Annotated in this window: 92 protein-coding genes, 3 tRNA genes, 6 pseudogenes and 1 riboswitch (2 of these 102 only partly in view); of the genes and pseudogenes, 45 read left to right on the top strand and 56 right to left on the bottom strand. The window is 70.8% G+C overall.

Features of this window, described 5'->3' with window-relative positions; all coding sequences use genetic code 11:
• A protein-coding gene (locus tag ACTWQF_RS15910; RefSeq protein ID WP_443280036.1) for a transglycosylase domain-containing protein crosses the window boundary here: on the bottom strand, window positions 1-2,012 show its 5' portion. 331 nt of this gene lie to the left of the window's left edge; 2,012 of the gene's 2,343 nt are visible here — the first part of the coding sequence; it begins with the start codon at window positions 2,010-2,012; its stop codon lies beyond the left edge, outside the window.
• On the opposite strand from ACTWQF_RS15910, the gene ACTWQF_RS15905 reads away from it, so the two are divergent.
• The 4 genes from ACTWQF_RS15905 (at window position 2,011) to ACTWQF_RS15890 (ending at window position 5,620) form a co-directional block, all read left to right on the top strand.
• A complete protein-coding gene (locus ACTWQF_RS15905; RefSeq protein WP_443280035.1) occupies window positions 2,011-2,808 on the top strand; it encodes a hypothetical protein in 798 nt (265 codons plus the stop codon). The genes ACTWQF_RS15910 and ACTWQF_RS15905 overlap by 2 nt on opposite strands.
• Window positions 2,809-2,929: 121 nt before the next feature.
• The gene (locus ACTWQF_RS15900; protein ID WP_443280034.1) at window positions 2,930-3,736 is read left to right on the top strand and encodes an ABC transporter permease; all 807 of its coding nucleotides are present in this window, start codon (window positions 2,930-2,932) and stop codon (window positions 3,734-3,736) included.
• 4 nt (window positions 3,737-3,740) lie between these two features.
• Window positions 3,741-4,610 carry an ABC transporter permease gene (locus ACTWQF_RS15895; protein WP_443280168.1) on the top strand — a complete coding sequence of 290 codons (870 nt, stop codon included), beginning with the start codon at window positions 3,741-3,743 and terminating at the stop codon, window positions 4,608-4,610.
• A 44-nt stretch (window positions 4,611-4,654) separates the two neighbouring features.
• Window positions 4,655-5,620, top strand: coding sequence for an ABC transporter ATP-binding protein (locus tag ACTWQF_RS15890; protein WP_443280033.1), 966 nt, complete (start codon window positions 4,655-4,657; stop codon window positions 5,618-5,620).
• Window positions 5,621-5,632: 12 nt separating this feature from the next.
• Here ACTWQF_RS15890 and ACTWQF_RS15885 read toward each other — a convergent pair whose 3' ends face one another.
• On the bottom strand, window positions 5,633-6,931 hold the full coding sequence (locus ACTWQF_RS15885; RefSeq protein ID WP_443280167.1) for an SGNH/GDSL hydrolase family protein: 1,299 nt from the start codon (window positions 6,929-6,931) through the stop codon (window positions 5,633-5,635).
• A 362-nt stretch (window positions 6,932-7,293) separates the two neighbouring features.
• Between ACTWQF_RS15885 and ACTWQF_RS15880 the strand changes: the two genes are divergently transcribed.
• Both ACTWQF_RS15880 and ACTWQF_RS15875 read left to right on the top strand, forming a co-directional pair.
• Window positions 7,294-8,811 carry a DUF445 domain-containing protein gene (locus tag ACTWQF_RS15880; RefSeq protein ID WP_443280032.1) on the top strand — a complete coding sequence of 506 codons (1,518 nt, stop codon included), beginning with the start codon at window positions 7,294-7,296 and terminating at the stop codon, window positions 8,809-8,811.
• Between the two features lie 112 nt (window positions 8,812-8,923).
• Entirely contained in the window at window positions 8,924-9,793 is an 870-nt protein-coding gene (locus ACTWQF_RS15875) for a fumarylacetoacetate hydrolase family protein (protein WP_443280031.1), read from the top strand.
• A 213-nt stretch (window positions 9,794-10,006) separates the two neighbouring features.
• On the opposite strand, the gene ACTWQF_RS15870 is transcribed toward ACTWQF_RS15875, so the two are convergent.
• Window positions 10,007-11,083 (bottom strand): Gfo/Idh/MocA family oxidoreductase, encoded by a 1,077-nt coding sequence (locus ACTWQF_RS15870; RefSeq protein WP_443280030.1) that lies wholly within the window; start codon window positions 11,081-11,083, stop codon window positions 10,007-10,009.
• A gap of 284 nt (window positions 11,084-11,367) precedes the next feature.
• Here ACTWQF_RS15870 and ACTWQF_RS15865 point away from each other — a divergent pair, with 284 nt between their 5' ends.
• A complete protein-coding gene (locus ACTWQF_RS15865; protein WP_209263642.1) occupies window positions 11,368-12,147 on the top strand; it encodes an HAD-IIA family hydrolase in 780 nt (259 codons plus the stop codon).
• Window positions 12,148-12,229: 82 nt separating this feature from the next.
• On the opposite strand, the gene ACTWQF_RS15860 is transcribed toward ACTWQF_RS15865, so the two are convergent.
• Both ACTWQF_RS15860 and ACTWQF_RS15855 read right to left on the bottom strand, forming a co-directional pair.
• The gene (locus tag ACTWQF_RS15860; protein ID WP_443280029.1) at window positions 12,230-13,054 is read right to left on the bottom strand and encodes a CbtA family protein; all 825 of its coding nucleotides are present in this window, start codon (window positions 13,052-13,054) and stop codon (window positions 12,230-12,232) included.
• Between the two features lie 20 nt (window positions 13,055-13,074).
• Window positions 13,075-13,308 (bottom strand): CbtB domain-containing protein, encoded by a 234-nt coding sequence (locus ACTWQF_RS15855; RefSeq protein ID WP_443246085.1) that lies wholly within the window; start codon window positions 13,306-13,308, stop codon window positions 13,075-13,077.
• Between the two features lie 27 nt (window positions 13,309-13,335).
• Window positions 13,336-13,457: riboswitch (cobalamin riboswitch) on the bottom strand.
• 189 nt (window positions 13,458-13,646) lie between these two features.
• Here ACTWQF_RS15855 and ACTWQF_RS15850 point away from each other — a divergent pair.
• The gene (locus tag ACTWQF_RS15850; RefSeq protein ID WP_443280028.1) at window positions 13,647-14,714 is read left to right on the top strand and encodes a glycoside hydrolase family 6 protein; all 1,068 of its coding nucleotides are present in this window, start codon (window positions 13,647-13,649) and stop codon (window positions 14,712-14,714) included.
• A gap of 119 nt (window positions 14,715-14,833) precedes the next feature.
• Here ACTWQF_RS15850 and ACTWQF_RS15845 read toward each other — a convergent pair whose 3' ends face one another.
• The 4 genes from ACTWQF_RS15845 to ACTWQF_RS15830 form a co-directional block, all read right to left on the bottom strand.
• The gene (locus tag ACTWQF_RS15845; RefSeq protein WP_443280027.1) at window positions 14,834-16,855 is read right to left on the bottom strand and encodes a galactose oxidase-like domain-containing protein; all 2,022 of its coding nucleotides are present in this window, start codon (window positions 16,853-16,855) and stop codon (window positions 14,834-14,836) included.
• A complete protein-coding gene (locus ACTWQF_RS15840) occupies window positions 16,852-18,855 on the bottom strand; it encodes a glycosyltransferase family 2 protein (protein WP_443280026.1) in 2,004 nt (667 codons plus the stop codon). Before ACTWQF_RS15840 ends, ACTWQF_RS15845 begins: the two co-directional genes overlap by 4 nt.
• Before the next feature lie 175 nt (window positions 18,856-19,030).
• Complete coding sequence (locus tag ACTWQF_RS15835; protein WP_443280025.1) at window positions 19,031-19,792, bottom strand: FadR/GntR family transcriptional regulator; 762 nt, start codon at window positions 19,790-19,792, stop codon at window positions 19,031-19,033.
• A 106-nt stretch (window positions 19,793-19,898) separates the two neighbouring features.
• Window positions 19,899-21,032, bottom strand: a complete 1,134-nt coding sequence (locus ACTWQF_RS15830; protein WP_443280024.1) for a winged helix DNA-binding domain-containing protein — start codon at window positions 21,030-21,032, stop codon at window positions 19,899-19,901.
• A 146-nt stretch (window positions 21,033-21,178) separates the two neighbouring features.
• Between ACTWQF_RS15830 and ACTWQF_RS15825 the strand changes: the two genes are divergently transcribed.
• Window positions 21,179-22,198, top strand: a complete 1,020-nt coding sequence (locus ACTWQF_RS15825; RefSeq protein WP_443280023.1) for a DUF3533 domain-containing protein — start codon at window positions 21,179-21,181, stop codon at window positions 22,196-22,198.
• Window positions 22,199-22,549: 351 nt separating this feature from the next.
• Window positions 22,550-22,623, top strand: a tRNA-Lys gene (locus ACTWQF_RS15820).
• A gap of 103 nt (window positions 22,624-22,726) precedes the next feature.
• On the opposite strand, the gene ACTWQF_RS15815 is transcribed toward ACTWQF_RS15820, so the two are convergent.
• The 5 genes from ACTWQF_RS15815 to ehuB form a co-directional block, all read right to left on the bottom strand.
• On the bottom strand, window positions 22,727-23,518 hold the full coding sequence (locus tag ACTWQF_RS15815) for an IclR family transcriptional regulator (RefSeq protein ID WP_443280022.1): 792 nt from the start codon (window positions 23,516-23,518) through the stop codon (window positions 22,727-22,729).
• A 280-nt stretch (window positions 23,519-23,798) separates the two neighbouring features.
• A complete protein-coding gene (gene ehuA, locus ACTWQF_RS15810; RefSeq protein ID WP_443280021.1) occupies window positions 23,799-24,623 on the bottom strand; it encodes an ectoine/hydroxyectoine ABC transporter ATP-binding protein EhuA in 825 nt (274 codons plus the stop codon).
• Entirely contained in the window at window positions 24,613-25,263 is a 651-nt protein-coding gene (gene ehuD, locus ACTWQF_RS15805) for an ectoine/hydroxyectoine ABC transporter permease subunit EhuD (RefSeq protein ID WP_443280020.1), read from the bottom strand. The genes ehuA and ehuD overlap by 11 nt, the downstream gene beginning before the upstream one ends.
• The gene (gene ehuC, locus ACTWQF_RS15800; protein ID WP_443280019.1) at window positions 25,263-26,003 is read right to left on the bottom strand and encodes an ectoine/hydroxyectoine ABC transporter permease subunit EhuC; all 741 of its coding nucleotides are present in this window, start codon (window positions 26,001-26,003) and stop codon (window positions 25,263-25,265) included. Before ehuC ends, ehuD begins: the two co-directional genes overlap by 1 nt.
• On the bottom strand, window positions 26,000-26,926 hold the full coding sequence (gene ehuB / locus ACTWQF_RS15795) for an ectoine/hydroxyectoine ABC transporter substrate-binding protein EhuB (protein WP_443280018.1): 927 nt from the start codon (window positions 26,924-26,926) through the stop codon (window positions 26,000-26,002). The genes ehuC and ehuB overlap by 4 nt, the downstream gene beginning before the upstream one ends.
• 124 nt (window positions 26,927-27,050) lie before the next feature.
• Here ehuB and ACTWQF_RS15790 point away from each other — a divergent pair, with 124 nt between their 5' ends.
• Window positions 27,051-27,572, top strand: coding sequence for a DUF3830 family protein (locus tag ACTWQF_RS15790; protein WP_443280017.1), 522 nt, complete (start codon window positions 27,051-27,053; stop codon window positions 27,570-27,572).
• 63 nt (window positions 27,573-27,635) lie between these two features.
• On the opposite strand, the gene ACTWQF_RS15785 is transcribed toward ACTWQF_RS15790, so the two are convergent.
• Together ACTWQF_RS15785 and ACTWQF_RS15780 are read right to left on the bottom strand one after the other, a co-directional pair.
• Window positions 27,636-29,048, bottom strand: a complete 1,413-nt coding sequence (locus ACTWQF_RS15785; protein WP_443280016.1) for an amidase — start codon at window positions 29,046-29,048, stop codon at window positions 27,636-27,638.
• A gap of 682 nt (window positions 29,049-29,730) precedes the next feature.
• Entirely contained in the window at window positions 29,731-30,729 is a 999-nt protein-coding gene (locus ACTWQF_RS15780) for a D-2-hydroxyacid dehydrogenase (protein WP_443280015.1), read from the bottom strand.
• Window positions 30,730-30,966: 237 nt separating this feature from the next.
• Between ACTWQF_RS15780 and ACTWQF_RS15775 the strand changes: the two genes are divergently transcribed.
• Both ACTWQF_RS15775 and ACTWQF_RS15770 read left to right on the top strand, forming a co-directional pair.
• Window positions 30,967-31,926, top strand: coding sequence for a maleate cis-trans isomerase family protein (locus ACTWQF_RS15775; protein ID WP_443280014.1), 960 nt, complete (start codon window positions 30,967-30,969; stop codon window positions 31,924-31,926).
• Window positions 31,927-32,118: 192 nt separating this feature from the next.
• Window positions 32,119-32,856 carry a maleate cis-trans isomerase family protein gene (locus ACTWQF_RS15770; RefSeq protein ID WP_209263659.1) on the top strand — a complete coding sequence of 246 codons (738 nt, stop codon included), beginning with the start codon at window positions 32,119-32,121 and terminating at the stop codon, window positions 32,854-32,856.
• Window positions 32,857-32,883: 27 nt separating this feature from the next.
• Here the strand turns inward: ACTWQF_RS15770 and ACTWQF_RS15765 are convergent, their stop codons facing one another.
• Entirely contained in the window at window positions 32,884-34,065 is a 1,182-nt protein-coding gene (locus ACTWQF_RS15765; protein ID WP_443280013.1) for an MFS transporter, read from the bottom strand.
• 137 nt (window positions 34,066-34,202) lie between these two features.
• On the opposite strand from ACTWQF_RS15765, the gene ACTWQF_RS15760 reads away from it, so the two are divergent.
• Together ACTWQF_RS15760 and ACTWQF_RS15755 are read left to right on the top strand one after the other, a co-directional pair.
• Complete coding sequence (locus ACTWQF_RS15760) at window positions 34,203-34,601, top strand: winged helix-turn-helix transcriptional regulator (RefSeq protein WP_443280012.1); 399 nt, start codon at window positions 34,203-34,205, stop codon at window positions 34,599-34,601.
• Window positions 34,602-34,725: 124 nt separating this feature from the next.
• Complete coding sequence (locus ACTWQF_RS15755) at window positions 34,726-35,838, top strand: LLM class flavin-dependent oxidoreductase (protein WP_443280011.1); 1,113 nt, start codon at window positions 34,726-34,728, stop codon at window positions 35,836-35,838.
• Between the two features lie 114 nt (window positions 35,839-35,952).
• Here the strand turns inward: ACTWQF_RS15755 and ACTWQF_RS15750 are convergent, their stop codons facing one another.
• Window positions 35,953-37,755, bottom strand: a complete 1,803-nt coding sequence (locus tag ACTWQF_RS15750) for a putative bifunctional diguanylate cyclase/phosphodiesterase (RefSeq protein WP_443280010.1) — start codon at window positions 37,753-37,755, stop codon at window positions 35,953-35,955.
• A gap of 437 nt (window positions 37,756-38,192) precedes the next feature.
• On the opposite strand from ACTWQF_RS15750, the gene ACTWQF_RS15745 reads away from it, so the two are divergent.
• The gene (locus ACTWQF_RS15745) at window positions 38,193-39,464 is read left to right on the top strand and encodes a M6 family metalloprotease domain-containing protein (protein ID WP_443280009.1); all 1,272 of its coding nucleotides are present in this window, start codon (window positions 38,193-38,195) and stop codon (window positions 39,462-39,464) included.
• A 51-nt stretch (window positions 39,465-39,515) separates the two neighbouring features.
• Here ACTWQF_RS15745 and ACTWQF_RS15740 read toward each other — a convergent pair whose 3' ends face one another.
• The gene (locus ACTWQF_RS15740; RefSeq protein WP_443280008.1) at window positions 39,516-40,145 is read right to left on the bottom strand and encodes a MerR family transcriptional regulator; all 630 of its coding nucleotides are present in this window, start codon (window positions 40,143-40,145) and stop codon (window positions 39,516-39,518) included.
• Window positions 40,146-40,256: 111 nt separating this feature from the next.
• On the opposite strand from ACTWQF_RS15740, the gene ACTWQF_RS15735 reads away from it, so the two are divergent.
• Window positions 40,257-42,470 carry an MMPL family transporter gene (locus ACTWQF_RS15735; protein WP_443280007.1) on the top strand — a complete coding sequence of 738 codons (2,214 nt, stop codon included), beginning with the start codon at window positions 40,257-40,259 and terminating at the stop codon, window positions 42,468-42,470.
• A complete protein-coding gene (locus tag ACTWQF_RS15730) occupies window positions 42,467-43,132 on the top strand; it encodes a class I SAM-dependent methyltransferase (RefSeq protein WP_443280006.1) in 666 nt (221 codons plus the stop codon). Before ACTWQF_RS15735 ends, ACTWQF_RS15730 begins: the two co-directional genes overlap by 4 nt.
• Window positions 43,133-43,189: 57 nt before the next feature.
• Here ACTWQF_RS15730 and ACTWQF_RS15725 read toward each other — a convergent pair.
• From ACTWQF_RS15725 to ACTWQF_RS15705, 5 genes are all read right to left on the bottom strand, one after another.
• Window positions 43,190-43,263, bottom strand: a tRNA-Lys gene (locus tag ACTWQF_RS15725).
• An 82-nt stretch (window positions 43,264-43,345) separates the two neighbouring features.
• On the bottom strand, window positions 43,346-43,753 hold the full coding sequence (locus ACTWQF_RS15720) for a hypothetical protein (protein WP_443280005.1): 408 nt from the start codon (window positions 43,751-43,753) through the stop codon (window positions 43,346-43,348).
• Window positions 43,754-43,892: 139 nt separating this feature from the next.
• Window positions 43,893-45,281 (bottom strand): AAA family ATPase, encoded by a 1,389-nt coding sequence (locus ACTWQF_RS15715; protein WP_443280004.1) that lies wholly within the window; start codon window positions 45,279-45,281, stop codon window positions 43,893-43,895.
• Window positions 45,278-46,813 (bottom strand): hypothetical protein, encoded by a 1,536-nt coding sequence (locus ACTWQF_RS15710; RefSeq protein ID WP_443280003.1) that lies wholly within the window; start codon window positions 46,811-46,813, stop codon window positions 45,278-45,280. The genes ACTWQF_RS15715 and ACTWQF_RS15710 overlap by 4 nt, the downstream gene beginning before the upstream one ends.
• The gene (locus ACTWQF_RS15705) at window positions 46,813-48,018 is read right to left on the bottom strand and encodes a nuclease-related domain-containing protein (RefSeq protein WP_443280002.1); all 1,206 of its coding nucleotides are present in this window, start codon (window positions 48,016-48,018) and stop codon (window positions 46,813-46,815) included. The genes ACTWQF_RS15710 and ACTWQF_RS15705 overlap by 1 nt, the downstream gene beginning before the upstream one ends.
• Before the next feature lie 158 nt (window positions 48,019-48,176).
• Between ACTWQF_RS15705 and ACTWQF_RS15700 the strand changes: the two genes are divergently transcribed.
• The gene (locus tag ACTWQF_RS15700; RefSeq protein WP_443280001.1) at window positions 48,177-48,770 is read left to right on the top strand and encodes a histidine phosphatase family protein; all 594 of its coding nucleotides are present in this window, start codon (window positions 48,177-48,179) and stop codon (window positions 48,768-48,770) included.
• A gap of 36 nt (window positions 48,771-48,806) precedes the next feature.
• Here ACTWQF_RS15700 and ACTWQF_RS15695 read toward each other — a convergent pair whose 3' ends face one another.
• Window positions 48,807-50,273 (bottom strand): tetratricopeptide repeat protein, encoded by a 1,467-nt coding sequence (locus tag ACTWQF_RS15695; RefSeq protein ID WP_443280000.1) that lies wholly within the window; start codon window positions 50,271-50,273, stop codon window positions 48,807-48,809.
• A 140-nt stretch (window positions 50,274-50,413) separates the two neighbouring features.
• Between ACTWQF_RS15695 and ACTWQF_RS15690 the strand changes: the two genes are divergently transcribed.
• Window positions 50,414-50,833 (top strand): hypothetical protein, encoded by a 420-nt coding sequence (locus ACTWQF_RS15690; protein WP_443279999.1) that lies wholly within the window; start codon window positions 50,414-50,416, stop codon window positions 50,831-50,833.
• A gap of 105 nt (window positions 50,834-50,938) precedes the next feature.
• Here the strand turns inward: ACTWQF_RS15690 and ACTWQF_RS15685 are convergent, their stop codons facing one another.
• Window positions 50,939-51,526: a hypothetical protein gene (locus tag ACTWQF_RS15685; RefSeq protein ID WP_443279998.1), complete on the bottom strand. Its 588-nt coding sequence runs from the start codon at window positions 51,524-51,526 to the stop codon at window positions 50,939-50,941.
• A gap of 86 nt (window positions 51,527-51,612) precedes the next feature.
• Between ACTWQF_RS15685 and ACTWQF_RS15680 the strand changes: the two genes are divergently transcribed.
• Window positions 51,613-52,494, top strand: coding sequence for a spermidine synthase (locus tag ACTWQF_RS15680; RefSeq protein WP_443279997.1), 882 nt, complete (start codon window positions 51,613-51,615; stop codon window positions 52,492-52,494).
• A gap of 33 nt (window positions 52,495-52,527) precedes the next feature.
• Here ACTWQF_RS15680 and ACTWQF_RS15675 read toward each other — a convergent pair whose 3' ends face one another.
• Window positions 52,528-53,076, bottom strand: coding sequence for a hypothetical protein (locus ACTWQF_RS15675; RefSeq protein WP_443279996.1), 549 nt, complete (start codon window positions 53,074-53,076; stop codon window positions 52,528-52,530).
• A gap of 44 nt (window positions 53,077-53,120) precedes the next feature.
• Between ACTWQF_RS15675 and ACTWQF_RS15670 the strand changes: the two genes are divergently transcribed.
• The 3 genes from ACTWQF_RS15670 to ACTWQF_RS15660 all read left to right on the top strand — a co-directional run bounded on the left by ACTWQF_RS15670 (window position 53,121) and on the right by ACTWQF_RS15660 (window position 55,954).
• Window positions 53,121-53,843, top strand: a complete 723-nt coding sequence (locus tag ACTWQF_RS15670) for a response regulator transcription factor (RefSeq protein ID WP_443279995.1) — start codon at window positions 53,121-53,123, stop codon at window positions 53,841-53,843.
• A gap of 65 nt (window positions 53,844-53,908) precedes the next feature.
• Window positions 53,909-55,333 carry a sensor histidine kinase gene (locus tag ACTWQF_RS15665; RefSeq protein WP_443279994.1) on the top strand — a complete coding sequence of 475 codons (1,425 nt, stop codon included), beginning with the start codon at window positions 53,909-53,911 and terminating at the stop codon, window positions 55,331-55,333.
• 171 nt (window positions 55,334-55,504) lie between these two features.
• Complete coding sequence (locus ACTWQF_RS15660) at window positions 55,505-55,954, top strand: nuclear transport factor 2 family protein (protein WP_443279993.1); 450 nt, start codon at window positions 55,505-55,507, stop codon at window positions 55,952-55,954.
• A 115-nt stretch (window positions 55,955-56,069) separates the two neighbouring features.
• Here the strand turns inward: ACTWQF_RS15660 and ACTWQF_RS15655 are convergent, their stop codons facing one another.
• On the bottom strand, window positions 56,070-56,300 hold the full coding sequence (locus ACTWQF_RS15655) for a chaplin (protein ID WP_443279992.1): 231 nt from the start codon (window positions 56,298-56,300) through the stop codon (window positions 56,070-56,072).
• A gap of 344 nt (window positions 56,301-56,644) precedes the next feature.
• On the opposite strand from ACTWQF_RS15655, the gene ACTWQF_RS15650 reads away from it, so the two are divergent.
• From ACTWQF_RS15650 to ACTWQF_RS15640, 3 genes are all read left to right on the top strand, one after another.
• Window positions 56,645-57,682 carry a chitinase gene (locus tag ACTWQF_RS15650; protein ID WP_443279991.1) on the top strand — a complete coding sequence of 346 codons (1,038 nt, stop codon included), beginning with the start codon at window positions 56,645-56,647 and terminating at the stop codon, window positions 57,680-57,682.
• Window positions 57,683-57,902: 220 nt separating this feature from the next.
• Entirely contained in the window at window positions 57,903-58,997 is a 1,095-nt protein-coding gene (locus ACTWQF_RS15645) for a LacI family DNA-binding transcriptional regulator (RefSeq protein ID WP_443279990.1), read from the top strand.
• A 72-nt stretch (window positions 58,998-59,069) separates the two neighbouring features.
• Entirely contained in the window at window positions 59,070-59,729 is a 660-nt protein-coding gene (locus tag ACTWQF_RS15640) for a M23 family metallopeptidase (RefSeq protein ID WP_443279989.1), read from the top strand.
• A gap of 58 nt (window positions 59,730-59,787) precedes the next feature.
• Here ACTWQF_RS15640 and ACTWQF_RS15635 read toward each other — a convergent pair whose 3' ends face one another.
• Window positions 59,788-60,270, bottom strand: coding sequence for a DUF6233 domain-containing protein (locus tag ACTWQF_RS15635; RefSeq protein ID WP_443279988.1), 483 nt, complete (start codon window positions 60,268-60,270; stop codon window positions 59,788-59,790).
• Window positions 60,271-60,405: 135 nt separating this feature from the next.
• On the opposite strand from ACTWQF_RS15635, the gene ACTWQF_RS15630 reads away from it, so the two are divergent.
• Complete coding sequence (locus ACTWQF_RS15630) at window positions 60,406-60,627, top strand: hypothetical protein (protein WP_443279987.1); 222 nt, start codon at window positions 60,406-60,408, stop codon at window positions 60,625-60,627.
• A gap of 245 nt (window positions 60,628-60,872) precedes the next feature.
• Here ACTWQF_RS15630 and ACTWQF_RS15625 read toward each other — a convergent pair.
• The 3 genes and pseudogenes from ACTWQF_RS15625 to ACTWQF_RS15615 all read right to left on the bottom strand — a co-directional run.
• A tRNA-His gene (locus ACTWQF_RS15625) sits at window positions 60,873-60,945 on the bottom strand.
• Between the two features lie 111 nt (window positions 60,946-61,056).
• Entirely contained in the window at window positions 61,057-61,662 is a 606-nt protein-coding gene (gene orn, locus ACTWQF_RS15620) for an oligoribonuclease (protein ID WP_443279986.1), read from the bottom strand.
• A gap of 454 nt (window positions 61,663-62,116) precedes the next feature.
• A pseudogene (locus ACTWQF_RS15615) lies at window positions 62,117-63,146 on the bottom strand (helix-turn-helix domain-containing protein); the annotation flags it as partial.
• A gap of 976 nt (window positions 63,147-64,122) precedes the next feature.
• Between ACTWQF_RS15615 and ACTWQF_RS15610 the strand changes: the two are divergent.
• On the top strand, window positions 64,123-64,644 hold the full coding sequence (locus ACTWQF_RS15610; protein ID WP_209212707.1) for a universal stress protein: 522 nt from the start codon (window positions 64,123-64,125) through the stop codon (window positions 64,642-64,644).
• 315 nt (window positions 64,645-64,959) lie between these two features.
• Here the strand turns inward: ACTWQF_RS15610 and glmS are convergent, their stop codons facing one another.
• Window positions 64,960-66,786, bottom strand: a complete 1,827-nt coding sequence (gene glmS / locus ACTWQF_RS15605) for a glutamine--fructose-6-phosphate transaminase (isomerizing) (RefSeq protein ID WP_443279985.1) — start codon at window positions 66,784-66,786, stop codon at window positions 64,960-64,962.
• 207 nt (window positions 66,787-66,993) lie between these two features.
• Window positions 66,994-67,272 (bottom strand): hypothetical protein, encoded by a 279-nt coding sequence (locus ACTWQF_RS15600; RefSeq protein ID WP_443279984.1) that lies wholly within the window; start codon window positions 67,270-67,272, stop codon window positions 66,994-66,996.
• Between the two features lie 233 nt (window positions 67,273-67,505).
• On the opposite strand from ACTWQF_RS15600, the gene ACTWQF_RS15595 reads away from it, so the two are divergent.
• Window positions 67,506-69,161 (top strand): beta-N-acetylhexosaminidase, encoded by a 1,656-nt coding sequence (locus tag ACTWQF_RS15595; RefSeq protein ID WP_443279983.1) that lies wholly within the window; start codon window positions 67,506-67,508, stop codon window positions 69,159-69,161.
• A 116-nt stretch (window positions 69,162-69,277) separates the two neighbouring features.
• On the opposite strand, the pseudogene ACTWQF_RS15590 reads toward ACTWQF_RS15595, so the two are convergent.
• Together ACTWQF_RS15590 and ACTWQF_RS15585 are read right to left on the bottom strand one after the other, a co-directional pair.
• Window positions 69,278-70,044: pseudogene (locus ACTWQF_RS15590) on the bottom strand (transposase); the annotation flags it as partial.
• Between the two features lie 21 nt (window positions 70,045-70,065).
• A pseudogene (locus ACTWQF_RS15585) lies at window positions 70,066-70,959 on the bottom strand (IS982 family transposase).
• A 74-nt stretch (window positions 70,960-71,033) separates the two neighbouring features.
• On the opposite strand from ACTWQF_RS15585, the gene ACTWQF_RS15580 reads away from it, so the two are divergent.
• Window positions 71,034-71,426, top strand: coding sequence for a VOC family protein (locus ACTWQF_RS15580; RefSeq protein ID WP_443279982.1), 393 nt, complete (start codon window positions 71,034-71,036; stop codon window positions 71,424-71,426).
• Window positions 71,427-71,463: 37 nt separating this feature from the next.
• Here the strand turns inward: ACTWQF_RS15580 and ACTWQF_RS15575 are convergent.
• From ACTWQF_RS15575 to ACTWQF_RS15545, 7 genes and pseudogenes are all read right to left on the bottom strand, one after another.
• Window positions 71,464-71,832: pseudogene (locus ACTWQF_RS15575) on the bottom strand (helix-turn-helix domain-containing protein); the annotation flags it as partial.
• Between the two features lie 86 nt (window positions 71,833-71,918).
• A complete protein-coding gene (locus ACTWQF_RS15570; protein WP_443279981.1) occupies window positions 71,919-72,623 on the bottom strand; it encodes a gamma carbonic anhydrase family protein in 705 nt (234 codons plus the stop codon).
• Between the two features lie 56 nt (window positions 72,624-72,679).
• Window positions 72,680-73,651, bottom strand: a complete 972-nt coding sequence (locus tag ACTWQF_RS15565) for a DUF4429 domain-containing protein (protein WP_443279980.1) — start codon at window positions 73,649-73,651, stop codon at window positions 72,680-72,682.
• A gap of 78 nt (window positions 73,652-73,729) precedes the next feature.
• On the bottom strand, window positions 73,730-74,902 hold the full coding sequence (locus tag ACTWQF_RS15560) for an acyl-CoA dehydrogenase family protein (protein WP_443279979.1): 1,173 nt from the start codon (window positions 74,900-74,902) through the stop codon (window positions 73,730-73,732).
• A gap of 2 nt (window positions 74,903-74,904) precedes the next feature.
• A complete protein-coding gene (locus tag ACTWQF_RS15555) occupies window positions 74,905-76,020 on the bottom strand; it encodes a hydroxymethylglutaryl-CoA lyase (protein WP_443279978.1) in 1,116 nt (371 codons plus the stop codon).
• Window positions 76,017-78,200 carry an ATP-binding protein gene (locus ACTWQF_RS15550; protein ID WP_443279977.1) on the bottom strand — a complete coding sequence of 728 codons (2,184 nt, stop codon included), beginning with the start codon at window positions 78,198-78,200 and terminating at the stop codon, window positions 76,017-76,019. The genes ACTWQF_RS15555 and ACTWQF_RS15550 overlap by 4 nt, the downstream gene beginning before the upstream one ends.
• A 92-nt stretch (window positions 78,201-78,292) precedes the next feature.
• Window positions 78,293-79,969: a carboxyl transferase domain-containing protein gene (locus tag ACTWQF_RS15545; RefSeq protein WP_443279976.1), complete on the bottom strand. Its 1,677-nt coding sequence runs from the start codon at window positions 79,967-79,969 to the stop codon at window positions 78,293-78,295.
• Window positions 79,970-80,142: 173 nt separating this feature from the next.
• Between ACTWQF_RS15545 and ACTWQF_RS15540 the strand changes: the two genes are divergently transcribed.
• From ACTWQF_RS15540 to tesB, 3 genes are all read left to right on the top strand, one after another.
• A complete protein-coding gene (locus ACTWQF_RS15540; RefSeq protein ID WP_443279975.1) occupies window positions 80,143-80,766 on the top strand; it encodes an SACE_7040 family transcriptional regulator in 624 nt (207 codons plus the stop codon).
• 143 nt (window positions 80,767-80,909) lie between these two features.
• On the top strand, window positions 80,910-82,067 hold the full coding sequence (locus ACTWQF_RS15535; protein WP_443279974.1) for an acyl-CoA dehydrogenase family protein: 1,158 nt from the start codon (window positions 80,910-80,912) through the stop codon (window positions 82,065-82,067).
• Window positions 82,068-82,143: 76 nt separating this feature from the next.
• Entirely contained in the window at window positions 82,144-83,070 is a 927-nt protein-coding gene (gene tesB / locus ACTWQF_RS15530; protein ID WP_443279973.1) for an acyl-CoA thioesterase II, read from the top strand.
• On the opposite strand, the gene ACTWQF_RS15525 is transcribed toward tesB, so the two are convergent.
• A complete protein-coding gene (locus tag ACTWQF_RS15525) occupies window positions 83,037-83,861 on the bottom strand; it encodes a phosphatase (protein WP_443279972.1) in 825 nt (274 codons plus the stop codon). The two genes, tesB and ACTWQF_RS15525, sit on opposite strands and share 34 nt — an antisense overlap.
• Before the next feature lie 113 nt (window positions 83,862-83,974).
• Here ACTWQF_RS15525 and speB point away from each other — a divergent pair, with 113 nt between their 5' ends.
• Both speB and ACTWQF_RS15515 read left to right on the top strand, forming a co-directional pair.
• Window positions 83,975-84,967, top strand: coding sequence for an agmatinase (gene speB / locus ACTWQF_RS15520; protein ID WP_443246141.1), 993 nt, complete (start codon window positions 83,975-83,977; stop codon window positions 84,965-84,967).
• A 623-nt stretch (window positions 84,968-85,590) separates the two neighbouring features.
• Window positions 85,591-89,370: an ABC transporter ATP-binding protein gene (locus ACTWQF_RS15515; RefSeq protein WP_443279971.1), complete on the top strand. Its 3,780-nt coding sequence runs from the start codon at window positions 85,591-85,593 to the stop codon at window positions 89,368-89,370.
• A gap of 189 nt (window positions 89,371-89,559) precedes the next feature.
• Here the strand turns inward: ACTWQF_RS15515 and ACTWQF_RS15510 are convergent, their stop codons facing one another.
• Window positions 89,560-89,787 (bottom strand): hypothetical protein, encoded by a 228-nt coding sequence (locus ACTWQF_RS15510; RefSeq protein ID WP_443279970.1) that lies wholly within the window; start codon window positions 89,785-89,787, stop codon window positions 89,560-89,562.
• 16 nt (window positions 89,788-89,803) lie between these two features.
• Window positions 89,804-90,301 carry an NUDIX hydrolase gene (locus ACTWQF_RS15505; RefSeq protein WP_443279969.1) on the bottom strand — a complete coding sequence of 166 codons (498 nt, stop codon included), beginning with the start codon at window positions 90,299-90,301 and terminating at the stop codon, window positions 89,804-89,806.
• Between the two features lie 158 nt (window positions 90,302-90,459).
• Between ACTWQF_RS15505 and ACTWQF_RS15500 the strand changes: the two genes are divergently transcribed.
• Window positions 90,460-91,884, top strand: a complete 1,425-nt coding sequence (locus ACTWQF_RS15500) for a S28 family serine protease (protein ID WP_443279968.1) — start codon at window positions 90,460-90,462, stop codon at window positions 91,882-91,884.
• Window positions 91,885-91,923: 39 nt separating this feature from the next.
• Here the strand turns inward: ACTWQF_RS15500 and ACTWQF_RS15495 are convergent, their stop codons facing one another.
• Together ACTWQF_RS15495 and ACTWQF_RS15490 are read right to left on the bottom strand one after the other, a co-directional pair.
• Window positions 91,924-92,751 carry a sugar phosphate isomerase/epimerase family protein gene (locus ACTWQF_RS15495; RefSeq protein WP_443279967.1) on the bottom strand — a complete coding sequence of 276 codons (828 nt, stop codon included), beginning with the start codon at window positions 92,749-92,751 and terminating at the stop codon, window positions 91,924-91,926.
• Window positions 92,752-92,833: 82 nt separating this feature from the next.
• Window positions 92,834-94,015, bottom strand: a complete 1,182-nt coding sequence (locus ACTWQF_RS15490) for a LacI family DNA-binding transcriptional regulator (protein ID WP_443279966.1) — start codon at window positions 94,013-94,015, stop codon at window positions 92,834-92,836.
• 177 nt (window positions 94,016-94,192) lie between these two features.
• Here ACTWQF_RS15490 and ACTWQF_RS15485 point away from each other — a divergent pair, with 177 nt between their 5' ends.
• The 3 genes from ACTWQF_RS15485 to ACTWQF_RS15475 are packed head-to-tail and all read left to right on the top strand — an operon-like array spanning window position 94,193 to window position 97,415.
• Window positions 94,193-95,365, top strand: coding sequence for a Gfo/Idh/MocA family protein (locus ACTWQF_RS15485; protein ID WP_443279965.1), 1,173 nt, complete (start codon window positions 94,193-94,195; stop codon window positions 95,363-95,365).
• The gene (locus tag ACTWQF_RS15480; protein ID WP_443279964.1) at window positions 95,362-96,570 is read left to right on the top strand and encodes a dihydrodipicolinate synthase family protein; all 1,209 of its coding nucleotides are present in this window, start codon (window positions 95,362-95,364) and stop codon (window positions 96,568-96,570) included. Before ACTWQF_RS15485 ends, ACTWQF_RS15480 begins: the two co-directional genes overlap by 4 nt.
• Window positions 96,567-97,415, top strand: coding sequence for a sugar phosphate isomerase/epimerase family protein (locus ACTWQF_RS15475; RefSeq protein WP_443279963.1), 849 nt, complete (start codon window positions 96,567-96,569; stop codon window positions 97,413-97,415). The genes ACTWQF_RS15480 and ACTWQF_RS15475 overlap by 4 nt, the downstream gene beginning before the upstream one ends.
• 185 nt (window positions 97,416-97,600) lie before the next feature.
• On the opposite strand, the gene rbsD is transcribed toward ACTWQF_RS15475, so the two are convergent.
• From rbsD to ACTWQF_RS15450, 5 genes and pseudogenes are all read right to left on the bottom strand, one after another.
• The gene (gene rbsD / locus ACTWQF_RS15470) at window positions 97,601-97,990 is read right to left on the bottom strand and encodes a D-ribose pyranase (protein ID WP_443279962.1); all 390 of its coding nucleotides are present in this window, start codon (window positions 97,988-97,990) and stop codon (window positions 97,601-97,603) included.
• Window positions 97,987-99,024, bottom strand: a complete 1,038-nt coding sequence (locus ACTWQF_RS15465; protein WP_443279961.1) for a ribokinase — start codon at window positions 99,022-99,024, stop codon at window positions 97,987-97,989. Before ACTWQF_RS15465 ends, rbsD begins: the two co-directional genes overlap by 4 nt.
• 109 nt (window positions 99,025-99,133) lie before the next feature.
• Window positions 99,134-101,122 (bottom strand): annotated as a pseudogene (locus tag ACTWQF_RS15460) (ABC transporter permease/substrate-binding protein).
• Window positions 101,112-102,677 carry a sugar ABC transporter ATP-binding protein gene (locus tag ACTWQF_RS15455; RefSeq protein ID WP_443279960.1) on the bottom strand — a complete coding sequence of 522 codons (1,566 nt, stop codon included), beginning with the start codon at window positions 102,675-102,677 and terminating at the stop codon, window positions 101,112-101,114. Before ACTWQF_RS15455 ends, ACTWQF_RS15460 begins: the two are co-directional and overlap by 11 nt.
• Window positions 102,674-103,681 (bottom strand): LacI family DNA-binding transcriptional regulator, encoded by a 1,008-nt coding sequence (locus tag ACTWQF_RS15450; protein WP_443279959.1) that lies wholly within the window; start codon window positions 103,679-103,681, stop codon window positions 102,674-102,676. The genes ACTWQF_RS15455 and ACTWQF_RS15450 overlap by 4 nt, the downstream gene beginning before the upstream one ends.
• Before the next feature lie 268 nt (window positions 103,682-103,949).
• Between ACTWQF_RS15450 and recD2 the strand changes: the two genes are divergently transcribed.
• Together recD2 and ACTWQF_RS15440 are read left to right on the top strand one after the other, a co-directional pair.
• Window positions 103,950-106,187, top strand: coding sequence for an SF1B family DNA helicase RecD2 (gene recD2 / locus ACTWQF_RS15445; RefSeq protein WP_443279958.1), 2,238 nt, complete (start codon window positions 103,950-103,952; stop codon window positions 106,185-106,187).
• Between the two features lie 163 nt (window positions 106,188-106,350).
• Window positions 106,351-107,667 carry a citrate synthase gene (locus ACTWQF_RS15440; protein WP_443279957.1) on the top strand — a complete coding sequence of 439 codons (1,317 nt, stop codon included), beginning with the start codon at window positions 106,351-106,353 and terminating at the stop codon, window positions 107,665-107,667.
• A 723-nt stretch (window positions 107,668-108,390) separates the two neighbouring features.
• On the opposite strand, the gene ACTWQF_RS15435 is transcribed toward ACTWQF_RS15440, so the two are convergent.
• Complete coding sequence (locus tag ACTWQF_RS15435) at window positions 108,391-108,609, bottom strand: heavy-metal-associated domain-containing protein (RefSeq protein WP_443279956.1); 219 nt, start codon at window positions 108,607-108,609, stop codon at window positions 108,391-108,393.
• A gap of 302 nt (window positions 108,610-108,911) precedes the next feature.
• On the opposite strand from ACTWQF_RS15435, the pseudogene ACTWQF_RS15430 reads away from it, so the two are divergent.
• Window positions 108,912-109,319, top strand: a pseudogene (locus tag ACTWQF_RS15430) (DedA family protein); the annotation flags it as partial.
• 243 nt (window positions 109,320-109,562) lie between these two features.
• Here ACTWQF_RS15430 and ACTWQF_RS15425 read toward each other — a convergent pair.
• Window positions 109,563-109,757 (bottom strand): helix-turn-helix transcriptional regulator, encoded by a 195-nt coding sequence (locus ACTWQF_RS15425; RefSeq protein ID WP_443279955.1) that lies wholly within the window; start codon window positions 109,755-109,757, stop codon window positions 109,563-109,565.
• Window positions 109,758-109,937: 180 nt separating this feature from the next.
• Entirely contained in the window at window positions 109,938-110,882 is a 945-nt protein-coding gene (locus ACTWQF_RS15420; RefSeq protein ID WP_443279954.1) for a sugar phosphate isomerase/epimerase family protein, read from the bottom strand.
• A gap of 186 nt (window positions 110,883-111,068) precedes the next feature.
• On the opposite strand from ACTWQF_RS15420, the gene iolC reads away from it, so the two are divergent.
• Together iolC and ACTWQF_RS15410 are read left to right on the top strand one after the other, a co-directional pair.
• Entirely contained in the window at window positions 111,069-112,076 is a 1,008-nt protein-coding gene (gene iolC, locus ACTWQF_RS15415; RefSeq protein ID WP_443279953.1) for a 5-dehydro-2-deoxygluconokinase, read from the top strand.
• Between the two features lie 132 nt (window positions 112,077-112,208).
• On the top strand, window positions 112,209-112,799 hold the 5' portion of the coding sequence (locus tag ACTWQF_RS15410) for a Cgl0159 family (beta/alpha)8-fold protein (protein ID WP_443279952.1). The gene runs 297 nt beyond the window's last position; 591 of the gene's 888 nt are visible here — the first part of the coding sequence; the start codon lies at window positions 112,209-112,211; its stop codon lies beyond the right edge, outside the window.

Below are 112,799 nucleotides of genomic sequence, written 5' to 3'. Positions count from 1 at the left end.
GTGTCCAGGTCGAAGTCCTTGACCGGGCGGCCCTCCAGCGCCTTCTTCGTGTAGGCGCCCCAGATCTCCGCCGGGTAGCCGCCGCCGTTGACGCGCGCCTGGCCGCCCGCCCCGTACAGCGGCTCCTGGACGGCCGTCTTCGGGTTCTGGCCCATCACCGAGATGACGGTGGCCAGGTCCGGTGTGTAGCCCGCGAACCAGGCGGCCTTGTCCTCCTCGGCGGTACCGGTCTTGCCGGCCGCCGGACGGCCGGCGGACTGCGCCGCCGTACCGGTGCCGCCCTGGACGACGCTGCGGAGCGTGGCCGTGGTGGAGTCGGCGGCGGCCCGGGTGACGGCTTGCTTGGACTCCTCGTCGGGCAGGTTGACGACCTCACCGCCGCGGGTGGCCTTCTGCACCAGGCTGTAGTGGCCGTGCTTGCCGTGGTTGGCGAGCGTGGCATACGCCTCGGCCATGTCGAGCGGCGAGGCCGTGGTGACGCCGAGCGCGATGGAGCCGTCCGGGGTGAAGTTGGGAACGCTCTCGGGCACACCCAGATCGACCGCGGTCTCCTTGACCTTCTTGGGGCCGACGTCGATGCCCATCTGCGCGAAGACGCTGTTGACCGACTTGTCCATGGCGGTCGAGACGGGAATCTTCCCGTAGGAGCGCTGGTCCTCGTTCTCGGGCGCGTAGCCGGTGCCCTGGCCGTTGCTGACGACCTCGCGCTTGTTGGTGCCGTCGTAGATGGTGTTCGCGCGGATCGGCTGGCCGGCCTGGGTGGTGGACTTGTGCTGGATGGCCGCGGTGAACAGGAACGGCTTGAAGGTGGAGCCGACCTGGTAGTCCCGGCGCGTGGCGTTGTTCGTGTACTGCTTGGTGTAGCCGATGCCGCCGTACATCGCGACGACCTTGCCGGTCTTCGGGTCCACCGAGGCGCCGCCCGCGCGGACGTACTTGTCGACCTTGCGGTTCTTCTTGTCCAGCTGGGACATCAGCTGCTTGTCGACCGCGTCGCGCATGGCCTTCTGCTTCTTCGGCTGGAACGTCGTGGTGATCCGGAACCCGCCGGCCGCCAGCCGCTGCTCATCGATGATCTTGTTGTTGATGAGGTAGTTCTTGACCGCCTCGACCAGATAGCCGCGCTCGCCGGACATGTTCCGCGGCGGCTTGACCCGGTCCGGCTCGGGGAACTTCATCCCCGCGCGGTCGCTCTTGCTGAGCCAGCCCTCCTTGACCATGCCGTCCAGCACGTAGTTCCAGCGGGCGACGGCGCGGTCCTTGTTCTCCGGGTGGGCACGGGTGTCGTACGCGTTGGGCGAGTTGACCAGCGCGGCGAGGTACGCGCCCTCGGCCGGGGTCAGCTTGCTGACGTCCTTGCCGTAGTAGGCGTGCGCCGCCGACTGGATGCCGTAGGCGTTCCGACCGAAGTAACTGGTGTTGAGGTAGCCCTGGAGGATGTCGTTCTTGCTGACCTCGTTGTCCAGCTTCAGCGCGATGAAGAACTCCCTCGCCTTACGGGTGACCGTCTGGTCCTGGCTCAGGTAGTAGTTCTTCACATACTGCTGGGTGATCGTCGAACCCGACTGGCGCTCCCCGCCGGTGACCATGTTCCAGCCGGCGCGGGCCATGGCCTTCGGGTCGACCGCGGACTCGTTGTAGAAGTCGCGGTCCTCGGCGGCCAGCACCGCGTGCTGTGTCTCCTTCGGCACCTGTCCGAGCGTGATGTTCTCGCGGTTGATCTCGCCGTCCCGCGCGATCTGGCTGCCGTCCGCGTACAGGAAGACATTGGTCTGCGCCGACGCGGCGTCGTTCGGAGGCGGGATGCTCACCAGCAGATAGCCGGCGACCAGTGCGCCCGAGACCAGCAGGACGAACAGCAGGAGGCCGCCCAGCACCATCCGCCAGGTGGGCAGCAGCCGGCGCCAGCCGGTACGGCGGCGCTTCTGCTTCTTCAGGGCCTTCGCGGCCTTCTTGTCCGCCTTGGACTTCTTGGCCTTCTTACCGTCGGCCGCGGCGGGACTGTTCTCCATGAGGCTGCCGCTCTCCTCGGGTGGGGGGCTGCCCCCCGCCGGGGCCTGCCCCACGGGCATGGCGGCGGTCGCGGCCGGTCCGGCCGGTGGTGGCGGGGTTGGCTGCTGGGGCGGGGTGGGTGCGGGCTTCCCGCTGGGCGCGGGCTTCTCCGACGACGCCTGCGGCGATGACGCTTGCGGCTCGCTCGGCGCGGGCTGGTCGGGCGCGGTGGGGGGCTTGCTCGGCGCGGGCTGCTTCGGCGCGGATATGGAGCGCTCGCCGGGCGCGCTCGGGGCACTCGGCGTGCTCGGGGCACTCGGCGTGCTTGAGGTACCGGCCGCGCTCGGGGCACTCGGCGTGCTGGAGGTACCGGCCGCGCTGGAGGTACCGGCCGCGCTCGGGGTACTCGGCGTGGCAGGCCGCTCGGGGGAGCCGTTTCCCTCCCGCGAGGCGTTCCCCTCGCGGGGGCCGTTCTGCTCCCGTGAGGCGTGCTGTTCCCGGGAGCTGTTCCGCTCCGCGGAGCCCTGCTCGGTGGACCCGGCGCTCTGTCCGGCGGCCCCCGTTCTCTCCGTACTCTTCCCGGGAGTCCCCGCGCTCTCCTCCGGCGCCCCCGCGTTCTCCCGGGGGGCCGCAGCGGGCTTCCCCGTGGGGGGCTGCTCTGGCGGGCCGTCCGACTCCGGCTCCCGGCCTTCGGCGTCGCTGTTCGGCTCGTCACTCATGTTTGCAGGGACTCCTCGTCCAATGGCGGGCGATGCTGGTACGCCCCGTAGAACACTGTCGCACCCTCCGTACCGGAGAACGCCCTCGGGGCCGTAGCCCGGCCCGGTGGATATTCGGTGGTCGCCCACCAGGCCCGTGAGCTAGGCTCGCTGGCTTCGCTCGCGCACGGTGCTCGCACGGAAGTGCTACTGGGAAGACGGTAGAGGGGCTCGAAAGGATGCATCTGCTCCGTCTCAATTTCGCCGTAGCCGTCAGCGGCTTCCGGCGCTACGCCACCTACCGCGTCGCCACGGCGGCCGGCGTCTTCACCAACACCGTCTTCGGCTTCATTCTCGCCTATACGTTCATCGCCTTGTGGCACGAGCGTCCCCACCTCGGCGGCTACGACCAGAGCCAGGCGCTGACCTTCGTGTGGATCGGGCAGGCGATGCTGGCCAGCGCGGCGCTGATGGGCGGCGGTTTCCAGGACGAGTTCCACGAACGGATCAGGAACGGCGACGTCGCCATCGATCTCTACCGGCCGATCGACCTCCAGCTGTGGTGGCTCGCCGCCGACCTGGGGCGGGCCGCCTTCCAGCTGCTGGGGCGCGGACTGGCACCGCTTGCCGTCGGTGCCCTCGCCTTCGATCTGGCGCTGCCGGCCTCCCCCTGGGCATGGCTGACGTTCCTGCTCGCCGTCCTGCTGGCCATCGTGGTCAGCTTCGCGCTGCGCTATCTGTTCGCGCTGTGCGGCTTCTGGCTGCTGGATGCGACCGGTCTCAACGCCCTGTCCACCCTGCTGAGCCTGTTCTTCTCCGGGATGCTGCTGCCGCTGACCGTCTTCCCCGGCGCCTTCGGCGATGCGGCGCGCCTGCTGCCGTGGTCCGCGACGCTCCAGGTGCCCGCCGATGTGCTGCTGGGCACCCACCACGGCGGGACGGCGGCGGGGCTCGCCTTCCAGGCGGGGTGGGCGCTGGTGCTGCTGTTCGCGGGGCGGCTGCTCCAGACCGTCGCGACCCGCAAGGTGGTGGTCCAGGGTGGCTGACGAAATGGCCGACACCATCCCGCGGTCCGGGCTTCCTCCGGGAGGCGCCCCCGTTTCCGCGCTGGGCCGCGTGGCCTGGGGGCTGCGGGCCTACGGCTTCATCGTGGCGATGTGGGTGCGCTCGACGATGACGTACCGGGCCTCGTTCGTGATGATGCTCGCGGCCAACTTCGTGACAACCTTCCTCGACTTCGCCGCCATCATGATCATGTTTGCGCAGGTCGACGCGCTGGGCGGGTTCACGCTACCCGAGGTGGCCTTCCTCTACGGCACCTCCTGCGTCGCCTTCGGCCTGTCCGACCTGCTGCTGGGCACGGCGGAGCGGGTCGGCCGCCGGGTGCGCGACGGCACCATGGACGTGCTGCTGACCCGGCCCGTCCCCGTCCTCATCCAGCTCGCCGCGGACCGCTTCGCGCTGCGCAGGCTGGGGCGGGTCATCCAGGGTTCGCTGGTGCTGGGCTGGTCCGTGGCCCGGCTGGAGCTGGAGTGGACGCCGGGCAGGATCGCGCTGGTGGGTTCCATGGTGCTGTGCGGTGCCGCCATATTCGGCTGCATGTTCGTCCTCGGTGGCGCCTTCCAGTTCTGGGCGCAGGACGCCTCCGAGGTGCAGAACGCCTTCACCTACGGCGGTACGACGCTGCTCCAGTACCCGCCCACCGTCTTCGGCAAGGAACTGGTGCGCGGCGTGACGTTCGTGGTGCCGCTGGCCTTCGTCAACTGGCTGCCGGCGCTGCATGTGCTGGGCCGGGACGATCCACTGGGCCTGCCGGGCTGGGCCGACTTCGCCGCACCCGCCGTCGCGGTGCTGTGCTGCGCCGTGACGGGCCTGGTGTGGCGGGCGGGGCTGCGCGCGTACCGCAGCACAGGAAGCTGAACGACAGCGCAGGAAGCTGAACGAGAAGAAGGGACGCAGAAGCCGTGGGTGACGCGGACGGCGGGTTCATCGACGTACGGGATCTGACCAAGACCTTCACCGTGCGCCGCAGGAGCGGCCTGCTGCGCCGTACGGCCACCCAGGTGCGCGCGGTCGACGGCATCTCCTTCGCCCTGCGCCGCGGTGAGATGACCGGGTTCATCGGGCCCAACGGCGCCGGAAAGTCGACCACCATCAAGATGCTCACCGGCATCCTCACCCCCACCGGCGGGCTGCTTCGGGTCGCCGGGGTGGACCCGTGGCGGGAGCGCACCACGCTGGTGCGGCGCATCGGCGTCGTCTTCGGACAGCGCACCACCCTGTGGTGGGACCTGCCGCTGCGCGACTCCTACGGGCTGGTCCGCCGTATGTACCGCATCCCGCGGGCCCGCTTCGAGGAGAACCTGGCGCGCTGCGTGGAGCTGCTGGAGCTGGGCGATCTGCTGGACGTGCCGGTACGGCAGCTCTCGCTGGGGCAGCGGATGCGCGGCGACATCACCGCAGCGCTGCTGCACGATCCGGACGTGCTCTATCTGGACGAGCCCACGATCGGCCTGGACGTCGTCAGCAAGGCCCGGGTGCGCAGATTCCTGCTGACCCTCAACTCCGAACAGGGCACCACCGTGCTGCTGACCACCCACGACCTGAGCGACATCGAGCAGCTGTGCAGGCGGGTGGTGGTCATCGACCACGGCCGCCTCATGTACGACGGCCCCCTCGCCGGCCTCCACGAGGTGGGCCGCGGCGAGCGCACCCTCGTGGTCGACCTGGAGCGGGAACTGCCGCCCATCGAGGGCGTCGCGGGCGCCCGCACGGTCCGTACGGAGGGGCCGCGTCAGTGGCTGGCCTTCCCGGCCTCCGCCAGCGCAGCCCCGCTGGTCTCCCAGCTGGCTGCGGAGTACCCGCTGGTGGACCTGTCCATCCGCGAACCGGACATCGAGGACGTCATCGCCCGCATGTACGCGGGCTGAACCGCCGACCCCTCACAGCTTGGCGGGGCGTGCGCCCTTCAGCGTCTTCAGGTCGAGGGCCTGCGCCATCGCCTGGTAGCCGTTGTCGCTCGGGTGCAGATGGTCGCCCGAGTCGTACGCCGCGCGCAGCCGCTCGGGGTGCGCGGGATCCCGCAGGGCGGCGTCGAAGTCGACCACGTCGTCGTACACCTTCCCCTTCCGGATCTCGGCGTTGACGGCCTGTCGGACGGCTTCCATCCGCGGGTTGTAGCCGCGGTGCCCGCCGAAGGGGGTGAGCGTGGCGCCGACGACGCGCAGCCCCCGGGTGTGCGCCTGGCGCACGATGTCCCGCAGGCCGTTCACTATCCGCTTGGGATCGCGCTGCCGGGGCGGTTTGATGATGTCGTTGAGGCCCATCTCCACGACGACGACCTTCACCCCGGTGCGGGAGAGCACGTCCCGGCTCATCCGCGTCAGCCCGCTCGGCCCGTTGTTGGGCGAGAACTTGCTGCCGTCGACCAGGACGCGGTTGCCGCTGATGCCCGAGTTGACGACGCTCAGCCGGGGCGCGTCCCGCTCGGTGCGCAGCCGCTCGGCGAGGAAGTCGGTCCAGCGCCGGTTGGCGCCGGGGCTGGAGGTGATGCCGTCGGTGATCGAGTCGCCCAGCACCGCCACCGCGCCCTGGGTCTCGGAGCTCCACACGTCCACCGCGGAGAGGTAACGCCAGTACGGGCTCTGCTGGTTGAAGGCGGTGCCCGAGGTGTCCTCGGCACGGTCGCCCTCGGCCACATAGCTGGTCTGCCGTGCGTACGGGTGATAGGTCACAGGCCCGGAGGGGGTGGGCGAGTAGGTGGTGACCAGCAGGTCTGCGGCGTGCGGCACATTGAGCCGTACCGCGTCGCTGGTGACCTCGCCGCCGGCCGGGATGGTGACCGAGGGCTTGTTGCCGAAGGTGAGGCGGCGCATGCTGCCGGCCGCGGCCGTGGGATTGCTGGGGGCCGCGGCAAGGGCGACGCTCGCGTGGGTGATGGTCAGCGGGCGGTTGCCGAACAGGTTGGAGAGCTGGACGCGGGCGCCCGTGCCGCCCACCGAGGTGTGGACGACGTTCCTTATCGACATGTTCGCGAAGCCGTCCCTGGTGCGCGGTTCGGCCGCCGCGGGCGCCGCCGACCAGGTGCCGACCCAGTTGCCCGAGGAGGCGGGCGCCGCGGAGTTACGCGCCTGGGGCGAGTCCTCGTCCAGCCCGTTGCCGTTGTTGCCCGCTCCGATGAATATCGCGGTCGAGACGAGGACCACGATCGCCGCCAGTCCGGCGAGCAGGGCATAGCCCATGTTCCTGGTCACGCGCGATGGTTCTCCTCGGGCTGCACGGAGCCCGCGGCTCCGGGTGGTCTGCGGTGCCATGATCCCACGATCTGGGCACAGCGCCCTTGCGGGGGCCGTACGCCGGACGGGCAGTCGGTGGGTGGTTCCCCCGGCACCTGGTCCTTGCTCATGTTGTTTCTCTGCTGCCGCTCACACAGACGCGGAAGACCCTCGGTCCGTTCCACTTGATGCCCGGGGAGGGAGAATGTCCCTCCCCGTACTCGTCGGCGGGCGGGGGCGGGTCCGGCGCCACCGGTGGTCGAGGGCCCCGCGAATTCCGTCGGTATCCAGGGCGTGGCCAGGGGCGATTCAGGGGGAGGGTGGAGCGGATGGAACGGACTACCGAGGGCGAGCGGCCCGCACGTGAGGATGCCCACGTGAGAGCGATCACACGCGCCCGTGCCGCATCCCGGCAACTCACCGGAACCGGGGGCGGGTCATTGGGCCACTCGGGTGCCGGGGGCGCCGAGGGCGCAGCGGGTACCGCGGATGCGTCCGGTGCTGCGGGCGGCGCGGGTGGGGCGGGCGGCGCGGGGGGTGCCTCCGGTGCCTCCGGGGGCTCGGCGCCGCGCGGGCCGGGTGGTGTCGGCGGCTTCACTCCCGCGGACGAGGAACGCCGGCGCGGGGTGCGGCGGATGAAGACGATCGCCACCGGCGCGCTGTTGCTGATGGCCACCGTCTTCGCGCTGACCAAGTGGGCGGAGCACGCGGGTGCGGGTCCCTGGACCGGTTACGTCGCGGCTGCCGCCGAGGCCGGGATGGTGGGCGCGCTGGCCGACTGGTTCGCGGTCACGGCGCTCTTCCGGCATCCGATGGGGCTGCCGATCCCGCACACTGCGATCATCCCGACCAAGAAGGACCAACTCGGGCAGAGCCTCGGGGACTTCGTCGGGGAGAACTTCCTCTCCGCCGGCGTCGTACGCGACCGGCTGCGTGCCGTCGGCATCAGCAGCAGGCTCGGAGCCTGGCTGGCTCAGCCCGATCACGCCGACCGGGTGACGGCCGAGCTGTCCACCGCGCTGCGCGGCGCGCTCACCGTGCTGCGGGACTCGGACGTCCAGGCCGTCGTCAGCGAGGCGATCACCCGCCGGGCCACCGCCAAGGAGGTGGCGCCGGGGCTCGGCACGCTGCTGGAGAAGATCGTCACGGACGGCGGCCACCGCCGGGTCGTCGACCTGGTGTGCACCCGGGCCGCCGAGTGGCTGCGTGAGCACGGCGACTCGGTCATGGGTGCGGTCGCGGGGGGTGCGCCGGGCTGGACGCCGAAGTTCGTGGACCGGAAGGTCGGCGAGCGGGTCTACCGCGAACTGCTGCGCTTCGTCACCGAGATGCGGGACATGCCCGACCACCCCGCGCGGGGCGCCGTCGACCGTTTCCTGACCGACTTCGCCGCCGACCTCCAGTCCGACCCGGACACCCGCGCCCGGGTGGAGCGGCTGAAGAACGAGACGCTGGCCCGCGACGAGGTGCAGGACCTGATCGCCTCGGTGTGGGGTGCCGTACGGGACATGCTGGTGGCCGCCGCCGAGGACGAGCGCAGCGAACTGCGGATCCGGGCCCGGGCCGCGCTGCTGTCGCTGGGCGGCCGGCTGGCGGCCGACGGGCGGTTGCGGTCCAAGGTGGACGGCTGGATCGAGGGCGCCGCGGTGTATCTGGTGACCACCTACCGGGAGGAGATCACCTCGCTGATCTCGGAGACGGTCGCCGGCTGGGACGCCGGGCACACCTCGAAGAAGATCGAGGCTCATATCGGCCGGGACCTCCAGTTCATCCGGATCAACGGCACGGTGGTCGGCTCGCTGGCCGGGCTGGCGATCTACACGGTGGCCCGGCTGTTCGGAGTGTGAGTCCCACCGCGGTTCCGTGGCACGAAAGCTACGGTCCAGTACGTGAACGCTCTCTTGTGGTTCTGAACGCCCTCTTGGAGGATCAGCTGATTCGCCTGGGAGGGAGAGTCACGTGAAACTGCTCCGCGTCGGACCCGCGGGAGCCGAGCGCCCCGCGCTGCTGGACGAGGACGGAACCCTGCGCGATCTGTCGGGGATCGTCCCGGACATCGACCCTGACCTGCTCGCCGATAGCACCGCGCTCGGCCGGGTACGGGAGGCGGCCGCCGCCGCGAGGCTGCCGGAGATGGCGGCGGACGGCGAGCCCGAGGGGCTGCGGACCGGGCCGCCACTGGCCCGGATCGGCAAGATCGTGTGCATCGGGCTGAACTTCCACGATCACGCCCGGGAGACCGGGGCCGCGGTGCCCGAGGAGCCCATCGTCTTCATGAAGGCGCCCGACACCGTCGTCGGCCCCAACGACACGGTGCTGATCCCGCGTGGCAGCCAGAAGACCGACTGGGAGGTCGAACTGGCCGTCGTCATCGGCCGCACCGCCCGCTATCTGGACTCCCCCGAAGAGGCGCTGGCCCATGTCGCCGGGTACACGGTCGCCAACGACGTCTCCGAGCGGGCCTTCCAGATCGAGCGCGGCGGCCAGTGGGACAAGGGCAAGAACTGCGAGACCTTCAACCCGCTGGGCCCCTGGCTGGTGACGGCCGACGAGGTGCCCGACCCGCAGGCGCTCGCCCTGCGGCTGTGGGTCAACGGCGAGTTGCGGCAGGACGGCACCACCGCCGATCAGATCTTCCCCGTCGCCGAAGTGGTGTGCTACCTCAGCCACTTCATGACGCTGTATCCGGGGGACGTGGTGTCCACCGGCACCCCCGCCGGCGTCGCCATGGGCATGCCCGAGCCCAAGCCGTATCTGCGTGACGGCGACGTCGTGGAGCTCGAAATCGCGGGGCTCGGCCGCCAACGCCAACTCATGAAGTCCGCCTGACGCTTTGCCTGCGCCTCCGCCCCCCGCTGCGCGGGCTGCCCTGTGCTGTTGTTTCGCGGGGGCTGCGCGGGTTGCGCGTGCTGCGCCTTGCTGTGCTGCGCGGGCTGCGCCTGGCTGCGCTTGCCAGCCCTGCGCCTTCGCGCAGACCTCCCAAGCACAGCACAGCCGCAGGTGTCACAGCGCAGGAGGGCGATGCCCAAGCACAGCGCAGCGTTACGCGCCCCGCGCGAACGAGCGGGCCGCCTCCAACACCTGGAGGCTGGCCGCCGCTTCGTGGGCGGTGACCGGCGGGGGCGTGCCGTCGCGCAGCGCGGCGGCGACCGCGTCGTAGAACGCGGGGTAGTCACCGTCCAGCGTGGGCACCGTACGGAGCTCGTCGGGGGCGTCCTCGGCACCGAGGACGCCCCAGGCGTCCTGGGGCTCCATGCCCCAGGGAACCCCCTCGGCGGGGCGCGCACCCGCGCGGAGGGCGTTCTCCTGCGGATCGAGGCCGTACTTCACATAGGCCGCCCTGCTGCCCAGCACCCGGAAACGGGGGCCGAGCCGGGCCGCGGTGGCGCTCATCCACAGATGGGAGCGGACACCGTTCTCGTGGGTGATGGCGATGAAACTGTCGTCGTCGGCCTCGGCCCCCGCACGCCGTACGTCGGACTCCGCATAGACGGAGGCGGCCGGACCGAACAGGGTCAGCGCCTGGTCCACCAGATGGCTGCCCAGGTCGTAGAGGAGTCCGCCCACCTCCTCCGGGTCGCCCGACTCCCGCCAGCCGCCCTTGAGCCGGGGCCGCCAGCGCTCGAACCGCGACTCGAAGCGGAACACCTCGCCCAGCGCGTCCTGGCCCAGCAGTGAGCGCAGGGTGAGGAAGTCGTTGTCCCAGCGGCGGTTCTGGAACGGCGCCAGCAGCAGCCCGCGTGACTCGGCCTTCGCCGCCAGTTCCCGGGCCTCGGCGGCGGTCGCGGCCAGCGGCTTGTCCACCACCACCGGCAGCCCCGCGTCCAGTGCGCGGTGGGCGAGCGGTACATGGGTGCGGTTCGGGGTGGCGACCACTACCAGGTCGAAACTGTCCGCGTCCGCGAACAGTTCGTCCGCCGACGCGACCGTCCGCACCTCACCGCCTGGGCCGCCGGCCTCCCGGGCGCGCTTCTGGCGCTCCGGGTCGGAGGTGACGACGGTGTCCAGGGCGAGCCCCGGTGTGGTGGCGATCAGCGGGGCGTGAAAGACCGATCCGGCCAGGCCGAAGCCGAGCAGCCCGACGCGGAGCGGCGTGACGGTGGAGTCCATGCGGTTCATGCCCCCACCCTTGCAAAGCCCGCGGGTGGGAGCACCCACCCGCCTCCGGTACCGCGCACGGCCACCGGTACCGAGCAGTCATCGGCTGCCTCCGCCGGAGCACTACGCAGCGGTAACGAGTCGGACCGTCGCGTCCGGGCACCCGACGCACTCGACGGCATACGTCCCGGCTGACCAGCACCGGCCGCTGCCGTTACGCTGAGCGCGGCGGCCGGTTCCGTGCCTCGCTCCATGCGGGCACGTCCCCGCCGGCCGGACCACCACGACCTGGCAGGAGTCCATCCGTGGCAGAGCGCAAGCCCATCGAGTCCTGGCTCACCGACATGGACGGTGTGCTGATGCACGAGGGGATCCCCGTCCCCGGCGCCGACTCGTTCATCAAGCGGCTCAAGGAGTCGGGGCGGCCGTTCCTGGTGCTCACCAACAACTCCATGTACACCCCTCGGGACCTGCACGCCCGGCTCTCCCGTATCGGACTGAACGTGCCGACGGAGAACATCTGGACCTCCGCGCTGGCCACCGCGCAGTTCCTGGACGACCAGCGCCCCGGCGGCACCGCCTACGTCATAGGGGAGGCCGGGCTGACGACGGCCCTGCACGACATCGGATACGTCCTCTCGGACGCCGACCCCGACTACGTCGTCCTCGGCGAGACCCGCACCTACAGCTTCGAGGCGCTGACCCGCGCCATCCGCCTCATCAACGACGGCGCCCGCTTCATCGCCACCAACCCTGACGAGACCGGCCCCTCGGCCGAGGGCGCGCTGCCCGCAACCGGCTCGGTCGCCGCCCTCATCACCAAGGCCACAGGGCAGCACCCCTACTTCGTCGGCAAGCCCAACCCGCTGATGATGCGCGCCGGGCTCAACGCGATCGGCGCCCACTCCGAGACCAGCGCCATGATCGGTGATCGGATGGACACCGACGTCCGGGCCGGTATGGAGGCGGGTCTTGAGACCTTTCTGGTGCTGACCGGGCTGACCAGGCCCGACGAGGTCGAGCGCTACCCGTACCGCCCCTCCAGCGTCGTCGACTCGATCGCGGACCTCGTCGACCGGGTCTGAGGGCGAGTGGAGTGCTCGGGCGGGGGCGGCGGCGCGGCTCCCGCCCGAACACTCGGTCCGCTGCCGGCTCGGAAGATGTGACTCAGGAGACCGCCGAAGCGGACGCCGGCTCGGGCTGGCCCTCCCGCTCTGCGGACGGCTGCCGCCGCAGTGCCGGGGCCGCGAACACCGCGCCGAGCACGGCCCACAGGACCAGGTGCCCGCCCAGTGAGAGCACCCGGAAGTCCCACAACAGGGTGGCGGGCACCGGGACCTGGTCCGGGTTGTCCGGCAGCAGGAAGAGCGCCGCCAGGGTGGCGACGACGGCCGCCGCGGCCCCCAACTGGCGCACTGGAAGCCCGTGCCCGGCCTGTCCGAGCCGTTGGTGCACCTGGTGTGCCAGCACCATTCCCAGTACGCCGATGACCAGCGCGGCCACCCACAGGCCCTGCCGTTCGGCGACGGTGCCGCCGTCACCGACACCCGGCGGGTTGGCCGGGTAGCGCAGCGCCGGAAGCAGGGACAGCGCGAGGAACCCCGCACCGGCCAGGCCCATGGCGCGCTGCCAGCCGCGGCCGTCGTTCCGGGCCGCCGAGCGGTGCACCAAGGCGTAGGCCAGGGTGAAGAACACCCCGATCGCGAGCCCCGCCACCACGGCGGTGACCACCAGCCCGAAGTGCTGGGTGCCCCGGCTGAAGAGCTCCTCGGCCTCGGCGGCATGGCTGTGCCCCGAGTGGCCCGCGTGCGTGTGTGCGGCGGCTTCCGCCGCCGAGCGTTTCTCCTCGAGCCGGATGGCCCGGTCCATCACGGGCTCGGCGAGCAGCAGCGAGAACAGTCCCGAGACCAGCCCCGCGACCCCGCCGGCCGCGAGGCCGCGGCCGAGAAGGGGCAGCAGGGGGTAGGGAGTTGGCTGTGCTGATACGGACATGACGAGCGACCCCCGATCGGTCAGTGGCAGGGGGCGCCGAACAGATGACGGCCGTCGTGCGAGAACTCGTGCAGATAGGAGCCGGTGGCGGAGACGAGGTTGCCGTTGTCGACGAAGACGGCGTACAGCGCGATCAGTGCGACGATCGCGGCGGCGGCGACGATGAGCCAGTCGCGGGTCCTGACGGTCGCCGGGTGTGCGGCGGCGCTCTCGGGTGCGACGGTCGTGCCGACGGTGTGCGGGGACATCCGCATGCCTCCTCCTGGGGTTTCCACGCCCCATCGGTGGAGAAGCGACAGGTCAGTTCCTGACTCCCGCAGCCGTCGGGGGCGGCTGCGGACACAGTGGCGGGACCGTCCCGGAGTTGCACCGGGTTCCTGAACTCTGTCGCCTCAATATGGAAGTGTGCCGTCCGGGAGACTCCCAGCCTGCCATGGCACTGTCAATAAGGGCTCCGTCACACCGGGTGCGGAACCCGGCCGCGCGGCGGGGGCCCTGTGACACGATGGGGCGACGTCATGGCCCGTCAGCGGTCCGGCAGACAGCCGGTCGCGGTCCGGTCGGCGGCCGGAGTACACCCGAGGGGGAGTGGATGTACGGCAGCGCCAGAAACGGCGCCCGATGCTCGCGTACGGCGCACACGTTGGGTGCCCGCGCGCGGGCCGTCGCGGGAAGTGCACTGGCGGGGGCCCTGCTGCTGGTCGGCTGCTCGTCGTCGGACGGCGGTTCGGACGACGGCGCCCAGGCGGACCCGACGGTGCGACAGCGCCCCAAGTCCGTCGCCCCGTACTGGGTGAACCCCGAGGGCAGCGCCGCGCGGCAGGCCGGCGCCGCCGCGAAGGACGGCAAGTCCGCGCGGGCCGCGCAGCTGAAGAAGATCGCCCGGCAGCCGGTGGCCGAGTGGATCGACGCCGCGGACCCCCGCGGTCACACCGCCCGGGTCACCAAGGCCGCAGCCGCCGCGGACCGCGGTGCGCTGCTCGTCCTCTACAACGTGCCGCACCGGGACTGCGGGCAGTACAGCAAGGGCGGCGCGAAGGACGGGGCGGCGTACCGCAGTTGGCTGGACGGCGTCGCGGAGGGCATCGGGAAGCGGACGGCCACGGTGATCGTGGAGCCGGACGCCCTGGCCCACACGGTGTCCGGCGACTGCGCCGCGCCGCAGCTGCGCGAGGAGCGCTATGGGCTCCTCCACGACGCCGTCACCCGGCTCAAGCGGCTCCCCAGGACGAAGGTCTATCTGGACGCCGGGAACCCGGACTGGGTCCGCGACCCCGGCGGACTGGTGGAACCGCTCAACCGCGCGGGGATCGGTAAGGCCGACGGGTTCGCGCTGAACGTCTCCAACTTCCAGACCACCGCTTCGAACGTCGCCTACGGCAAGCGGCTGTCCTCGATGGTCGACGACAAGCCGTTCGTCGTCGACACCAGCCGGAACGGCAAGGGGCCGCTGCGCGGCGGCGGGAAGGAGAGCTGGTGCAATCCGCCCGGGCGGGCGCTGGGCGAGGCGCCCACCACCAGGACGGGGCACAAGGCGGTGGACGCCTACCTGTGGATCAAGCGCCCGGGCGAGTCGGACGGCCAGTGCCGAGGTGGCCCCGCGCCGGGCACTTGGTGGCCGTCCTACGCGCTGGAACTGGCCCGCAACGCCAAGGGTTAGGGCACCCGCCTGTTCTGGGCAGGGGCTGCCCCTGGCTGTAGCTTGCAGGCTGCGGGTGAGTTGTGGTTGCTCGCGCAGTTCCCCGCGCCCCTTCGGGGCGCAGCACCCCATGCCGGGTACTACTTCGGGTCGCCCGCGGTCACCGGGGCGTGGGCCGCGCCGGGGTCAACGCTAACCTTCACCCACTGGGCCTTCGACGGGACCCCGTTCCCGTCCACGCCGAAGACCATCCACCACCCGGGCGTCACCAAGGACGGATCGTCCGGGATGGTCGTACTCACCGTGCCGTCCCGGGACTTCTTCATCTTCAGCGCCACCGACGACTGCTCCACGTTGGTGACGTGTGTGAAGGAGCCGGGCCGCACCAGCCGGAGCTTCTTCAGTGAGGCGGCGTCCTTGCTCTTGAAGGAGATACGCGCGCCGGGCGCAAGCGTCCGGGGGCTGCCGCCCGCCTTCCGCAGCTCCGGCTGCCGCTTGCCCTGATGCAGATACGGCGGCGTGTAGATCTCGATGCGCTGGTCGAACTCCCCCGGCTTGGTGTCGGCCTTGTCCGCGTACAGCGAGTCCGAGCCAAAGGTCATCACCCGGCCGTCGGGCAGCAGCAGTCCGCCGGAGTGGTAGTTGCGGCCGACGAGCGGGGCGGCGGCCTCCTTGAACGTGTTGCTTTTCGGGTGGTAGATCCCGGCCTTCAGCACGTTGCTGTCGCTCTTGCCGCGGTACCGGCCGGAGCCGTTGGTCGTCAGCACGGTGTCGTCCGGCAGGATCACGCTGCTGGGGTAGCGGACCTTGTCGTACAGCCTGGGGCCGTCGTGGAAGCGCGGAGTGTCGGACTTGAGGTCCACGATGCGGGTCTTGTCCGTCGTCTTGTCGGACTCGCCGACCCCGCCGCCGCCCTCGACGATGAACTTCCGGGACTGGGTGGGCGGCAGCGGTACGGACATTGCCGTCTCCAGGACGTCCGGGTCGCTCATGCCGGGGATCTTGGAGAACCTGTTCGTCCGCAGGTTCCAGATGCCGGGGACGCGGCCCTTGTCGGCGGGGCCGTAGCCGGCGGTGGTGCCGCTGTAGAAGACCCGGTTCTCACCGATCAGATGCAGCCCGGGGTAGGTGGGGAAGAAGCGGGTCCTCGGCATGTAGTGCCACTTCTTGGTCCTCGGGTTGTAGATCTCGTTCTTGCCGGGGACGACCTGGCCGATGTCGTCGAGCCCGGAGACGGTCAGCACCCTGCCGTCCTGGAGGGTGAGCTGGGTGGGGTACCAGCGGGCCTCCTTCATCGGGTCCACGGTGATGTAGCGCTCGGCCACCGGGTCGAACTCGTAGGCGTCCTTGATGCCCTGGAAGTCCTTCTTGTCGAAGGACATCTTCTGGGCGACGCCGTAGACGTTCCGCTTCCACGCGCCCTTCAGGCCGCTGACCGTGTACTTGTCCTCGGTGCCTGTCTGGTGCTTCCGGCCCTTCTTGGCGGCCTCGGCGTAGACCCGGCTGACGCTGTGGACCACCTCGACCTTGCCGGTCCTCGGGTTCTTCACCTTCTTCGCACGGGGGAGGAGGACGTTGTGCTGCGCGACGAACGTCTTGCCGCTCTTCCGGCCGGTGAAGCGGGTGCCCTTCTCGATCGTCTTCCCGCGGTCCGGGTTCTCGTTGTAGAGGAACATCAGCCCGCCGGCCTTCTTCACATCGCCCTTCAGCGTCTCGTAGCGCTGGGTGCCGCCCGCGACCAGCAGTTTGCCGTCGGGGAGCTGGTTGTGCCCCGAGCAGAACAGGTCGTTGGGGGTGGGGATGTTCTTGAAGGTGTTCTGCGCCGGGTCCCACAGCACGGTGCGGAAGCTCTTGGCCTTGAAGTTCGTCGCGTCGTTGCCCGAGCCCGCCACCAGCAGCACCTTGCCGGTGTGCAGCAGCGCCGCGTGGATCGTGTTGATCCGGTACTTCTCGGGGATCCCGACGATCTGCCAGTGGCCCTTCTCCGCCTTGTACTCGGGCTGGTTGATCGCGTAGTCGTGGTACTTCGCCGACGCGAAGCCGTACAGCGCCGGACCGTTGAACCCGGCGATGAGCACAACGACTGCCGTACCGATGGCTATGCGCCGGGCCCGCCGCTTCCTGGCCCCGGCTGCGCGGCGGCGGCTCCGTCGAGTCGTCATCGTTCGTGTCCCCCAAGCGCGGTGTGGTGCATCTGCTGGTCGTACGAAGGTGCGGGCGAGGGCGAGGGCTCAGGGGGCGAGGGCGAAGGCGCGGATGCGGACACGGACCTCCTCCGGCGTCCCCTGCGCATACGGCGCCGCTTCTCCGCCCGCACGGTGGACCGCCACCCGACGATCGGCGCCGCCGTGATCAGCAGCGCGAGCGCGGCCCAGGTGAGCATCGCCGGGTGGTCGTGGCCCAGGAAGAGGGAGCCGACGAGCGAGCCCCCGAAGACCGCGATGAAGAACAGGTGCACCCGGAACGTGCCGAACAGCGTGTCCGGGCTGGCCGAGTCGCCCTTGGGGGTGACGACGAACTTGCTCTTGCGCCGCAGCACCGTGTCGAAGAGGGAGCGCGCGTAGATCGGCGCCGACAGCGCGGACATCAGCATCCCGGCCAGCCCGCCGGAGCCCTCCGGCTCGTGCGGGGAGACGTTGTGCCGCCGGTTCCAGATGTACAGCCCGATCTGGAGCGCGGTGGCGTTGCCGTACAGCGCCATCCAGATGGTGGGGTCGATCTGCACGCCGGACGCGCCCATGCCCAGGAAGAGCGCACAGGACAGTGCGGCCAGGATCCAGTTGAGCGCCGAGGCCGGGTAGAAGAGCATCAGCAGCGTGTAGTTGAACAGCTTGCCGACCGGCATGCTGCCCAGGCCGCGCCAGTACTGCTTGAGGATCGTCTCGTACGTGCCGCGGGACCAGCGCAACTGCTGGGTGAAGAAGTCCGTCCAGGCGTTGGGGCCCTCGCCGACGGCGAGCACGTCGGGCGTGTAGACGGAGCGCCACTTGTTGCCGGTGACCGGGTTGCGGTGGCGGTGCATCTCGAAGCCGGTGGCCATGTCCTCCGTGATGGAGTCGTAGAGGCCGCCGATGGCCTTCAGCGCCGTGATACGGACCGCGTTGCTGGTGCCGACGAACATCGGCGCGTCGTAGCGGTTACCGGCGCGCTGGATGAGGGCGTGGAAGAGGAACTGCTGGCTCTCGGCCGCCTTGGTGACGAAGTTGTCGTAGTTGCCGTAGACCTGCGGGCCGATGACGAAGCCGACGTCCGGGTCGCGGAAGTAACCGAGCATCCGCTCCAGGTAGTTCGCCAGCGGCACGTGGTCGGTGTCGACGCCGGCGAAGAAGTCGTAGTCGTCACCGTGCGCGTCCAGCCAGGCGTTGTAGTTGCCGTGCTTGGTCTTGGCACGGAAGGCGCCCTTGGCCGTGTTCCACCCGGCGACCCCCTTACGGGAGAAGTGGTGCACTCCCAGCCGCCGGCAGACCTCCTTGACCTCGGGGTCGTCGCCCTCGTCGAGCAGCCATACGTGCATGGTGCCGCGGTGCCGTACCCGTACGGCCGCCTCAAGGGTCTTGGTGACCATCTCGATCGGTTCCTTGCCGGGCACGAACGAGGTGAGGAAGGCGACGCGGGTGCCGGCCTCGGGCACCACGGGTATCGGGTCACGGGCCACCAGGGTGGCGTGCGCGTTGGAGAGCACATTGAGCGTGCGGAACAACTCGATCAACCCGATCGAGACGAGCATGACGACGTCCAGCTTGAGCACGAGGTCGGAGACCTCGCCCGCGTCGCGGCGTGTCCAGTGGTCGGGCTGCATCAGCCAGACCAGCAGCCCGGCCGACAGCAGAGGGGCCAGACACAGCAGGAAGCCCGCGCGGAACCGGTGCGGCTCGTCGGCCAGCAGACTGCGGTACCGCACCCGGTAGGGCTTGCCGGGATCGGGCCGGGTGAGCGGGCCCGCAAGCCGACTGTAGTGCTCGTAGTCGTAGCGGGGCGCGGCGCGCTCCCAGGGGTGCTGGGACGGTCTGCGGGAGCGGGAGCGGTGGCCGGCGAGTAAACGCTGCGAGGGCTGCTGTCCGCCCGATATGGGCGGCCCTGGTATGCGCAACTGCGTCGTCTGCGTCGGGTCCTGGTCGTCGTAACCCTGCGACTGCGGGCCGCCCCTGCGCGGCGTGGTCATGCTTCTGTCCCCCCGCACGCACATCTGTGGCGTGCTCTCGTGCCGAATCCGCGTCCGGGCCCCCGCTTTGGGCGCGGCGTACTTCGGTCGTGCCCCTGCCCCCGCAGCACTGTTCGACCGACCGCACGTCAGGTTCTACAACTTGGCACATGAACGCAAGAGCGAGTGGGGCGGTTTAACGCCCTTGGGGTGTTATGGAAGCGGCAGATGTGATCGAGGAGTCATCAAACCGTGGCTGCCGTGTGGTGGCGTCCGGCGCGGTCGACCGGAGCCGTTCACGGATGTTGCCGAAATGGGCACGGACGGCCTCCTCCGCGCCCCGCATGTCACCGTCCCGGACGGCGTCGAGGATCGCGGCATGCTGCTGCCAGGTCACCCGCGGGTCCGGGTGCAGTTCGGCCAGATCCGTGCGCACCCGGTGGAACGCGTCCCAGAAGGCGTCCAGCACCTCGCTCAGCAGTGAGTTGCCCAGCCCGGCGTAGAGCGCCGAATGGAAGGCTCGGTCGGTCTCGGCCCGTACCTGACCCGCGTCCGCCTCCCGGCGCATCCGGCCGACCAGCCGCTCCAGTTCGGCCAGTTGCTCCGGCCCGGCGACCAGCCGCGCCATCAGCCCCGTCTCCACCGCCTCGCGCAGCTCCAGCAGTTGCAGCAGGCTGTCCTCGCCGCGGTAGTGCCCGGCGACGGTACGGAAGGAGAGCCCCTCGGTCATGGGGGCCATGGACATCGCGCCCACGTACGTGCCGAAGCCGTGCCGGATCTCCACGATGCCCATCGCCTGCAGCGCCTTGAGCGCCTCGCGTACGGAGTTGCGGCTCACCTCCAGCCGCTCCATCAGCTCCGTCTCCGTGGGCATCGGGGCGCCGGGCGGCAGCCGTTCGTCGATGATCAGCCTTTTGATCCGCTCCTGGATCTCCCCGAGTCTTCCCCGGCTGCGCACCCTGTGGCCTCCTTCACCCGGGCTTTGTCACCGGGCTGCGTCATCCCGCCCTTCGGGCTGGGTGATTCCCCTTCGGGCTGCGGAATCCCGCCCTTCGGCCGTCAGCCTACGCGGGCGCCTGCGCGGGACCCTCCGGGCGGGGCGCTGTGAAGGTGACCGGGTGCGGCCCCGGGCGGCCGTCGGTCGCGAACGCCAGCAGCCGCTCGCCCTCCTCGGCCAGCGCCCGCTCCGCCTCGTCGTCCAGCCGCCCGAAGGGGGTGAGGGTGAGGGTGGCCGTCCTGCGGCTGGTGTCCGCCTTCCAGGTGCCGCGCACCCGGCCGTCCACCAGGAAGGTGCCGGGCACCTGGCCGTTCTTGGTCGCCAGGGCGCGGCGGACGGACTCGTCCAGCAGGCGGGAGCGGTCCGCGTGCGAAAGGATGATGTTGTCGTACTCGGCCAGGAAGCGGACCGGTAGCGGGAGTTCGGGGTCGGGCCGGGGCGCGTCGGGCAGGTCGAACAGCTCGCGGCCGGCCTCGTCCTGGAAGACCCGCAGCTGCGGCCGGAGCCGTTCCAGCACCTCGCCGAGCCGGGTCAGCCCCGACCAGGTCTGTGCGTCCCGTACGGACGCCGGGCCGAAGGCGCCGAGGTAGCGCAGCACCATCGCCTCCACGGAAGGCTCGGTCGCCAGGGGCCGTCCCAGCCACCGCTCGACCGTGTCCACCACCGGCTGCCCGGAGCGCCCCCACAGTCCGCGCGGCGGCAGTTGCACCAGCGCCAGCAGATAGCGCGCCGTCATCGCCAGCGGACGGGCCTCCAGCTGCGGCCACCGCTCCTGGAGGCGGACGCCGAGCTCGGTGCCGGTCAGTGGCTGCGCGGCGAGCAGTTCACGGGCCACCTCGGCCACGTGCCAGGGGTCCTCGCCGCCGAGCTGCTTGGCGAGGGAGGTGCGCACCCAGTTCTCGTGCAGCGGCTGGGTGAGGGCGCGCAACTGGAGCGCGTCGCGGTCACTGACCAGATGCACGGTGCCGCGCATGACGCTGAGCCGGACCAGTTCGCGGCCCTCCAGCAGCAGCGAGAGCTCCAGCGGGTCGAAGTCCGCCAGCCTGCTCCACAGCGCGAAGTACGGCGGTTTCGGCGCCTGGGCCTGAATGCCGACCAGGTGCTCGACCGCGTCTCGTACCGGCATCTTGGCGCGTTCGACGAGGAGTTGACGTGCGAGGAGGGCGCGGCTCAGGGCCGGCCGCGTCAGGGTTGCGGGCATGGTGAGAGTCTCGCCGATGGCACCGCGCCGCGCCACGCGATGACGCAGCACGGCGCGCCCGGAACCCCAACGGCGGGGGAGGAACCGGGCCATGCGGTATGGATGGAGATTCTTACCAACAAGGGCACCGATAAGGGAACGCCTTCATGCCGTCCATGCACAATGCCACCCCGGGCGCCGGTGCCCGCGGCGCGCTCACTCCCGGCACGCTCGCGCTCGTCCTCGGCGTGCTCCTCGTCCAACTGGGCTTCCTGCTCTCCTACATCGGCTCCTTCCACAACCCCGATCCGCAGGGCATCCCCGTCGCCGTCGTCGCACCCCGGCAGGCCGCCGAACGGCTCGACCGGCTGCCGGGCGACCCGCTGGCCGTCACCGTGGTCGAGGACGAGCAGACGGCGCGCGAACGCATCCGGCAACGGAAGGCCGAGGGCGGCTATCTGCTGAACGCGCGCGGCAGCCGCGACACCCTGCTGGTCGCCTCCGCCGCGGGCGGCTCACAGGCCCAGGCGCTGCGCAACGTCGGCGAGCGGGTGGCCGGCGAGCAGCACCGGCAGCTGAAGGTGGTCGACATCGCGCCGTCGGGGCAGCAGGACTACGAGAGCCTGACCGCGTTCTATCTCATCGTCGGCTGGCTCGTCGGCGGCTATCTGCTGGCCTCGCTGATGGGCGTGCTGGCCGGTACGCGACCGGCACGGCCGGAGCTCGGTGCGCTGCGGCTGGCGGGCGCTGCGGCGTACGCGATCCTCTCCGGGCTCGGCGGGGCGATCATCGTCGACCCGGTGCTGCACGCGCTGCCGGGGCACTTCGTGGCGCTGTGGTGGGTGGGTGCGCTGCTGGTCTTCGGTACCGCGGCGTGCACGCTGGCGCTGGAGGCTTTCCTGGGCGTCGTCGGGATCGGGGTCGCTGTGCTGATCTTCGTCGTGCTCGGCAACCCGAGCGCGGGCGGCGCCTTCCAGAAGCATCTGATCCCGTCGTTCTGGCGCGCCATCGGCGACTGGATCCCGACCGGTGCCGGAACGAGTGCCGTACGCAACATCGTCTACTTCTCCGGCAACGCGCTCGGCACCCCGCTGCTGGTGCTGGCCGTCTGGGCGCTGGCCGGCGCGGCGCTGCTGATGGCGGGCTCGCTCCGGCGCAGGGAGCCCGGACTGACCCTCCCCATCTGACGAGCCCGGCGAGCCGTCCGGTCCCGAGGCCGTCGTCGCAGGGAAGGCCGGCCGCAGCCGGAAGTGCGCTCACCGCCACCCTCAAGATCGACCGCGCTGCCCTGCGCCGTACCGGCTTCCGCTGCCCGGAGCCGGTGTGGTGGACGCCATACGACGCGTCCGGGGGAGGCCGTCGCAGCGGCCCGGGCGCCGGCTACCGCCTGCTGACCGGGCCGGACCTCAGTGAGCTACTGGCGGTACGAGGCGCACGGCCGGCCGGGGCTCGTGGCGGGCCGGGCCCCGCCGGGCGGTGGTCTTCAGCACCCTCCCGGAGGGGGTAGTATTTCTGGCGTCGGCCGGAAACGGCGACGGGCGCCGCTAGCTCAGTTGGTTAGAGCAGCTGACTCTTAATCAGCGGGTCCGGGGTTCGAGTCCCTGGCGGCGTACACACAGACGGTGGCCCCCTTGGTTTCCAAGGGGGCCACCGTCGTTTCCGTGCGTCTTCGCGGGTTCCGTGCGGGACGCCGTCGTTTTCGTATACGGGACGCCTCAGATCGCCAGTGACAGCATCACCGGTGCGGCCCGCTGGCTCAGCACCTCGGCGGCTCGGCGCAGCCGGTGCGCCTGGGCGACGGGGAGCGAGAGGGCAAGACAGCTGACCGCGGAGCCCGCCGTCACCGGAACCGCGGCGCAGACCGTGCCCACGGCGTACTCCTGGAGGTCGAGCACCGGTACGGTCGGCGGCTGCCGGTCGAGCGCGGTCAGCAGCAGCCGCTCGTCGGTGATCGTCCGCGAGGTGAGCCGTGGTGTCTTGTGGCGGGAGAGGTGGTCGAGGCGCCGGTCGTGGTCGAGCTGGCTGAGCAGGCACTTGCCGATCGCGGTCGCGTGCGCGGCCGAGCGGAAGTCCACCCACTGGTTGACCGCCGGCATCGTGGGGCCGTCGGCGACCTGGGTGTTCTCCACCTCTCCGTCCTGATACCGGCCGAAGTAGACGGCGGCGCCCACCGTGTCCCGCAGCTCGTCCAGGGTGGCCTGGAGGCGTTCGCGGAGCGCATGGGCCCGGTCCACGCCGGAGCCCAGCAGCACCAGTGCCTCGCCGACGACGTACGAGCCGTCCTCCAGCCGGGCCAGATAGCCCTCGCGGCACAGCATCCGCAGCAGCTGATCCAGCTGGCTCGCGGGCAGCTCCGCGCGGCGGGCGATCGCCTCCTCGTTGGCGCCGTCCCGGAACCGGGCGACGGTCTCCAGCACCTGCAGGGCATGCCGCACCGAGCCGAAGGGCGTGACCGGCTCCCGTCCCGGCTCCTCGGACGAGCCTCCGGGCGGTTGGAGTAGCGTCACGGTGTCCCCCTGGGGTTGTGACCGGTTGTACCGTTACCGCTTCGTGCGGTCACGGCTTCATATCTCACGATAGCGTTCAACCCCGGCCGAGCACGGGGCTGTTGCCGCGATCGGCATATGCCAGGCGGCTGAATGCGCCCCTTGGCGCGCCCCCTGGTGCGCCCTCCGGGAGCGCTCTCCCCTTGCGCCAGCACACACAACCGAGCCCGCGCCGGGGGCGGCGCGGGCTCGGCAGGGGAGCGGGGAGGCCGGCGGCCGTACGGACCGCAGGCCCACGCCTTCACAGGACGGCGCTGAGGAACTCCCTGGTCCGCTCGTGCTCCGGGTCGGTGAAGATCTTCTCCGGCGCACCGGACTCGATGACCCGGCCTGCGTCGAACATCAGCACGTCGTCGGAGATGTCCCGCGCGAAGTTCATCTCGTGCGTGACGCAGAGCATGGTGATGTCCGTGGAGTGGGCGATGTCCCGCAGCACGTCCAGCACCCCGGCCACCAGCTCCGGGTCGAGCGCCGAGGTGACCTCGTCCAGCAGCAGCACCTGCGGGCGCATGGCGAGCGCACGGGCTATGGCCACTCGCTGCTGCTGACCGCCGGAGAGCTGGCTGGGGTACTTGTCGATGTGGTCGGTGAGACCCACCAACTCCAGCAGCTCACGGGCACGCTGCTCGGCCTCGTCCTTGCCCAGGCCCAGCACGTGCACCGGCGCCTCGGTGATGTTGCGCAGCACCTTCATGTTGGGGAAGAGGTTGAACTGCTGGAAGACCATGCCGATGTTCTTGCGGACCTCGCGCGAGTGTCTTTCGCCCGCCGGCACCAGCTTGCCGTTCTTCTCCTCGTGGGACAGGTACTCGCCTCCCACCTTGATGGTGCCCTCGTCGGGCTTCACCAGGGTCATCAGCAGCCGCAGGATCGTGGTCTTGCCCGATCCCGAGGGGCCGATGAGGGTGACGTGCTTGCCGGAGGACACGTTGAAACAGAGGTTGTCCAGCACCACGTTGCTGCCGTAGCGCTTGGTGACGTTGTCGAACTTGATCAGTTCACTGCCGTCGACGGCCGGGTTCGTACCGCCGTTCGCGGATGTGCTTGCGTTCTTCTCAGCGGACAAGACGACGCTCCAGGGCTCGCATCAGCAGGGATGCCGGGTAGGCGATGAGGATGAAGGCGATGCCGACCACGGTGATCGGTTCGGTCGGCTGGAAGGTGGTCGCGGTGAACTGCCGGGCCTGGCCGAGCATTTCGAGCGCGCCGATCACCGCGATCATCGGGGAGTCCTTCAGCATCGCGATCACGTAGTTGCCCAGCGCGGGCACCACACGGCGGATCGCCTGCGGCAGGATCACGGCGCCCCATGTACGGCCACGCGGCAGGCTCAGCGCGGTGCACGCTTCCCACTGCCCCGCCGGCACCCCGTCGATACCGGCGCGGTAGACCTCGGCGGTGTACGTCGAGTAGTGCAGCCCCAGGCCGATGACGCCGGTGGTGAGCGCGGAGAGTGTGACGCCCCACTCCGGCAGGACGTAGAACAGGAAGAACAGCTGCACCAGCAGCGGCGTGTTACGGACGAACTCGGTGACGACCATCACCGGCCAGCGGACCGCCTTCAGCGGCGACCGCTGGGCCATCGCCCAGACCAGGCCGAGCGCGAAGGCGATCAGCGAACCGAGCACCAGCGCCTGGAGCGTGACGAGCACGCCGTCCCAGAAGCGCGGCATGAAGTCACCGACTGCGGACCAGTCCCAACTCATCAGGCAGCACCTCCCGCGCTGGACTTGGAGATGGCGGTCGCCTGCCGGATACTGAGCTTCTTCATGCCCTTGCCGTTCGCCGGGGCCTGGCCGATCCCCGCCTTCGCCTTCCGCTCCACGGCGCGCATCACACGCGTCAGCAGGAAGGCCAGGACGAAGTACATGACCAGGATGATCGTGTAGACGGGGGCGCTCTCACCGAGCGCGTTGCGCACCAGCGCGGCCCCGAAGGTGATGTCGCCGACGCCCAGCACGGACACCAGCGCGGTGCCCTTGAGCAGTTCGATCAGCAGGTTGTTGGCGGGCGGGATCATCTCCGGCCATGCCTGCGGCAGCAGGATCTTCGTCAGCCGCTGCCAGGGCGAGAAGCTGAGCGCGATGCCCGCCTCCTGCTGCGCCGGAGCCACGGCGGCCAGCGAGCCGCGCACGATCTCCGAGCCGTAGGCGCCGTACGACAGGCCGAGCGCCAGCACCGCGGCCCACATCGGCACGAGCTGCCAGCCGAACGCCATCGGCAGCACGAAGAACATCCAGAACATGAGCACCAGTGCCGAGGTGCCCCGGAAAATCTCCATGTACAGGCCGGAGAGGAACCTGACTATCCACAGTCGGTGGGTCCTGGCGACGCCCACCACAAAGGCGACGAACGCACCCAGCGCCGCGCTGTAGACGGTCAGCTGGACAGTGACCCATACGCCCTTGAAGAGCAGTTCCCACAAGCCCGCGGTGAGGTCCGTCATGCGCAACGCTCCTTCGCGGTCATTTTGGTCATCTCCTCCGGCAGGAAGCCGAAGGGCTTCATGATTCGGAGGAGTTCACCGCTCTTCTTCATCTTGCGAAGCTCGCGGTTGAACGCTTCCCGGAGTTTCGTTTCCGTCTGACGGAATGCGAATGCGCCGGTACCCAAATCGGGCTTTCCATCCAACTTCGGGGTGAACGCCTTGGTGTACTCGGCTTTCCGGCTCTTGGTCTGCTTGACCACGTTGCGAACGGTGACGGCAGTACCGGCGAATACGTCGGCCCGGCCCTGTTCCACGGCAAGGAGTCCGGCCAGCTGGTCGGGCAGCAGAAGGATTTCCGATTCCTTGATGCCCACCTCGGCCGCGTAGGCGATTTCCGCGTACCCGGTGCCGGTGGCCATCTTGGCGCCGGCCTTCTTGATGTCCGCGTAGTTGTGCAGGTTCTTCGGATTCCCCTTGCGGACGATGAACGCGTCGCGCATCTCGTACTCGGGGTCGGCGAAGAGGACCTGCTTGCACCGGTCGGGCGTGATGTACATACCGGCTGCGACCACGTCGAACTGCTGCGAGTTGAGGCCCGGGATCAGCGAGTTGAACTCGGTCGGGAACGGCTGGACGTTGGGGACTCCCAGCCTCTGGAAGATGACACGTGCGATGGCAGGCGAGCTCCCCGTCAGCTCGCCGTCCTTGTCGATGTAGCTGTAGGGCTGTTCACCGGCGAGGCCCAGTTTCACTGTTCCCTGGGCCTTCAGCCGCTCCAGAAGATCTCCCCCGTTCTCGGTGTCCGCACTGGACACCCGGCTACATGCGGTTGTTGCACCGAGTGCACCCACCGCACTCAAGGACGCCGCTCCTGCGAGCAGCGACCGACGGCTCAAACGTCTACCGGCACCTGCCGTGTTGTTCCTCTGTGGTGGAGCCATGGGCGCGCGTATACCCAGCAGTGCCGAGGATATGCAGATAATTTCAAGCCGTTATGGGGTCGCGCTGAGGGTGACATCTGCGTCACCATTAGCAGGTAAATGACCACCCCTGTGCGGAGGCACGATGGCTGAGCGCTTCATTGAAGTGTCGTTGGACAAGCGGGGAGTGAGCTGCACGGCAAAGCTGCTCGACGACCGCGCCCCGATCACTTGCGCGGCGGTGTGGGACGCACTGCCGCTGGGCGGCGATGTCTACCACGCGAAATATGCGCGTAACGAGATCTACGCCCTTATTCCCCCCTTCGCCCCCCAGGAGCCGCCGCTGGAGAATCCGACCATTACCCCCATTCCAGGTGACCTCTGCTATTTCACCTTCTCCAACACTCAGCTGGCGACTCCGGGGTACGGATACGAGGCCGCGGCGGAGCAGCAGGGAACACAGGCGGCCCACACCAATCAGGCCACCGTCATCGACCTCGCGCTCTTCTACGAGCGCAACAACCTCCTGATCAACGGCGATGCCGGGTGGGTCCCCGGCATCGTCTGGGGTCAGATCGTCGAGGGTCTCGACGAGATGGCGGAAGCCTGCCAGGACCTCTGGCGTTCCGGCGCCATCGGCGAAACCCTCAACTTCCGCCGAGCCTGACGAAATGACCCGTTGGGGGCCTGCCCCCAACGGGTCCGTGATCAACTCACCGGCAACACACGCTCAGTTCAGGGCCGAGGGCACCTCGGCAGCGACCCCGGCCTCGTACAGCGCGTGCGAGGCGCTCAGTACGAGGGCATCCGCATGCCGCGGGCCGACGAGCTGCACCCCCACCGGCAACCCCTCGCCGTCGGTGCCGCACGGCACCGAAGCGGCAGGCTGCTGCGTCATGTTGAACGGGTAGGAGAACGGCGTCCACCCGGTCCAGCGCGTCAGCCCGGACCCCTCCGGCACCTCAACCCCCGCCTCGAAGGCGGTGATCGGCATGGTCGGCGTCACCAGCAGGTCGTACCGCTCGTGGAAGGCGCCCATCAGCCGGCCCAGATCCATCCGCTCGTCCACGGCCGCGAGGTAGTCCAGCGCGCTGCGCGCCGCACCATCCGCGCAGATCTCCTGCAAGCCGGGATCCAGACTCTCCCGCTGATCTTGGCTGAAACCTTGTGTGACCCGCGCCGCACCGCTGAACCACAGGGCGTGGAAGGAATCGACCGGATCGGCGAACCCCGGATCGGCCTCCTCCACGACCGCGCCCAGCTCCTCCAGCAGCGCGACGGCGCTTCGTACCGCTGCCGCCACCTCCGGGTCCACCCGCACCCGGCCCCCGAAGTCGGGGGAGAACGCCACCCGCAGCCCTCGTACTCCTTCCGCGCCGGCGGCCAGCGCCCCGCGGAAGCTGTGCGGCACCGGCCCCAGGTGCGACCAGTCGCGGGGGTCGGGCGCGGTGATGACGTCCATCAGCAGTGCCGCGTCCTCCGCGTCCCGCGTCATCGGGCCGACGTGCGCGAGCGTCCCGAAGGCACTCGCCGGGTAGATGGGCACCCGCCCGTAGGTGGGCTTCAGTGCGAAGATCCCGCAGAACGAGGCGGGGATCCGCACCGAGCCGCCGCCGTCCGTGCCCAGCGACAGCGGCCCGGCACCCGTCGCGACGGCCGCGGCACTGCCGCCGCTGGAACCGCCGGCGGTGCGGTCGGGCGCGTACGGGTTGCCGGTCACGCCGTGCCGGGGGCTGTCGGTGACGCCCTTCCACCCGAACTCGGGCGTCGTCGTCTTGCCCAGGAAGACGGCGCCGCTCTCCCGCAGCCGGGCGACCGACGGCGCGTCCTCGTCCCAGGGCCCGGACTCGCCCACGGCCCGGGAGCCCTTGTAGGTGGGGCCGCCGCGCTGGAGCAGGATGTCCTTCACGGTCACCGGTACCCCGTCGACCGGGCCCGCCGGCTCGCCGCGCTGCCAGCGCCCCGCCGACTCCTCGGCCTGCTGCAGCGCGTCCTCGCTGTCGATACGGACGAACGCGTTCACGCGCTCCTGGGTCTGTGCTGCGCGCTCCAGCGCCGCCCGGGTGACCTCCACGGGGGTGAAGTCCCCCGTTTCGTACCCCGCCACGAGCTGGGTCGCGGTCAGGGCGTTGAGATCGGACATGACGAAACCTCCCGAGAGACCGGGCACCCCGCAACGCGGGGTGCCACAGGACGACGAGCCCCGGCCCGCACGAGGCGGACAAGAGGCACCCCGGCCGAACGGCTCGGCAAAGCGAACCGGGTAAACGAACCGGGAAAGCAAACGGGTAAAGCAAATCGGCAAAGCAAACCGGTAAAACGAACCGGATAAACAAACCAGGTAAGCCAACCGGCTGAACGGAATCGACCCGGCCGACCGACCGGCTGAACACCTGGCAAGGCATCGCCGGACACTCGTCCGGCGGCCCCCGGAGCCCCTGGCCTTCCCGGCCCCGGATGCCCGGCCTTCCGGCCCGGCCCCTTCCGGTCCCGGCCATGGTGTGGCCGAGGCCGTGACCCGGGACGGGGCCGCCCGAATCCGAGGCCGGACGGCCCAGGGCCCGGGCCTGGATCCAGGTCCGGATCCACGTCCGGACCCAGGTCCGGAGCCGAGGCTCCGGCCAAGCCGAACTGAGGTCGGACGGGCCGGACCCGGGGGCAGGACCTCAGCCGGAGGCGGCCGAAGCCGGCCCCAACGGCCGGTCCCGATACCGGTCCCGGCGCCCGTCCTCCCGTGGCCGGGCCCCCGCCCGGGCGGACGTCCGCGCCCCTCCGGGCGCTCGCGTCCGCCCGGGCGGGCCGGAGGCCGCGCAGGCGGGTTCGGCTCAGGGAGCCGGGTCGGGGGATGTCGGCGTCGGCGGCGCCGTCGGAACGTAGCCCAGGTTCTTGTCGACGACGTTGAGCAGCGGCTCGCCCGCCTCCCAGCGGTCGAAGTTGTCCAGGAACTGCTCCGACAGGTCGTCGCGCCAGCCGATCGTGTCGCCGCTCATGTGCGGCGAGATGAGCAGTCCGGGCACGTCCCAGAGCTTGCTGTCGGCGGGCAGCGGTTCCTCGGCGAACACGTCCAGTGCGGCGCCCTTGATGTCGTGCTTGAGCAGCGCGTCCACCAGGTCTTCCTCGACCACGTGCGCACCCCGGCCCACATTCACGAAGTGCGCTTCGGGCTTCATTCGCGCAAACATGGCGGCGTCGAACATGCCCGTCGACTCCTGGGTGAGCGGCGCCACACATACGACCCAGTCGGACTCGCCGACCAGGCCGGGAAGCGAGGCGATGTTGTGTACTCGCCCGAATTCGGGGTCCGTGTCCCGTGCCGTCCGGCCGACGAGGTCCACTTTGACACCGAGTGCCAGCAGTGCGCGCCCGATTTCCCGGCCGATCGGGCCCGAACCCACGACCGTCGCGCGACTTCCGCCGAGCCGGAATGTCTCCCGGTGCCGCCAGCGCCGCTGCCGTTGCAATTCCCATGTGCCACGGAAGTCCTTGGCCATGGCCAGCACGAGTCCGAGGACGTATTCGGCAATCGGCCGGTCGAAGACGCCTCGTGCATTTGTGATGACGGTCTCACGTCCGTCGGCGAGCTCCGGCAGCAGTCGGTCGACACCGGCGCTGGGTGTGTGCACCCAGCGTGGCCTCGGCCCGTCGCCCGGCCATGCATCGCGCACCGCGTCGGAGAGAAAATCCCAGACCAACAGCACATCGGCCTCGGGTAGTTGGTCGGCGAGAGTCTTCTCGTCGGCATGCATGACGCGTGCGCGTCCCGCGAGTCGGTCGAGCCGCGGAAGCGGCTCGGCGTCGAGGACAAGAACGCAGGTTTCGGACATAGGCAGGAAACCGTTTCGAAACGCAGGGACGGTTGGCTGAACGTGTGAGCCGGGGGAGGGACGGGAACCAGCCTCATTGGCGGGATTGACCACGGTAGGGAGCAGAAACTACCTTCGTCAACAAAGACATCTGTCCCGGCGTCCCGGCTTCTGACCGGCTTTGCTTTTCCTCTGACTTCCCTTGACTCAGGGGCCTTCTGGCCATGAGCCTTCCCCTCCGTTCTTTTGGGGCCCGAAATGGACGTCTCCTTCCTCGGCGGACCGCTGCCGCAGCGCGGCGTAGGAATCGTCGCTCCCTTCGACTTCGCACTGGACCGTGAGCTCTGGCGCTGGGTGCCGGACGACGTGTCCTTGCATCTGACCCGAACTCCCTTCGTTCCTGTGGAGGTCAGCCTGGACCTGGCCCGCCTGGTCAGCGAGCATGAGACGCTGCGCGAGGCGGTAAGGGCGCTGTGCGCCGTGGCCCCCGAAGTGGTGGCCTACGCCTGCACGTCGGGCAGTTTCGTTGGCGGTACGGCCGGCGAGCGGGCCATGGCGGCTGCCATGGCCGAAGCCGGTGACATGCCGGCCCTCACGACCTCGGGTGCCATGCTGGACGCACTCCGCGAGATCGACGCCCGGCGGATCGCCATCGTCACCCCGTATACCAAGTCGGTCACCGACTCCCTGGAGGAGTACCTGGACGAGGCCGGTATCGGCATCACCGGGCGCTGCTACATGGGGCTCACCAGGGAGATCTGGCGAGTGGCCTACCGGGACGTGGTCGACATGGCGCGGGAGGCGGTGGTGGACGCGCCGGACGCGCTGTTCATCTCCTGCACCAACCTCCCGACGTACGACGTGATCCCGCAGTTGGAGGCCGAGCTGCGGATGCCGGTGCTCTCGGCCAACCAGGTCACGATGTGGGCCGCGCTGCGCGCGGTCGGCAAACAGGCAGTCGGCCCCTACCAGGCGCTGCTCGACCCGGTCGCCCGGCGCGGCCCGGCCGCCATGACGTCCACCACCGGCACCCAGCCGGTGGCCCACGAGACGGACGGGCTGGTCGAGCCGGAGGAGCAGCAGAAGCACGAGCCGGAGGCGGCGCTGGCGGGGGCGGGCACCGAGTCCACCGAGCCGCTGGAGGGTACCTCCGATCTCGGTTACGGGCAGTCCGGCCATCCGGAGGAGTGGGGCGGCGGCACCCAGCCCCCGGCCTGACCCGCTCCCGCTCCGTACGACCCCTCGAACCCGTTCGATCCGACCGCCGTACCGCTACCGGCAGTACGGCGGTCCAAGTACGCGCGTACGCCCGGTACGCGCGTACACATCCAGCCCCATCCCCCAACACCCCCACCACACCCCCCAAGTCCTCACTTCACCCACAGTTCTGAGCACGCACAGGAGGCGTAGATGGCACAGGCGGCATCGGCACCGGCGGTCGGATTCCTCTACCCCGGCTACTCGGCCGAGGACGACTACCCGAGGCTGGAGCGAATCCTCGCCGAGGCGGGCGCCGAGGTACGGCTGCCGCTCGTGCACACCGACATCGGCGAGGACGCCCACCGGGTGGACGCGCTGCTGGAGATGGGCTCGGCCGCGCGGCTCGCCGCGAAGGTCGAGGAGGTCAAGGGCCACGACATCCAGGCCGTGGTGTGGGCCTGCACCAGCGCCAGCTTCGTCTTCGGCTGGGAAGGCGCGCACGAGCAGGTGCGGGAGCTGGGGGAGACGGCCGGGCTGCCGGCCTCCAGCACGTCCTTCGCGTTCGCCCACGCCGTCCGCGACCTCGGCGTCGAGCGGGTCAGCATTGCCGCGACGTACCCGGAGGACGTCGCCGAACTGTTCACCGGCTTCCTCAAGGCCGCGGGCGCCGAGGTGGTTGCCATGCGCGGCAGCGGCATCATCACCGCGGCCGAGGTGGGCACCTGGGGCGAGGAGGAGGTGCTGGCCCTGGCCCGCGGCGGCGACCACCCCGACGCGCAGGCGGTGCTGCTGCCGGACACCGCACTGCACACCGCGGCCTACATCCCGGCCCTGGAGGCCGAGCTGGGCAAGCCCGTACTGACGGCGAACCAGGTCACGGCCAAGGAGGGGCTGCGGCTGCTGGACCTCAAGGTCCACTGCCCCGCACTGGGCGCGCTCTTCTCCTGACGGGCCCGTGCGCTTGGCGGTGGCCCGCTATCGGCTGCCGCCAAGTGCCGGCTCGGGCTCGCCCGCAGGGGCGTTCCGTTCGCGGCGCAGCGAGTAGGCCGCGATGCCCAGCCCGGCGAGGGTCGTGGCGGCGGCGACCAGATGGATGGCGCGTGTCCCGGGCCCCTCGATGACCCGTCCGCCCAGCCAGGCGGCGCAGGCGGCGGCGATCTGGAAGCCCGAGGCGTTGACCGCGATCGCCAGCGTCGGTGCCGAACCCGCGGTGGCCAGCACCCGGGTCTGCATCCCCGGAATGATCGCGAAGGCCAGCACCCCGAGGACGAAGGTCAGCACCGCCGCGAGCGCCCGCACCTCACCGGCGAGCCAGAACAGCACCAGCACCCCCGCCAGCACGGCAAGCAGCCCGATCAGCGAGGGCAGCAGTGCGCGGTCCGCGAGCCATCCGCCGAGGAAGTTCCCGGCGAAGGCGCCGACACCGTAGACCAGCAGCAACACCGGCAGTGCGCCCGCGCCGAAGCCGCTGACCTCGGTGAGCAGCGGCGAGATGAAGGTGAAGACGGTGACGACGCCGATGTTGCCCAGCACCGTGAGGGCGAGCGCCAGTTGGAGGTCCCGCCGGGCGAAGACACGCAGCTCGCCCAGGACGGAGCCGGTGGCGGTGGCCGGCTGGGCCGGTACCGAGGGCAGCACCAGCGCCAGGGCCAGCACGGTGCAGGCCGCCACCGTTGCGAAGGTCGCCTGCCAGCCGAGCCGCTGCCCGACGAAGGTGCCGATCGGCGTGCCCAGGATGATGCCGAGGTTCATACCGAGGGTGAGCTTGGCGACCGTGGACGCCTGCTTGCCGTCCGGCGCCAGCGAGACGGCGGTGGTGATCGCGACGGCGAAGAACGTGGCCACGACCAGCCCCGCGACGAACCGCGCCGTCAACAGCGTGCCGTAGCCAGGGGAGAGCGCCGAGGCGACGTTGCCCAGCACGGAGACGGTCACCAGGCCGACGATCAGCGGCTTGCGGGCCAGCCGTGCGGTCGCCGTGGTGACCACAGGGCCGCCGACGATCATGCCGAGCGCGTACGCGGTGACCAGCTGGCCGGCTGCCGGGACGGAGACCGACAGATCGGCGGCCACCTCTTGCAGGATCCCGGCGGTCACGAACTCGCCGGTGGTGAAGCTGAAGACGACAAGCATCAGCGAGAAGACGGAAAGGGGCATGGCGCAGGCATTCCTTCGGGGAGACGGGGTGCGGATGCGCCGATCCTCGTTCTACGCTTTCTGCTCAACAAGTACCGACTTCGAAGTGGGGTACTTACCAAAAAGTGAGTGCCCGAGGTGAGAGCAGGGTGGCTGCCATGGCGGTACGCGAGTGCCGGACGACGTTCGTCTCCGGGCTGGACGTGGCCCTCGATGTGGCGGGGGGCAAGTGGAAGGGGCTGATCCTCTGGGCGCTGAGCGACGGCCCCAAGCGCTTCGGTCAGCTGCGCCGTTGTCTGTCCGGGGTGAGCGAGAAGATGCTCATCCAGCATCTGCGGGAGCTGGAGCGCGACGAGGTGGTCCACCGCGAGGTGCACCACGCCGTCCCGCCCAGGGTCGAGTACTCCCTCACCGGTTTCGGCACCACCCTCGTCGAAGCGCTGCGCCCGCTGGGGAAGTGGGGGACCGAGCACCGCAGCCGGCTGGAGGAGGTCCGCACCGCGACGAACGCGCGGAGCACCGCCGCGGCAGCCCCGGGCGCGACACCGGCCGAGTAGTCGGCCAGGTGGTCGGCCGTCGGGAAGACAGCGGCCCCCTCGCGTGTTGTACCGGCTCGTGGTCCGTGACCCCTTCGGGAAAGCGGGACCGCGCATCGGAACGCAGGAGGAAGGCGAAGCCATCGTGAGCCAGGCAGGCGAGGACGCACAGCATGGGGACCCGGTCGACGGCATCCGGGGCGAGGCGCGGGGCGAGGCCCCCGTACCCCTCTCCGTCCTCGACCTGGTGAACGTGGGCGAGGGATACACGGCTGGGGACGCGCTGGCGGCCTCCACCCGTATGGCCGAGCTCGCCGACGCCCGCGGCTTCACCCGCTACTGGGTGGCCGAGCACCACTCCATGCCGGGCGTCGCCAGCTCCTCGCCCGCCGTCATCCTGGCCCATCTGGCCTCGCACACCCGCCGCGTCCGGCTCGGCTCCGGCGGGGTGATGCTGCCCAACCACGCGCCGCTGATCATCGCCGAACAGTTCGGCACACTGGAGGCGCTGGCGCCGGGCCGGATCGACCTCGGGCTGGGCCGGGCGCCGGGCACCGACGGGGCGACGGCGGCGGCACTGCGCCGCACCGAGAAGCTGCGTGAGGGCGCGGACGACTTTCCGCAGCAGCTCGCCGAGCTGGTCAGGTTCCTGGACGACGACTTCCCCGACGGCCACCGCTACGCCCGTATCCACGCCGTGCCGGGCCCGGTCCAGGCGCGGAGCAACGGGGCGAAGGCCGCCGCGCACCGGCCGCCGGTCTGGCTGCTGGGCTCCTCCGGGTTCAGCGCCCAGCTCGCCGGGCAACTGGGCCTCCCGTTCGCCTTCGCCCACCACTTCTCCGCCGCCAACACGCTGCCCGCGCTGGAGCTCTACCGCGAGACCTTCCGCCCCTCGGCCGTACTGGCCGAGCCGTACACCCTGATCGGTGCCGCCGCGCTGGCCGCCGAGGACGAGAAGGAGGCCCACCGCCAGGTGCTGACGGGGGCCCTGTCGATGGTGCGGCTGCGTACCGGCCGGCCGGGGCTGATCCCCACCCCGGAGGAGGCCGAGGCGTATCCCTTCAGCCCTGTGGAGCGCGACTTCGTGGACAGCTGGCTGGGCAACGTCACCTATGGCACCCCCGACGCCGTACGTGACGGGCTGAACGCTCTGGTCAAGCGCACCGGCGCGGACGAGTTGATGCTCACCGCCAACGCCCACACCCCCGAAGCCCGCATCCGCTCACTGGAACTCATAGCCGACGCCTACGGTTTGTGAGCCCGACCGGGGGCCTGGGGGCGAAGCCCCCAGACCAAGTCCGCCGCGACGGCGCGCAACCCAGACGGCGCGAGTCCGGCGGAATCAAAGAAGCCCGCAACCACAACGTCCGACTCACACAGCCACGCGCACCAGCAGCTCCGCGATCCGGTCGGCCTCCATCGGCTTGGCGTAGTGCCAGCCCTGGCCCGTGTCGCAGCCGATACGGCGCAGCCGCTCCGCCTGTGCCGGGCCCTCCACGCACTCGGCGGTGACGGTCAGGCCCAGCTTGTGGGCGAGCTGGACCAGGGCCGTCACGATCGTCTCGTCCGCGGGGTTCTGATGCCGGGCCGTACGGAAGCCGCGGACGAAGGTGCCGTCCAGCTTGAGCGCGCGCACCGGGAGGCGGCTGAGATAGGCGAGGTTGGAGTAGCCGGTGCCGAAGTCGTCGATGGCGATCCGGACGCCCATCTCCGACAGCGCCTGGAGCGCCTGGAGGGGGCGTCCGGCCGAGCCCATCACCGCGGACTCGGTCAGCTCCAGCTGGAGCAGCCCGGCGGGCAGGCCGGTCTCCTCCAGGATGTCGGCCACGTCCTGCACCAGGTCGGAGTCCCACACCTGCCGCACCGCCACATTGACGCTGACGTAGAGCGGCGGCCCGGGGTGCTGCCGCATCCAGCGCCGCGCCTGGCGGCAGGACTCCTCCAGCACCCAGCGGCCCAGCGGCACGATGGCGCCGTTCTCCTCCGCGAGGCCGATGAACCGGTCCGGGCCCAGCGTGCCGAACTGCGGATGCCGCCAGCGCACCAGGGCCTCGACACCGCGCAGCATGTCGTCGGCGAAGCCCACGATCGGCTGGTACTCCAGCACGAACTCGCCGCGCTCCACGGCCCGGCGCAGGGTGGAGGAGAGGGCCTGCCGGGTCATCCGGTGCGCGTTGCGCTCCGGATCGAAGAGGGTCCAGCGGGCCTTGCCGTCGGCCTTGGCCCAGTAGAGCGTGGTGTCGGCCGCCTGCATCAGCTCGGTGGGCGTGGTGCCCGCCGTCTCGCGTTCGACGACGCCGATGCTGGCCGAGACCGCCAGCCGCTGCCCGGCCAGGTCGAACGGCCGCTGGAGCGCGGCGAGTACGGACTGGGCGAGCTGGGTCAGCTGCTCGGTGCCGGTGGACGACTCGACCAGCAGCGCGAACTCGTCGCCGCCGAGCCGCGCCACCAGATGGCCGCCGCATTCCGCGCCGCCGGCCTCGGCGCACTGCGTCAGCCGCTGGGCGACCGCGTCCAGCAAGCTGTCGCCGATGCGGTGGCCGAGGGTGTCGTTGACGGCCTTGAAGCCGTCCAGGTCGATGTAGCACAGCCCGGTCCTGCCGGTCGCCGACTCGGCCAGCGCACCGGCCAGCCGTTCGAAGAACAGCGTGCGGTTGGGCAGCCTGGTGACCGGGTCGTGCATCTGGAGGTGCCGCAGCCGCTCCTGGAGATCGCGGCGCTCGCTGACGTCCGCGATGGACAACAGCGCCTCGCCGCCGCGCGAGGTGGGGGTCACGGTGATCTCGGCCCAGAGGGTGTGGCCGTCGGCGTGTTTGAGCCTGCGGGTGCAGGACATCCGGTCGGTACGGCCCTGGAGCGCCTCGTGGTAGGCGCTGCGCACCCGCCCGTCCAGGCCGAGTCCGGCCAGCTCGGCGATGGGCCGTGCGGTCAGCCGGTGCGGCTCGGCGCCGAGCAGGGCGCCCAGCGCGCGGTTGGCCGTCAGCACCCGGCCATTGGGGTCGACGATGGCCATCGGCAGCTGCGCCGCGTGGAAGGCGGCCCGGAAGTCGCTCTCGTTGTGCCCGTGGTGTGCGCGCCGTCGCCAGCGCTTGTGGCTACTTTCCGTGATTGTCTGGGGTTGGGTTACGAGGGCTTCGCCGGAGTCTTTGCCCGGTCCTTCGAGGGGTCCGTTCACCGATCGCTCCGCGGGGGGCTCGTCTCGTGCGGATCGGTCGGCCGGCTGCCCGTAGGCCGCCCAGGGGAGGATCCGCGCTGGAAATGTGCCGATCATAGAGGCTGACGCACGAGCGGAGCCAGTGTCTCCGCTGCGGTTGCCGGTCGCTCATGCGGCCGAGGGGCGGGCATGGGCGCGTGGGTGACCGTTTCTGCACCGGTGCTGAGAGCGCCCTGACCACTAACGACCGACAGTTACGAAGAGTAGTCATACTGCGGTTGACTCGTCCGGTCTATCGAAACGGGGCATAGCCGGACATACGGCGCGAGCCTGGGGAGGGTCCATCAGTCCTCTTCCGGTGAGGTCTTCGCGTGGCGCGTGCGTCTGTACCCGACGGAGTGGCCCCGCGCCGCCTCGGGTGCGGCGCGAATCCCCTGGGCCCTCGTACCCGGCACCGGGTGGGGGCGGTCGTCATGGCGCTGATCGCCTTCATGGGCGTCGGTCTCGTGGCCGGCCCCGTGCATTCCGTTGCGGCGGACATGAGGTGCGCTCTGCCGCGCACCGACGCGCACCACTCGCTGGGTTTGGACACCTGGAACGCCTCCTATCCGCGCCCCGAGGGGACGCTCGATGCCGCCCTTCTCTTTCTCTCTTTCCCCGATGCGACCCCCATGGCCACCCCTCGCGAGCTTGTGAACGACCATTTCCCTGCGACGTCCGACTTTTTCGAGCGGGCGAGTTACGGAAAGTTCCGGTTGCGGCCGCGTCCGGTCGACCGCTGGATCCAGCTCCCCCGGCCCGCCACGGACTACGGCATACAGCGGGACTGGGACTCTGACCTGCGCAATTCCTATCTGCGGGACGCCGTGGCCGCCGCCGACCCGAAGGTGGACTTCAGCCGCTACGACGTGGTCTACCTCGTCGCGGACCCGGATGCTCCCGGCGTGGATCCCGACGCCACAAAAGTCGTCAACCTCGAGGAACCGCTGAGTGCGGACGGGACCGATCTCAGCCGCATGGTCACCGTGTTCGAACAGAGTCCACCCGACCGCAACGTCCTCGCGCACGAGACCGGACACCTCTTCGACCTGCCCGACCTCTATCAGCGCCCCTCCGACGGCAAGGCCGACTGGGACACCAGGGTGGGGGACTGGGATCTGATGGGCAGCCAGTTCGGACTGGCACCCGAGCCGTTGGGCTGGCAGAAGTGGAAGCTGGGCTGGCTGTACCGGTCCAACGTGGCCTGCGTACCGGCACCCGGGTCCGCCGCCCGCCCGAGGAGCCGGGAGGAGTCGTCGCGGACCCACTACACCCTGCGCCCTCTTGCGGCCCCAGCGCACCAGGCGCTGGTCCGCCGCGGGGCGCGGCGCTCGGCCCCCTCCCCGGCCGAGGGTCCGGAGGGAGTCCGGCTCCTCGTTCTCCGTACCGGTGAGCACCGGGTTCTGGCCATGGAGGTCCGCGAGCGCTCCGGTAACGACCGCGACTCGTGCTCCCAGGGCCTGCTGATCTACCGCGTCAGCAGCGATACGCCCTCCACCCAGGGCCCCGTCGAAGTGATCGACGGCCACCCCGGGACGTCCCGCTGCCGCGAGACCTCCGTACACAGCCAGCTCGCCGACGCACCTCTCGGCGTCGGCGAGAGCTGGTCCGACCCCCGCGATGCGCTCCGTGTGGAAGTCACGGGCCGCACGGTTGAGGGCGACTGGGAACTGCGGCTCACCCGGACCTGACCACCCCCGTGAGGTGCCAGCTCGGCGGGGCTCCCTCGCATTCGGCGGGGCTCACTCGAAGAGCTCCGCGGAGCGGTGGACCTGCGCGAGGCGGCGGAGCGCAGCGAGCAGCGCGTCGCCCAGGATGTTGCCGAGTATCACCGCCTCGGCCATGGCGTCGGCGCCCTGCCGCTCGCGGACGATCTCCAGATCGGTGCCGGCCACGGCGTCCGCCGCGCGCGCGTAGGCGTCCAGCCGGTCCGCGAAGTCGTCCTGCCCCAGCCGCCGCAGCGCGCCCAGTACCTCGGCGGCGGCCGTCAGCGCGGGGCTGTGCTCGGAGACCTTCCAGCCCTGGCGCTCGATCAGGGCGCGGACCTCGGCGACCGCCTCCTGGTGCTCCGGCTCGTCGTGGTTGCCGCCCACCCGGACGGCGGTGACGGTCTGCTGGGCCGCCCCCAGCACCTTGTGAGTGCCCGTCTCGGGGCTGTCGAGGGCGGCGACGACATCGCGTACGGCGGCGACCGAGAGCCCGCCCACCTCCAGCAGGGCGCGGATGAGGCGGAGCCTGGTCACGTGCCGCTCGTCGTACTGCGCCTGGTTCCGGCTGGTGCGCTCGCCGGGCGGCAGCAGCGACTCCCGTACGTAGTACTTGATCGTCGGTGCGGGCACTCCGCTGAGTCGGCTCAGCTCCGCGATGCGCATCGGCTCCCCTTCCGCTCTGCAGGACGGCACTTGCACCATCCCCCAACCATGATAGATAGTCCAACTATCGGGAGTAGAACTATCTACTATCTATTTCTTCTTGGGGGGCGCATGCTCGCGTCACTGGGACGGTTCACCGCGCGGCAGCGCTGGTGGGTCGTCGTCACGGCCCTGCTGCTGACGCTGCTGGGCGGAGTCTGGGGAACGGGTACCTTCGGCACGCTGACCGGCGGAGCCGGCTTCGACGACCCTGGCAGCGAATCCGTCAGCGCGGACCGCACACTGGCCGGGCCGCTGGGACGGGACTCCGCCGACCTTGTCGTCCTGTACTCCAGCGAGGAACACACCGCGGACCAGGCGGCGTTCGCCCGGCCTGTCCGTGCGGCGCTGCGCGACGTGCCCCGTGAGGGCGTCGAAGCGGTGCACTCGTACTGGACGAGCAAGGAACCGGACCGGACGTCCCGCTTCCTCTCGCGCGACCGGCACTCCGCGTACGTCGCCGTACGGTTCACGGCCGACGACGACCAGGCGCAGGTCAAGGCCCTGGAGCGGATCGAGGACAGCTTCCGGAAGCCGTCCGGACAGGCCGGGATCACCGTCCGGTTCGGCGGTACCGCCGCCATGACCAAGCAGGTCAACGAGCACACCGGCAGCGACATCGCACGCGCCGAACTGCTCTCGATGCCCGTCCTGCTGCTGTTGCTGCTCGTCGTCTTCGGCGGCGTCACCGCCGCCGCGCTGCCGCTCGCCGTGGGCACGCTGGTCGCGCTCGGCTCACTCGTCGTACTGCGGGCCCTGTCGGCGGTCACCCAACTGTCCAGCTCCGTGATCAACGTGATCACCATCCTGGGCCTCGGACTCGCCATCGACTACGCCCTCTTCATGGTCGGCCGGTTCCGCGAAGAGCTTGCCGCCGGAGCCGACGTGGAAGACGCCGTCGTCCGCACCACCGCGACCGCCGGGCGCACCGTCGCCTTCTCCGGCCTCGCCGTCGCCATCTCCTTCGCCGGGCTCGCCCTCTTTCCGTCCCGCTTCCTGAGTTCTATGGGATACGCGGCCGTCTCCGTGGTCGTCTTCGCCGTTCTCGGCTCGCTCACCCTGCTGCCCGCACTGCTGCGGTTCGCCGGGCACAGGATCGACGCGGGACGGCTGCGGCTCGGCCGGCGCTCCGGGGCGCCTCAGCGCGGACGGTGGTACCGGACGGCCCGGCGGGTGATGCGGCGCCCCGCGCTGACCACCGTCGTACTGACGGCGGCGCTGCTCGGGACGGCGGCCCCGGCACTGGACGTGAACTGGGCGCGGCCCGCCGACTGGGTGCTGCCCTCCGACGCCGAAGCGCGGCAGGTCGGCCAGGCCCTACAGGACGACTTCCGGAACGACCCCACCAGGACCGTCGCGGCCGTCGTGGACCTGCCCGGTCCGGCGGACACCGGCACCGCGCGGTCGCGGACAGCGTCCTACGCGGACCGGCTCGCACGCGTGAGCGGCATCGAGCACGCCGCCGTCACCGCCACCCACGGCGATCTGGCCCGCCTCACCCTGCGCTACGACCCCGACCCGATGTCCCGCCAGGCCGCCGCCATGGTCGACGGCCTGCGCGCCGTCTCCCCGCCCGAAGGCGCCGAGACCCGCTTCACCGGCATGCCGGTCTCCCGGGTGGACATCGTCGGCATGATCGGCGGGCGCGCCGGGTGGATGGGCCTGTTCGTGGCCGCAGTCTCCGCGCTGGTGCTCTTCCTCGCCTTCCGCTCGGTCGCCCTCTCGCTGGTCACGGTCGCCCTCAGCGCCCTCTCCCTGATGGCCGCCTTCGGTGCGATCACCCTGATCTTCCAGCACGGCTACGGCGCGGGGCTGCTCGGCTTCGACCCGGTGGGCGCCGTGGACGCCAACTTCCCGGTGCTGATCGTCGCCATCGCCTTCGGCCTGGCCATGGACTACCAGGTCTTCCTGCTCTCCCGGGTACGCGACCAGTGGCAGGCCACCGGGGACACACAGAGTGCTGTCGCCACGGCCCTCCAGCGCACCGCGGGCACGATCACCGGTGCCGGACTCCTGCTGGCCGTCGTCGTCGGCGGCTTCGCCGCCTCCTCCGTCACCTTTCTGAAGATGATCGGCATCGGTCTGGTCCTCGCGATAGCCCTGGACGTCCTGCTCGTACGAGCCCTCCTGCTCCCGGCGGTGCTCGCACTGCTGGGCCGGCGGGCCTGGCAGCCGGCCCGGCCCGACAACCGCCGTCCGCCGGAGCCGCTGTCACCACCCGCATCCCCCGCACCATCCGTCGGCAGTTTGCATGCGTCCGCGCTGGGTACGGAGCCCCGCCAATGACACGCGACACCCTCACCTTCGCCCGCGCCTTCCTCACAGCGACCCGCACCACCGGAGCGATCGCCCCGAGCAGCCCGGCCCTCTCGCGAGCACTCACCCAGCACGTCAGCCCCGGCGGTCCCGACCAGCCGCGATCAGCACTGGAGGTAGGCCCCGGCACCGGGGCCGTCACCCGGCACCTGGCCCGCCGCCTGGGTCCGGGCGACGCACTGGACCTGGTCGAGTCCAGCCCCGAGTTCGTCGCCCGGCTCCGCACCGCGCTGCGCAGCGACCCGGCCCTGACCCCCGTCGCGCCCCGCACCCGACTGCTGCCGGGGCTCATCGAGGAGCAGGAGCTCGGAGAGCATGCGTACGACACGATCGTGTGCGGTCTCCCGTTCGCGAACTTCACACCGGAGGCGGTGACGGCCGTCTTCGCCCGCCTGCTGAGCGCGCTGCGCCCGGGCGGCACACTGTCGTTCTTCAGCTACGCGGGCGGACGGGCGCTCCAGGGCGCCGACCCGGGCAGGACCGCGGCCCGCCGCGCCGTCCGGGACGCCATCGAGCCCTGGCTGCTGGAGGAGCGGCTGATCCTGTCCAACCTGCCACCGGCCCGGGTGCACCACCTGGGGGCGCCCGCCACGGTGGGGGCCGCCGGGGCTGCGGCGTCGCTCCCCACGTAGCGCCCGGCCGGACACGCCGAAGGCCCCTCGCTTCCGCGAGGGGCCTTCGGCTGTCTGTGCGCCGCCAGGGACTCGAACCCCGGACCCGCTGATTAAGAGTCAGCTGCTCTAACCAACTGAGCTAGCGGCGCCTGCTGACGTCGTAGACCATAACACCACGATCCGGTGAAGCGAAAATCGATATTCCGCACGCCACCCTCCCGACCTGCACTGTCAGTGCTGAGGCGGCGGCTGGGTGCCCGGCACCCGGTCCTTCAGCAGATCCCGGCCGAACTCGATCATCTTGCGGGCGTACTCCTCGGTCCAGCCGCCGCGGTCCGCGATCGCGGCGTCCGGCAGCTTGTCGAAGCTCTTGGGGTCGGCGAGCTGTGCTGCCGCCGCTGCCTGGTACTCCTGCGCCCGGTCGGCGGCGGCGCGGAACGCGTGCAGCAGTTCCGTGGCGCGGTCCAGCAGCTCTTTCGGGTCGGTGAGCGACTCCAGGCCGAAGAAGTGCTCGTCGTCGGGGGCCGCCTCGGTCGGCTCGAACAGCAGCGGCGCGGGGCGGCGGTAGTGCGGGCCACCGGCACCGCTCCCCCCGGCGGAGGAGCGCGAGGGGTCCGGAGCCGAGTGCGGCTCAGCCATGTGTACATACCTCCAACATCGTGGGCCGCCCCCCATTGTGCGCTCCGCACCCCCGCGCCCGCACGGCCCGCCGGAAGCAAGCGCTCCGCAGGAGCTCAGCCCGCCGCAGGGAGCGCCCGCCGCACCGGCCCGCAGGAGCTCACCCCAGCAGCACCCGGTGCCGTGCCAGGTGGGACAGCACCGCCTGGTGGGCCTCCCAGCCGTCCGGCGCGGGCGAGACGGCACCGAGCTGTACGGGCTCGGTCGCCGGATGGTCGTCCAGCAGTTCGGCGACGCCCGCCCGGCACACCACCACGCACGCATGCCGGTGCCGCGACGCCAGTACGCACAGCCGGCCGGTCTCCAGATGGAACTCGGTCGCGTCCGGCCGCCCGGACAGCGGGTGCAGTACGACAGTGACGTCGAACTCCCGCCCCTGGAGCCGGTTGGCGGTGTCGACCGTGACCTGCGCCGCGGCGCCCTCGGGCCCGGCCAGGTCGGCCAGCGCAGCGCGGACCGCCGCCGCCTGGTCGCGGTGCGCCGTGCCCACCGCGATCCGGTCGGCGGACAGCGGTGTCCCCGGGCCGTTGTCCGCGCCGCCACTGCCGTCCCGCTCGCTGCGCGTACGCCCCTCCCGCTCCAGCATCCGGTGCACCAGCTGCGCGATTGCCGCGACGGCCTCCGGGTCCGTACGGGGCGTACGGGCCGCAGGCAGCTCCAGCAGGCCCCACCCGGCGTCGGCGGCCTCGTCCAGCACCGCGTCGACGGGCGAGCCGTCGGCTGCCGCCGTGAAGGCGAGCCGCCGCTCACCCGGTCCGGTGCCGCTGCGGAACGGGGTGTAGGGGTAGAACGCGTCCGACACCAGCTCGGCCGCCGACACGGGCAGCCGCCAGGAGACCGGCAGCCGGTGCTGCGGCAGTCCGGGGTTGTGCGCCAGCAGGGTGCTGACCGCGCTGGCCGAGGGGTCGTGCGCCTGACCCGCCCACTGCTGGACCCCCACCTGGCTGAACGGGTCGAGCTGGCCGGGGTCACCCACGAACAGCGCCCGCTCGAACAGCCCGGCCACGGCCAGCAGCGCGTCCGAGCGCATCTGGTACGCCTCGTCGACGATCGCGTGCCGCCAGGGCTCCTCCGGGGTCACCCAGGCCCACTTGGCCGCAGTGGAGACGACGATGTCCAGTCCCGCCAGGTCGGCGGGTTTCGCGGAGGTCCGCACCGACGGGTGCCGCTCCAGCATCGGGTCGTACGGCTTGGGCTCGCTGCTGTGCAGCCGCCCCACCGGCAGCTCGGGATCGGCCGTCGCCAGCCGGTCCACCAGGTCGTCCACCTGCGCGTTCGTCTGCGCGATGACCATCAGCGGATGCCCGGCGGCGGCCAGCTCGCGCGCCGCCCGCACCACGAGGGTGGACTTGCCCGCGCCGGGCGGCGAGTCCACCACCACGCCCCGGTGCGCCCCGTCCAGCGCGTCGGCCAGGATCGCCTCGGTGGCCGCGGCGGCGGCCTGGCCGGGGGTGGCCGGCTGCTCTGCCGGTTCCACGATCGTCGTCACAGCACGTCCTCCGAGGTCACCGGATCGGGCAGCTCCGCGCTCGGCTCACCGGGCGGGCCGCCGTGCGTCCAGGGCGTCTCCTCCGGCTCGGGCAGTCCTGGCCCGCCCCGCGGCGCGTGCTCGAACAGCGTCCAGCACACCAGGTCGCCCTTCTCCGGCACCGTCCCCTCCGCGGGCTCCTTGCCCCGGCCCATCCCGTTGACCAGCCGCAGCACGTACTCACCCGGCCCCGCCATCTCCACCAGCTCGGCCCGCTGCTGTGCGCCCGTGGGCAGCTGCCGGTGCAGCTTGTCCCCGTCGGACAGCAGCGGTACGTCCTGGGTGTGCACCGTCACCAGCGGGCGGGGCGAGGGCCGCTTGCCGTCCGAGTACGCCATCTCCACCTCCAGCACCTCCGCCAGGAACGCCTCGCCCGCCAGCCGCCGTACGGCCATCACCAGCGGGTCGTCCAGCGCCTCCTGCGCGTCCAGCTCCGCCTGCCGCTGCTCGCGCATGGCGAGCTTGCGGGCAGCCGTCACCGCGTCGTCCCGGCGCGGCTGGGGCGGCTCGGCGGCGCGCAGCCGGTCCCGGTGGTGGGTGTAGGACTGGCGGTCGCGTCGCCATCTGTCGGGCACATGCGCGGCCTCGGGCAGGGCGCGCAGCAGATCGACGCCCTGCCACATCGCCTCCCAGGTGGGGCGCAGCTGGGAGGCCACCAGCTCGTGCACCTCCTGCGCGGCTCCCGGCGTTCCCTTGTCGTACCGGGCGATGGCTGGGGCCAGCAGGTCGTTGTCGAATGCCGGGTCGGTCGTCGGCCCGGCCGGTGGCATCAGGAGCTGTCCGCGCTCGTCCCGCCCCAGCTCGGCGCGGAGCGCCGCCTCGGCTCCGCTGAGTCCGTCCGGCGGCGCGAGCCACGCCAGCAGTGCGCCCAGGTGCTGGTCCTCCAGCTGGCTCTGCCCGGTGGCCCAGTGCCGGGACAGCAGCCCCGTCATCGACAGCAGCAGCGAGGAGCCCGGCACCCTGGCGCGCTCCCCGTAGTGCGTCAGCCAGCGGCCCAGCAGCGGCACCCGGGGCGGCACCGGGTGCTCCGCATCCGGGTCCTCCTCCGCGGTGCGCCGGAACCGCATCGAGCGCCCCAGCAGCCGTACGAACTCCACGCCGGGCCCGGTGGGCACCAGCACCTGCGGCGCATCGGCGCACAGCTCTGCCTCGACGGTGACGCGCTTTCCGGTCTCCGGGTCGGTCTCCTTGCGCTCGACCAGCTCCACCTCGTCCTGGCAGGACTCCAGGTGCGGCAGCATCGCCTCGGCCAGCCGCCCCAGGAACGCGAACCGCAGGTCACGGTCGCGCGGCTGAGGCACGGTGAACACCTCGGGTGCCGACCGGTCGGTGCCCAGCATCACTCCCAGCGGTGCGCCGTTCTCACCGGCCGTCGTCAACGGGACGAGGACGAGCGGGCGTTCGGCCAGCTGCCGGTGGCGTACGGTCGCCACCGGTCGCGCGTGTCCGCACGCGGCGGCCTCCATCCGCGCCAGCGCGTTCAGCAGCGACATCAGCGCGCCTCCGTGCCCGGCGCCGTGGCACCCGGCATCTCCGCAGCCGCCCGAGCGCGGGGCACGCACGCGGTCTCCAGTGCCTCGGCGCGCAGTGCCGCCGCCCGGCGCAGCACCGCGGCTGCCGGGTCCTGCGCGGCCGGGCTCTCCGGGTCGCCGGAGGCCGCCGAGAGCACGTCCCCCACCGTCCCCAGCCCGCCCAGCTCGCCCCGCACCGCGCGGCCCAGCGCCACCACGTCGCCTGCGCCGCGGGCCCGGTCGCGGCAGTGGAAGGCCAGCTCACAGGTGGACAGGCACTCCGGCGCGTACGCGGCGGGCACCGACTCGACCGCAGCGGTCAGCGCCGCGGGCTCCTGGTCCGGAGCGAAATGGACGCCCTCGGGCAGCTTGGCGGCGATCTCCTCCAGCCGGGTCAGCCGCCGCAGCTGACGCCGGGTCGCCGCGATCTGCTTGCGCAGCGGGAGCAGACCGGCAGCAGGCAGGTTGGAGAAGTCCTTCGGGCACACCAGCAGCGCGCTCTCGCGCACCGTACGCAGCCCCTCCAGCGCCAGCGCGTACACCGCCGCCTGCCGGGCAGCGGCGCCGACCTTCACGGGGTCGGCCGAACCGTCCAGGATCGGGAAGGACTTGATCTCGATGATCGTCACGGTGCCGTCCGGGTGGACGGCCAGCGCATCCGGCTCCAGATACGCCGTCGATCCGGCCACCTCCAGCGACAGCAGCGGGTGGTCCAGCAGCGTCCAGCCGTCCGCATCGGCCAGCGCCTGCCGGGTGCGGTAGGCACGTCCTGCCGGGCCGTCGGCGGTCAGCTGCGGCACGGTGACCTCGGCCGGATCCGGACGGGCCGCGCCGGTGTGCTCGCACAGCAGCGCGAGCAGCACTTCGCCGCCGTCCGCCTTCACCCGCGCCTCGAACACGTTGCCGCGGACGAGCGCGAACTGCGACTGCCCGAACGGCGCGGGCGAGCCCAGGGCCTGGGCCACCGCGCCCTTGTCGACGCCCGCGCCGTCCAGCAGCGCGCGGCGCCGGCAGCCGGGGTTGGCGGCGAGCGCTGCCAGCGCCCGCGCGTCGAGGGGGCGCTGCGGTACGTCGGGCCCGCCGCGCAGTTCGGCGAGCCGCTGCACCGTGGCCGGCCGGCCGTCCGGCCCGGTGGCCGGTGCGGTGCCCTGCGGCGGGGGCTGCTTCGGTAGCGGGGAGCAAGTCATCGGCTGTGGCCTCAGGGGAGGGTGCGGTACCCGCGGAAGTCTCGCATCCTCTGCTGACAACGCGCCCCCGCCCGGTCGTATCCGCGCGAGCTGCGCGAAGATGGAGCGGTGGTTTCCGGACAGACCGGAGCACCAAGAGCACGTCCGAGAGGTCCCTCATGGCAGCGCGCATCCTTCTCGTCCGGCACGGTCAGACCGAGTGGTCGGTGACCGGGCAGCACACCGGCCGCACGGACGTACCGCTGCTCGACGAGGGGCGCCGGGCGGCGAAGCTGCTGGGCGAGCGGCTGCACCGCGCGCCGTGGAACGGGCTGCCCGGCGCCGAGGTGCGCACCAGTCCGCTCTCCCGCGCCCGGGAGACCTGCGAGCTGGCGGGCTACGCGGGCGCCCAGCAGTGGGACGCGCTCGTGGAGTGGGACTACGGCGACTACGAGGGCCTCACCCCGGAGGCGATCCGCGAGCGCGCCGGGGACGACTGGTTCATCTGGCGGGACGGCGTGACCGGCGGCGAGAGCCTGGCCGAGGTCGGTGCCCGCGCCGACGAGGTGGTGCGCTGGGCGAGGTCCGCCGACCGCGACGTCCTGGTCTTCGCCCATGGCCATATCCTGCGGGTGCTGGGCGCCCGCTGGCTCGGCTACGACCCGTCCTTCGCGGCCCGCCTCCGCCTGGACCCGGCCTCGCTCTCCATCCTCGGCTGGGCCTACGGCGACCCCGCCGTCGAGCGCTGGAACGACACGGGGCATCTGGACTGAGGGCGCCGAACGCGAGGGCTGCGGCTGGTTGCCGGGTCAGGCCGTCGCCGCGTAGCGGTTGAGGAAGGCAGCGACCCCGGGCTCCCTCCGGCGGGCGCGCAAGCGTTCCGCCGCGGCCCCCAGCATGGCGCTGATCCGGGTCGACTGGACGGGCCCGAGGAAGTCCAGCGCCCGCGACCCCGCGGCGGCGGCCTGCGCGGCCTCGCCCTGTGCCGCGAGGTCACTCGCGAGCTCCGCGGTGAACAGCGCCCGGTTGCGGGTGAAGTGCGGGTTCTGCAGCCGTACGGCCCGCTCCGCGTGGTCCGCGGCGCGGTCCCACATACCCAGCGCCGACCAGCACTGTGCTTCCAGGCCCTCCAGTTCCGCCTCGCCGAAGAAGCTCATCCACTCCGGGTCGTTGTCGGACGGCCCCTTCGCGAAGAGGTGTTGGGCCCGCGCCAGCGCCTGTCGGCAGCCCGCCCGGTCGCCGAGCCCCGCCCAGCCGCCGGCCTCGCGCAGCGCGAGCAGCGACAGCAGATGGCTGGAGCCCAGATTCTTCGCAGCGTGCTGGCCCGCCTGCGCGGCGCGTACTGCCTCGTGGGGGCGGCCCGCGTCCCGGGCGAGGAAGGCGGTGTTGCAGAAGGCGTGCGCCTCCAGGGCCGGGTCCTGGGCGACCCGCGCGGTGGCCAGTGCCTCCGCGTAGTGCGAGCGTGCGTCGCTGTAGCGGCCCGAGTCGTGGGCCAGCCAGCCCACCGAAATGGCGAGTTCGCCCGCACCCGCGTGCAGTCTGTCGGTGACCGACCGGCGGTGGGTACCGGCGTCCAGCATGCCGTAGGCGGCGCGCAGCGAGCCGGTGGCCTGGCGGTAGAGCCCCGCCCCGCCGTGCCGGTCGTCGAGCAGCCGGATCCGGCGTACGGCGTTCTCGACAGCACTGGCCTCCGCGTCGCCCACGTGCGCGCGGGCAGCGGACGCCGGCGGCACCGGGCGGGCGGCCCAGGCGCTGGGCGCGGTACCGCCGAACGAGGCGGCGGCAAGGGCGGCGGGACCGCCCGTCATGAAAGCGCGACGTAGCACGTCGCTCTCCTCGTCGTACTCGGGACAGTTGGGGAATTCGGTGAGACCGGGGCTGTCGGGATGGTCGGTGAACGGGGGCAGTTGGGGGTGCGTCGGGTCATCGCAGCGCGTGGTGGTCTGCTGGGGCGCTTGCCCACCGGCGCGCGCCCCACGAGTGCGCGCCGCACGACCACGCACGGACTCCCGGGGTGCGAAGCCCATGTCCGTGAGCGAGTAGCCCGGAAACATGTGCAGAAACACCCGCTCGTAGGCGTAGTTGGGGCACCTGATCTCCCCGGACTCGACGCGGCCGATGTAGCGCGCGTCGCATGAGACCTGTTCGCCGATCTCGCGAGCCGAACGGCGCACGTTCGCCGCGAACTCTCCCGGAGAGAGATGCCCCCTCAGTGCCCGGAAAGCCGTGTTGGGGCGGTGCTGCGGTGCTGGTGACGTTGAGGGTGACGACGCCATGGCGGAAACGTACCGGCTGTGACGACGGCAACACCCAGGGTTTGACTACAAACCGGATATCTCACCCTGGTTCTGCCATGAAGTGCCATCCAATGCGCTGGTTCGCCGCCGTAGCCGTTGACAAGGACAGCCGTTGAACGATGCACAGCAACCGCGAGGAGGGGTCTGAGTTGTTGGACACTGGCGTAGGCAACGGCACACCGGCCGGGCGCGTCCCCGGCCCCTGTGATCTGGTGACCGTGCCGGCGCGGCACGGGCTCGAGGCCGTGGACATCCTCCGGCTCCGCGACGGCGTCGGCCCTGTGCTGCACGACCGCGCGGGTGACACCCTCGGCTTCCTCGTCCCGCCCGGCACCGCGGACTGCTGGGACCTGCCCGGCAGCGCCTGTACACAGACGTACGGCCCCGGTGCCCGCAGCGCGTCGAGTGAGCCGCCGGTGGCCGGCACCGGATGGCTGGTGCCGCCCGAGGGTGCCTACGCGCACGCCACCGAGCCCGCAGAACTCCGCGCCGCGCTCGGCGAGGCGGCCCGCACCATCGCCGCCGCCGGCCGGGTGTAGCAGAAACGCCGAAGGGCTGCCCAGCGCCCGGCCTGCAAGGACGCTCGGCAGCCCAACCTACGAGTCGCCTCGACGGGTCGCCTCGGCGATCCGCTCAGCAGCGCGTCAGCGGCCGAACGCGCCGCCGCGCAGCGCCCGGGTGCCCGCCGGGCACACCAGGGTCACGCGCTTGCTGCCGGACAGTACGGGCGTGACGTACCGGACCCGGTTCGAGCAGTCCACGAAGACCCGGAATGCCCGGCCGGAACAGGAAACCGCGAAGACCCGCCCCGAAAGATAGGGGCTCCAGCAGCGCAGCGACGAACGCGCCGGCGGTTCCTCCTCTCCCGCCTCTCCCGCCGGTGACGCCTTACCGCTTTGCTTGCCGCCGCTCTTGAGGTCCTTGGCCGAATAGTCGGCGTTTGCCGCCACACCGGCTGCCGTGGTGGTGGGTGTGACCGCGTGGGCCGCGGGAGCCACCGCCCCGCCGACCCCGAGCGCGAGCACCGCGCTCATGCCCAACGCCGCCAGGGAATTCCGAACTTTCATTCCGTTTTCTCTTTTCCTCAGTCGCACGGCCGACAGAGCCGATCGCCCGATTCCGGGGCGACAAAAAAGAGAATCAATGGCAGACAACAGCGAAAGCAAGAATTCAGCAGTTTCCGTATTGTCTGCACGGAACCCGGAAGAAAACGGCCGGACCGTACCGGACATGGGGGAATCGGTCCGGCAGACGCGCGGCGCCGGCCGGAAGAACCGCTCGTGTGGGTTACCGGGGAAGAGTGCCGGACAATGGGCATATGGCACGGGGTGGCAAGCGTCGCGACAAGCAGCGCGGCAGGGAGCGCGACAAGGAGGCCGTCGTCGCCCAAGTCGGCGGCGGTACCGCCTCGTTGGTGCCGGATCCCGACCGGCCGCACGCCTGGTCGCTGCTGCTGGACGAAGCCCCGCAGTCGCACGTGGACCTCGCCGATCCCACCCGTCTCGGCTTCGAGTACCAGCGCCGCCTCGGCCACCTGGTGGATCTCCTCGCGCCGCCGGGCCGCCCGGCGCAGGTCGTCCACCTGGGCGGCGGGGCGCTGACGCTGGCGCGGTACGTCGCCGCCACCCGGCCGCGCTCCACACAGCAGGTGATCGAGGTGGACGAGGAGCTGACCCGACTGGTGCGTGAGCACCTCCCGTTGGAGCGTGGCTGGCGCATCCGGGTGCGGAGCGGTGACGCACGCGAAGGGCTGGGGCGGCTGCCCGAGGGGTGGGCGGATCTCGTCATCGCCGACGTCTTCAGCGGTGCCCGTACTCCGGCGCACCTCACCAGCGTGGAGTTCCTGCATGAGGTACGCCGGGTGCTGCGGCCCGGCGGGTGGTACGCGGCGAACATCGCGGACGGTGCGCCGCTGCGCCATCTGCGGGCCCAGATCGCCACTGCGGGGGCGGTCTTCCCTGAGCGCTGTGTGCTCGCCGACCCCGCGGTGCTGCGTGGCCGCAGGTTCGGCAACAGTGTGCTGCTGGCGGCCGAAGGGGAGCTGCCCGTCGCCGAGCTGACCCGGCGTACGGCGGGTGACCCGCACCCCGGGCGGGTGGAGGCGGGGCGCTCCCTGGACGCGTTCACGGCCGGCGCCGGGCCCGTCACGGACGCCACGGCGACCGCCTCCCCGGCGCCGCCAGACGGGACGTTCGGCTAGCGAGGCGCCGCCGGCCCGCCGACGGCCCGGCCGCTATTCGTCGTACGTCTCGACGCGTGGTGCCGCGTTGTCCCAGCGGCAGAAGACGGACGAGGAGACGGTGCCGTCGGTGAAGGTCACCCGGATGTAGCCGGGGGCGTTCCAGACCTTCATCTGCCAGCCCGAATCGGGCGTTGCGGACACCAGCGTCCCGCTGTCGCCGCCGAGGTCGAAGACGGCTCTGCCGCCGCGTACGGTCGCGCCCTCGATGTGCCCCGTGTGCTCGTCGGGACCGGGCCCGACCGTGCCGGGGCCGTCATCGGTGCCGCCGGTGGTCCCGGTCGAGGGTTTCCGCGTGGGAGTGTCCGAGGGGGTGGGCGAGAGGGAGGAGGGGCGCGGCTTGGGCCGGTGGGTCGAGGAGGCGCGGGGCTCGGCCTGGCCGGTACCGCCCGAGACGGGCAGCGCGCGGGGCGAGTCGTGGGTGGTGTCGTTCAGCGCTGTGTGCACGCCGAACCAGGAGAGCGTGGTGGCGGCGCCGGTGGCCAGGGTCCACGCGCCGGCGTTCAGCCAGCGGTGACCGGGAAGTCGTCTCAGGCGCTGCATCCCCGTCAGCCTAGGGCCAGTCGGGATGTCGTACGGTTCCGCCCATGGCAAGTGTGCTCGTGGTCGAGGACGACCAGTTCGTGCGCTCCGCCCTCATCCGGCACCTGACCGAGGCCGCCCACACGGTCCGCAGCGTGGGTACGGCGCTGGAAGCCCTGCGCGAGGTCGCGCAGGTGGGATTCGACGTGGTCATCCTGGATCTCGGGCTGCCGGATCTGGACGGTGCGGAGGCGCTGAAGATGCTGCGCGGCATCACGGACGTCCCAGTGATCATCGCCACCGCGCGGGACGACGAGGCCGAGATCGTCCGGCTGCTCAACGCGGGCGCGGACGACTACCTGGTCAAGCCGTTCTCGGTGGCGCACCTGTCGGCCCGGATGGCGGCGGTGCTGCGCCGTACGCGTACAGGGGAGTTCGGCGGCGGGAGCGGGGAGCAGGCCGGGGACGGTGTGCTGCGGGTGGGCGGGCTCGTCGTCGACCCGCTGCGCCGGATGGCACAGCTGGACGGGGTGGTGCTCGATCTGACCCGCCGGGAGTTCGACCTGCTCGCCTACCTGGCGGGGCGACCGGGCGTCGTCGTACCGCGCAAGGAGCTGCTGGCCGAGGTGTGGCAGCTCTCTTACGGGGACGACCAGACCATCGACGTGCATTTGTCATGGCTGCGGCGGAAGTTGGGGGAGACGGCCGCCCGGCCCCGCTATCTGCACACCCTGCGCGGCGTCGGCGTCAAGCTGGAGCCGCCACAGGGCGAGGGCGGCCCCGCATGAGAGGGGGCTCGGTGTGAGAGGCGGTCCGGCGTGAGGCGCGGACCGGGCGTGAGAGGCGGTCCGGCGTGAGGTGGGCGCTGGTGAAGGTCTGCCTCGCCGTGACGGTGATGGTGGTGGTGGCCTTCGCCGTACCGTTGGCACTGGTCGTCAGGGAGACCGCCCGCGACCGCGCCTTCGCGGGTGCCGAACGGCAGGCGTCCGCCGTCGGCCCGGCCCTGGCCATCACCCGCGACCGCCGCGAACTCCAGCGCGCCGTCGCCATCACCCAGGCCGGCGCCGAGGGCCGGATCGCGATCCACGTACCGGATGGCACGGTGGCTTCGGGCAACACCGGTGGCAACGAAGGCAATCGCGGCGAACTGCGCGTCGGGCACACCCGCGCGCCGTACGACCGGCTGGCCGCGGCACAGCGGCTCGGGCGGGCCTCGACGGTCGCCGTCGACGGCGGCTACGCGCTGCTGCGGCCCACCGCCGTGGCGGGCGGAAAGGTCGCGGTCGTGGAGGTGTTCGTACCCGACGAGGAGGTCACCCACGGCGTGGCCACCTCCTGGATGGTGCTCGCCGGTGTCGGTATCGCGCTGATCATCGGCTCCGTCGCGGTCGCCGACCGGCTCGGCACCCGGATGGTGCGGCCCGCCGAACGGCTCGCGGGCGCGGCACACGACCTGGGCGAGGGCGAACTGGATGTCCGGGTGCCCGAGGAGGGGCCGACCGAGCTGCGGTCGGCCGCCGTCGCCTTCAACTCCATGGCCGACCAGGTCGTCCAGCTGCTGGCCAACGAGCGCGAGCTGGCCGCCGACCTCTCGCACCGGCTGCGTACGCCGCTGACCGTGCTGCGGCTCAACGCGGCCTCGCTGGGAGAGGGGGACGCCGCCGACCAGACCCGGGCCGCCGTCGCGCAGTTGGAGGGCGAGGTGGACAGGATCATCAGCGCGGTCCGCGAGCAGCGCGCCCAGTCGCCGGGCGCGGCGCACTCCGCCGCCTCCGACGCGGCCGAGGTGATCCGGGAGCGGATGGCCTTCTGGTCGGCGCTGGCCGAGGACGAGGGGCGGGAGGCGCGGGTCGCCGGGGTGGAGCGGCCGGTGCGGGTCCCGGTCGCCCGGGGCGAACTCGCCGCCGCCGTCGACGCGTTGCTCGGCAACGTCTTCCGGCACACCCCCGAGGGCACCGCCTTCTCCGTCGACCTGCACAGCGGCGGACCCGGCAGCGAGGCCGTCATCGTGCTGGTCTCCGACGCGGGACCCGGCATCGCCGACCCCCGGGCGGCGCTGCGCCGTGGCCACGGCGCCGGTGGTCCCGGCTCGACGGGGCTGGGCCTGGACATCGTGCGCCGTGTCGCGGAGTCCACCGGTGGCGACGTACGGCTGGGGCGCTCGGTGCTCGGCGGTACGGAGGTGCGGGTGTGGCTCGCGCTACGGAACAGCGCCGCCCGCCGTCCGGCCACCGGCCGCCGGGGGCGCAGGGGACGGCGGGCCCCACGCGTGGGCTGAGACCGATTCCGACCCCGCGGATCTGCTGCCGGCGGCTGCCCGGGCCGGGAGTGGTGTGGTGGGTGGGTGGTGTGTGGTGGGTGGGGCTGTGTGCCGTCGGGTGAGGGCGGTGGGTGGGGGTGAGAGTTGGGGGTGCCGTCACCGTAGCCGTCGGAAGGAGAGCCGGAGTCCATGACCAGCGATGCCACCGTCGAGGGCCCCACAACCGACCCCACCGTCAACGCCTACCTCGCCGCCTTCGCCGACCGCGATGTGGACCGGCTGCTGGAGCTGGTGGCCGAGGAGGCGGCCTGGAGCGTTCCGGGCGACTCGGAGATCGTGCCGTGGGCGGGCACGCACCATGGCCGGGAGACCCTGCGGTACGGGTACTTCGGCCCGCTGTTCGAGGCGACCCAACCGCTGGCGTTCGACATCCTGCACACCCACGCGTCGGCGGGCGCGGTCTTCGTCAACGGCCGTTTCACCTATCGGTTCCGCCCCTCGGCCGAGGTGCTGGAGGACGAGTTCGTCATGCGGTTCACGGTCGCGGACGGCCGGATCACCTCGTACCGGATCTACGAGGACTCGCTCACGCTCGCCCGCGCCTACACCGGCGATCCCACACTGGGGCTGCTCTCCTGACACCGTTTCAGCTGCCAAGGGCCGGGCGGGACCGGGATGCAGGCACGGAAAACGCCGCCGGGCCCGGCCCGTGGAACGGGCCGGACCCAGCGGCGCAGAAGCGGTGCGCTACCGCTTACTTAGCCTTGCACTTGTTGCCGATGGCCGGGTTCAGCAGGCCGACGATGTTCACGGTGTTGCCGCACACCTGGATCGGCAGGTGAATGGGCACCTGGACGACGTTGCCGCTGAGTACACCCGGCGACTTGGCGGCACTGCCCTTGGCGCCGGCGTCGGCGGCGGCAGCGGAGGCACCGCCCAGAACGAAGGTGGCGGCGAGGGCGACCGAGGTCAGCTGACGAAGCATGTGTTCTTCCTCCAGGAGACAGACAACTTGGGCACTATCCAGGCACAGTGCCCGTGCCTCGTCGTTGTGACTTTCCGACCACCGCCGCATCACCACTCCTCCGGGTGGCACGGGTGTGCGGCGAACGGAGTAACGGGGCGGCCCCGCCCAACGCCCCCGCCCCCACGCCACCACCCCCGTCGTCCCGAACACGATGCCGGGGGCCGCGCCTTAAGCAGGCCCTTTCCGCTGCCTTAAGAGCGCCCTAAGGACACCGGCCGAAGTCCGCAACACGGCGTTTGCCCGATTCACCGTCAGTAATGTGCTGCCTCGTCCCCACCCCCACAGAACGAGGCAGCAACGCGATGACGAATTCAGCAGGCCACCGCCGCCATCCCCGCCGCACCGCCAAGGCCGCCATGGGCGCTGCCGCGGCGGCCCTCGTGACCGGTGGCGGTTTTCTGCTCGCGGGCAACGCGACGGCGGGCGAGGAGTCGGCGGCGGCCCCGGAAGCCGGCGGCACACCCTTCGCGCCGTACGTCGACACCTCGCTGCAGCCCTCCTACGACCTGGTGGAGAGCGCCGGGAAGACCGGTGTGAAGGAGTACAACCTCGCCTTCGTCACCAGTGGCGGCGGATGCGAGCCCAAGTGGGGCGGCAGCCAGGAACTGAAGGACAACCCGGTCGCCAAGCAGATACCCGACCTGCGGGCCAAGGGCGGTGACGTACGGGTCTCCTTCGGCGGCGCCAACGGCTCCGAGCTCGGCCTGGCCTGCGACTCGGCGGAGGAACTGGCCAAGGCGTACGGAAAGGTCATCGACGCCTTCGACCTGAAGAAGATCGACCTGGACATCGAGGGCGCGGCGCTGCCCGACACCGAGGCCAACGAGCGGCGTGCCAAGGCCATCGCATCGCTCCAGAAGAGCCACTCGGACCTGGACGTCTCCTACACCCTGCCGGTGATGCCCGAGGGCCTCACCGAGCCCGGCGTCGCCCTGCTGAAGAACGCCAAGGAGAACGGGGTGAAGGTCTCGGCCGTCAACATCATGGCGATGGACTACGGCCCCTCCTACGACGGGGACATGGGCGAGTACGCCACCAAGGCCGCCACCGCGTCCCACAAGCAGATCGCGACAGCGCTCGGCCTCGACGACGCCGCAGCCTGGAAGGCGCTGGCCATCACCCCGATGATCGGCGTCAACGATGTCAACGTCGAGGTCTTCAAGCCGGAGGACGCCAAGCAGGTCCGCGCGTTCGCCGACGAGCACGGCATCGGCTGGCTCTCCATGTGGTCCGGCACCCGCGACAAGCCCTGCCCCGGCGGGCCCAAGGACCAGGCGGACCCGACCTGCTCCAGCATCGACCAGCAGCCCTACGACTTCAGCAAGGCGTTCGCCGGCTGACCCGAACCACCCCCCAGCCACCCCCCACACGCGGGGCGCGACGGAACCCACCCCCCACACTCCCGTCGCGCCCCGCACTCCTGCTTGCGCTTCCCCTTCTTCTCCCTCTTCCTGCTCCCTCTTCCTCCTTCATCTCTCCTTGCGCCGGGGCCGGTTGTAGTTGAATAGCCCCCTCGCCCGGGCTCCATGGGGCCCGGGCCCGCAGCACGGGGAGGGCACCATGGCAGCAGTGCGCGGCGGGCGGGTCCGCAGAGCAGTACAGACCGGGCCGACCCTGGAGGAGGTCGCACGCCGCGCGGGGGTGGGCCGCGGCACCGTCTCCCGCGTCATCAACGGCTCGCCCCGCGTCAGCGACCGCACCCGCGCCGCCGTCGAGGACGCCGTCGCCGAGCTGGGATACGTCCCCAACCGGGTGGCCCGCGCGCTGGCGGCGGGCAGCGCGGACACCGTCGCGCTGGTGGTGCCCGAACCGGAGTCCCGGTTCTTCACCGAGCCGTACTTCCCCGCCATCGTGCAGGGCATCGGTGCCGAGCTTGCCGACGCCGACATGCAGTTGCTCCTGACGCTGCTGCACGGCCAGGAGGACCGGGACCGCTTCGCGCAGTACGCGGCAGCGCACCGTATCGACGGAGTGCTGCTGGTCTCCGTACACGCCGACCACACCCTGCCGGACCTGCTGGCCAGGTCCGACATCCCCGCAGTGCTGGGCGGCAGGCGCCGCGCCGCCGAACCGGTGCCGTACGTCGACTGCGACAACACCGGCGGCGCGCGTTCCGCCGTCGGCCATCTGCTGGCACGCGGTCGCGAGACGATCGCGACGGTCACCGGGCCCGAGGACGTGTACGCCGCCCGCTGCCGCGTCGAGGGCTACCGCGAGGCGCTGCGCGAGGCGGACCGGCCCCTGGACGAGGCCCTGCTGGCGTGCGGCGACTTCACCGAGGAGGGCGGGAACCGTGCGATGCGGCAGCTGCTGGACCGTACGCCCGGACTCGACGCCGTCTTCTGCGCCTCGGACGTGATGGCCGCCGGTGCCCGGCGGGTGCTGCGCGAGGCGGGCCGCTCGGTGCCGGACGACGTCGCGCTCGTCGGGTTCGACGACTCGGTCGTGGCCCGCCATATGGATCCGCCGCTGACCACGGTCCGGCAGCCGATCACCGCCATGGGGCGGGAGATGGCCCGGGTGCTGCTGGAACTGCTGGGCAAGTGGACGCCGGGCGCTGCCGCCGGCCCGGCCGGTTCCGGCCCGGTGCGGGGAGAGGGCGACAGCCGGCACCGCATACTGCCCACCGAACTGGTCTCTCGCGATTCGTCCTGACGGGGGATCACTTCGTCCCTTGAACCGCGCGCCGGGTGCGGAGGACCTGCCATCGGCCGTTGTATCGCAGACATGGCATCTACCGGGACCAGCAGCAACCCGCGGACGGGCACAGCACAGCGCCGTGCCCGTCCCCTGGCCGGCATCACCCTGACCGCCGCCCTCCTCGCCCTCCCCGCCCCGACCCCCGCCCAGGCAGATTCCTTGCCGGAGCCCTCGATCCCCAAGACCGTCACACCCGTCAGCCCTTCCCTCTCGTCCCCCTGGCCGGGCGGGTCGGCGGGGGAGAGCGCGGGGGAGGCGGGGGGTGGGGCAGGAAGGACGTGGGTGCGACCGCTGGCGCTCTCGCGGGTCCGCGTCTCGCAGCCGTACGGCGTCCCGGGCGGCTGGGCGGCGGGCTACCACACCGGGATCGATCTGGCCGTACCCGAGGGCACCCCGGTGCGGTCCGTCGGTCCGGGGACCGTCGTCCACGCGGGGTGGGCCGGTGCCTACGGCAACGCCGTGACGGTACGGATGACCGACGGCAAGTACACCCTCTTCGCCCATCTGTCCCGGATCTTCGTCACCGTCGGCAGCAGGGTGCGCGCCGGTACCTTGCTCGGCCGCTCCGGGAACACGGGCCGCTCGACCGGCCCGCACCTCCACTTCGAGGTGCGGGCCCAGCGCGGCTACGGCACGGACATCAACCCGGTCCGCTACCTCGCCAAGCACGGCGTACGCCTCGTATGACGCCGCCCCTCCCGTCACCCGCGCCCGCACAGCTGGCGGCAGCGTCCGGCCTCTCCCGTCAGCGGCCGGGCCGGCCCAGCACCCGGTCCGGGCGGCAGACGTCGCACACCCGTGCCTCCTCGGTCCGCGCCAGCAGCTCCACCGCTTCCCGGGCTGTGATTCGCCGGGTGAGCCAGCCGTCGCGGGCCTGCCAGCAGTCCCGGCGGTGTACGCACCACCACGGGCCCGTCTCGCCGACCCCCCGCACCCGGACGGCCACCCACTGCCGTCCGGCCACGGCGCCGACTGTCGGCACCGCGTGGTAGCTCTCGCCGGGGATGGGGGTGATGTTCTCGGCCGCGACGCTGATCGCGGTCGGCGCGCTCTTGGGTTCGGCGCGCCCGTCGGGGTGTTCGTAGCGGCTCGGCAGGATCGCCTCGCACTCGTACCACCAGTGGCCGTCGGGCGTACGGGAGCGGCCGGTGACGATCACGTCCAGCTCCTGTCCGTCCGGCATCCGGGCCCGCGCCCACGGTCCCGCACGGTCGCGCCACTCACTCACGTACCGAATATTAGTTCGAATGAGAGAGCAGGTGCGCCGTCCGGGTTCATTCACGACGCCGTTGTCGTGTTGTACCAAAAAGTGACACTTCGCCCGTCATCGTGGTGCTCGTCCAACCAACCCTTGGAGGTTCACATGCGCATGCGTATGCTCGCGCGTTCCGTCGCTGTCGGCTTCGCCGTCTTGGGCCTGGCCGGCGCCGCCGCGGGCTCGGCCGCCGCCTGGCCGACCGGCCACCAGAACAACTGGGTGCACGAATCGGTCCACAAGGAGGACAAGAAGGTCAACATCTCCGACGACGACACCAACATCGCCGACTCGGTCTTCTTCGTCTTCGGCCCGCAGGTGCTGGACTGAGCCGAGCGCTTCCCCGTGGCAGACGTCTAGCTCTGCCTGCCCGTCAGCACTGCGTTCCCGTCTCCCGGCTGGGAGGCCGGGAACGCGGTGTTTTTCATGCCCGGGCTTCATATCCGGGTTTCCTGCGACGAGCGTGAACGCCCCCTCGCCGCATGCGATTCGGCCCGGAGGGCCAGCGGCCCGTACCCACACCGAAGAGGCCCTGTGGTTCGCGTCTCCGCCAACCACAGGGCCTCTGAGTGAAGGGTGATCGACGGGACTTGAACCCGCGACATCCTGGACCACAACCAGGTGCTCTACCAACTGAGCTACGACCACCACGTCCGGCGGGGGAGAGAAGATCTTCCCTGACCGGCCGCTACGAGTGTACAGGGTCCGGAGCCGTGCTCGCGCCCTGGTTTACGGGTGCCGGGCCCGGCCGCCCCCGGGTCAGTCCGCCGGGGGCAGCACGTGCCGGGCTGCGATCTTCTTCGCCGTTTCCGAGTCGGGCCCGGGCTGCGGCACGAACACCGCCTCGCGGTAGTAGCGCAACTCGGCGATGGACTCGCGGATGTCGGCCAGCGCCCGGTGGTTGCCGCTCTTCTCCGGGCTGTTGTAGTAGGCGCGCGGGTACCAGCGGCGCGCCAGCTCCTTGACCGAGGAGACGTCCACGATGCGGTAGTGCAGATGACTGTCCAGCGCGGGCATGTCCCGGGCGAGGAAACCGCGGTCGGTGCTGATGGAGTTGCCGCACAACGGCGCCTTGCCGGCCTCCGGGACCCACTCGCGTACGTACGCCAGGACGCGGGCCTCGGCATCGGCCAGGGTCGTGCCCGCGTCCAGCTCCTCCAGCAGACCGGAGGTGGTGTGCATCTGGCGCACCACCTCCGGCATCGCCTCCAGGGCGTGTGCGGGCGGGCGGATCACGATGTCCACGCCGTCGCCGAGTACGTTCAGCTCCGAGTCGGTCACCAGCGCGGCCACCTCGATGAGCGCGTCATCGGACAGCGAGAGGCCGGTCATCTCGCAGTCGATCCACACCATGCGATCGTTCATGTTCTTCACACTACGTGACGCGGCCCGCTCAGCCCGCTCCCCGGCCGCGCTGCCCCGGCACTCGCGGCGCGAACGCGTCCGACTCCGGTTTGCCCTGTTCAAGGCGCTCGGAGCGGTTCTGCTGGGCGTTTCTGTGCTCCCTCAGCTCCTGTCGGGTCTCGTGTCGGGACTCGTGTCGGGTCTCCTGCCTGGTGCCGTACGCCGAAGGCCCGGGCTCATGGCCGCTTCCGGGGTGCCCCGGGAGGCCGCCTCCGGAGTGCCCCGGGTGCCCGGTTTGTCCCGGGTGCCCGGTTTGTCCGGTCGGTCCCGGGTGGCCCGGCTGGCCAGGGTGACCCGGCTGGGACTGGTGCGGCAGCCGCAGCGAGCCGTCCGGTCCCGAGCCGCCGCCCCCGGGGCCGGTGACAGCGCCGGTGGCGCCCGCCCCGCCGGGCCCCTCGTGGCCCTGCTCCCCGTCCGGCCGGCGCGCACGGTACGCGGCCCGGTAGGCGGCCGGGGAAGCGCCGAGCTGGCGGCGGAAGTGGCCGCGCAGCGCGACGGGCGAGCGGAAGCCGCAGCGGCCCGCCACCTCGTCCACGGAGTAGTCCGACGTCTCCAGCAGGCGCTGCGCCTGGAGCACGCGCTGGGTGATGAGCCACTGCAGTGGAGCGCTCCCAGTAAGAGACCGGAAGCGCCGGTCGAAGGTGCGACGGCTCATGCTACGCGCGCGCGGCGAGCGTCTCCACGTCGAACTGCTCGTGGAGGTGTTCCAGCGCCCAGGCGACGACCTCGGCGAGCGGATCGGCGCCGATCTCCTCTGGTAAGGAGCGGTCCAGGTGGCGTGGGTGCCCCCCGGTCTCCTGGCCGTTGCCGCGGCGCGGCGGCACGACCAGGCGGCGGGCAAGCGCTCCGGCCGCCTCGGCACCGTGATCGGTGCGTACGACGTGCAGGCACAGGTCTATGCCCGCAGCCGTACCGGCCGAGGTGAGGATGTCGCCGTCGTCCACGAACAGTTCGCGCGGATCGACGTGGACGGCCGGGTAGCGCTTGGCGAGCGTCGGCGCGTACATCCAGTGGGTGGTCGCCGGGCGGCCATCGAGCAGCCCGGCCGCCGCGAGGACGAAGGCGCCGGTGCACAGCCCTATGACACGGGCTCCCTCCTCGTGCGCGCGGCGCAGCGCGTCCAGTGCGGCCTGTGGTGGTGGCTGGGTGATGGAGCGCCAGGCAGGCACGACGACGGTGCCCGCGCGGGAGATCGCCTCCAGCCCGAACGGCGCGCTCAACTGGAGCCCGCCGGTGGTGCGCAGCGGCCCGTCCTCGCCCGCGCAGACCAACAGCCTGTAGCGCGGAACTCCGGCGTCCTGGCGGTCGATTCCGAAGACGGAGAGCGGGATGGAACTCTCGAAGATGGGACCACCGCTGAAGAGCAACACCGCCACGATCTCGCGCCGGCGGCGCGCGGCCAGCTTGCGGGTCTCGACTGGGCCGTTCGTGGAGTCCTGGCTCATTGGAACTAAGCCCCCCTCAATCGTTGTGTTCCTCTCGGTCCATGCACATCTCCCCCGCTCTCCCCCGCAGCGAAAGCCAAGATCGAATCTACTGCGTCGGATGAGGTGGGCGGTGCAAGTTCGGCATCCGGCGCTATGTCGACATGGCAACTTGGCGTGAAGCATTCGATCACGAAGCGTTTCACTCAACGGCGCTTCAGGGAAGTACGCATGCCCTCTCTGCCCCATCAACGTAGGGTGCACACCCGCGCGGCGCTCCTTTCGCCCCTGGTGGCAGGGGGGTTGGGGAAGCGGGCTGCAAGGACTGCAAAGAGGTAGCAAGTTGGCTGAAATTCGAGGGGGGTCGGACGTGCGATTCGGTCACTCGCGAGGCGCACGCCGGTGACGTAAGAGGTGAGTGAGGCACATGTGACGCATGATGCACGCCCGGCGTACGCGGCTCACGACGGTGCGTGACTTTTTGTGACTCTGTGCGCGCCGGTGTGTCCCGGTGTGCGCCTGAGCGGTCGTCTCGCGCCAACGCAACGATCGGGTCAGGTCGACTCCGCCGAGTCCCTCAGAACCGCACCGGCCGGCCCCTGGCGGACAGGAAGCGCTCCCACGATGCGTGACCAGCGCGGCACGAGGGGTGCACGAGTCGCCTGACCGGGCTGTTCGGCGCTTCTTCCGGCCATGGGAGCCCCTTGCGCCTGTCAAGGAGGCGCGTAAGGGGCGTAACGCGGCATTGCGCTGCGGCCCGTGCTGAGGCATGCTCCGGGGTCAACTGCCTCGGGCGGTCGTCATTCTTTACCTGGGCAAGAGGTGAGTGCGGCCGTACCCTGTGGGTAAGGGACTTGGGAAGACGATTCCCGGTCTTCATCGAGCAGGCCGTGCAGGCACCAGCAGTCTTCGACCGAGAGGTCGACCGAGAGACCCGAGAGAGCGCAAGCCGTCCGTCGTCCCTCTGCACAGAGGACTCACTTCGCCGAGACAACTCATGGCAGGACACGAGATCCCTGACCCAGCAGACCGCAGGCAGGTCGCCGACTCGACGGCGATCCCCGAAGCGGCGGACGAGACACGCCACTCCTGCGACCCGGCCTTCCAGCACGGCGTCGTCGTGGGCTTCGACGGCTCGGTCTCCAGCGAGCGTGCGCTGGCATACGCCATCGGTATGGCCCACCGCTCCGGCTCCGGACTGATCATTGTCCACGTCGCCAACCGGCTGCCCACCACCGTATGGGCGGGGTGCGAACCGCCCGTCTTCGTCGATGTCCCCGATCACCGCACCGAGGTGCTCGGGCTCGAACTCGCCTGCGCCGATCATCTGGCGGAGGTGCCCTGGATCCTCGTGGAGCGGGGCGGTGACATCTGCCACGAGCTGGAGGAGGTCGGCAGCGAGTACGCGGCCGACGCCATCGTGGTCGGCTCGACGCACGGGCTGGTGGGGCGGATCTTCGGTTCCGTGGCCGGCCGGCTCGCCCGGCGCGCCCAGCGCCCGGTGATCGTCGTACCCTGACCCGCCGCTCCCGATATCCCGGTGCGGGACGCCGACTCCCTTGCACATGCCGTGAGTTCGGCAGTGGCGCATTACCGCGCATCGACAAATCTACCCACCCGTAGAGGTGGGTTGTGCGCTTGTGAGGGGCATACAGACAACACACGGGTGGCCGTGACCCGAGGGCGCGCTGCTGAACGGGAGGTGACGGTCCCGACGGCAGCCCACCCGCCGGCGTAATGGGCGACGCCGGCACAGGGGAGGCGGAATCCCGCGCGGTTGGTGGCCCGCGCGGGATTCCGCCCATTCGCGCGCCTCACGGCGCTGAAGCCTCTCTTACTCCACGGTGACCGACTTGGCCAGGTTGCGGGGCTTGTCGATGTCCCGGCCCAGGGCGAGCGCCGTGTGGTAGGCCAGCAGCTGGAGCGGGATGCCCATCAGGATCGGGTCCAGCTCGTCCTCGTTCTTCGGCACGACGATGGTGTGGTCAGCCTTCTCCTGCTCCTGGTGCGCCACGGCCAGGATGCGGCCGCTGCGGGCCTTGATCTCCTCCATCGCGGCCCGGTTCTTCTCCAGCAGATCGTCCTCCGGCACGATCGCGACCGTCGGCATCGCGGGCTCGATCAGCGCCAGCGGCCCGTGCTTGAGCTCGGAGGCCGGGTACGCCTCGGCGTGGATGTAGGAGACCTCCTTCAGCTTCAGGGACGCCTCCAGCGCGACGGGGTAGCCGCGCACCCGCCCGATGAAGAGCATCGAGCGCGCGTCCGCGTACTGCTGGGCCAGCTTCTCGATCTCCGGCTCCTGCTTGAGGATCTCGGCGATCTGGCCCGGCAGCCGGCGCAGCCCCTCGATGATGCGCTTGCCGTCCTTGACCGACAGGTCGCGGATCCGGCCCAGGTGCAGGGCCAGCAGGCCGAAGGCGACCACCGTGTTGGTGAAGCACTTGGTGGAGACGACACAGACCTCGGGCCCGGCGTGCACGTAGACCCCGCCGTCCGCCTCGCGGGCGATGGCCGAGCCGACGACGTTGATCACGCCCAGCACGCGGGCGCCCTTGCGCTTGAGCTCCTGGACGGCGGCGAGCGCGTCGTAGGTCTCGCCGGACTGCGAGACGGCGATGTAGAGCGTGTCCGGGTCGACGACCGCGTTGCGGTACCGGAACTCGCTGGCGGGCTCGGCGTCGGCGGGGATACGGGCCAGCTCCTCGATCATCTGGGCGCCGATGAGGCCCGCGTGGTACGAGGTGCCGCAGCCGAGGATCTTCACCCGGCGCACGGCGCGCGCCTCGCGCGGGTCGAGGTTGAGGCCGCCGAGGTGAACGGTGGCGAACCGGTCGTCGATGCGTCCGGCCAGCACCCGGTCCACCGCGTCCGCCTGCTCGGCGATCTCCTTGTGCATGTAGGTGTCGTGACCGCCCAGGTCGTACGACTCGGCGGCGTATTCCACCGTCTCGGGCGAGGAGGAGGTGCGGGAGCCCTCGGTGGTGTAGGTGCGGTAGTCGCCGGCCTTGATGGTGGCCATCTCACCGTCGTCCAGGGTGACCACCTGGCGGGTGTGCGAGACCAGGGCGGCGACGTCCGAGGCGACGAACATCTCGTTCTCGCCGATGCCCAGCACGACGGGCGAGCCGTTGCGGGCCACCACGATGCGGTCGGGGAAGTCGGCGTGCAGTACGGCGATGCCGTAGGTGCCCTCGACGTGCCGCAGCGCCTCCTGGACCCGGGCCTCCAGGCGCTCGGACTGGGCGCGGGCGATCAGGTGGGTCAGCACCTCGGTGTCGGTGTCGGAGGCGAAGGTGATGCCGTCCGCGGTCAGCTTGGCGCGCAGCTCGGCGGCGTTGTCGATGATGCCGTTGTGGACGACGGCGACCTTCTCGGCCGCGTCGAGGTGCGGGTGCGCGTTGACGTCGTTGGGTACGCCGTGGGTGGCCCAGCGGGTGTGGGCGATGCCGGCGGTGCCGGTGAAACGCTTCGGGATGCGCTCCTCCAGATCGCGGACCCGGCCCTTCGTCTTGGCGGTCTTCAGCCCGCCCGGCTTGCCGCCCGTACCTGCCTGGATGGCGATGCCCGCCGAGTCGTAGCCGCGGTACTCCAGCCGCTGGAGGCCCTCCAGCAGGAGCGGGGCGGTGTCGCGCTTACCGATATAACCGACAATTCCGCACATACAGCTGATGCCTGCCTCTCCGTCGTCTCTGCTGTTTCTTTCCTGCTGTTACAGCTGCTGTTCCAACTGCTGTTTCTACTGCTCTGCTGCTGGCTGCCGCTGTTTCTGCTGCTGTCTCGCATTTTGCCTCTGCCGTTTGCACCGCTGCCGTTTTCCTCTGGTGCCGGCCGCTGTCGCTGTCGCCGATGGGCCGGTGCCGTTTCGTGATCAGCCGTACACGATGCGGCGGAGCTGTCTGAGGGACAGCTGAGGCGGTGCCACGGCGCGATGTGGCAGCTCGGCCTCGATACGTTCGAAGATCTCGGGGTTCGTCAGGCCCTTGGCCTGGAGCTCGCGGTGCCGACGGCGGACGAATTCGGAGATCGTCTCGTCGAAGTACGACAGGACGTCCAGCACCACCCGGGCCGCCTCGCCGCGCTGCAGCGGCGTGGTGCGGACCAGGTGGTCGATGAGGTCCTCGTGGACCGGCGTCTGGGCGTCGAGCACCCGTCGATACTGCGGTCTCGGCGCCTCGATCGCAAGAAATCTGCCCGATAGCGGGCACCGCGTGGCGAAAACGGCGCGGAAGGGCCGGGAAAAGGTGCTCTCCGAGGTCTTCCCGGCCCCGGTCGGGGCGGTCATTATGGCGAAGTGTCCTGAACACGGCTTTCGTTGAGAGTGCGCCATCCCGGTGAACAATCGTTCGAAGGGATCCTTTGCGGATCCCGGAGGGATCGCTGATGGGACGACGAATCGGACCGTTACTGCTCCTCTGCGCCTCGCTTCTCGCCGCCACCGCCTTGCCTGCCACGCCGACGGCCGCCGCCGGCACCGGCACCGGGGCGGAGGACGCGGCCACCGCCCGCTCGCCCCGGCCGCTCGACCAGGTGATACCCGCGCCCGCCTCGGTACGGGAGAAAGGCAGGCCGTACACGATCACCCCGCGGACGGTGATCCGGGTGTACGACGGGCAGAGCCACGACCGGCGGGGCAACCACGGGGGCGGGGCCTCGAAAGACGTACGGCAGGTGGCCGAACGCCTCGCCGAGCTGCTGCGGCCGGCCACCGGCTACCGGCTGCCCGTCACCACCAGCCCCGGACGCGACGGCATCCAGCTGCGGCTCGGCGGGCACCGGACGCTGGGTTCCGAGGGCTACCGGCTCGATGTGGGGGAGCGCGCCGTCAAGCTCAGCGCACGGGAGCCCGCCGGGCTCTTCCACGGGGTGCAGACCCTCCGGCAGGTGCTGCCCGCCGCCGTCGAGGCCCGCAGCGAGCAGCCCGGGCCCTGGCGCATCGCGGGCGGCACCATCACCGACACGCCGCGCTACGCCTACCGGGGCGCCATGCTGGACGTCGCCCGCCACTTCTTCCCCGTCGGAGCGGTCAAGCGCTACATCGACCAGCTCGCCCTCTACAAGGTCAACACTCTCCATCTGCACCTCTCCGACGACCAGGGCTGGCGCATCGCCGTCGACTCCTGGCCCCGGCTGGCCGACTACGGCGGCGGCAGCGAGGTCGGCGGCGGCCCCGGCGGCTACTACACCAAGGCCGACTACCGCGAGATCGTGCGCTATGCCTCGGCGCGGCACCTGACCGTCGTCCCCGAGATCGACATGCCCGGACACACCAACGCGGCACTGGCCTCCTACGCCGAGCTCAACTGCGACGGTGTCGCACCGCCCCGCTACACCGGTATCGAGGTCGGCTTCAGCTCGCTGTGCGTGCCGCTGGAGCGTACGTACGACTTCGTCGACGACGTGATCCGCGAACTGGCGGCCCTGACGCCCGGCCCCTATCTCCACATCGGCGGGGACGAGGCACACGCCACCAGCCACGAGGACTACGTCACCTTCATGCGGCGCGTGCAGCCCGTCGTCGCCAAGTACGGGAAGAAGGCAATCGGCTGGCACCAGATCACGGCCGCGCCGGACCGGGGCACCGTCGCCCAGTACTGGGGCTACGACCAAACCGGTGCCGAGGAGCGGGCCCGGGTGGCCGAGGCCGCGCGGCGGGGCACCAAGCTGGTGCTCTCCCCGGCCGACCGTGCCTATCTCGACATGAAGTACGACAAGGACACCCCGCTGGGCCTCTCCTGGGCCGGCTATGTGTCCACCCGGCGCTCCTACGACTGGGACCCGGGCGGCTATCTGGAGGGGGTGCCCGAGCGGGCCGTGCTCGGGGTGGAGGCGCCGCTGTGGTCGGAGACCATCGCGACCAGCGCACAGCTCGAATACCTGGCCTTCCCGCGGCTGCCCGGTGTGGCCGAACTGGGCTGGTCGCCCGCCGCCACCCACGACTGGGACGGCTACCGGGAGCGGCTGGCCCAGCAGGGGCCGCGCTGGGAGCTGATGGGGGTGAACTACTACCGGTCGCCACAGGTGCCCTGGCCCCGGTGAGGTTGCCGGATTCTGGAAGGGGCAGCCTGCTGTCGGTATGTGCCGCCTGCTACCGATGCAGTCTGCTGCCGGTAGACGCAGTCTGCTGGCGGTAGGTGCAGCCTGCTAGTGCCGCATCAGGCAACGTTTGCCCTGGCGACGACGGCGCGTAGGCGCCGGTCGTCGGCGTGGCGGTTTCGCCAGATGATGTAGCGGCGGATCATGCTGCCCTGCTCTTTGTGGCTGGCGTGGTCGGTGCCGTCGAGGGTGAAGTAGCGCAGGGCGGTGAACTGGGCCTCGATGCGGTTCAGCCACGAGGAGTTGGTCGGGGTGTAGGCGATCTCGACGTTGTTGGCCTTGGCCCAGTCCGCCACCCGGCGGCACCGCTTGGTGGTCAGGTGCGGGGAGTAGTTGTCACACACGATCGCCAGGCGGACTGTCGACGGGTAGAGGACGCGCAGATAGCGGCAGAATTCCAGGAACTTCGATCGGTTCTTGGTCTTCTTGATGTGGCCGTAGAGCTTGTCCTTGGCCAGGCCGTAGGCGGCGAACAGATGCCGCACTCCGTGTGGGCGGTTGTAGGTTGCCCGCCGCCTGCGGCGTGGTTCACGGTCGGAGTCTTTGTGCCTGCCGCCGAGTTCGGCCCACCGCCGGCCCGGGTGCGGTTGCAGGTTCAGCGGGCCGAACTCGTCCAGACAGAACACCATCTCCGGCTCGCCGTCCTCGGGTATGACCTCGCCGTCGGCGATCGCGTACAAGTACTCGACGCGGGCCTTCTTGGCGGCGTAGTCGGGGTCACGGGAGGTCTTCCAGGTCTTTATGCGTTGAAACGAGACGCCCTCCTCGCGGAGCAGGACCCGCAGGCCTCATGGCTGATGTCGTCGACCACCCCCTCGGCGCCTAGACGAGTAAGTCCGATGTCCGGTCAGTGATCGAAGGCGATCAGTGACCGGGTGACTGGGGCTCCGGGTTGGTTGTTGTGCCAGATGGCTGCGGCCATGGCGAGGATGCGTTGGGCGACGCGGGCAGCGACGCCCGCGCAGCTGCGTCCGCCGTGCTGTTCCAGGTCGAGCTGGCCTTTGAGAGTGTCGTTGACCGACTCGATCAGCTGGCGGACCTTCTTGAGCATCGTTTCGCCGTGCCGGGCCTTCTCCCGCTTGAGCGATGGCCGCATCAGCGTGATGCCGTACCCGGTCAGCAGTTGCTCGAATTCCTTCCCGGCGAAGCCCTTGTCGGAGATCAGCAGGATGCCGTCGTGGTCGGCCACGACGCCCGCCTCGACCCCCAGCATCGCGGCCAGCACCTCGCGCTCACCGATCTTCGGGTCCGCCAGTGCCTACAGAATCGGCATCCCTGCGGGGGTGCACACCAGGTACAGCCGCAGGCCCCAAAAGTATCGGGAGTGGCTGGCGCAGTAGCCATAGCCCGCCCATCCGGCCACGTCCGAGCGTTTCACGGTGGGTCGCGACATACCGCACGGTACCGGTGTGGAGTCGACGATCCAACAGTCGTCCAGCCAGAAGTCGCTGGACTTGGCGAGCATCCGGATGACGCGCTTGACCAGCCCGAGTGCCGCCCGGAGCCGCTTGTTGTAGCCGGACTGCTGCGGCAGGTAGGGGAACAGATTGGTCAGGTGCTTGCGCGCGTAGCGCAGCCAGTGAGCCTCGGAGGTGAACCCGAGCATCGCCTGGGCGACCGCGACGCACACGAGCTCGGAGTCCGTCAGCAACGGCGGCCTGCCCAGCCATCGTGGTCGTCCCAACTCGTCGTCGATCTTCACGTAAAGTGCGGTGATGAGGGTGTCCAGGTCGGTCGTCACAACCTGACCTTGGACGCCCTCGTCATGTTATTGGGGCCGCATGCTTGCGCTGCCGCTCTCCAAAGGGGACATCCATGGAACTTGCCCAGGTCCGCCTTCTCGTTGCGGACTTCCCCAGCTGCTACCACTTCTACCGGGATGTACTGGGGCTGAAGCCGCAGTTCGATGCGGAGGACGGCCCGTACGCAAAATTCAGTCCTGACGGTGGCACCGCGGGCATCGCCTTGCAGGACCGCACACAGATGGCCCAGGTCCTGGGCGAACTCGCCGTTGAGCCGACCGGCTACCGGTCCCTTGTCGTCCTGCGGGTTGACGACATAGACCGCTACTGCGAGGAGATCACCGCGCGAGGAGCCGTACTCGTCCATGGTCCAGCCCTTATGACGGACCGCATGCGCGTCGCCCACCTCATGGATCCAGCGGGAAACTTCGTCGAACTCCAGCAGTGGCTGGTCCTACGCGGGTGACATGCCACGACCGAATCGCACATAGGACTTACTCGTCTAGGAAGTCGGCCAGCTTGGCCAGGCTCCAGGTCGAGAACGGCAGGCCGTGCTCGGCCGGCTTGGACTTGGCGATCTTCTTGATCTCCCGGCGCTCAGACAGGGTGAAGGTCCTCGGCCGCCCGCCCGCGTACTTCGGACAGAGCGAGTCGAAGCCGTCAGCATTGAAGTTGTGGATCACATCCCGGACCCGGTCCGCGCTGGTGAACTTCACCTCGGCGATCTTCGCCACAAGCATGCCCTGCGCGGATAACAGCACCATCTGCGCCCGGCGCCAGGTCACCACCGACCCGGTGCCCCTGCGGATGATCCGCAGCAGCCGCCTGCCCTCGTCGTCATCGATCTCACGGACCCGCACTCGCTCCGCCATCAGCACAGCTTGCCGGACGCGCGCCGCCGCAGTGAAATCCGGACGGCGCGTCACCTCAGCACAGCACAAGGGTCGCTGATGCGGCGCTAGCCGAGATTCGCAACCTCATCGTCCGCGTGCGCGCCGAACTCGGCGACGCGCACCTCCGCGATGTGCTCGTACCGGCTGATCCGGTCGGTCCACTCCGCGTCGACACCGAACGCCACCTGCGCGAAGCCCACCCGCCTGACGGCCTCGGCCAAGCCCGGATCGCCAGGCGCCAGCAGCCGCACCGGCACGTCAAGCGCCACGGTGTACGGCGGCACGAAGTACTCGTCCGGCACAACGGTGCGCGCATGGACCAGCGCGCCAACAGCGACAACCGAGCCGGCCCCCAACCGCGCGCTCTGCAGGACCGTCGCCGTGGTCGCCACATAGACGCACCTGCCGACCTCGCAGCCCAGCAGCGTGGCATGCGGCCCCACGAAGACATGGTCGTCGACAAGCACCGGCTGATCGCCGGCGACCGCAGACCCGCGCAACACCGCGTTCTCGCAGATCACCGCCGCCTCCCCGACCTCGATCCGAGACCCCTCGGCATCGAGCACCGCACCGTACATCACCCGCGCCCTCGGCCCCACGCGGACATCACCGACCAGCGTGGCCGTCGGGGCGACGTAGGCGGTGGGATGGACCTTCGGTTCACGCCCGCGATGCCGGATACGGACCCCCTGCGGTTCAGCGATCATGAACGGATTCTCGCCCGACCGACCGCGAGCATGCTGGCGGATTTCAGACGTCGCGTTCGCCAAGACATGCGCCATCCGCGATCTGAGGCACTACAGGGCGAACGTTGGCTGATACGGCACTAGAAGCGGTCGAGGATGGCTTTCTTGGCGAGGGCGAACTCGTCGTCCGTGAGCACGCCTGTGCTGTGCAGCTCACCCAGCTCGCGCAGCCGGCGCAGCAGGCCGTCGTGGTCCGCCGTGGCCGGGGAGGGGGCGGGAGCGCTCAGCTCCGGGGCCCTCGACCCGGCCTCGGTCCCGGTCCCGCCTCCTGCTGTCCCGGCCGTCCCCGCTGTCCTGGCCGTCCCCGCTGTCCCGGGTGTCGTGTCCGCCGGGTGCCCCGCCAGCGGGTGCGGCAGCCGGGCGACCACCGCGGCGGCCAGCAGCACCGCGCCGCCCGTCTCCCTCGTCTGCCGTACGCCCCACAGCAGCAGGCAGTTGGGGTCGTGCTGGGGCTTGAGGGCCGGGTAGGTACCCCTGGGGCGGAAGCGGAGGCTGCCGTTCTCCCAGCCGAGCGCCGGGGTCCACTCCACGCCCTCCAGCTCCTGCAGCAGCAGTCGGCGCGGACCGGCCGAGGACTTGCTCTGCTCGGCCATCCAGTTCCACTCCAGCTGTATGTGCTCACCGTCGAAGGCGACGGTGCCGTCCGTACCGGTGGCGGTCAGCGGTACGGGAGGCCCTGGCAGCAGATAGCGGTCGCACGGGGTGTCGGGCACCTCCTCCAGCAGCAGGGCGTTGCGTACCTCCTCGACGAAGTACTCGGCCACGCCCGTGCGGTCCCTCTCCACCGCCAGCTGATACGGGTCCGCGGCGTCCGGCAGCCGTCCGCCGGCCACCTGGGAGAGCGGGTCCGCGCCGTCGCGCAGCCGCAGGCGGAGTCTGCCGCCCTTGCGCCCGCCGGGCTCGTAGGCGATCCCCGCCACCGCGCGCAGCGGCACGGCCACCTCTCCCAGGATCTTGCGCAGTTGGTGCACCTGACGCTCGGTACCGGGCACGATCCTGACGGTCTCCCCGTCGAAGGTCCATGCCCCGGCCCGCTGCAGGATTTCCGCCATACCCCGATTATTTAGCCTCGGGGTGCGGGGGTCACCCCGCCCGGCCCGCCCCCTGTCCGGCTCGCGGGGGCAGCGGCCTCACGCCCCTTCGCCCACCCCCAACTCCCGGGCCACCAGCATGCGCTGCACCTCGCTGGTGCCCTCGCCGATCTCCAGGATCTTCGCGTCCCGCCACATACGCGCCACCGGATACTCGTTCATGAAGCCGTAGCCGCCGTGGATCTGAGTGGCCTCACGGGCGTTGGTGACAGCGATCTCGCTGGAGTACAGCTTGGCCAGCGCCGCCTGCTTCTTGAACGGCTCGCCCGCCAGCAGCCGGGTCGCCGCATCCCGCCAGGCCAGCCGCGCGGTGTGGGCGCGCATCTCCATGTCCGCGATCTTGAATTGGATCGCCTGGTTGGCGCCGATGGGCTTGCCGAAGGCCATACGGGTGTTGGCGTAGCGCACCGACTCGTCCACACAGCCCTGGGCGAGGCCGGTGGCCAGCGCGGAGATCGCGATCCGGCCCTCGTCCAGAATCCGCAGGAACTGGGCGTAGCCGCGGCCCTGTTCGCCCAGCAGGTTGGCCTTCGGGACGCGGACATCGGCGAAGGACAGCTCATGGGTGTCCGAGGCGTTCCAGCCGACCTTGGAGTAGGCCGGCGCGACGGTGAACCCGGGGGTGCCGGACGGGACGATGATCGTGGAGATGCGCGGGGCGCCGTCGTCCTTCCGCCCGGTGACGGCGGTGATGGTGACCAGCCCCGTTATCTCCGTACCGGAGTTGGTGATGAAGGACTTGGTGCCGTTGATCACCCACTCGTCGGCGTCCTCGTCCAGCACGGCAGTGGTGCGGGTGCCGCCCGCGTCAGAACCGCACTCCGGCTCGGTCAGCCCGAAGGCGCCCAGGATCTCGCCGGTGCACAGCCGCGGCAGCCACTCGCGCTTCTGCTCCTTCGTACCGAAGAGGTACAGCGGCATCGCGCCCAGCGACACCCCCGCTTCCAGCGTGATGGCGACGGAGGAGTCCACCCGGGCCAGCTCCTCCAGGGCGATGCACAGCGCCAGGTAGTCGCCGCCCATTCCGCCGTACTCCTCGGGGAAGGGCAGGCCGAACAGGCCCATGGAGCCCATCTGCCGGACGATTTCGTACGGGAACTCATGCTGTTCGTAGAACTCGCCGATCTTGGGTGCGACCACATCGTGGGCGAACTCCTCGACGGTGCGGCGCAGTTCCTCGTGCTCGGGGGAGAGGCGGTGGTCGAGTGCCATGGTCACTGCTCCTTGGGGGAGGCCGTGCCGGTGAGGGCGCGGACCGTACGGGACGGGCTGGGTCGGCCCAGTTGCTCGGCCATCCAGCGGCTGGTGGCGCTGAGCCGGGCCAGGTCGACACCCGTTTCGATGCCGAGGCCGTGCAGCATCCAGACGAGGTCTTCGGTGGCGAGGTTTCCGGTGGCGCTCTTGGCGTACGGGCAGCCGCCCAGCCCGCCGGCCGAGGCGTCCACCGTGGCCACGCCGTGCTGCAGCGCCGCGAGGGTGTTGGCGAGGGCCTGGCCGTAGGTGTCGTGGAAGTGCACGGCGAGTACGGGGCCGACGGATGGCGCGGAGCCGGGAGTGCCGGGAGTGCCGGGAGCGCTGGGAGTGCCGGGAGCGCTGGGAGTGCCGTGAGTGCCGTGAGCGCCGGTTTCGGCCGAAGCAGGCAGCCCTGCGGTGCCCAGCGCCGTGAGAAGGGCGTGGACATGGCCGGGGGTGGCGACGCCGATGGTGTCGCCCAGGCTCAGCTCGTCGCAGCCCATGCCGGCCAGCACCTGGCACACCCGGACCACCTGCTCGACGGGGACGGGGCCCTCCCATGGGTCGCCGAAGCACATCGACAGGTAGCCGCGCACCCGGAGCCCCTCCCGCTTGGCGCGGGTCGCCACGGGCTCGAACATCTCCAGCGCACCGTCGACCGTGCGGTTCAGATTGGCCTTGGCGAACGACTCGGTGGCGCTGGCGAACACGGCCACCTCCCGCGCCCCCAGCGTCAGCGCCCGCTCCAGCCCACGCGCGTTGGGCACCAGCCCCGGCAGCCGTACCCCCGCCAGACCGCTCAGCCGCGGATACAGCTCCTCCGCGTCGGCGAGTTGGGGGACCCACTTGGGGTGCACGAAGCTGGTGGCCTCCACGGTGCTCAGCCCCGCCGCCGCCAGCCGCTCGATGAACTCCGCCTTCACCTCGACCGGGACGATCGCCGACTCGTTCTGCAGCCCGTCGCGCGGGCCGACCTCATGGATCCGCACTCGGGCGGGCAGACCCCCCTGGCCCTCCAGCGGGAAGACCATGGGCAGGTCCGCCGGTGAACCGCCGGGCCGGCCGCCTGGTGTCGTGGGGGTCGTCACGTCCGTCATTCCGCCGCCTCCGTTCCGGCCGCCGGCTCGCCGTTCTCGTACGGGTCCACCACCGCGAGCACCTGGTCCATCGCCACCGTGCTGCCCGCCGTCACCTCCAGCTCGGCCACCCGGCCAGCGTGCGGCGCCGTGATGACGTGCTCCATCTTCATGGCCTCCACCACCAGCAGGCTCTGGCCCGCCGCCACCTCGTCGCCGACGGCTGCCTTGACCACGGTGACGGTGCCGGGCATGGGCGCCGTCAGCGCGTCGGCGCCGTGCGCGCTCCCGGCCCGCCGCAGGGCGTCCGCCACCGGATCGTGGCCGCGCACCTGCCAGGCTTCGCCGTCCCGGCCCAGCCAGACCCCCGGGGTATCACCGTCCATGCACAGGGCGCGGGTGAAGGTGCGGCTCATGCCGTCCCAGTCGAGCCGCACCGTCGGACCCTCGGCCGCCGCGCCCGGCGCCAGCCGCGCCCGCACCGGAGTGGCGCCGTCGACGCTGACCTCCATCTCGCCCGGAGCCGGAGGTCCTTCGGGGCGCCTGCCGTCCGGCGCGGCCGGGCGGACCCGCACCGCCACCGGATCGCGGCCGGGCACCCGCAGATGGTGCACCGTCCAGGCCCGCTGCCCGCCGAGCCGCCACCCGGACGGCACCGAGAACGGGCTGACCCAGCCGGTGGCCCCGCCCCGCGGAGGCCCGGCCTCCGGAGCGGCACCCGGTGTGCCGGTGGGGAGTTGCGCCGTACCGGTGTCCGGGGTGAGCGCTGCCTGCCGCAGCAGTGCCGCCGCGCCGTACACCTCGTCGGGCACGCCCTCGGGCAACAGCCCGGCCGCCGCCCGGTCCACCAGGCCGGTGTCCAGCTCACCCGAGGCGACCTCGGGGTGGGCCAGGAGAGCGCGCAGGAACGCCGTGTTGGTGTCCACCCCCAGCACCGTCGTCCGCGCCAGCGCCGCCCGCAGCCCGCGCAGCGCCGCGGCCCGGTCGGGGCCCCACGCTATGACCTTGGCGAGCATCGGGTCGTACGTCGTGCCCACCTCCGTGCCCTCGATCAGCCCGGAGTCGGTGCGTACCCCCTCGCCCTGCGGTTCCTCCAGCAGCAGCACCCTCCCGGCCGAGGGCAGGAAGTCCACGCGGCCGCTCTCGGCACCTGGCGCGACGCGGGCGGTCTCCGCGCAGATCCGGGCCTCCACCGCGTGCCCGTCCAGGGCGATGTCCTTCTGCGCGAAGGGCAGCGGCTCCCCGGCGGCGACCCGCAGCTGCCACTCCACCAGATCGAGCCCGGTGATCAGCTCGGTGACCGGGTGTTCCACCTGGAGCCGGGTGTTCATCTCCATGAAGTAGTACGACCCGGAGCCGTCGCCCGGCACGATGAACTCCACCGTCCCCGCGCCCAGATAGCCGCACGAGCGTGCCGCGTTCACCGCCGCCCGGCCCATGGCTTCCCGCGTCGCCGCGTCCAGCAGCGGGCTGGGGGCCTCCTCGACGATCTTCTGATGGCGGCGCTGGAGCGAGCACTCGCGCTCTCCCAGATGCAGCACATTGCCGTGGCCGTCCGCCAGCACCTGGATCTCGATATGCCGGGGCCGGTCGATCCACCGCTCCACCAGCAGCCCGTCGTCGCCGAACGCGCCCCTGGCCTCGCGGCGCGCTGCGGCGATCTCGTCGGGCAGTGCCGCCTCGTCGCGCACCAGCCGCATGCCCTTGCCGCCGCCACCGGCCGACGGCTTGAGCAGCACCGGGAGGCCCGTCTCCCGTGCCGCCACGGCCAGTTCCGCGTCGGTCAGTCCGCTGCCCGAGGAGCCCGGAACCACCGGGACGTCCGCCTCGCGCACCGTCTCCTTGGCGCGGATCTTGTCGCCCATCAGCTCGATGGCCTCAGCGGGCGGCCCGATGAAGGCGAGGCCCGCCTCCGCGCAGCGCCGGGCGAACGCCGCGTTCTCCGCGAGGAATCCGTACCCCGGGTGGACGGCCTGGGCGCCGCTGCGCTGCGCCGCTTCCAGCAGCCGGTCCGCGCTCAGATAGCTGTGGACGGCCGCCGCGGGCCCGATCCGCACGGCTGTGTCGGCCTCCCGCACATGGCGGGCGTCGGCGTCCGCGTCGCTGTGCACCGCGACGGAACGGATACCGAGCCTCCGCAGCGTGCGGATCACCCGCACCGCGATCTCGCCGCGGTTGGCCACCAGCACCGTGTCGAACATCGGCCCTCTCCTCGCCCTCACGACCCCGTCGCTCCTGGCCCTGTTGCTCCTGGCCCCGACTTCAACGCTCGGCTGCGTCATGTCCCGCCCCCTCACATCCGGAAGACGCCGAAGCGGGGCGCCTCCGGATCGCGCTGCGGCAGGGGGGCGTTGGCACACGCGGTCAGCGCCAGCCCCAGCACCTGGCGGGTCTCCAAGGGGTCGATCACCCCGTCGTCCCACAGCCGGGCGGTGGCGTAGTACGCATTGCCCTGCGTCTCGTACTGCGCGCGGACGGGGGCGCGGAACTCCTCTTCCTCCTCGGCGCTCCACTCCTCGCCGCGCGCCTCCATCTGGTCCCGTTTGACGGTGGCGAGCACCGAGGCGGCCTGTTCGCCGCCCATCACCGAGATCTTGGCGTTCGGCCACATCCACAGGAAGCGTGGGCTGTAGGCCCGGCCGCACATCGAATAGTTGCCCGCGCCGTAGGAGCCGCCGATCACGACCGTCAGCTTCGGCACCCGGGCGCAGGCCACGGCGGTGACCATCTTGGCGCCGTGCTTGGCGATGCCACCCGCCTCGTAGTCCTTGCCGACCATGAAGCCCGAGATGTTCTGGAGGAAGAGCAGCGGGATGCCGCGCTGGTCGCACAGCTCGATGAAGTGGGCGCCCTTCTGGGCCGACTCGGAGAAGAGAATGCCGTTGTTGGCCACCACCCCGACCGGGTGGCCGTGGATATGGGCGAACCCGGTGACCAGCGTGGTGCCGTACTCCGCCTTGAACTCCTGGAAGCGGGAGCCGTCCACCAGGCGGGCGATGACCTCGTGTACGTCGTAGGGCGTGCGGGAGTCGGCGGGCACCACGTCGTAGAGCCCCGCGGCGTCCAGGGCCGGCTCCTCCGTGGGGCGCACCGCCCAGGGGAGGGCCGAGGCGGCCGGGGGCGCGGGCAGGGTGGCGACGATATGACGGACGATGCGCAGCGCGTGCGCGTCGTCCTCGGCGAGGTGGTCGGTGACGCCTGAGATCCGGGCGTGCGTCTCACCGCCGCCCAGCTCCTCGGCAGTGACCACCTCGCCGGTCGCGGCCTTCACCAGCGGCGGGCCGCCCAGGAAGATCGTGCCCTGCTCGCGCACGATCACCGCCTCGTCGCTCATCGCCGGGACGTAGGCGCCGCCCGCCGTGCAGGAGCCAAGGACGGCGGCGATCTGCGGGACGCCGGAGGCGGACATCCGGGCCTGGTTGTAGAAGATGCGGCCGAAGTGCTCGCGGTCGGGGAAGACTTCGTCCTGCATCGGCAGGAAAGCGCCGCCCGAGTCGACCAGGTAGAGACACGGCAGCCGGTTCTCCAGGGCGATTTCCTGGGCACGCAGATGCTTCTTGACCGTCATGGGGTAGTAGGTGCCGCCCTTGACCGTGGCGTCGTTGGCGACGATCACCGCCTCGCGGCCGGAGACCCGCCCGATGCCGGCGATCACTCCTGCGGCCGGGGCCGCGTCCTCGTACATCCCGTCCGCAGCCAGCGGTGAGAGCTCCAGGAAGGGGGAGCCGGGATCCAGCAGGGCGTCCACCCGCTCGCGCGGCAGCAGCTTGCCGCGCGCGGTGTGCCGCTCCCGGGCCCGGGCGCCGCCGCCCAGCCGGGCACGCGCCAGCTTTTCGCGGAGCTGCCCGGCCAGCTCGCGGTGGGCCCTGCGGTTCTCCGCCGCCGTGTCCGAGCCCGGGTCGAGGGCGCTCCCCAGGCGTGGCGCCGCGGGCCCGTGCCCGCTCACCTCCCGCACTGCTCGCTCGTTCATTCGGCCGGCCCCCTTGCTCGCACGTCACCACCACAAACAACCCGCGCACCCCGCCACCGCACAGCCGGCGCGGCGCACCACGAGTCGACACGACGGCCGCACATCGGTTAGCCGTCGTTAACTCGATGCCTCCAGGTTAACGCTCACTAACGCGGCTGTCTAGAATGGTCCGCATGAGCACGAAGACGGCAGGCACAGCCGCACCCAGCCGACGGGAGCAGATCCTGCGGGAGGCAGCTCGGCTCTTCGCCGAGCGTGGTTTCCACGGGGTGGGTGTCGACGAGATAGGAGCCGCCGTCGGTATCAGCGGCCCCGGCCTCTACCGCCACTTCGCGGGCAAGGACGCGATGCTCGCCGAGCTGCTGGTGGGTATCAGCGAGCGGCTCTACGAAGGAGGGCGGCGCAGATCCGAGGAGTCCGCGACGGCGGGCCTGCCTCCGGATGCGGCGCTGGACGCGCTGATCGAGGGGCACATCGACTTCGCGCTGGACGACCGCGAGCTGATCACCCTCCACGACCGTGAGCTGGACCGGCTGCGGGAGGCCGACCGCAAGCAGGTCCGCAAGCTCCAGCGGCAGTACGTCGAGCTGTGGGTCTCCGCCGTCCGTGCGCTGTACCCGGATCTGACCGAGCTGGAGGCCCGGGTCTCGGTGCACACCGTATTCGGGCTGCTGAACTCGACGCCGCATCTGAGCGGCCCCTCGGCGCTGCCCGACCGGGAGACGACGGCCGCGCTGCTGCACCGCCTGGCACGCGGCGCCCTCTCGGCCGCCGCGCCCAGGGAGCCCGCCGAGTAACCCCCGGGAGTCCGCCGGGCAACCCCTCAAAGCCCCGGCGACCAGGGGGCTGCTCTGGACAGTCGAGCTGACCGCTCGGTAGCTTTGGCTCCCATGGGCTGAGCAAGCGCTTAGCCATGGCCAAGGTGACGAGGAGGCGTGCTGTGCGCCGCACGGTGTTCAACGAGGACCACGAAGCGTTCCGCCAGACGATCCGCGACTTCATCGCGGCGGAGGTCGTGCCCTACTACCCGCAGTGGGCCGAGCAGGGCTATGTGCCCAAGGAGTTCTACAAGAAGCTCGGCGAACTGGGCGTCTTCGGCATCGAGGTCCCCGAGGAGTACGGCGGCGCGGGTGAGACCAGCTTCAAGTACAACGCCGTGATCACCGAGGAGTGCGCCCGCGCGGGCGTCAGCTTCGGCGGCTCCGGTGTGCACACCGCGCTCTGCCTCCCGTACCTGCTCAAGTACGCCGACGAGGAGCAGAAGAAGCGCTGGCTGCCCGACTTCGTCTCCGGCGAGATGATGACCGCCATCGCCATGACCGAGCCGGGCACCGGCTCCGACCTGGCCGGGATGAAGACCACCGCCAAGCTCTCCGAGGACGGCACGCACTACATCCTCAACGGCGCCAAGACCTTCATCACCGGCGGTGTACAGGCGGACCGCGTCCTGGTCTGCGCCCGTACGGCACCTCCGACGCCCGAGGACCGGCGCGGCGGCATCTCCATCCTCGTGGTGGACGCCAGGAGCGAGGGCTACGCGGTCGGCCGCAAGCTCGACAAGCTCGGGCTGCGTACCTCCGACACCGCTGAGCTGTCCTTCACCGACGTCAAGGTGCCCGTGGAGGACCTGCTGGGCGAGGAGGGCAAGGCGTTCTCCTACCTCACCCACAACCTGCCGCAGGAGCGGCTGGGCATCGCCATAGGCGCTTACGCGATGTCCGCGGCTGCCGTGCGCTTCGCCCACCAGTACGTCAAGGAGCGGACGGTCTTCGGCAAGGAGGTGGCCTCCTTCCAGAACACCAAGTTCGTGCTCGCCGACTGCAAGGCGGACGTGGACGCGATGGAGGCCGTCGTGGACCGCGCCCTGGAGGCGCTGGACGCCGGCGAGTTGACGCCCGCGGACGCCGCCTCGGCCAAGCTGTTCACCACCGAGATCGCCGCCCGGGTCATCGACAAGTGCCTGCAGCTGCACGGCGGTTACGGCTACATGCTGGAGTACCCGATCGCCAACCTGTACGCCGACACCCGCGTCTCGCGTATCTACGGCGGCACCAGTGAGGTCATGCGCTCCATCGTCGCGAAGTCCATGGGCCTGTGAGCGAGGCGACCGTGCCGGACCACGGGCCGGTGAGCGGCGGGACCGCGCCGCAGCCCCCCTCGGCAGAATCAGGAACATGAGCCAAGAACTGACGTCCCTGCTCGCCCTGCTCGACCTGGAGCGCGTCGAACAGGACATCTTCCGCGGCAGCAGCCGTCCCGCCGTCGTCCCCCGGGTCTTCGGCGGGCAGGTCGCGGCCCAGGCACTCGTCGCCGCCTGCCGCACCGTTCCCGCCGGGCGGCTGCCGCACTCCCTGCACGCGTACTTCCTGCGTCCCGGCGACCCGGGGGCGCACATCGTCTACACGGTGGACCGGATACGCGACGGGCGGTCCTTCACCACGCGCCGGGTGGTGGCCGTACAGCACGGGCAGCCGATCTTCCATCTGTCCGCCTCGTTCCAGGTGTACGAGGAAGGGATGGAGCACCAGGAGCCGATGCCCCAGGCGCCCGACCCGGAGACGCTGCCGACCGCGGAGGAGATCCTGCCGCGCTACCGGGAGCTGTTCGCCGACCCCCAGGTGCCCGAGCGGCTGCTGCGGGCGCGGGCCGCGGTGGATCTGCGGTACGTCGAGGAGCCGCCGTTCGGCAGGGTGGGCAGGCCGGGTGAGCCTCGCTCCCAGGTGTGGTTCCGCACCAACGGGAAGCTGGACGGCGAGCTGGACGACCCGATGCTGCACATCTGCCTGGCGACCTACGTCTCGGACATGACGCTGCTGGACTCCGTGCTGCTCGCGCACGGCAGGGGCGGCTGGGCGGTCGGCGATGTGGTCGGGGCCAGCCTGGACCACGCCATGTGGTTCCACCGTCCGTTCCGCGCCGACGAGTGGCTGCTCTACGACCAGCAGTCACCCACGGCACAGGGCGGCAGAGGGCTCGCGAGTGGGCGGATCTTCACCCGGGACGGCCGGCTGGTCGTCTCCGTCATCCAGGAGGGCGTTGTCCGAGCGCCGCGGGGGGAGAGCGGCGGTCAGCCGGTCAGCCCCGCGGCAGCCAGCAGGTAGGCCGTCATCGGCTCGTAGAAGCGCGGGTCGACCACATGGTCGTCCAGGGGCACGGTGACCTCCAGGGTGCCCTCCGCCTCGCCCAGGAAGAGCGCGGGGTCGTTGCAGTCGGCGAACCCGACAGCGGTCAGTCCGTGCTGCGCCGCGCGGCCCGCCCAGCCGTGGTCGGCCACCACCAGGTCGGGCAGCGGCTCTCCGGCCTGCTCCAGAGCGTGCAGCACACCCGCCATCGGCTCGGGGGAGTGGGTGTGCCACAGGGAGGCGCCCCGCTCGTAGACGGCGACCCCCTGGAACTGCACGATGACGCCCTCGTCCGCGAAGACGTTCAGCGGAGTGCGGACGATGTCGCACCCGGCCGAACGCAGCGCGGTGGCGAGGGTGCCGTGCATGTCGAGCAGCGCCCCCGGGTGACCGGTGGCGAACAGCACCCGGCTGCGCCCCTCGGCCGCCTTGCGCAGCTCGGCGGCTGCCCGGTCGAGCGCCGCCACGGTCAGCTCCGGGTCGATGGTGTCCTGGCCCGTGCGGTAGTCCGGGTCGTCGTTGACGCCGCACCGCTCGGCCATCACCGCCAGCACGTCCTGCTCGTCCGCCCACCGGTCGCCCAGCTCCAGGCCGAGCCAGTAGTGGCGGTCGCCGTTGGCGAGCTTGCGGTAGTGGGACAGGTTGTTCTCCCGCGGCGTGGCGACGTCCCCCGCGATCCGGGTGCGCACCAAGTGGCTGGTCAGCTCGTCACGGGAGGGCGCTTCCGGAAGCGGCAGGGGCAGCGACACGGGCAAGAGAGGCTGTGACATGTAGCCATTGTGGCTTGTACGGCTGCTGGATGGACGGAGTGTCCAAAAGGCGGCGGTACGCCCCTGCGGACCGTCCAACGGCGGACGAGCCCGTTCCGCCTACGCTCGACGGTATGACCAGCAGCGAAATTCATCCCTCCGACAGCGTTCCGACGCCCCGTGGCCCCGTCGACTCCTCCCGGGTGCCCCGCTACGCGGGCCCCGCCACCTTCGCGAGGCTGCCGCGGATCGACGAGACGGGCGGCCGGGCCGACGTCGCCGTGGTGGGCGTCCCGTTCGACACCGGCGTCTCCTACCGCCCCGGCGCCCGCTTCGGCGGGAACGCCGTCCGGGAGGCGTCGCGGCTGCTGCGGCCCTACAACCCGGCGCAGGACGCCGCGCCCTTCGCGCTGGCGCAGGTCGCGGACGCCGGGGACATCGCAGTCAACCCGTTCGACATCAATGAAGCCGTCGAGACGGTGGAGGAGGCGGCCGGCTCCCTCCTGGAGACCGGCGCCCGGCTGATGACGCTCGGCGGCGACCACACCATCGCGCTGCCGCTGCTGCGCGCGATGGCCCGTAAGCACGGCCCCGTGGCACTGCTGCACTTCGATGCGCACCTGGACACCTGGGACACCTACTTCGGCGCCGCCTACACCCACGGCACCCCGTTCCGGCGCGCGGTCGAGGAGGGGCTGCTGGACACCTCGGCGCTCTCCCATGTGGGCACCAGGGGACCGCTGTACGGAAAGCGCGACCTGGACGACGACGCCAAGATGGGCTTCGGCATCGTCACCTCAGCCGATGTGATGCGGCGGGGCGTGGACGAGGTGACCGACCAGCTGCGGCAGCGCATCGGCAACCGCCCGCTCTACGTCTCGGTGGACATCGATGTGCTCGACCCCGCGCACGCGCCGGGTACAGGCACTCCGGAGGCGGGCGGACTCACCTCGCGGGAACTGCTGGAGATCCTGCGCGGCCTGTCCGACTGCAATCTGATCTCTGCCGATCTGGTGGAGGTCGCGCCCGCTTACGACCACGCGGAGATCACTTCTGTGGCCGCCTCGCACACGGCGTACGAGCTGACGACGCTGATGACACGGCAGATCGCGGCAGCTCGCGGCTGACGAGGGGGCTGTTCAGGCGGCCTGGATGAGCGGGTTCCGGCCGTGTTTGGGGACCGTGTCCTTCCGGTGCCCCGTGCGCGTTCTGCCCCTGTCCTGTACCCGTGGGGGGAATTGGCCGCGTTCGGCGTCCCGAACGATGCAGGTCGTGATGGGCTTGACGGTACACGGCAAAACGCCCGCTCAGTCACGGAACGCCACTGGTTTAATACGGGACGTTACTAAATTTGATCGGTCGATGTGCATTCCGTGGAAGTTCTCGACAGACTGCACAAGCGATCCCGCGGGAAGACGGCGCGGAGCGATTGCGGAGCTGGCCTCGTGGGGGGTGCCGGCCCGCGCGCACCCAGGGACGCGCCGTCGGTGGCCGGGGCGGCCTCGGAAGAGCCAAGGGCTCACCGGGCCGCCTTCGGTCACCCTTTCCTCCCCGGCCCCTGTCGCTCCTCGCCGCCCCCGGCATTTCCTCTCCCCTTCCGGCGCTCTCCTCCCGCCCCGTGCGCTCTCCTTCTGCCCCCTGTGCGCTCATCCCGCCCCTGGGCAGCCCGGGATGAAAATCCGATCCTTTGCTGTTGGGCTTTCCGCAGGGAAGGCCGGGAAGGGCCCGAAGCGAAGGGACTGGGGACGTCGTGACGAAGGAGAGTGCGGATGCGCGGGGCTGGGCGCGGCGGCTGGCCGGGTACTGCTGGCGGTACCGACGCGCGGTCGTGCTCGCGCTGGGCGCCTCGCTGGGCGGCATGGCCGTCATGGCACTCGTTCCGCTGCTGACCAAGATCATCATCGATGACGTGGTCGTCGGCGGGAAGGGCAGCCTGTGGACGTGGATCGGGCTGCTCATCGCCGCCGCTGCCGTCATCTACGTACTGACCTACGCGCGCCGCTACTACGGCGGACGGCTCGCGCTGGACGTCCAGCACGACCTGCGGACCGAGATGTACCGCTCGATCGTGAGGCTGGACGGGCGCAGTCAGGACGAGCTGTCCACCGGGCAGGTCGTCGGGCGCGGCACCAGCGATCTCCAGCTGGTGCAGAGCCTGTTGTTCATGCTGCCCATGATGATCGGCAACGTGCTGCTGTTCCTGGTGGCGCTCGTCGTGATGTTCGTCCTCTCGCCGCTGCTGACCCTGGTCTCGGTGGCCGTCTTCCCGCTGCTGTGGTGGGTCGCCGACCTCAGCCGCAAGCGCCTCTTCCCGGCGACCTGGTACGCGCAGCAGCAGGCCGGTGCGGTCGCCTCCGTAGTGGACGGATCGGTCACCGGCGTCCGCGTGGTGAAAGGGTTCGGGCAGGAAGCGCAGGAGACCGGAAAGCTGCGGACCATCAGCCGGAAGCTGTTCGCCGGGCGGCTGCGCACCGTACGACTCAACGCGCGCTACACCCCGGCCCTTCAGACAGTGCCCTCCCTCGGGCAGGTCGGCATGCTGGCGCTCGGCGGCTGGATGGCCACCCGCGGGGAGATCACCCTGGGCACCTTCGTCGCCTTCTCCACCTACCTGGCGCAGCTGGTGGGCCCCGTCCGGATGCTGGCCATGATGCTCACCGTTGGACAGCAGGCACGGGCAGGTGTCGAGCGGGTCTACGACCTGATCGACACCGAACCGCAGATGGCCGAGAGCCCGCATGCGCGTGCCCTCCCGAAGTCCGCCGACGCTTCCGTCGAGTTCGAGGACGTCACCTTCGGCTACGCACCGGACAACCCGGTGCTGGACGGCTTCAGCCTGCGCATCGAGCCCGGTGAGACGGTCGCTCTGGTGGGCGCCAGCGGCAGCGGCAAGTCCACCGTCTCCATGCTGCTGCCGCGCTACTACGACGTGACGGGCGGAGCGGTGCGCGTCGGCGGCCAGGACGTGCGGGAGCTGACGCTGGACTCCCTGCGCTCCGCCATCGGCCTCGTACCCGAGAACCCGTTCCTGTTCTCCTCCTCCCTCCGGGAGAACATCGCCTACGGCGCCCCCGACGCCACCGACGAGGAGATCCGCGCCGCCGCCCGGGCCGCGCAGGCCGACCGCTTCATCCAGGAGCTGCCCGACGGCTACGAGACCGCCGTCGGCGAGCAGGGACTGACCCTCTCCGGCGGACAGCGGCAGCGCATCGCGCTCGCCCGCGCCCTGCTGACCGACCCGCGGCTGCTGCTCCTGGACGACGCCACCTCGGCCGTGGACGCCCGCGTGGAGCACGAGATACACGAGGCGCTGCGCGAGGTCATGGCGGGCCGCACCACGCTGCTGATCGCCCACCGGCAGTCCACCCTGGCGCTGGCCGACCGCATCGCGGTGCTGGAGGGCGGGCGGCTGGCCGACATGGGCACCCATGCGGAACTGACCGAGCGCTGCGCCCTCTACCGACGGCTGCTGACCGACCCGGACGAACTCGGCGATGTGGAGCGCGACCCGGCCGGTATGGCGGTGCACGACGCACACGAGACCGTCGACGGGGTGACGCCCGAACTGTGGGTGCGCGAGCAGGAGCCGGCAGCGGACGGTGCGGCCTCGGCGGGCAGCACCGGCACCGCCGCCGCGCAGGCCGGACGGCCCGGTACCTTCGGAGCCGAACTCGCGGGGCTGCCCGGCAGCCCCGAACTGCTCGCCAGAGTGGCCGCCCTGCCGCCCGCCGACGACACCCCGGACGTGGACGAGGAGCGCGCCGAGCGGCGGGAGGACTCCTACGGGCTGCGCCGCCTGCTGCGCGGCTTCGGCGCCGCCCTGCTGGTCTCCCTCGTCTTTGCCGCACTGGACGCCGGGTTCGGGCTGCTGCTGCCCGTGCTGATCCGGCACGGCATCGACGACGGTGTGGAGAAGGGCGCGCTGGGCGCCGTCTGGTTCGCCTCCGGACTGGCGCTGGCCGTGGTCGTCGCCCAGTGGGCCGCACAGATCGGCTCACTGCTGCTGACCGGACGCACCGGAGAGCGGGTGCTGTACGCCCTGCGGGTGAAGATTTTCGCGCAGTTGCAGCGGCTCGGACTTGACTACTACGAACGGCACTTGGCGGGTGCCGTGATGACCCGTATGACGACCGACGTGGACGCGCTGTCCACGTTCCTGCAGACCGGTCTCGTCACCGCCGTCGTCTCGCTCTTCACCTTCCTCGGCATCCTCGGCGCGCTGCTGGTGCTCGACGTACAGCTGGCCCTGGTCGTCTTCGCGACGCTGCCGCTGCTGGTCGTCGGGACGGTCTTCTTCCGCAGGCAGAGCGTCAAGGCGTACGAACTGGCCCGCGAGCGGGTGAGCGTGGTCAACGCGGACCTTCAGGAGTCGGTGGCCGGGCTGCGGATGGTGCAGGCGTTCCGGGGCGAGGAGCGCGGCGCCGAACAGTTCGAGCGGCGCAGCGACGGCTACCGCCGGGCGCGGGTGCGCGGCCAGTGGCTGATATCCGTCTACTTCCCCTTCGTTCAGCTCCTCGCCTCCGTGGCAACGGCAGCGGTGCTGGTCGTCGGCGCGGGACGGATCGAGAACAACACGCTGACGGCGGGCGCGCTGGTGGCCTACCTGCTCTACATCGAGCTGTTCTTCGCACCGGTGCAGCAGCTCTCGCAGGTCTTCGACGGATACCAGCAGGCGGCCGTCTCGCTGCGCCGCATCCAGGAGCTGCTGCGCGAGGAGAGCAGCACGCCCCCGGCGGCGTCTCCGCGCGAACTGACGGCACTGCGCGGCCGGATCGAGTTCCAGGACGTGCACTTCCGCTACGCCACCGCCGACCCGGCCGGTGCGCAGGAGGGCGAGGAGGCGCTCTCGGGCGTCCGGCTGACCATTCCGGCCGGGCAGACCGTCGCCTTCGTGGGGGAGACCGGCGCGGGCAAGTCCACCCTGGTCAAGCTCGTCGCCCGGTTCTACGACCCGAGCGGGGGCGCCGTCCTGGTCGACGGCCACGATCTGCGCGACATCGACCTGACGGGCTACCGGCACCGGCTCGGGGTGGTGCCCCAGGAGCCCTACCTCTTCCCGGGCACCGTACGGGACGCCATCGCCTACGGCCGGATGGACGCGACGGACGCCGAGGTGGAGGCGGCGGCACGGGCGGTCGGCGCGCACGACATGATCGCCTCCTTGTCGGGCGGCTATCTGCACGAGGTGGACGAGCGGGGCCGCAATCTGTCCGCCGGACAGCGGCAGTTGATCGCGCTGGCCAGGGCCGAACTGGTGGACCCGGCGATCCTGCTGCTGGACGAGGCGACGGCGGCGCTCGACCTGGCGACCGAGTCGCTGGTCAACCAGGCCACCGACCGGCTGGCCGGGTCGCGCACCACGCTGGTGGTGGCGCACCGGCTGACGACCGCCGCGCGCGCCGACCGGGTGGTCGTCCTCGACCACGGGCGCATCGTCGAGGACGGCACGCACGAGGAGCTGGTAGCACGCGGCGGACGCTACGCGGAGCTGTGGCGCACCTTCGCGGGGGAGCCCGCGGGGGCCCACTGAGCCGCGGCCAGGGTTTGTCCCCGGCTGGGTAGGACGCGCCCCGAAGGGGCGCGGGGAACTGCGCGATCATCCATGGGGGTACCTCCCTGCTCGAAGAGCTTGGGGGAGCACCCCCTGTCCGCGTGCTTCGGACAGGGGCAGCCCCTTACCGGACCAACGGAGGGGCGGGGCCGGATCCGCCGGACACGGCTAGCGCCCGCGATTCCGCGGATGCCCCCGCGCCGCACGCTCGTTGCCGCGCTTGTAGTTGCCCGTCCAGCGGGCCATGACCAGTTGGGCATCCCCCGCGGCGACCTCCTGGAGGAAGCGCTCGGCGCGGGATCCGCGCAGCGTGGTGACCGGGCGGCCGTGGTGGGTGATCACCACGGCCGCCGCGCCCTCGCGTTGCTCGTAGGCGAAACCGTGTGGCTGAGGCATGCGCCGACGGTACGCCTCAGTTGCCGCAGAGACCCACCACATATTCGTCCACTGTCTGCACCTCGCCGTAGGGCAACGGTTCCTCACCTGCGCGCCAGTGGATGGCGGAAATCTCGTCGGTCGGGGTGAAGGGCAGCACTTCGGTCAGCTCGCCGGTGTAGACGGCGCCGTAGAGCACCCGTTGCTCAGGTCCCAGAGCGGTGCGGGCGAAGCCGACGAAGCGCAGTGCTCTCGGGTCGACCAGCTGGCAGGTCTCCTCGCGCAGTTCGCGTGCTGCCGCCTGGCGGGGGCTCTCGCCCTCCTCGATGCCGCCGCCGGGCAGCTCCCAGCAGGCGCGGTCGCGCACATGGACCATCAGCAGCCGGTCCGCGTGCCGCACGGCCAGCAGGACATAGCCCACGGGCGCGTCGGGGAAGCGGGCGTCCTCCTCTTCGCGGTGGAAGGAGAGCAGCCGCATCCCGCGCGGGCCCGTGGCCAGCGGGGCGGGCGTCGGCGGGGTGGCGGGATCAGTCATGACGGCAGCGTAGACCCGGCCACCGACAGCGCTGTCGGCACCGCTGAGCGGTGTGCGCTCTTCCGTATTCCGTACGCCTGGCGGTTGCCAGGGTCTGGCGGAGCCGGTCCCGCGCCGATAGGTTCTCGACGACTTTTGGCGAAGTAAGGGGAGGGTGAATGCGTAAAACGCTCAGATGGCTGCTCTCTTTGGTGGTGCTTATAGGCACCTTCAGCGTGGGCAGCGCAACGGCGGGGGCCGCCACCGCGGCCGGTACCGCAGCAGATACGGATATCAAGGACCGCATCCTCGCGGTGCCCGGGATGAGCCTGATCGAGGAGAAGCCCGTCGACGGGTACCGCTTCTTCCTGCTCAACTACGAACAGCCGGTGGACCATCGGCACCCCGGCAAGGGCACCTTCAAACAGCGCATTTCCATCCTGCACAAGGACACCAACCGTCCTACGGTCTTCTTCACCAGCGGCTACGACCTCAACACCAAGCCCAGCCGCAGTGAGCCGACGCAGCTGACGGACGGCAACCAGGTCTCCATGGAGTACCGCTTCTTCACCCCCTCCCGGCCGCAGCCCGCCGACTGGTCGAAGCTGACCATCTGGCAGGCCGCCAGCGACCAGCACCGCATCCACAAGGCGCTCAAGCGGATCTACAACAAGAACTGGATCGCGACCGGCGGCAGCAAGGGCGGAATGACGGCGACCTACTACCGCCGCTTCTACCCGAACGACATGGACGGCACCGTCCCCTACGTCGCCCCGAACGACGCCCGCAACGACGAGGACTCCGCGTACTACAAGTTCTTCAAGAACGTGAGCTCCAAGGAGTGCCGCGACCGGCTGAACGGCGCGCAGCACGAGATCTTCGAGCGGCGCGGCGAGATGGTCTCGCGCATCAAGGCGTGGGCCAAGGAGAACGACTACACCTTCGAACTGGCCAGCAGCGCCGACAAGGCGTTCGAGCTGGTCGCGCAGGACCTCGTCTGGGGCTTCTGGCAGTACCACCTGGAGAGCGAGTGCGACAAGGTGCCCGCCACCGACGCCTCGACGGACGCGCTCTACAAGTGGGCGAACGAGATCGGCGGCTGGGAGGCCGGCACCGATCAGGGCATGTTGCCGTACACCCCGTACTACTACCAGGCGGGCACCCAGATGGGATCGCCCGACTACGAGGAGCCGCTCCTCGACGACGTGCGCAAGTACCCGGGCCTGAACGTGCCGCGCACCTATGTGCCGCGCAGCATCCCGATGGAGTTCAACAAGCACGACAAGGCAATGCGTGACATCGACCGCTGGGTGCGCAACAGCTCCTCGCAGATGCTCTACGTCTACGGCGAGAACGACCCCTGGGCCGCCGAGCCGTTCCGTCCCGGCAAGCACACCAAGGACACCGCCGTCTACACGGCACCCGGGCAGCACCACGGAGCGAAGATCGCCACGCTCAAGGAGGACGACCGGGCAGCCGCCACCCGCATGGTGATGAAGTTCGCCGGCCTCGAGGTCGACCCGGACAAGAAGCCCAAGCGGCTCACGGCCTACGACAAGCAGCTGGACAAGCCGCAGAAGAACGCGCTGCAGCTCCGTCCCTGACGGTCCGCGCCCACCGGTTCGTGTGACAGTCCGCGTGCGCTAGGCCGCGTCGGCCAGCAGGCCCAGCAGATGCTCACGGACCTGTGGCAGCAGCGCGGGCAGCTCACGGACCTCGGGGTACCAGCGCTTCTCGTACTCCCAGCACAGCCACTCGACGCCCGTCCCCTCCCCGGGGGCGGGCGTCTCGGCGTCCGTTGCACGGGTGAGCAGTTCCGCAATGTCCGTGAGAGGCAGTACGCCCTCGCCGGGCGGCAGCGGGGTGGTGTCCTCCCGGGAGGCGATGTCCTTCACCTGTACGTAGCCCAGATACGGGCCGAGCAGCCGGTACGTCTCCTCCGGGTCCTCACCGCCGCGCCAGGTGTGCATCACGTCCCACAGGGCGCCCGCACCCGGGTGGTCCACCTCGCGCAGCACGCGCGCCGCGTCGGCGCCCGTGCTGTGCGAGTCGTGCGTCTCCAGCAGCACCCGCACGCCCAGGTCGGCCGCGATCACAGCAGCCTCCCTCAGCCGCCGTACGGCTGTCGCGTCGCCCTCCGCGAGGTCGGGGCCGCCGCCCGGGAAGACCCGGGCGTACGGTGCGCCCAGGTCGTGTGCCAGCTCCAACAGCGCGCGCACTTCGCCGAGTACGGGAGTGTCGTCGCCGCTCTCGGCCATCCGCGGGTATCCGGCCACGCTCAGCAGTGCGATGTCCGCCTCGGCGAACTGCTGCACCACGCGCTGCCGCTCGTTCCGGTCGAGCCCGGGGTGCACCGGTTCCTCCGGGTGGCCGCGCAGTTCGACCCCGTGGAAGCCCGAGCGTGCGGCCATGCGCAGCACTTCGGGGACGGGCATGCCGGGGACGCCGAGAGTGGAGAACGCGAGTCGCATGCGCTCACCCGATCAGATGCCCCTCCGTCCGGCAAGGTGCCGACAGCACGTGTCGGCCACACCGGGCTGCCGGCGCGGGCGCTCAATCTCCGGTGCGCGGCGGCGCCGTGGAGGCGCGGACCACCAGTTCGTGGCTCACGGTCGTCACCCCGCCCGGCGGGGGCGGCAGCGTGCCCAGCGCGAGCCGGCCGGCGCGGGCGCCCGCCTCGTGCAGCGGCAGCCGTACGGTGGTCAGCGAGGGGGAGGCGTCGGCGCTGAAGGGCAGGTCGTCGAAGCCCGCCACCGACACGTCTTGGGGCACCCGCAGCCCCATGTCGCGAAGTGCCGCACAGACGCCGAGCGCGACGGTGTCGTTGGCGGCCAGTACGGCGGTCGTCTCGGGTGCTCTGCGCAGCAGTTCGCGGGCGCCCTCGTAGCCGCAGGAGCGGTCGTAGCCGCCGCCGTGGACGGTCAGCCGCTCGGCCTGCTCCGTGTCGAGGCCGCCGTGCGCGGCCAGCGCGGCGCGGTGGCCCTCCAGCCGGTGCCGGGTGGTGGTGCGCTCGGGCGGGCCCGCGACATAGCCGACGTGCCGGTGGCCCAGCGTCAGCAGATGTGCGGTCAGCGCGTGTGCTCCGCCGCGGTTGTCGAAGGCGACTGTCAGGACGGTGCCGGATGCGCCGCCCTGCGCGTGTTCAGCGGCACTGTGCGGGGCGCGCTGCGAGGTGCCGGGCCCGGCCCCCTGTTCCGTCCCCGTCCCCTCCAGCGGCGGCCTGCCGCACAGCACGATCCGGGTGCCGCCCGCGGCCAGCCGGCGCAGCCGGGTGGCCAGTGCGGCACTGTGCTCCGGGTCCTCCACGGCGCCGCCGGTCAGCACGATCGCTGCGGCGCGCTGGCGTTGCAGCAGCGTGAGGTAGGTGAGCTCCCGCTCGGGCGAGCCGCCCGTGTTGCAGACCACGGCGAGCTTCTGCGGGACCGGTCCGCCCTGCAGGCCCTCCGGCCCGCCCTGGGCTGTGCACTGCCGGCCCTCCAGTGCGCCCTGTACGGCGCCGGCGATGATGCCGAAGAACGGGTCTGCGATGTCGTTGACGAGGATGCCCAGCAGGTCGGAGCTGGCGGCGGCCAGCGCGCTGGCGGGACCGTTGACCACGTACTCCAGCTCGTCCACGGCACGCAGTACGCGGTTCCTGGTGGTGTCGGCGACCGGATAGTTGCTGTTCAACACGCGGGAGACGGTCGCGGACGAGACACCCGCGCGTGCGGCGACGTCCGCCAGGGTCACTGCCATCCGTTCCTCCGCCTCGTCCCGTTCGAGGACATGTTCCCACGTGCGCCAGCGCCGCCGCACCGGGTGACAAGTCCCTTGTGCGAGCTTTCCCGTGCGTCTACGGTGAGGCGGTAGAAAGCGCTTACTGCGCGCTTGCTATCCCGCTTACCACCGGCGACAGCAGGGAGACGAGCACACGTGCCACGCAGGACAGTCCGGATCGCCATGAATGGCGTCACCGGCCGGATGGGACACCGCCAGCACCTCGTACGCTCCATCCTCGCGCTGCGCGAGGAAGGCGGCATCGACCTCGGCGGCGGCGAGACGCTGTGGCCCGAACCGGTCCTGGTGGGCCGCAGGGAGCACGCGCTGCGCGCCCTGGCGCACGAGTACGGGCTGGACCCGGAGGCCGTCTCCACCGACCTGGACGCGGTGCTGGCCGACGACAGCATCGACATCTACTTCGACGCACAGGTCACCTCGGCGCGCCAGGAAGCCCTCAAGAAGGCCATCGCGGCCGGCAAGCACATCTACGCGGAGAAGCCCACGGCCACCTCGCTGGACGGCGCCCTGGAGCTGGCCAGGGCGGCGTCCCGGGCGGGGATCAAACACGGCGTCGTCCAGGACAAGCTCTTCCTGCCCGGACTGCGCAAGCTGGCACGGCTGGCCGGGAGCGGCTTCTTCGGCCGGGTGCTGTCGGTGCGGGGCGAGTTCGGCTACTGGGTGTTCGAGGGCGACTGGCAGAGCGCCCAGCGCCCCTCCTGGAACTACCGCGCGGAGGACGGCGGCGGCATCGTCAGCGACATGTTCCCGCACTGGGAGTACGTGCTGCACAATCTCTTCGGCCGCGTCACCTCGGTCCAGGCGCACGCCACCACCCACATCCCGCACCGCTGGGACGAGCGGGGAGAGCCGTACGAGGCGACGGCGGACGACGCCGCGTACGGCATCTTCACCCTGGAGGGCGGTGCCGTCGCACAGATCAACTCCTCCTGGGCGGTACGGGTGCACCGGGACGAGCTGGTCGAGTTCCAGGTGGACGGCACCGAGGGCTCGGCCGTCGCCGGGCTGCGCGGCTGCCGCTTCCAGCACCGTGCAGGCACCCCGAAACCGGTGTGGAACCCCGACCTGCCCGCCACCGAGCGCTTCCGCGACCAGTGGCAGGAGGTGCCCGACAACGACGGCGACGAGGACACCAACGGCTTCAAGGCGCAGTGGGAGCTGTTCCTGCGCCACGTCGCCGAGCCGGACGGTGACCAGCCCTACCCGTGGGATCTGCTCGCCGGGGCACGCGGGGTGCAGTTGGCCGAACTCGCCCTCAAGTCGGCGGCCGAGGGCCGCCGCTGCGAGGTCCCGGAGCTGGCACTGTGATCCGGCTGCCCGACCCGGCCACCGGAGGGACCCGGGCCCACGAGCCGCGCCGCACACCCGCCGAAGCCGTACGCGGCCACCGTGGCGGCGGCACAGGTGCGGGGCTGCCGCTCGTCTCGCGTACCGTCTTCGCCGCCGCGCATGTGGTGGCCGACCCGCTGGCCGAGACCTCGCCCGACGGTCCGGCAGTGCTCGACTGGGACGCCACGCTCGCCTTCCGCCGCCATCTGTGGGAGCACGGGCTGGGCGTGGCCGAGGCGATGGACACCGCGCAGCGCGGCATGGGCCTGGACTGGGCGGGTGCGGCCGAGCTGATCAGGCGCTCGGCCGCCGAGGCGAAGGCGGTCGGCGGGCGGCTCGCCTGCGGTGTGGGCACCGACCAGCTGAGGCCGCACGGAGCCGGCCCGGCAGCGGCTCCGGAGAAGGCCCTGACCGCGATCACCGCCGCCTACGAGGAGCAGCTGGCGCTCACCGAGGACACCGGTGCGCAGGCCGTCCTGATGGCCTCCCGCGCCCTGGCCGCTGTCGCGCGCGGTCCCGAGGACTACGAGCGCGTTTACGGCACCCTGTTGCGGCAGGCGAGCCGCCCTGTCGTCCTGCACTGGCTTGGCCCCATGTTCGACCCCGCGTTGGAGGGCTACTGGGGCAGCGGCGAGCTGGACGAGGCCACCGACAACTTCCTGCGCATCATCGCGGAGCACCCCGAACGCGTGGACGGGGTGAAGGTTTCGCTGCTCGACGCCGACCGCGAAGTGGCGCTGCGGCGGCGGCTTCCGCAGAACGTCACCTGCTATACCGGTGACGACTTCCACTACCCGCAGCTGATCGAGGGCGACGAGGCGGGCCACAGCGACGCGCTGCTGGGCGTCTTCGATCCGCTGGCCCCGCTTGCCGCGCACGCCGTACGGCTGCTGGACTCCGGTGACACCGCTGCGTTCCGGGCGGTGCTCGACCCGACCGTCCCCTTGGCTCGCCACCTCTTCCAGCAGCCCACCCGCTACTACAAGACCGGTGTGGTGCTGCTCGCGTGGCTGGCCGGACACCAGGAGCACTTCACCATGGTCGGCGGACTCCAGTCGGCCCGCTCCCTGCCGCACCTGGCACGCGCCTACGAACTCGCCGACTCCCTGGGCCTCTTCCCCGACCCGGAGCGTGCCGAGCACCGGATGAAACAGCTGCTCGCCGTCCAGGGAGTGGCCCAGTGAGCCCCCGACAGCCCGGGCAGAGCCTGGCCAGGTTCTCGGTCAACCAGGAGACCGTCCGCCAGCTGTCCCTGCCGGAACTGGCCCGGCAGACCGCCGAACTGGGTATCGGGGGCGTCGGACTGTGGCGTGATCCGGTGCGCGCTTACGGACCCGCTGCCGCAGCCCGCCTCATGCGCCAGCACGGACTGGCCGTCACCTCGCTCTGCCGGGGCGGCTTCTTCACGGCACGGGAGCCGGGGGCGCGCCGTGCAGCGCTGGACGACAACCGGGCAGCCCTCGACGAGGCGGCCGAGCTCGGCACCGGCGTCCTGGTGCTCGTTTCGGGCGGCCTGCAGGACGGTGAGCGGGATCTGGCGGCGGCCCGTGAGCGGATCGCCGACGCGCTCGCGGAACTCGCCCCCTACGCGCGGGAGCGCGGCGTACGGATGGCCGTCGAGCCGCTGCACCCGATGTACGCCTCCGACCGGTGCGTGGTCTCCACGCTCGGCCAGGCCCTCGAACTTGCCGAAGCGTTTCCCGCCGACGAGGTGGGGGTGGTGGTGGACACCTACCACCTGTGGTGGGACGAGCGGGTGCCGCAGCAGATCGCGCGGGCGGGCGAGCAGGGCCGGATCGCCCTGTTCCAGCTCGCCGACTGGGTCACGCCGCTGCCCGAGGGCGTACTGCTGGGACGGGGCCAGTTGGGGGACGGCGCGGTCGACCTGCGGGCCTTTCGCACATGGACGGATGCGGCCGGCTACCGGGGCCCCGTCGAGGTGGAGATCTTCAACCCGGCGCTGTGGGAGCGGGACGGCGCCGAGGTGCTGCGGGAGACGGCGGCGAGGTACCTCCAGCACGTCCTGTAGAGCCGCGAACCACGGCTCCATAAGGGACGCGAAAAAAGTCACCCAGTGGTGTGCAACCCTTTCGATCAGTGGTGGGTCAAACCTGTATCGGCGCTCCCTGGGGGAAGAAACGGGAGACCGAGGGGGGATACGAAGGGCCCGGTCCACGGACCGGGCCCTTCGAAGCTTTTGCGGCGCAGCTGCTGTCAGAACGGCACTCCGCAGCGCAGCGCCACGTTCGCGTACGGTCTGGCCTCGCCCGTGCGCACCACCAGTCGGGCCTGCCGGGTCAGTGTCTTCAGTTCTTCGTGCGGCACCAGTTGGAGGCCCGGGAAGTGACGGTCCAGCAGGGCACCGCACTCCGGGTTGGCCTGCCGTACCTCTGTTGCGGCGATCGCGCCTTCGACCTCCAACTCCTCCAGCAGTCCGGTGAGCACCTCGGCGAAGGAGGGCACTCCCGCGCGGAAGGCGAGGTCGACCACTGCGGGCCCCGCGGGGATGGGGAGTCCGACATCGCACACCACCACCAGGTCGGTGTGCCCGAGTTGCGCCAGGGCGCCGCTGAGATGGCGGTTGAGTATCCCGGACTTCTTCATTCGGCTCTCTCCTGGCCGTCGGCCGCTCTCTCCTGCCCGGCGGCTTGGAGCTCCTCCGCGCTGGGGTAGGACTCCTGCGCGCCCGGGCGGGTGACCGCGAGGGCGCCGACGCGTACTGCGTAGCGCACGGCCTCCTCCAGCCCGTCACCGCGGCCCAGCCGCCAGCCGAGCGCACCGGTGAAGGCGTCGCCCGCTCCGGTGGTGTCCACGGCCCGCACGCGCGGGCTGGGTACGCGCACCATGCCGATCCCGTCCGTGGCCTCGGTGCCCACTCCGGGCCCGGCCACCAGCGCACCCTCGGCTCCCAGGGTGACCACGACGCTGCGCGGGCCCAGTGCGAGAAGCGCGGTCGCCCACTCCTCGGGATCGGTACTCAGCGACTGCCCGTCGTCCAGCAGCAGCCGCGCTTCGTGCTCGTTGACGACCAGCGGGTCGCACAGGGCCAGTACGTCCTCGGGCAGGCGGGCGGGGGGCGAGGGGTTGAGCACCAGCCGAGCACCGTGTTCCCCGGCCGATCGTGCCGCCGCGGCGACCGTCTCCAGGGGGATCTCCAGCTGGAGGGAGACAACGGCAGCAGCCTCGAAGAGGTCCCGTGCCGCCGCCACGTCGTCCGGCGTGAGCCGGGCGTTGGCACCGGGGGAGACGACGATGCTGTTGTCACCGGCGGCATCGACGGTGATGAGGGCGACGCCGGTCGGTGCGCCCCTGCCCTCTCCGGCGTCCTGTGCGGCGCCGTCCTTGCCCACCGTGCCGGGGGTGTCCGTCGTACCGACGAGGAGCCCCGCCGGCGCGGCGCCCGCCGCACGCTGTGCCTCGGCCAGCATCCGGCCGTACGCGTCGTCGCCGACGCGCGCCAGCAGCGTGGTGCGGGCGCCGAGCCGGGCGGCTGCCGCCGCCTGGTTCGCGCCTTTGCCGCCCGGGTGGATCACCAGATCCGACCCGAGCACCGTCTCGCCGGGGCCCGGTCGGCGGTCGAGACCGATGACCAGGTCGGCGTTGGCGGAACCTACGACCAGCAGGTCGTATCCGTGCATCCGGGGTGCTCCTTCTCGTCCCGTGCGGGCACGGCTGCCCACACGGGTTCCCACGCGGGCAGCCCTGCCCGCGACGGGCCGTTCAGCCTGTCGTCCGTGCGGCTCCCGGTCAGGAGAACCGGTCGACGTTCTTCTTGGTGACGACCTTCACCGGAACCTTGATCTGCTTGTCGACGGTGGAGCCGTCGACGACGCGCATGGCGTTGCGGACGGCCATCTTGCCGAGCTCGTCCGGCTGCTGGGCGACCGTCGCGTTGATGGTGCCCTTCTTGATGGCCTTCATCGCGTCGGGGGTGCCGTCGAAGCCGACGATCTTGACGCTCTTGCCGGCCTTGGAGCCGAGCGCCTTGACCGCGCCGAGCGCCATCTCGTCGTTCTCCGCGAAGACCGCGTCGATCTCCGGGTGCGACTGCATCGCGTTGGTGGTCACGTCCAGGCCCTTGGTCCGCTGGAAGTCCGCGGGCTGCTTGGTGACGACCTTGATGCCGGGGTACTTCTTGAGGCCCTCGGTGAAGCCCTTGCCGCGCTCGCGGGAGGCGGAGGTGCCGGTCTGCCCCTGAAGGTGGAGGACTTCGCCCTTGCCGCCGAGCTGGTCGGCGATCTCCTTGGCAGCCTGCTTGCCGCCCGCGATGTTGTCGGAGGCGACCGTTGCCTTCACATCGGCCTTGTTGACGCTGCGGTCGGCGGCGATGACCGGAATGTTGGCATTGTTCGCGGCCTTGACGGAAGGGGCCGCGGCATCGGAGTCGACAGGGTTGATAATGATCGACTTCACCTGCTGCGAGGTGAAGTTCTGCACCTGGTTCGCCTGCTGGGAAGCGTCGTCCGAGGCGTTCTGGACGCTGATTTCCGCGCCCTGCGCCTTGGCCTCCTCCTCGGCACCCTTCTTCATCTCGACCATGAAGGGCTGGTTGAGAGCGGATATGGCAAAGCCGATCTTGGGCTTGTCCTTACCGCCGCTCGAACCGTTGCCGGAGCCACAGGCCGTTGCCGTCAGTGCGACTGCCGTTGCCACGATGACGACAGACGTGTTCGTTCTCTTGCTCATTGCTGCATTCCTTGCAGTCGGTGGATGAACTACGCGAGCTCCCCCGTCGCGCAAAGATCATGCGCGGCGACGCAGTGTATCGAGGAGCACCGCAAGCGCAATAACTACCCCAATGACCACCTGCTGCCAGAAAGCGGAAACATCGAGAAGGTTGAGGCCATTGCGCAGAACAGCGAGGATAAGCGCGCCGATCAGCGTTCCGGAAGCCTTGCCGACACCTCCCGCAAGACTGGCCCCGCCAATCACGACGGCGGCAATCGCGTCCAGTTCGTAACCATTGGCGGCCGTCGGCTGTGCGGAGGCGAGCCGGGAGGCCAGGACGATTCCGGCGATGGCGGCGAAGGTGCCCACCAGGGTGTAGATCACCAGCTTCTGGCGACGGACCCGGATACCGGACAGGTGCGCGGCTTCCTCGTTGCCGCCGATCGCGTACATCGACCGGCCGCTGTAGGTGCGGTTGAGCACCAGCGCCGCCAGCAGGCCCATCACGATCATCACGATGACCGGCACGGGCAGCCACTCGCCGATCGTCTTGCCGATCCAGGAGAGGGAGTCGGGCAGCAGCACCGGGTTGCCCTCGGAGACGACCTGTGCCAGACCGCGCGCCGCCGACAGCATCGCCAGGGTCGCGATGAACGGCGGCAGCTTGCCGTAGGAGATCAGCACACCGTTCAACAGCCCGCATGCGGTGCCGGAGAGGATGGCGAGGACGACGCCCAGATAGACCGGCATGCCCTGAGTTGTGGTGAACCAGCCGAGCATCACCCCGGAGAAGGCCGCCACCGAGCCGACCGACAGGTCGATACCGCCGGAGACGATGGCGAAGGTGACGCCGAAGGCGAGGATCGCCGTCACGGCCGCCTGCACGCCGACGTTCAGCAGGTTCGTCGTGGTGAAGAAGTCGCCCGACATGATCGCCAGCAGCACGATCAGCACGATGAGCGCACTCAGCGCACCGTTGTCCAGCAGGACGCGGCGTACGAGGTTCGGCGGCCCGCTGCCGCCGGGGCGCTTGTCCAGGCGGTGACCCGGCTGCGTGTCAATGGCCACGGGGAGAATCCTCCATCTCGCTCGTTCCTGGCGCGGAGGTGCCGACGGCCAGGGCCATGACGGCGTCCTGGGTCGCTTCCCGCGCGGTCAGTTCACCGGCGATCCGGCCCTGGGACATCACCAGGATCCGATCGCTCATGCCCAGCACCTCGGGGAGGTCGCTGGAGATCATCAGTACCGCGTGGCCGGAGGCCGTCAGCTCGTTGATGAGCTGGTAGATCTCGACCTTGGCGCCCACGTCGATGCCGCGGGTGGGCTCATCGAGGATCAGCACGCGGCTGTTGGCGAGCAGCCACTTGCCGATCACGACCTTCTGCTGGTTGCCACCGGAGAGGGTGCGTACGTGCTGGTCGAGTCCGGCCATCCGGACGCCGAGCCGGTCGGCGATCCGGGAGGCCGCCTTGCGCTGCCCGGCGCGGTTGACCAGACCCGCTGTGCTCGCCTCGCGCAGGGTGACCAGGCCCAGGTTCTCGGAGACCGAGGCGTCCGGCAGCAGGCCCTGCCCCTTGCGGTCCTCGGGGACCAGCCCGAGCCCCGCCGCGTGCGAGGCCCACACATCGCCGCCGCGCAGCTGCTTGCCCGCCACCTCGACGCGGCCGGCGTCGTAGCCGTCGGCGCCGAAGACCGCGCGTACCACCTCGGTACGGCCCGCGCCGACCAGCCCGGCGATGCCGACGACCTCACCGGCGCGCACCTCGAAGTTGATGTCCTCGAAGACGCCCTGCTTGCGCAGCCCGGTCACCCGCAGCAGCGGTGCGGCCGAGGCGGCGGCCTGCTGCGCAGCCACGGTCTCGCGCGGGTACTGCTGCTCGATACTGCGGCCCACCATCAGCCGCACCAGCTCCTCCTGCGGAGTGTCGGCCGGGACCTGGCCGACACTGCGGCCGTCGCGCAGCACGGTGACCCGGTCGCCGATGGCCGGGATCTCCTCCAGGTGGTGGGTGATGAAGACGATGCCCACGCCCTCGGCCCGCAGCTTGCGGACGATGCCGAAGAGGCGGCCGACCTCCTCTGCGGTGAGCACGGCGGTCGGCTCGTCCATGATCAGGACGCGGGTGCGCAGGCTGAGTGCCTTGGCGATCTCGACCATCTGCCGCCCGGCGATGCCCAGCTTGCCGACCGGGGTGCGCGGGGGCGCGGTGACACCGACCCGGTCCAGCAGCACCTGCGCGTCGGCCTCCATCTTGGTGCGGTTCACCAGACCCAGCCGGCGCGGCTGCCGGCCCAGGAAGATGTTCTCCGCGATGGAAAGATGCGGCACCAGGTTGAACTCCTGGTGGATGGTGGCGATGCCGAGCTTCTCGGCCGCCTCCGCGCCGGAGATGCGCACCGCCTTGCCCTCACGCAGCACCCGCCCCGCGTCCGCGCGGTAGGTACCGGAGAGCACCTTGATCAGTGTGCTCTTGCCGGCGCCGTTCTCGCCCAGCAGGACGTGCACTTCACCGGCGCGCAGGTCGAAGTCGACACCGTCGAGGGCGACCACGCCGGGAAACGTCTTGCGGATGCCCTCCGTGCGCAGCAGTTCCCGTGCCGGGGGCGGGTCTGGGGTGGTCAACGACGCGTCCTTTCGTCTTCGCCGCAGGAGCGGCGCGCTATGAGGTGGGCGGAGAGCGTGACGGAACCGGCGCTCCTGCCCTCCACCAGGTCGGTCAGCGCGGCGACCGCGCGGTGGCCCAGCTCCTGGGTGGGCTGGGCTATGGCGGTGATCGGGGGGTCGGTGTGCAGGAACCAGGGGATGTCGTCGAAGGCGGCCAACGACACGTCGTACGGCACCCGCAGGCCCAGCGTGCGCAGCTGCTCCATGACGCCCAGCGCCATCAGGTTGTCCGTCGCGAAGATGGCGTCGGGCGGCTCGGGCAGCGCGAAGAACTTCTCGGTGGCCCGCCGTCCGCTCGCCGTCTGGAAGTCGCCCTGTCCGATGTAGGCGTCGGGCAGCGGCAGGCCGTACTCGTGCAGCGCCGAACGGAAGGCGCGGACCCGTTCGTTGCTGGTCGTGCTCGCGACGGGCCCGGTGATGATGGACAGCCTGCGGTGTCCGAGCGCGTACAGATGAGCGACGAGATCGCGAACGGCGGGTCGCCCGTCGGCGCGCACCAGCGGTACGTCCAGACCCGCGATCCACCGGTCGACGAACACCATGGGGATGCCCAGCAGCGCGGCCTCCCGCAGCGCGACGGAGTCGCCGTCGGCGGGGGAGACGAGCAGCCCGTCGATCCGGCGGTCCAGCAGGGTGCGCACATGGTGGTCCTGGAGCGTGAGCTGCTCGTCGGCGTTGCCGATGATCACGCTGTAGCCGCCCTCGCGGGCCGCGTCCTCGACCGCGCGGGCCAGTTCGGTGAAGAAGGGATTCAGTACGTCGCTGATGACCAGCCCGAGGGTGCGGGTCTGGTCGGTGCGCAGTGACCGGGCCAGGGTGTTGGGCCGGTAGCTCAGTTCGGAGACGGCGGTCAGCACCCGGGCGCGGGTCTCCTCACGGACTCCGCTGTGGTCGTTGAGGACGCGCGAGACCGTGGCGACGGAGACGCCTGCGCGTGCCGCGACGTCCTTGATGCCTGCCATTGCCGTGCTTTTCCAAGCTGGGGAGAGGGGGGCGAGTGCCTCCGGACGCAGGGCACTCAGGGGTGCCGCGCTGCGCATGGAAACGATTACATCGGTCATGCAATGTGATGTGCGCATGGTGACGCAAGTTGCAGACGTGGCCGATGCACGATCGTGATGATGCTCGTGCAGACGTAACTGCGGTGGTCACCCGGACCGTTCCGGCGGTGAGCCCAGAGTTATCCACAGGGCTGCCGCGATGTCGGCGCTCGAAGCTACGGTCGGTGACATGACGTTCCAGCCTGCCGTGCTCGAAGGGGTACTAGAGCGGATCACCTACGCCAATGAGGACAATGGGTACACCGTGGCCCGAGTCGACACCGGCCGCGGCGGTGGCGAACTGCTCACGGTCGTGGGCGCGTTGCTGGGTGCCCAGGCGGGGGAGTCGCTGCGGATGGAGGGCCGCTGGGGCTCCCATCCGCAGTACGGGCGCCAGTTCCATGTGGACAACTACGTCACGGTGCTGCCGGCCACCATCCAGGGCATCCGCCGCTATCTGGGCTCGGGTCTGGTCAAGGGCGTCGGGCCGCGCATCGCCGACCGGATCGTCAGCCACTTCGGCGTGGACACGCTGGAGGTCATCGAGGCCGATCCGAACAGGCTGATCGAGGTCCCGGGGCTGGGCCCCAAGCGCACAAAACTGATCGCCGCCGCCTGGGAGGAGCAGAAGGCCATCAAGGAGGTGATGGTCTTCCTGCAAGGCGTCGGCGTCTCCACCTCGATCGCCGTGCGCATCTACAAGCAGTACGGCGACGCGTCGATCTCCGTGGTCCGGAGCAACCCCTACCGGCTGGCGGCCGATGTGTGGGGCATCGGTTTCTTGACGGCCGACCGCATCGCCCAGTCCGTCGGCATCCCGCACGACAGCCCCGAGCGGGTCAAGGCGGGCCTGCGGCACGCCCTTTCCCAGTCGTCCGATCAAGGCAACTGCTATCTCCCCGAGGAGCGGCTCATCTCGGAGGCGGTCAAGCTCCTCCAGGTGGACACGGGCCTGGTCATCGACTGTCTCGGCGAGCTGGCGGCGGACGAGGAGGGCGGTGTCGTACGCGAACCGGTGCCCGACCCGGAGGATCCGCAGCGCACCGAGACCGCCGTCTATCTCATCCCCTTCCATCGCGCCGAGGTGGCCCTGGCCGCCCAGCTGAAGCGGCTGCTGCGTACGCCGGAGGACAGGCTGCCGTGGTTCCAGGACGTCGACTGGGACAAGGCGCTCGGCTGGCTGGCCGAGCGCACGGGGGCCCGGCTGGCGCCCGAGCAGGAGGAGGCGGTGCGGCTGGCGCTCACCAGCCGGGTCGCGGTGCTGACGGGCGGGCCGGGATGCGGCAAGTCGTTCACGGTGCGCTCGGTGGTCGAGCTGGCCCGCGCCAAGCGGGCCCGGGTGGTGCTGGCGGCCCCCACCGGCCGGGCGGCCAAGCGGCTGGCGGAGCTAACCGGAGCCGAAGCATCCACCGTCCACCGGCTGCTGGAGCTGAAGCCGGGCGGCGACGCGGCCTACGACAGGGAGCGTCCGCTGGAGGCCGATCTGGTGGTGGTGGACGAGGCGTCCATGCTCGATCTGCTGCTCGCCAACAAGCTGATCAAGGCCGTCCCGCCGGGCGCCCATCTGCTGCTGGTCGGGGATGTGGACCAGCTGCCCTCCGTGGGCGCCGGGGAGGTGCTGCGCGATCTGCTGGCCGAGGACGGGCCGGTGCCCGCGGTGCGGCTGCGCCGGGTCTTCCGGCAGGCACAGCAGTCGGGTGTGGTCAGCAATGCCCACCGCATCAACTCCGGCACCCAGCCGCTCACCCAGGGGCTGGAGGATTTCTTCTTCTTCGTTGAGGAGGACACCGAGGCGGCCGGGCAGCTGACCGTGGATGTGGTGGCCCGGCGGATCCCGGCGAAGTTCGGGCTCGACCCGCGGCGCGATGTGCAGGTGCTCGCGCCCATGCACCGGGGCCCGGCCGGCGCGGGCGCGCTCAACGGACTGCTCCAGCAGGCCGTCACCCCGGCCCGCCCGGGGCTGCCCGAAAAGCGGTTCGGCGGTCGGGTTTTCCGGGTGGGTGACAAGGTCACCCAGATCAGAAACAACTATGAAAAGGGCGCGAACGGCGTCTTCAACGGCACGGTCGGGGTGGTCACCGCGCTGCACCCCGACGACCACCGGCTCACCGTGCTGACGGACGAGGACGAGGAGGTCGGCTACGACTTCGACGAGTTGGACGAGCTCGCCCACGCCTACGCGGTGACCATCCACCGCTCGCAGGGCAGCGAATACCCGGCGGTAGTGATCCCCGTCACCACGAGTGCCTGGATGATGCTTCAGCGGAATCTGCTGTACACAGCGGTGACGAGAGCCAAGCGACTGGTGGTGCTGGTGGGGTCGCGCAGAGCGCTCGGGCAGGCGGTCCGCACGGTTTCGGCGGGGCGGCGCTGCACGGCGCTCGATCACCGATTGCGCGCCGCGCTGCCATCTCGGGAGGCGGGATGAGTGCCAGGGGGTGACCATGACGGCCAAGAGGGTGCAGGATAGCTAGATGGGCGGCACTGCGTGCCACCATGGAGTCCTCTGGCTGACCCCCAGTGCACCGCACGGCGCTGGATAAGGGAGAGTGGAAGAAGTCAGGGCACCTCGAAGAAGAGGCACTACGTCGGTGAGGGATGACGTGAGCGAACACCGCGACAGCGACAACTCCGTAGTACTCCGCTACGGGGACGGCGAGTACAGCTATCCGGTCGTCGACAGCACGGTTGGCGACCGTGGCTTCGACATCGGCAAGCTGCGTGCCCAGACCGGTCTGGTGACCCTGGACTCGGGATACGGCAACACCGCCGCCTACAAATCCGCCATCACCTACCTCGACGGTGAGCAGGGCATCCTGCGCTACCGCGGCTATCCGATCGAGCAGCTCGCCGAGCGCGGTTCCTTCCTGGAGACCGCGTATCTGCTCATCAACGGCGAGCTGCCCACCGTCGACGAACTGAGCGCGTTCAAGAACGAGATCACGCAGCACACCCTGCTGCACGAGGACGTCAAACGGTTCTACGACGGCTTCCCTCGTGACGCCCACCCAATGGCGATGCTCTCCTCCGTGGTCAGTGCGCTGTCGACCTTCTACCAGGACAGCCACAACCCGTTCGACGAAGAGCAGCGGAACCTGTCGACAATAAGGCTGCTGGCCAAGCTGCCGACGATCGCCGCGTACGCCTACAAGAAGGCGATCGGTCACCCGTTCGTCTACCCGAGCAACGACCTCGGCTATGTGGAGAACTTCCTGCGGATGACCTTCTCGGTCCCGGCGCAGGAGTACGACCTGGACCCGGTCGTGGTCAGCGCTCTCGACAAGCTGCTGATCCTGCACGCGGACCACGAGCAGAACTGTTCGACCTCGACGGTGCGCCTCGTCGGCTCCTCCCAGGCGAACATGTTCGCCTCGATCTCCGCCGGCATCAACGCGCTCTGGGGCCCCCTGCACGGTGGCGCCAACCAGAGCGTGCTGGAGATGCTCCAGGGCATCCAGGCCTCGGGCAGTGACGTCGACAGCTTCATCCGCAAGGTGAAGAACAAGGAAGACGGCGTCAAGCTCATGGGCTTCGGCCACCGCGTCTACAAGAACTTCGACCCCCGGGCGAAGATCATCAAGGCGGCGGCCCACGATGTGCTCTCGGCCCTCGGCAAGAGCGACGAGCTGCTGGACATCGCGCTCCGCCTCGAGGAGCACGCGCTGTCCGACGACTACTTCGTGGAGCGCAAGCTCTACCCGAACGTGGACTTCTACACCGGCCTGATCTACCGCGCGATGGGCTTCCCGACCAGCATGTTCACCGTGCTGTTCGCGCTCGGCCGGCTGCCGGGCTGGATTGCCCAGTGGCACGAGATGATCAAGGAGCCGAACTCGCGTATCGGCCGTCCGCGGCAGATCTACACGGGCATCGTCCAGCGGGACTACGTCCCCGTCGAGGCTCGCTGACCCTGACGCCCTTTCGGGGTAAATCGGCCGGCGCTTCCGAGTAGGCCGACGCCCCCGCACCAGCACAAATGGAAGATCCCGGTCCGGAGCGGACCGGGATCTTCCATTTGTGCGGATTGACGACGAGACGTAGGTCACAGAAATTGGGGGGTAACCATAGGCGGGGTTCGTGGGTCTAACCGGGTGGCGTCGGCCTCCCGGCGGAGCCTTCGCCCTGCTTCACGTCCGTCTTGGGGGACGGACGCGAGGTGAAGAAACGGTGAACGTGCACGGGGAGCTTTGAGCGGCCCTCCCGCTCGCACGGACACCCAGGAAAGCGCCCGGCCAGGATCCCGTGGGGGGAATCCGTGACCGGGAATCGGAAGCGCCCCGTCGACGGGCCCGTGGGGGGACCTGGCCGGCGGGGCGCTTTTCGCTGGGCGCGAGTCGCTGGGCGCGACGGCCTTTGCCGCTGCGGGGTGCCCCCTCTCGCCTCCGCCGCGACTGGTGAGTGAGCCCACCCATTCCCGCGCAACGGTGAGCTTCCTTCTTCCCGCCGCGACGGCGAGACGTGAGGCGAACGTGACCGGCGGTGCCGAACCCACCGCAACTGGTGGGTTAGGCACCGCCGGTCACGTCCGTTGTGGCCGGGCCCCTCCCCCAGCCTCCGGCCGGAAGGTGCCCAGCGGCGGAAAGAAGGGGGCGGGGCGACAATAGAGGGGGTGCCCCTCGATGGCGGGGCCCTCAGGCGCGGCCAACCAATTCGTACCCCGCCTCGTCCACGGCATCGCGTACGGCGGCTTCGTCCAGTTCGCCGGAGGAGGTGACGGTGACCTCTCCGGAGTCGGCCACGGCCTTTACCGCCGAGACGCCCTCGATCCGGGAAATCTCCTCGGAGACCGCGCCCTCGCAGTGGCCGCAGGTCATTCCGGAAACCTTGTAGGTGGTCGTGACGGTGCTCATGGCCTACTCCTCAACTCTCGCTGGAACCGCACGAACGGGACCCGGTGCGGGGTGCCCCGGGTGGTGTGCGCGAGGCTAACGTTATACCCCCTCAGGGTATGTGCCAAGCTCTGCTTTGCTCGCCGAACCCGCTGCCCGGCAGCCCTTAGGGGTTCGCTCGACCCCGCCCTGAGATGTCCCCGTAATGGTCGGACGGTAGTTGTACCCCGGGTCTTTCACCTGTCAGCTGAGGCTTACAGGTGAGGCGTCCACGGTGGGCGCACGGTGGAAGGCAGGTGGTCGGCGTGGAGGGCGCGCTGTGGATGACGCTTGCGCTCGTAGGGCTGACGACCCTGCCTCCGCTGGTGCCCAACTCCGCGCTGATCGCGGCGGCGGGGGCGCTGGCGGCCGAAGGGCGGCTCCCCCTGCCGCTGGTGCTGCTGACCGTGGCGGGCAGTGCGCTGGCCGGGGATGCGCTGGTGTACTGGCTGGGGCGGCGGACGGGCCCACGGACCCGCAGTTGGCTGTCGGTCGGTCCGCGGCGCAAGGCCGCGCTCGACTGGACGGCCGAGCATGTACGGCGGTACGGGGTGCCGTTCGTGATCGCCGTCCGGTTCCTGCCCAGCGGCCGGGTCGTCGGCGGGCTCGCCACCGGAACGGTGGGCTATTCGGCCCGGCGCTTCCTGTTGGGCTCGGGCATCGCCGAGCTGCTGTGGGCCTGTTACTCGGTGGGGGTCGGCTACTGGGGCGGACGGGCGCTGGCCGGGACGCTGTCCGGCGCGCTGATCGGGGCGGGCGCCTCCGCGGTGCTGGCGGCTGCCGCCTGCGCGGTGCAGTGGCAGCTGCGGCGGCGGGCGTTGCGGCGGCCCGCCTCAAAGATCGCCCCCGGCATGCTTACTGGGGCGGCACCTGTGGTGCCGCCCCAGGGGGATTCGGTGGTCGGAGATATTCCGGATGTCATGGCCAGGGCTTCCTCAGTGGCCCCCGCGGTGCCCCGGCCTGCGGGTGACCCAGTCGCGAATGGTGTCGGCGAACCAGTAGGGCCTGCCTCCCTCCACCAGGTCGGGCGCCGGTAGCAGGCCATGCTTCCGGTAGGAACGAACGGTGTCCGGTTGGACGCTGATGTGCGCGGCGATTTCCTTGTACGACCAAAGTTTTCGGTCGGCCATCTCTCGCACCTCCAGGGTGGCTGGTGATCACTCAGCCTGTGCCTGGTGAACGACGGAGAGTGAGCATCGGCGGGGGCTCGTACGACGGCTGTGACACCGAACCCGTGAAACGGTGACATTGGTGACGCAGTTGTCGCTCGCGGTTGACGTACTGCACCCCACAACTCGCCGTTCGTCGTGCTAGGCCCCGCAACTCCGCAGGAACCGCCGGGTCCGCTCCGCGATGGGGAAGGGCTGGTCCGGCGGGCACGGGTACATGTCCTGCTCGACGATGGCGAACAGATCCACGCCCAGGTTCTGCGCCGCGGCCAGCACCGGCTCCAACTCCGGTACGCCGCCGGGCGGTTCGCACATCACGCCCTGGCGCACCGCGGGGCCGAAGGGCGTCCCCTCGCGGACGACGTCGGCGAGGATCTCCGGGTCCACCTGCTTGAGGTGCAGATAGTCGATGCGTTCGCCGTACCGTTCGATCAACTCGACGCTGTCGCCGCCGCAGTAGGCGTAGTGCCCGGTGTCCAGGCAGAGGTTGACCAGGTCGGAGTCGGTCGCGTCGAGGAAGCGGACGACATGTTCCTCGGTGTCGATATGGGTGTCCGCGTGCGGGTGGACGGCGATGCGCAGCCCGTACTTCTCGCCCACTCCGCGCGCCAACCGCTCGGTGCCCTGGGCGAGATGGCGCCACTGTTGCACCGTCAGCTCGGCGGGTTCGATCAGCTCGGCCGTCTTGTCGTCGCGCCAGAAGGAGGGGATGACCACGAGGTGCCCGGCGCCCATCGCGCGGGTGAGCTCGGCGACCTTGGAGACGTGCGCCCAGGTCTCGTCCCAGACGTCCGGTCCCCGGTGCAGCGAGGTGAAGACGGTGCCGGCGGAGACCTTCAGCGCGCGCGCTTCGACCTCGTCGGTGAGGCGCGCCGGATCGGTCGGCAGGTAGCCGTAGGGGCCCAGCTCGATCCAGCTGTAGCCCGCCTGCGCCACCTCGTCCAGGAAGCGCTGCCAGGGCACCTGCTGCGGGTCGTCCGGGAACCACACGCCCCAGGAGTCGGGCGCGGAGCCGACCCGGATGTGGTCGAGGGAGGGGACGGAGGGAGAGGGGGTGGACGGGGAGGGGGCGGAAGTGCCAGTCATGGCTCAGAGCCAATCCGGTCGGCCGGGGCCAGGTCAAGAGTTTGTCAGGACAACGCTTCATACTGCCGAACTCCGCTGGGCGCCTTCAAGGGGCGACGTCAATATGTAAGGACAAATTATTGACAGTGGCCGTCGGCCCGGCGGACGATGTGCCAGGCACCTATTCCGGGGAAGAGAGGACGGACCATGGCCGAGCCGCACGACGGGGGCACGCCGCACGAGGTGGTCACCATGGGCCGCATCGGGGTCGACATCTATCCCCTCCAGACCGGCGTACCTCTCCAGCACGTGGAGAGCTTCGGCAAGTTCCTCGGCGGCTCCGCCACCAACGTGGCCGTCGCCGCCTCCCGGCTCGGCCGCTCCACGGCGGTCATCACCCGCACCGGTGACGATCCGTTCGGTGTCTACTGCCATGAGGCGCTGCGCGACTTCGGCGTCGACGACCGTTGGGTGACCAGCGTGGCCGCGTATCCGACGCCGGTGACCTTCTGTGAGATCTTCCCGCCCGACGACTTCCCGCTCTACTTCTACCGGCAGCCCAAGGCGCCCGACCTGGAGATCCACTCCGGTGAGCTCGACCGCGCGGGCGTCGCGGCGGCACATATCTTCTGGATGACCGGCACCGGGCTGTGCGAGGAGCCCAGCCGCAGTGCCACCCTCGCCGCGCTCGCCACCCGCGCGCCCGGCCGGGAGGAGGCGGTCGCCACCGTCTTCGACCTGGACTGGCGGCCGATGTTCTGGGGCGCGGGCACCGACGGGCAGCGCAAGGAGGCCGAGGCCGCCGAGGCGGCGCGGCCGTACTACCGGGAAGCCCTCGCCCACGCCACCGTCGCCGTGGGCAACCTGGCCGAGTGCGAGGTCGCCACCGGTACCCGCGAGCCGCATGCCTGCGCCGAGGCCCTGCTGGCGGCCGGAGTGGAACTGGCCGTGGTCAAGCAGGGGCCCAAGGGAGTGCTCGCCGTGCACGCCGACGGCACCGTGGCCGAGGTGCCCCCGCACCCGGTGGAGGTCGTCAACGGCCTCGGCGCGGGGGACGCGTTCGGCGGCGCACTGTGTCATGGGCTGCTGTCCGGCTGGGACCTGGAGTACGCGATGCGGTACGCCAACGCGGCGGGCGCGCTCGTCGCCTCCCGGCTGGCCTGCTCCTCCGCCATGCCGACGGCCGCCGAGGTGGAGGACCTGCTGCGTGGCTGACCCGCGTGCCTGACCGTCACGCGCCGTCGGCGGCAACGTGCCGGAAGAAGGCCGTTCGTGCCTGAGGAAGGCCGTCGTCGCCCTGTGCCGCACCCCGCCCACCCCCCACAACGCCCCGAAAGAGAGCTCACTTTGACCCCCAGCAGTGTCAGCATCTCCGAGCTGGCGTCCGTACGGATCCGACATCCGGAGGCCATCGCCGAGGCGGCGGCGCGGCGTGTGCGCCGGCCGCTGGTGGACGCGAACGAGCGGCTGATGATCGTCGCCGCCGACCATCCGGCGCGCGGCGCACTGGGTGTCGGCAGTGACGAGTTCGCCATGGCCAACCGCGCCGAACTGCTCGAACGGCTGGTCCTCGCGCTGTCCCGGCCCGGCGTCGACGGGGTGCTGGCCACCGCCGACATCCTGGAGGACCTGCTGCTGCTCGGCGCGCTGGAGCGCAAGGTGGTGCTCGGCTCGATGAACCGCGGCGGGCTGGCCGGTGCCTCGTTCGAGCTGGACGACCGCTTCACCGGACACCGTGCCGAGGACATCGAGCGGATGCGCTTCGACGCGGGCAAGCTGCTGCTGCGGATCGACTACGACGACCCGGGCTCGCTGCGCACGCTGTACTCCGCAGCCCGCGCCGTCGACGACATGGCGGCGCGCAGGCTGCCCGTCTTCGTCGAGCCGTTCCTCAGTACGAGGGTGGACGGCAAGGTGATCAACGAGCTGAGCGGGCCC

It is taken from the genome of Streptomyces sp. 8N114, assembly GCF_052245835.1.
In the GTDB taxonomy this organism is placed as follows: Bacteria; Actinomycetota; Actinomycetes; order Streptomycetales; family Streptomycetaceae; genus Streptomyces.
This window is presented reverse-complemented; position numbering and strand designations above follow the sequence as displayed.

What these genes read in the sequence shown, in the direction of transcription:
- ACTWQF_RS15905 (WP_443280035.1), top strand. Translation starts at nt 2,011, where the DNA reads ATGAGGCTGCCGCTCTCCTCGGGTGGGGGGCTGCCCCCCGCCGGGGCC.
- ACTWQF_RS15900 (WP_443280034.1), top strand. Translation starts at nt 2,930, where the DNA reads ATGCATCTGCTCCGTCTCAATTTCGCCGTAGCCGTCAGCGGCTTCCGG.
- ACTWQF_RS15895 (WP_443280168.1), top strand. Translation starts at nt 3,741, where the DNA reads ATGGCCGACACCATCCCGCGGTCCGGGCTTCCTCCGGGAGGCGCCCCC.
- ACTWQF_RS15885 (WP_443280167.1), bottom strand. Translation starts at nt 6,931, where the DNA reads ATGGGCTATGCCCTGCTCGCCGGACTGGCGGCGATCGTGGTCCTCGTC.
- ACTWQF_RS15880 (WP_443280032.1), top strand. Translation starts at nt 7,294, where the DNA reads ATGGAACGGACTACCGAGGGCGAGCGGCCCGCACGTGAGGATGCCCAC.
- ACTWQF_RS15870 (WP_443280030.1), bottom strand. Translation starts at nt 11,083, where the DNA reads ATGAACCGCATGGACTCCACCGTCACGCCGCTCCGCGTCGGGCTGCTC.
- ACTWQF_RS15860 (WP_443280029.1), bottom strand. Translation starts at nt 13,054, where the DNA reads ATGTCCGTATCAGCACAGCCAACTCCCTACCCCCTGCTGCCCCTTCTC.
- ACTWQF_RS15855 (WP_443246085.1), bottom strand. Translation starts at nt 13,308, where the DNA reads ATGCGGATGTCCCCGCACACCGTCGGCACGACCGTCGCACCCGAGAGC.
- ACTWQF_RS15850 (WP_443280028.1), top strand. Translation starts at nt 13,647, where the DNA reads ATGTACGGCAGCGCCAGAAACGGCGCCCGATGCTCGCGTACGGCGCAC.
- ACTWQF_RS15845 (WP_443280027.1), bottom strand. Translation starts at nt 16,855, where the DNA reads ATGACGACTCGACGGAGCCGCCGCCGCGCAGCCGGGGCCAGGAAGCGG.
- ACTWQF_RS15840 (WP_443280026.1), bottom strand. Translation starts at nt 18,855, where the DNA reads ATGACCACGCCGCGCAGGGGCGGCCCGCAGTCGCAGGGTTACGACGAC.
- ACTWQF_RS15830 (WP_443280024.1), bottom strand. Translation starts at nt 21,032, where the DNA reads ATGCCCGCAACCCTGACGCGGCCGGCCCTGAGCCGCGCCCTCCTCGCA.
- ACTWQF_RS15825 (WP_443280023.1), top strand. Translation starts at nt 21,179, where the DNA reads ATGCCGTCCATGCACAATGCCACCCCGGGCGCCGGTGCCCGCGGCGCG.
- ehuD (WP_443280020.1), bottom strand. Translation starts at nt 25,263, where the DNA reads ATGAGTTGGGACTGGTCCGCAGTCGGTGACTTCATGCCGCGCTTCTGG.
- ehuC (WP_443280019.1), bottom strand. Translation starts at nt 26,003, where the DNA reads ATGACGGACCTCACCGCGGGCTTGTGGGAACTGCTCTTCAAGGGCGTA.
- ehuB (WP_443280018.1), bottom strand. Translation starts at nt 26,926, where the DNA reads ATGGCTCCACCACAGAGGAACAACACGGCAGGTGCCGGTAGACGTTTG.
- ACTWQF_RS15790 (WP_443280017.1), top strand. Translation starts at nt 27,051, where the DNA reads ATGGCTGAGCGCTTCATTGAAGTGTCGTTGGACAAGCGGGGAGTGAGC.
- ACTWQF_RS15785 (WP_443280016.1), bottom strand. Translation starts at nt 29,048, where the DNA reads ATGTCCGATCTCAACGCCCTGACCGCGACCCAGCTCGTGGCGGGGTAC.
- ACTWQF_RS15780 (WP_443280015.1), bottom strand. Translation starts at nt 30,729, where the DNA reads ATGTCCGAAACCTGCGTTCTTGTCCTCGACGCCGAGCCGCTTCCGCGG.
- ACTWQF_RS15775 (WP_443280014.1), top strand. Translation starts at nt 30,967, where the DNA reads ATGGACGTCTCCTTCCTCGGCGGACCGCTGCCGCAGCGCGGCGTAGGA.
- ACTWQF_RS15770 (WP_209263659.1), top strand. Translation starts at nt 32,119, where the DNA reads ATGGCACAGGCGGCATCGGCACCGGCGGTCGGATTCCTCTACCCCGGC.
- ACTWQF_RS15765 (WP_443280013.1), bottom strand. Translation starts at nt 34,065, where the DNA reads ATGCCCCTTTCCGTCTTCTCGCTGATGCTTGTCGTCTTCAGCTTCACC.
- ACTWQF_RS15760 (WP_443280012.1), top strand. Translation starts at nt 34,203, where the DNA reads ATGGCGGTACGCGAGTGCCGGACGACGTTCGTCTCCGGGCTGGACGTG.
- ACTWQF_RS15740 (WP_443280008.1), bottom strand. Translation starts at nt 40,145, where the DNA reads ATGCGCATCGCGGAGCTGAGCCGACTCAGCGGAGTGCCCGCACCGACG.
- ACTWQF_RS15735 (WP_443280007.1), top strand. Translation starts at nt 40,257, where the DNA reads ATGCTCGCGTCACTGGGACGGTTCACCGCGCGGCAGCGCTGGTGGGTC.
- ACTWQF_RS15730 (WP_443280006.1), top strand. Translation starts at nt 42,467, where the DNA reads ATGACACGCGACACCCTCACCTTCGCCCGCGCCTTCCTCACAGCGACC.
- ACTWQF_RS15720 (WP_443280005.1), bottom strand. Translation starts at nt 43,753, where the DNA reads ATGGCTGAGCCGCACTCGGCTCCGGACCCCTCGCGCTCCTCCGCCGGG.
- ACTWQF_RS15710 (WP_443280003.1), bottom strand. Translation starts at nt 46,813, where the DNA reads ATGTCGCTGCTGAACGCGCTGGCGCGGATGGAGGCCGCCGCGTGCGGA.
- ACTWQF_RS15705 (WP_443280002.1), bottom strand. Translation starts at nt 48,018, where the DNA reads ATGACTTGCTCCCCGCTACCGAAGCAGCCCCCGCCGCAGGGCACCGCA.
- ACTWQF_RS15700 (WP_443280001.1), top strand. Translation starts at nt 48,177, where the DNA reads ATGGCAGCGCGCATCCTTCTCGTCCGGCACGGTCAGACCGAGTGGTCG.
- ACTWQF_RS15695 (WP_443280000.1), bottom strand. Translation starts at nt 50,273, where the DNA reads ATGGCGTCGTCACCCTCAACGTCACCAGCACCGCAGCACCGCCCCAAC.
- ACTWQF_RS15690 (WP_443279999.1), top strand. Translation starts at nt 50,414, where the DNA reads ATGCACAGCAACCGCGAGGAGGGGTCTGAGTTGTTGGACACTGGCGTA.
- ACTWQF_RS15685 (WP_443279998.1), bottom strand. Translation starts at nt 51,526, where the DNA reads ATGTCCGGTACGGTCCGGCCGTTTTCTTCCGGGTTCCGTGCAGACAAT.
- ACTWQF_RS15680 (WP_443279997.1), top strand. Translation starts at nt 51,613, where the DNA reads ATGGCACGGGGTGGCAAGCGTCGCGACAAGCAGCGCGGCAGGGAGCGC.
- ACTWQF_RS15675 (WP_443279996.1), bottom strand. Translation starts at nt 53,076, where the DNA reads ATGCAGCGCCTGAGACGACTTCCCGGTCACCGCTGGCTGAACGCCGGC.
- ACTWQF_RS15670 (WP_443279995.1), top strand. Translation starts at nt 53,121, where the DNA reads ATGGCAAGTGTGCTCGTGGTCGAGGACGACCAGTTCGTGCGCTCCGCC.
- ACTWQF_RS15660 (WP_443279993.1), top strand. Translation starts at nt 55,505, where the DNA reads ATGACCAGCGATGCCACCGTCGAGGGCCCCACAACCGACCCCACCGTC.
- ACTWQF_RS15655 (WP_443279992.1), bottom strand. Translation starts at nt 56,300, where the DNA reads ATGCTTCGTCAGCTGACCTCGGTCGCCCTCGCCGCCACCTTCGTTCTG.
- ACTWQF_RS15650 (WP_443279991.1), top strand. Translation starts at nt 56,645, where the DNA reads ATGACGAATTCAGCAGGCCACCGCCGCCATCCCCGCCGCACCGCCAAG.
- ACTWQF_RS15645 (WP_443279990.1), top strand. Translation starts at nt 57,903, where the DNA reads ATGGCAGCAGTGCGCGGCGGGCGGGTCCGCAGAGCAGTACAGACCGGG.
- ACTWQF_RS15640 (WP_443279989.1), top strand. Translation starts at nt 59,070, where the DNA reads ATGGCATCTACCGGGACCAGCAGCAACCCGCGGACGGGCACAGCACAG.
- ACTWQF_RS15630 (WP_443279987.1), top strand. Translation starts at nt 60,406, where the DNA reads ATGCGCATGCGTATGCTCGCGCGTTCCGTCGCTGTCGGCTTCGCCGTC.
- orn (WP_443279986.1), bottom strand. Translation starts at nt 61,662, where the DNA reads ATGAACGATCGCATGGTGTGGATCGACTGCGAGATGACCGGCCTCTCG.
- ACTWQF_RS15610 (WP_209212707.1), top strand. Translation starts at nt 64,123, where the DNA reads ATGGCAGGACACGAGATCCCTGACCCAGCAGACCGCAGGCAGGTCGCC.
- glmS (WP_443279985.1), bottom strand. Translation starts at nt 66,786, where the DNA reads ATGTGCGGAATTGTCGGTTATATCGGTAAGCGCGACACCGCCCCGCTC.
- ACTWQF_RS15595 (WP_443279983.1), top strand. Translation starts at nt 67,506, where the DNA reads ATGGGACGACGAATCGGACCGTTACTGCTCCTCTGCGCCTCGCTTCTC.
- ACTWQF_RS15580 (WP_443279982.1), top strand. Translation starts at nt 71,034, where the DNA reads ATGGAACTTGCCCAGGTCCGCCTTCTCGTTGCGGACTTCCCCAGCTGC.
- ACTWQF_RS15565 (WP_443279980.1), bottom strand. Translation starts at nt 73,651, where the DNA reads ATGGCGGAAATCCTGCAGCGGGCCGGGGCATGGACCTTCGACGGGGAG.
- ACTWQF_RS15560 (WP_443279979.1), bottom strand. Translation starts at nt 74,902, where the DNA reads ATGGCACTCGACCACCGCCTCTCCCCCGAGCACGAGGAACTGCGCCGC.
- ACTWQF_RS15555 (WP_443279978.1), bottom strand. Translation starts at nt 76,020, where the DNA reads ATGACGGACGTGACGACCCCCACGACACCAGGCGGCCGGCCCGGCGGT.
- ACTWQF_RS15550 (WP_443279977.1), bottom strand. Translation starts at nt 78,200, where the DNA reads ATGTTCGACACGGTGCTGGTGGCCAACCGCGGCGAGATCGCGGTGCGG.
- ACTWQF_RS15545 (WP_443279976.1), bottom strand. Translation starts at nt 79,969, where the DNA reads ATGAACGAGCGAGCAGTGCGGGAGGTGAGCGGGCACGGGCCCGCGGCG.
- ACTWQF_RS15540 (WP_443279975.1), top strand. Translation starts at nt 80,143, where the DNA reads ATGAGCACGAAGACGGCAGGCACAGCCGCACCCAGCCGACGGGAGCAG.
- tesB (WP_443279973.1), top strand. Translation starts at nt 82,144, where the DNA reads ATGAGCCAAGAACTGACGTCCCTGCTCGCCCTGCTCGACCTGGAGCGC.
- ACTWQF_RS15525 (WP_443279972.1), bottom strand. Translation starts at nt 83,861, where the DNA reads ATGTCACAGCCTCTCTTGCCCGTGTCGCTGCCCCTGCCGCTTCCGGAA.
- speB (WP_443246141.1), top strand. Translation starts at nt 83,975, where the DNA reads ATGACCAGCAGCGAAATTCATCCCTCCGACAGCGTTCCGACGCCCCGT.
- ACTWQF_RS15510 (WP_443279970.1), bottom strand. Translation starts at nt 89,787, where the DNA reads ATGCCTCAGCCACACGGTTTCGCCTACGAGCAACGCGAGGGCGCGGCG.
- ACTWQF_RS15505 (WP_443279969.1), bottom strand. Translation starts at nt 90,301, where the DNA reads ATGACTGATCCCGCCACCCCGCCGACGCCCGCCCCGCTGGCCACGGGC.
- ACTWQF_RS15500 (WP_443279968.1), top strand. Translation starts at nt 90,460, where the DNA reads ATGCGTAAAACGCTCAGATGGCTGCTCTCTTTGGTGGTGCTTATAGGC.
- ACTWQF_RS15495 (WP_443279967.1), bottom strand. Translation starts at nt 92,751, where the DNA reads ATGCGACTCGCGTTCTCCACTCTCGGCGTCCCCGGCATGCCCGTCCCC.
- ACTWQF_RS15490 (WP_443279966.1), bottom strand. Translation starts at nt 94,015, where the DNA reads ATGGCAGTGACCCTGGCGGACGTCGCCGCACGCGCGGGTGTCTCGTCC.
- rbsD (WP_443279962.1), bottom strand. Translation starts at nt 97,990, where the DNA reads ATGAAGAAGTCCGGGATACTCAACCGCCATCTCAGCGGCGCCCTGGCG.
- ACTWQF_RS15465 (WP_443279961.1), bottom strand. Translation starts at nt 99,024, where the DNA reads ATGCACGGATACGACCTGCTGGTCGTAGGTTCCGCCAACGCCGACCTG.
- ACTWQF_RS15450 (WP_443279959.1), bottom strand. Translation starts at nt 103,681, where the DNA reads ATGGCAGGCATCAAGGACGTCGCGGCACGCGCAGGCGTCTCCGTCGCC.
- recD2 (WP_443279958.1), top strand. Translation starts at nt 103,950, where the DNA reads ATGACGTTCCAGCCTGCCGTGCTCGAAGGGGTACTAGAGCGGATCACC.
- ACTWQF_RS15435 (WP_443279956.1), bottom strand. Translation starts at nt 108,609, where the DNA reads ATGAGCACCGTCACGACCACCTACAAGGTTTCCGGAATGACCTGCGGC.
- ACTWQF_RS15425 (WP_443279955.1), bottom strand. Translation starts at nt 109,757, where the DNA reads ATGGCCGACCGAAAACTTTGGTCGTACAAGGAAATCGCCGCGCACATC.
- ACTWQF_RS15420 (WP_443279954.1), bottom strand. Translation starts at nt 110,882, where the DNA reads ATGACTGGCACTTCCGCCCCCTCCCCGTCCACCCCCTCTCCCTCCGTC.
- iolC (WP_443279953.1), top strand. Translation starts at nt 111,069, where the DNA reads ATGGCCGAGCCGCACGACGGGGGCACGCCGCACGAGGTGGTCACCATG.